The following is a 115,343-nucleotide window of genomic DNA, read 5'->3' as shown; positions in this document are numbered from 1 at the left end:
ACCGGGGGCAGGAAATACCCCTTTACCAGTGAATATCCCTGACCTGTAGCTCCTACCACCGGCACTCCGGCTTCACTAAGCGCCTGGATATCGCGGTAGATGGTTCTTACACTAGTCTCGAAGACAGACGCCAGATCCTCTGCCCGTACGACCCCTTTGCGCTGCAGCTCCAGTACGATGGCTAACATGCGGTCTGTCTTGTTCATGCGGCGGCTGCACCCTCTTCATCCTGAAATCAGTTTATGTATTGATTATACTGATTTCCTGTTCGTTTTTCTCCTTACGGCTTCTGATGGAGTACAGAACGAACAGCAGAATGAACCAGAGCGGAGTAAACAGCAGCGCCGGACGGGTCTCGTCGGCAAAGAGCATGATCACTAGAATGGCGGCGAACAGCGTCAGGACAGCATAGTTAATCACCGGGGTGAACGGCGCTTTGAATTTGGAAGCGGCATGTAAATCCGGGCGGTTCCTTTTATACTTGATATGGCAGACCAGCACAACGCCCCAGACCCAGATGAAGCAAATGGCGCTGATTGTAGTCACGATGCCGAAGGCCTGACCCGGAATAAGCTTGCTGAGCAGCGCTCCGGCAGAGATTACTATAGTAGAAATAAACAGGGAATTCGCAGGCACATGATTCCGGTTCAGCTTGCCGAGCTGAGGGGAGGCCTGATTCCTTCTGCTCAGATTGTAGAGAATCCGGCTGGTCGAGAACATCCCGCTGTTGCAGGCGGAGGCCGCCGAGGTTAAGACCACGAAATTGATAATTCCCGCAGCAATCGGAATCCCGACCAGACTGAAGGTGCGCACGAACGGACTTTCAGACGCGCTAAGCTGGGTCCAGGGATTAATGCACAGCAGCACGAAGAGCGCGCCTACATAGAAGAACAGAATCCGCAGCGGAATTTTGTTGATCGCGGACGGGATGTTTTTCTCAGGATTCGCCGTCTCCGCTGCCGATACCCCCACCAGCTCCACGCCGACATAAGCGAATACCACCATCTGGAAGGAGAACAGGAAGCCCTTCACCCCGTTCGGGAATACGCCCCCGTGCTCCCAGAGATTGCGGACCGACACTGAGCCTGCATCCGTCTTGAACTGGGTCACCAGCAGGACAATCCCCAGGCCGATCAGAGCCAGAATCGTAACTACCTTGATCAGAGCAAACCAGAATTCGAGTTCCCCGAAGCTTTTGACCGTTAGCAGATTGAGTCCGAGCAGAATGATCAGGCAGATCACGGCCGGTACCCACTGCGGAATATCGAACCAGTACTGCACATAGACGCCCACTGCAATCACATCGGCCATCGCCGTCATAATCCAGCAGAACCAGTAGGTCCAGCCTGTAATGAATGCCGCGCGCGGCCCCAAGTAATCCTCAGCAATGTCTGTAAAAGATTGATACCCCGCCTTCGAGAGCAGCAGTTCCCCCAGCGCACGCATCACAAAAAACACGGCGATTCCCACGATCAGATACGTAAGCATGATGGAGGGCCCGGCCTGCTGAATTGCCTTGCCCGATCCCAGGAATAAACCTGTGCCAATCGTACCTCCGATGGCGATAAGCTGGACGTGCCGGTTTGCAAGCTCTCTTTTTAATTCTGTCTGTGCCATACCTGTTTCCCCCTTAATGTATACAATGCTGAAAATACGCAAAAAGGAGACTGGATATCATCCAATCTCCCGGTTCATAAGAGGTTCCAAATAAGCTATCTGCCCACGCTGAAGGGAATCAGCCAGGGAAATAGAAATCCGGTACTCTTCTGTCCTTTTGCCTGAGATTGTGAACCCTTCGGCGCTGCGGTCTCCCGCAGTCTCTCCAGAAGCTGCTCCAGCTATAGTGTGATCCATAGCCTTCATAGCTTGCGAATATTTAATTATTTGAAGCGGACTTCATCTAAATATTTGTCAATTCTATTCATAGCCCAGACTTCTGTCAATAACATTAGTTACATCGCTTGTTATTTAACCGTAATTTTGGTTTCCAGATCTTTATAATAGGTTTTAGCCCATTGGCCCTGTTTGTCCTTGAACATTTTCCCGCTGGCATCCTTGGCATACGTAAACGGCTTAACACTAATGGTCTTCGGGACGGCCGGAAAAGCACCGTAGTTCTGCTCCTCAGTACCGCTTGTCTTAACCTTCTCAAACGGCTTGCCCCACGGCGAGCTCACATTCCCTTTCTCATCCACAAGGTCATATAACATTCTCTCCGGGCTCACCTTGGACTTGGCCGCCGCCGGAACTGCGCCCTTGAAGCTCACCTGCAGAGACATTGTTAACGGGGTCATCTGGAAGGATGTCACTGTGTAGCTGAATGTGCTGTTCTTCTTGGAGACGCCCGGCTTCAAGCTTAAGAGGGTCCCCAGCTTGTTCACTTGAACTTTAAAAACAAACGGCTCCTTCACCCCGTTGGCGTAAGTCTTCAGCGTAAGGTCGAATTTATCCGGGATTTGCTGCTTCATCGCGCCCTTATTCAGATAGATCAAGGCTGTGTCCGTATCCTCCGGATTTGTACTGATGGAAGTATCGTACAACAGCTTTTTCCCATTGATTAACACGTCCACATTCCTGGTCTGGTCTAGGAAAGAACCGTTCTTGTCCACCGTCCCTCCGTCCTGCCGGATGCCTGCGATAAATTGATTACTGTCATAGGTCAGATCGGTTAGTGTCAGGGTTACCCCCTCCTGGGTCACGGCCTGATTCGGGGCGGCAGCAAGCTTTTTCTGAACAATCGCCTTCAGAGTGGCGTTATCGCTGGCCGCGAACACGCTGCCCGCCTTATTATCCTTGTTAACATCGGCTGCCGCCGCTACGGGTAAAGAGTATCCCCCGCCGACAACTGTCCCTCCGAGTACAGCGGTTACTGCTGTTGCTATAATTGCTTTCTTCATCGTATTTAAGCTGATCGTGTACATAGCTTTTCTCCTTTGCTTTTGAAGAATATACAAGAATAACGCTTCCCGGCTGCTAGTTTGTGACATAAGTACAGAAATAGCGTCTCTGCATAAAAGTCATTTTTGAATAAACAGAGTCATTTACAAGAAAGAATTCCGTTCATCCGCTCTACTATAATAAATTCATCCAGAACAAGTAGAGTGAGGTTAGAACTTATGGCAAATCCTGCACCACAAGCTATGAACACCAAGCTAGCGCCACCGCCCCAGGGCCGTTTCGGCCGTCTGCTGCACAATATCGTGCGATACCGGGTGCTGCTGTTGATGCTGCTGCCCACGTCGATTATCTTTTTCATCAACTGCTATATTCCGATGTTCGGATTATTCATTGCCTTCAAGAACATCAACTACATTGATGGCATTATGGGCAGTCCCTGGGCCGGGCTGGATAACTTCCGGTTCCTCTTCGCCACCTCTGACGCCCTGCGGGTGACCATCAACACCGTGGGTTACAATGTGGTCTTCATTATCTCAGGCCTTATTCTCTCCGTCTCGCTGGCGATTGCGATCAATGAGGTGCGTAACAAGCTGGCCTCGAAGTTCTTCCAGACCGTGATGATTATGCCGAACTTCCTGTCCATGGTCGTGGTCAGCTTCATCGTCTATGCCTTCCTGCACCCGGAGTACGGCTTCCTGGTCAAGCATATTCTGCCGATGTTCGGCTACTCCTCGGTGAACGCTTATATGCATCCTAACGCATGGCCTTACATTCTGTGGATCACCAAAATGTGGCACTCCATCGGGATCGGCAGTGTCATCTACCTTGCAGCCATCACCGGCATCAGCGAAGAGTTGTACGAAGCTGCGGTGATGGACGGGGCCAGCAAATGGCAGCAGATTACCAAGATTACCCTGCCGCTGCTTACGCCGATCATGGTGATTCTCACGATTCTTAACATGGGCGGTATCTTCCGCTCTGACTTCGGGCTGTTCTACCATGTGACCCTGGACTCCGGTGCGCTGCGCTCGACTACGGACGTCATCGACACCTATGTCTACCGGGGCCTGATCCAGCTCAATGACCTGGGGATGTCCTCTGCGGCGAACTTCTATCAATCTGTCGTCGGCTTCTTCCTGGTCATCGGCGCGAACGCTCTGGCCCGTAAGCTGAACCGCGATACGGCGCTTTTCTAGAAACGGAGGATTCTAATGACTACTGCATCCCGAAGCAACCCTTATACCAAAGGCTCTACTACCGCCCAGATTATTCTGAATGTATTCTTCATCGCCTTCAGCCTGGCGTGTATCCTGCCGATCCTGCTCATTGTCGCTATCTCCTTAACCAACGAGAAGGCCTTGACGCTGCAGGGTTACAAGTTCTGGCCCGATCATATCGACGCGTCCGCGTACCAATATTTGTTCAAGCATTCGGAGACACTGGTTAAGGCTTATGGTGTCAGCCTGACCGTTACCCTTATCGGAACTGTTCTGGCCGTGCTGCTGATTGCGCTGTATGCGTATCCGCTCTACCGGAAGGATTTTCCTTTTAAAAAGACATTCAACTTCTACCTGCTGATCACCATGCTGTTCTCGGGAGGGCTTGTCCCCTTCTATCTGCTATATGTGAACTATCTCGATCTGAAGGACTCGCTGGTTGCGCTGATTCTGCCCGGCCTGTCCAATGCCTTCTATATCTTCATCACCCGCACCTTCTTCCAGCAGACGATTCCGGAGGAGATGATTGAATCCGGCAAGCTCGACGGGGCCTCGGAGTGGCGGATCTTCTTCCAGCTGGTGCTGCCGATCTCCCTGCCTGTGCTGGCGACCATCGGACTGTTCACTACGCTGATGTACTGGAATGACTGGTTCAACTCCATGCTATTCATTAATGACACCAATAAGTTCTCGCTGCAGTACGTCATGATTCAGATGATCCGCCAAGCCGAATTCTTCAAAACCCAGCTTGCCGGCACCGGTGTCGCCCTGATGGTACAGGAATCCGTTCCGACCGAAAGTCTGCGGATGGCCATGGTTGTGCTGTCGATTGGTCCGATTCTGTTCATCTATCCGTTCTTCCAGAAGTACTTCACCAAAGGCCTCACGATTGGTGCGATCAAAGGTTAATTGGTCTAGCTCTGGCGTAAATGCCGGTTAGAATATATGATCTAATTATCATTGAGGAGGTTCATACAAATGAGAACAACCAGAAGCTCGGGCGCGGTGCTTGCTGCCCTAACCGCCGTGATACTGGGCATTACCGGATGCGGCGGGGGCAATTCAGGTGCATCCGCACCTTCCAAGGCAGAATCGACAGCAGCAGCTACAACAGCAGGCACGGAAGGCAGCACTAATCCTGACACCTCAACGTTCCGGAAGCTGAAAGTTTACACGGTCGGGAATTTCCCGCAAAATGATACCAAGGCGGTTGTGGACGAGATCAACAAGTATCTCAAAGAAAAAATCAACGCCGAGATTGACTTCCAGGGACTCCCTTGGTCCTCCTGGGCCGAGAAGATGGCACTAGCCTATCAATCCGGTGAACAGGTCGATTTGACCTTTGCTCCGAACTGGGCGGATTTCGCCAATAACGTAGCCAAAGGCGCATTTCTCCCGCTGGATGATCTGTTAGCCAAATATGGACAAGGCATCAAGGACACCCTTGATCCCCGCTTCCTTGACGGCGGAACGGTTGACGGCAAAATCTATGCGATTCCTACCAATAAGGAAATCGGCGAGAGCCATACCATTATGTTCCGCAAGGATCTGGTAGATAAATACGGCTTCGATGTGAACTCAATTGAGACGCTGGAGGACCTGGAGCCATGGCTGCAGACGATCAAGGAGAAGGAACCGGCCATCGCGCCTATCTGGCTATCCGGCAGCGGATCGGATACCCTGGGCTACTTCGACAAGACCAAAGAGAGCATGAAGGAGAACTTCCGTTATGAGCTGGTGGCAGGCGCTCCTGCCGGAATCGTCCTGGATACCAAGACCGATAAGATGGTGATCAGCTCGATGGAGTCCGACACCGCGATCTACCGGATGAAGCTCTATGGCGACTGGTTCAGCAAGGGCTACATTAATAAGGATGCGGCAACGACTAAGACCAGTACTGAAGACGCTTTCAAGGCCGGCAAGACTTGGATGAAATTCGGTTCTGACAAGCCGGACTCCGACAAGGAAGATTCCATCGCCACCGGCATTGAGCTGGTGAAGCTGAAGGGGAATGAACCCGAGATCAGCACAGCCAGCGTCAGCAACTCCATGATGGCCATCGGACGCACCTCGATTGATCCCGAGCGGACGATGATGCTGCTGAACCTGCTGCATACCGACCCCGTTCTGGTCAATCTGATTGACTTCGGCGTAGAGGGCCGGCAGTATGTCAAGGTAGAAGGCAAGGACAACTTCATCAAGCTGCCTGACGGCATTGCTACCCGTGCCGATACCGGCTGGGCACCGGGAATTGAATGGATGTTCGGCAACCAGACCATAACCTATCTGTGGGAAGGCGAAAGTGCCGATAAATGGGAGAAGTTCAAGGCTTATAACGAGAGTGCCCATAAGGTGAAGTCCTTCGGCTTCAACTTCAATACCGACGCTGTCAAAACACAGGTCTCTGTGGTCAGCAATATTATCAAGGAATTCCGCCCGCTGCTGGAAACGGGCAGCCTGGGAGTAGACAAGGTGCTGACGGAATACAATAATAAGCTGAAGGCAAACGGTATTGAGGATATCCGAGCCGAGGTTCAGAAGCAATATGATGCCTGGAAGGCCAAACAATCCTAAACAAACAAGTGGAAACGACTATGCCGTCCTTTTAAGGACGGTATCGTGTCAGCGAGAAATATAAGGATAAGTTGTCGTGTGGAACATACAAATTCTTATATTTTAAGCTAAGGGGAAGGACGGCAGCCGTCCTTCCCCTTTCCTGCCGCTCAGCGTGTAAATGTACCTAAGGATAAGGGGGATGACTGTGAAACTATCATTGCGATTCAAAGTGAGTGCCCTTGTCCTGCTGCTGGTCACGCCGCTGTTCCTCTTTCTCTCCTACACCAATCTCTATTCCACCAACATTGTCCGGGAGAAGGTTGCGAAGTCTGCTTCGGACACGTTGACCCTGCACTTAGGTACTCTCGATGAGCTGCTGGAGCAGACCAGCCATTATCTGCTGCGTACCGCCAATGAGAACATGCTGCTGGAGCTCTATTCGGACAGCGGGCCCGACAGCGTCAATTATTATCTGTCCATCCGTAAGCTGATGGACCAGTGGTACAGCGATGTCAGCTACTACACCATTATCCGCAGTGTCTTCGTCTACCATCAGGACCGGGATGAATTATTCCTCAGCAGCCAGAGAGAGTATTACCAGGAGAAGGAGGTCATTGCCTCCGGGCTGTCTTCACACCTCAAGGCCCCTAATCTCCAGGCCTCCCTGAAGTGGGAGACTGTGACTCTCGGCGGAGAGCCGGTGTTATTCAAGGTGCTGCCGGACAAGAGCGGCCGGCTTCTCATGGGGGTACTGGTCAGTATCGATTCTCTGGCCCAGCCGCTGACCCAGTTGGAGTCTACCGGAGGCAGCGGGCAGGTGGGCATGATCGACAATGACGGTAAATTGCTCTGGGGCCAGTTCGCCAGTGAAGATCTTGCGCTCATCCGCAACCAGCTGGGCCGTCCTGACCGTCCGGTGGATGCCTCGATTCGCCTGAGTAACGGCAATTCGTATTTGCTGATTGACAAGCCTTCGCAGTATTCCAATCTGAATGTCTTCTTCCTGCTTGACGAGAAATCGATTCTGGACGAGCTGCCGATCTTCCAGCGGATCATCAAGGTCATTCCTTTCGTCATTATCCTCGTAATGGTTATTCTGCTGGCTCTGCTCAGCAGGCTGGTGTTCAAGCCTATCCAGCAATTGACCAGCGGGATGCGCATCCTGGGGAAGGGGCAGCTGGAATACCGGCTGAAGGATGGCAACAGCAGAGAGTTCCAGATCATTACGATGCAATTCAACCAGATGGCGGAGCAGATCGGTAATCTCAAGATTGATGTGTATGAGGAGCAGATGAAGGTGCAGCAGGCCGAGCTGAAGCATCTTCAGGCGCAGATCAATCCTCATTTTTTCATGAATTCCTTGAATATCGTCTTTCATCTGGTAGAGCTGAAGCAATATGCGCTGATCAAAAAGATGATCGGACATCTGGTCTCCCACTTCCGCTTCATTATGAATACCAATGACGCCTGGATTCCGCTGCGCGGCGAGCTGGGTCATATTCAGAATTATATCGAGATTCAGATGGTCATGTATCCCAACAAGCTGTCTTATGAGGTGCAGCTTCCGCAGGAGCTTGAGTCTACACTGATTCCGCCGCTGCTGATCCAGCCCTTCGTCGAGAATGCGATCAAGCATGGATTCATCAACAATTCGAAGCCCTTCAACGTTGGCATAACCGTCAGTGAAGATGCAGGGGAGAGCGGAAATTCCTGCATTACCATTCAGATCCGCGATTCCGGGCCGGGCTTCTCCGCAGCTCAGCTCGACATGCTCAATCATGGCGTGTATGAGCGCAAGCCGACAGACCGCCATCTGGGAATATGGAACGTATACAGACGCATGCTGATGTTCTATAACAACCGGGCACGGCTTACCTTCCACAATGCTCCAGACGGAGGCGCGGTTGTGGAAATCAGACTACCCGTTCAAAAGGAGCTGTGACGTTCAATGTACAGAGTTCTAATCGTTGACGACCAATACTTCGCCTTGCTCGGCCTCCAGCAGGGGGTGGATTGGAGCGCGCTTAGCGTGTCGGATGTCTGTCTGGCAGAGAATGTGGATCAGGCAATTGCTATTCTTGAGCAGAAGCCCGTAGATCTGCTGATCTGCGATATCGAAATGCCGGGCAGAAACGGCCTTGAGCTGCTGGCCTGGGTGAAGCAATCTGCTCCCGGTACGCTGACGATTATGCTGACCTGCCATGCCGATTTCGAGTATGCCCAGCGCGCGATTTATCACGGTGCCTTCCATTATCTGCTCAAGCCGGTAGACTATGAGGAATTGATGAAGATCTCCCGTGAGGCGCTCGCTGAGATCAGCAAGCAGAAGGAGCAGCAGCAGTTCGAGACCCTGATCCAGGAATACCGGAGACAGTGGGAGCATCAGCTGCCGCTACTGGTGGAACGGTTCTGGCAGGATATTCTCAGCCAGCGGGCGGCGCCCGTGCTGGAATCGCTCACCCTTCCGGCGAACACCTACAATCTGGATCTGCAGCCCGGGGACCGCTACTTCCTAGCTCTGCTGGGGCTGGAGCAGTGGAAGGAGAACCTTAGTGCACGGGATGAGACGATTATGGAATATGCGCTGCGCAATATGGCCGATGAGCTGCTGCTAAGCGGGCTGGAAGGCACCGTGCTGCAGGATCAGGTCGGCCATAATCTGGCGGTCATCTACGTGCGTGGCGATATGAAGGCCGTCCGGCATACGCTGGAGCAGAATGGCCGCACCTTCCTGGATACCTGCGGGCGGCTGCTGCATTGCTCCCTGTCGATCTACATCAGCGCGGGCGTCCCTCTGTCCGGTATCATGAGCGCATATACGGATGTCACTGAACGGGAACAACGCAACCTGAACCGTTCGCGTCAGGTGTTCGGACCGGAGGATCAGGCGTATGGCCGAGATCTGCCGCTTGCGCCGGGGCCTCAGGCAGCGCCTATGCACATCTTCGGAGAGTGGGCGACCCTCCTGGAGCTTGGCGAGCTGGAGGAGCTGGAGCGCCGTGTGACCCTGTGGTTCTCGGGCATTGAGCCTGGCCGCTGGACAAGTGAACTGCACCGTCAGCTTATTCACGGCATCCTGTTCATTGTACACACCGTTCTCGCCAAAAAAGGCTTATCCGCACACGCCTCAGCCGAGCTGAAGCCCTTGATGGATAAGGAGAATTATCCGAAGCATTCCGCTTCGCTCCAGCATTGGGCGCTGGAATGCCTGCGAGCCGTAATGCGCTTATTGCAGACCAGCAATAACGTATCCTCGGCCACAGTCACCAAGATCCGGCAGTATATCCGCTCGCGTCTGAGCGAGGAGATCACCCGGGATGAGCTGGCCGCGTATGTGTACTTGAACCCGGCCTACTTGTCGCGGCTGTTCAAGAAGGAGACCGGGCTGTCGATCTCAGATGTGATCATACAGGAGCGGCTGCAGAAGGCCAAGCAACTGCTGGAGGAGACCGAGCTGAAGATTACCGATATCGCCGAGCAGGTCGGATACACCAGCCTCGGCAGCTTCTCCAACCTGTTCAAGCGGGTCGTCGGCACCACTCCGCAGCAATACCGTGCGCGGAATAGGAAGTGAGCGGGGGCGCGGGGACGTTAGTGACACCAGGAGCACTAGGCATAGGAACCGCTGCGCTAGCACATTCAGCAGACTGATCGCTGCGCCTGCACATTGTGATCGGTTTTCCGATTACATTCGAGCCGATTGCCTCGCGCCTGCACATTGTGATCGGTTTTCCGATTACATTCGAGCCGATTGCCCCGCGCCTGCACATTGTGATCGGTTTTCCGATTACATTCGAGCCGATTGCCCCGCGCCTGCACATTGTGATCGGTTTTTCGATTACATTGGGCCGCCTACCCTGGCACAAGCTTCCCGGCGGTGCAGGCAGATGTCTTTTGCATACCGCCGCCGCGCCCACCATACCTGCCAAACAAAAAGAGCGAGAGGGCTATACGCCCCTTCGCTCTTTTTAACATGCTTTACTTTAACAATTAACTCTTATTACTTAATAATCACGTATTCCAGTCCCACCAGCTTGGCGTAGGTAACGATCTGATCAGTAGTGAGGTTCAGCGATACGACGGTATGGTGTCCGCCACCGTTCTCGATCCATGCTCTGACTCCGTCCTGGAAGTTAGGCTTCACCTGCCACAGTACGCGTGCTACCGGAAGATTCGGAGCTGGAACGGTTGGCTCGAAGGCGGTAACTTCGTTGATCAGCAGCTTGTAATGAGTGCCGAAGTCAGCCATCGATACCACGACACCTTCGCCTGCCTTGCCGTCGAAGACGAGACGGGCCGGGTCTTCGCGGTCGCCGATGCCCAGCGGGGACACGATGATCTTCGGCTGGTTGCTGGCCAGGCTCGGATCAACCTCCAGCATGTGGGACTGGAGAATCGCTTCCTGTCCGGCAGCCATTTCGTAAGTGTAATCCTCCATGAACCCGGTGTTCAGGTTGTGGCTCATGACCTTCATCAGGCGGTCCAGGGCCGCAGTCTTCCAGTCCCCTTCACCGGCGAACCCGTAGCCTTGTGCCATCAGGCGCTGAACAGCCAGACCCGGAAGCTGCTTCATGCCGTGCAGATCCTCGAAGTTGGAGGTGAAGGCATTGTAGCCGCCTGCATCCAAGAAGCGCTTAAGGGCAATCTCATAGCTCGCCTGCACCTTCACGCTGGCTTCCCAATCTTCCTTGCTGTACGTGCCATAATCAACGGCATACAGCTTCGTATATTCTGCGAACAGGGCATCGATCTCTTCCTGCTTCACTTCGTTCACATAAGCTACCAGATCGCCGATGCCGAAGTAGTCCACGGTCCAGCCGAACTGGATCTGGGCTTCTACCTTGTCGCCTTCGGTCACGCCAACGTTGCGCATGTTGTCGCCGAAGCGGGCAACCTTGATGTTGAAGCCTTCGTTATAAGCTACGGCAACGTCCATCCATTCTGCAATCTGCTTCTGGACTTCAGCACGTTCCCAGTATCCTACAACGACCTTATTCTGCTTCTTCAGACGGGCATTGATGAAACCATACTCACGGTCGCCATGGGCAGCCTGGTTCAGGTTCATGAAGTCCATGTCAATTGTCGCCCAAGGAATGCTCTCATTATACTGGGTAGCCAGGTGCAGCAGCGGCTTCTGCAGCAGCTTCGTGCCGCGAATCCACATTTTAGCCGGGGAGAAGGTGTGCATCCAGGTGATTACACCGGCAACCTCGTCACGGTAGTTCACTTCTTTCATGATGGAAGTGATTTTGTCTGCGCTAACGGCCAGATCCTGCAATACCAGCGGATAAGGAAGCACCCCGCTATTGTTGAGCGCATCGGTCATTTCCTGAGCATGAGCCTTCACTTCACCCAGCGCTTCATCTCCATACAGGTGCTGCGATCCTACTACGAACCAGAATTGCTTGTCGCTTACTGTTGACATAATATTCATCCTCTTCTCTATTAGTTTGGTAAAAGTCAGTTATTTCTGTCCGTAATACGCGTCCTTGCCGTGCTTGCGCAGGTAGTGCTTGTCCAGAATCCGCTGCGGCAGCTCCTCGGCGAACGTATTCAGCTGGCGGGCGAAGAGATTCATCTTGGACACTTCCTCCAGCACCACACTGTTCATGACAGCGGCGTGGGCATCCTTGCCCCACGTGAACGGCGCATGGCCCTTCAGCAGAACGCCGGGAATCGCCATGACATCCAGCCCCCGCTGTTCAAACGTCTCAATGATCACATGCCCGGTCTCTGCTTCATACCCGCGGTCAATCTCTTCCTGGGTCAGGAACCGTGTGCATGGTACAGAACCATAGAAGGTATCTGCATGTGTCGTCCCCATAACCGGAACATCCAGTCCAGCCTGAGCCCAGATGGTTGCCCATGTGGAATGCGTATGCACGATGCCGCCGATCTCAGCATAATGCTTGTAGAGTACAGCATGAGTGGCTGTATCCGAGGAAGGTCGCATCTCTCCTTCCACCACATTGCCATCGAAGTCCACAACGACCATATCGCTCGGCTTCATCTTATCGTAGCTGACTCCGCTCGGCTTGATGACGAACAGGCTGCTCGCCCGGTCCACCGCGCTCACATTGCCCCAGGTGTATTTGACCAGCCCGTGCTTAGGCAGCTCCAGATTAGCCTCGCATACCTCTTCCTTCAGTTGCTCCAGCATATGTTAATTCCCCCCGTTCTCTACGAGATGATCTACAGCGGCCTGCTCAATCGCCAGACCCGCCGTGTAGCGTTCCATGAACAATTCAAAGCCCTTCACATCTGCCGCAACCGGATGAATAGTCTCGCCTTCGATATCCTTGAAAACCTTCTGGTCGAGGAAATCATCCAGACGCTCCTGCTGCCCTCTATTCTTCATATAAGAAGCCAGTATCGCCATGCCCCATGCGCCGCCTTCTCCGGCTGTTGCCATCACAGAGACCGGCACATTCATCGCAGCAGCTACAATTCTCTGTCCGACTACAGGCGTCTTGAACAAGCCGCCATGCGCCAGAATGCTGTCGATGGACACCTGCTCCTTCAAAGTCAGAATATCCATCCCGATCTTCAGTGCGCCAAAAGCGGAGAACAAATGCGTCCGCATAAAGTTACCCAGCGTGAAGCGGCTCTCCGGCGAACGGACGAACAGCGGCCGTCCCTTGTCCAGCCCGGTAATATTCTCACCCGAGAAATAGCCGTAGCTCAGCAAGCCGCCGCCATCGGCGTCTGCCTCCAGTGCTTTATTGAACAGAACGCTGAACAGCTGCGCCGGATCAACCTTGAAGCCCATCGCCTCCGAGAATTCCCGGAACAAGCCGACCCAGGCGTTGATATCGCTGGAGCAATTGTTGGCATGTACCATTCCCACCGGACTACCATCCGGGGTGGTCACCATGTCAATCTCAGGATATACCGCCGTAAGATCCTTCTCCAGCACGATCATAGCGAATACGGAGGTGCCTACAGAGATATTACCGGTCCGTTTGCGGACACTGTTCGTAGCGACCATTCCTGTTCCGGCATCGCCTTCCGGAGGACAGAGCGGAATGCCTGCCAGCAGGTCCCCGGACTCATCCAGCAGTCTCGCTCCAGCCTCTGTTAACACGCCCGCCTGCTCGCCTGCAGCGTAGACCTTGGGCAGAAGATCACTCAGCTTCCAAGGGTAATTCTTAGCGGCAATCAGCTCATCGAACTGGCTGACCATGGCCGGATGGTAATTCTGCGAAGCTTCATCTATAGGGAAGACCCCGGAGGCATCGCCAATCCCGATCGCCTTGCTGCCGGTCAGCAGCCAATGGATGTATCCGCCCAGCGTCGTTACGAACGTTGCCTGCGGAACATGCTCTTCCCCGTTCAGAATCGCCTGATACAGGTGGGCAATGGTCCAGCGCTCCGGAATATTGAACTGGAACAGCTCTGTTAATTCCTTGGCCGCCGCACCGGTTGTAGCATTGCGCCAGGTCCGGAACGGAACCAGCAGCTCGCCCGTGCTGTCAAAGGCCATATATCCATGCATCATTGCTGAGAATCCGATCGAACCGACAGTAGTAACCGTAATCCCGTATTTCTGTGCAACCTCCTGCTTCATCTCGCGGTAAGCCGCTTGCAGGCCCTTAATAATATCCGTCAAAGGATACGTCCAATATCCGCTTTCCAGCAGGTTCTCCCACTCGTAGCTTCCGGATGCAACCGTCTCGAACTGCTGATCAATCAGGACGGCCTTGATACGTGTGGACCCAAATTCGATACCCAGTGATGTCTCTCCCTTAAGTATCGCTTGCTTGATGTTCTGATCCATGCCCACGTTACTCCTCTCTGAACCAAACTGTGTTACTTACGAATCTAAAGAATGCGCTTCCTTTATGAACAGGTTTAGTATATTTTTTGTTCGTACATTTGTCAATAATATATATAAGATATACCTACAAATTTACCGGAAAAACACCCCTATTTTACGCGAATCATTAGATATAGTAGACATCGGAGGATATTAAGCTTATATTCAAGCTATAATATGTACGTACAACTACAATAATTTATCCATTTCAAATAAGAACAACTATGAAAGAAGTGACCCGTGTGCGAACCAAGTACCAGATCATATTCGATGAACTCAAAAGCAATATCCTGTCCGGCACCTACAGTGTAGGCGAACAAATTCCTACGGAGTCGGCGCTGCAGGAGATGTACGGCGTCAGCCGCCAGACCGTGCGGAAGGCCATTCTGGAACTGTCCAACGAGGGGTTCCTGCGGAGCGAGAAGGGCTCAGGCACCTATGTCAGCCACCAGTTCCGGTCCAAATCCGGGAGTGGCGCGGGCAAACGGACCATCGGCGTAATCACCACATACCTCTCCGATTATATTTTCCCCTCCATTATCCGGGGGATTGAAGGCAGGCTCAACGAGGACAACTATTCCCTGCTGCTCGCCAGCACCAATAATGATGTGGCCCAGGAGAAAAAGGCGCTGGAAATGATGCTGTCCTTCGGGGTAGACGGGCTGATTATCGAGCCTACGAAGAGCAATCTGTACAACCCGAACATCGCCTATTACCTGTCGTTCAAGGAGCAGGATGTCCCGTTCATCATGATTAACGCTTATTATGAGGAGCTGGAGGTGCCGTTCTTCTGTCTGGATGATGTACAGTCCAGCTATCTGGCGACCCGGGAGCTGATCTCGAAGGGCCATACCCAGATCGGGATTATCGCCAAAATGGACGATCTCCAAGGCAAATACCGCATGAAAGGCTATATCAAGGCGCTCGGCGAAGCCAAACTGCGCTTCCACCCGGAGCAGGTGCTCTCCTTCGATACGGAATCCAAGTGTGACCTGTCGGCGAACCTCAAGCAATTCCTGAAGGATAACCGGGAGGTGCTGACAGCCCTTGTGTGCTATAACGACGAGGTGGGACTCGAGGTGGTTAACGTCTGCAAGCAGCTGGAGATCTCGATCCCGGAGGAGCTGTCAATCATTGGCCAGGACAATTCCTATATCGCCAAGAACGCAGGCATCAAGCTGACGACCTTAACCCACCCGCAGGAGCAGATGGGCCGGGATGCGGCCGAATGGGTCATTAAGAAGCTCCAGGGTAAAAAAGATTTGAAGAACAGCACCTACTATCTGCCTGAGCTGATAGAGGGGGAGACGGTGCGGGTGCTTGCGCCAGCTCCAGCGGAATAGGGTAGTCCGCCCGGAAATAAGATACACAGACGAACAGCCCTGACCGCTTCATGACCATTAGAGGCCATGAAGCGGCAGGGCTGTTCTTTTTCAATCCGGCTGAACTGGGGTACAGGCTTCTTAGTCCAGCAGAGTAGAGATGCTGATGCTTTCAATCTTAGCGCCCTTGACATGGAACAGAATATAATCCACATAGTTGCTTGGGGCGAACCGGTAGTCATCCTCTTCCTCAGGTGCCCCGTCTCCGGTCAGTTTGCCTTCGGGATAGGCTTTTTTGAGTGTGTCCAGGCTGTCTCCAACCTTGATATTACGGACCGTAGTGTACTTCGGATCGGTAATCTTAATGCTGAAGATGTAGAACTGCTTGCCGTCACCCGAATCAATCGTCTTAATCTCCAGGCCCGGGAAGGTATACGTGTTCTCTGTTCTGCCGATCAGGGTATCCATATTCTTACCGTCATCCAAGGAATACGTGTGCGATTTCTTCGCCGTTGCCTTGCCCAGCATACTCTCCAGCTTGGTATCATCCACAATGTCGGAGAGGGCGATAGTGTGATCTTTATGGACAAAAGCCAGCTCCTTCAGAATCACATTTCCTTCCTTCTCAATGGTTCCCTCCTTGATCGCCTCGGAGCTGCCCGCTGAAGCCGCTGGGGTTGGCTCGACCGGAGCAGCTTCAGTCGCCGCAGGCTCAGCAGCAGGGGTAGCCGAAGCTTCCGGTGCAGCTGTGGACACCGCTTCAGCTGTAGGTTCTCCCGAAGGGGTGGCCGCCGGAGCGGCCGAATCGGACTGGCATCCGGCCAGAAGTGTCATTAATAATACTGCGGGCAGCAGCAGCGCTGCCGGTTTTTTAAATGTTCCCATAAGTAATCCCTCCATGAATGTACGCGATGAGCGCGTTGTTTGTTTGGTATGAGGTTAGTATACGAAAACCATTTATTAGTGTAATAACAGAGTTGTATCAGTCTTGTAACGTCAACTAAGCGGCAGATGGATGGAGACGGTGGTTCCGGTTCCGAGCTGGCTCTCTATGCTGAGGTGCCCGCCGAACTTCTCGGCGATCTCCTTACAGATGGATAACCCCAGCCCCGTTCCGCCTGCCGCGCTGGCATTCCGTGCCCGGTAGAAGCGTTCCTGGACGCGGGTAAGTTCATCCGCGCTGATTCCGATGCCCTGATCGCTGATCTGCACGACAGCTTCCTGCTCCCGGACCGAAGTTTCAATGCTTACCCGGGTACGGAGACCGGAGTATTTAATGGCATTGTCCAGTACATTCGCGATCGCATGGGACATCAATACCCGGTTGACATAGACGAAGACGGGCGGCCCCTGCCGGATCGTAAGCTCTATCCCCTTACTGTCCGCCTTGGTCCTCAATCCAGCGGTTACCCCAGCGGCCAGCTGTGCCAGGTCCGTCTTCTCGGCATCGATTCCATCCTGCCCTGCCTTATCGAAGCGCGACAGCATGAGCAGCTCATTGACCAGCCGGGTCAGGCGGTCCGATTCATTCACCAGATGGAAGTAGATCCGCTGTAGCTCCTCATCCTCGTCCTCACCTTCGTACAAATATTGTGAGAACCCCTTGATGGCAGCTAGCGGCGTCTTCAGCTCATGGGATACATTCGAGACAAACTGCTTCTGATATTGGATATAGTCGCTGAGCTGAATGCCCATCCGGTTCAGGCCCGCAGCCAGCATGCCCAGCTCATCCTTCCGGTTCAGGCGCACCTCCCTGAACTGCTGGTTGGAGAAGCTCTCTGTCGCACCAAGCAGGTATTTGATCGGCTTCGTCGTATTACGGGCGATGAAAAGACTGGAGAGCGTAATCAGGATAATGAACCCTCCCGCACCGGCGAACAGGATATAGCGGATCTGATCCATCATCGTATAGAAATAAGAGACATCCTCCACGAACTCGTACACATAGCTGTTCTGATAATATTTGTCTTGGATCGGAACTGCGAAGTACAGCAGGTGATCCCCGGAGACCGTGTACGCATAATTACCCTTAAGAGCGTTCTGGATATTCCCGGGGAAAATGACGGGGGTCTTGTTATTAATCACAATCCCGTCAACAGCGAGTCCCAGCAGCTTCTGGCTGCTGTCGTAGATCCGCACCTCCTTGACGGAGGCTTTTAACGTCTCCAGCGCGCTTCTCGCCACCGCCTCCATCTGCCCGGCATCCACCTCTTGTTCGTGCCTGGAGAGCACCTCTCTGAAGGACATCTCGCCCAGATCTGCCTTCTCCATCATTTGCTTCTCTATCGTTACGAAGCTGAAATAGTCAATCGCCTTATTCACCGAAATAATGATAACGGCAAAGGACAACACCGAGAACAGCAAATACATTAGCACCAGCCGGGTCGCGTATTTCAGGCGGAGCCACCTCCCAGCTGATAACCGAAGCCGTAGACGGTCCTGATATATTTCGGATTCTCGGCATCATCCTCCAGCTTCTTTCTTAAGCGCATAATCGTCATATCCACGCTGCGGCTGTCGCCCATGAAGTCATAGCCCCAGACGATCTCCAGCAGCTCATCCCGGGTATAGATTTTGTCCGGGCGCTTCAGCAGCGTCTCCAGAATTCTGAATTCCTTGGCCGTCAGGGCAACCGGAACGCCGCCCTTCTGCACTACCCGGGTCTCCAGATCGAAGGTCAGCTCCTCATGAGTGATCCGGGTATCTTCAGCATCTGCGGGCAGACCGCTGTTCTGGGCTCTCCGGAGCACCACCTTGATCCGCGCCAGCAACTCCCGGTTATCGAACGGCTTGGTCATGTAATCCTCGGCCCCCAGCTCAAGTCCCAGGACCTTATCTATAATCTCATTCTTGGCCGACAGCATAATGATGGGAACCGCCTGCCGCTTGGTAATCTCCTTGCACAGGTCATAGCCGGAGCAATCGGGCAGCATCAGATCCAGTACCACCAAATCCGGCTGAAAAGAATCCAGGGCCGTAAGCCCCGCACTTCCGTTCTCCGCAGTCCGCACCTCATAATTCTCTCTGCGGAGCACAAGCTCGATCAGGTCCCGCAGAGCCGCTTCATCATCGATTACGAGAATTTTGTTCATCCGATCCCTCCTCTTCTACCTAATATTAACACCGCGAGAGAACGTTAGACTCTCCGTCACCGTTCGAACCCCCGTGACGATCAATTGTATTCAGTTATTCACACACATTGCGCCCGCGCACCCTGCCCCGGCACATTGTATTCGGTTTTTCGCATTCAATCGGTCCGCCCTGATGTACAACTAGCCTTGGCTGCTGCCGGACCGCTAGCTATATACTTTTCAAAAATAAACCTTCACAGATAGTTCACCTTGCCCGCTTCTCAACATACCTTGAATAAACCAACTAGAAAGGGGACAAATCAATGTATCTGCTCTGGGTAATCATCGTAGGTGGACTCATCGGCTGGCTAAGCGGCAATCTGATCGGGCGTGATGTTCCGGGAGGCGTACTCGGCAATATAATCGCCGGGTTCATCGGCTCCTGGCTGGGCTCCGAGCTGCTTGGTCCAAGGGGCCCTGTAGTAGGTGGCTTCCACATTGTTCCGGCTATTATCGGCTCCATCGTTGCGCTATTGATCTTCTTTGCCCTGGCCCGCGGCGGCGCCTTCCGGCGTCGTTAATCCTTCCTGACGGCTGCTGCAAAGTCAACACAGAGCCCCTCCTGTTCACCCAGGCAGGGGCCCCTACCATGTCATCCTTACACAATCCTTAGAATCCGCCCTTAGAGTAGAGGGAGAGAAAGGATGATATACTATGCAGGATAATATTCTGGAAATACAGGCTCTATGTAAAAGCTTCAAGCGCCAGACAGCCGTCAACAACGTATCGTTAACTGTTGCACGCAATTCTGTCTACGGGCTGCTTGGTCCGAACGGTGCAGGCAAATCGACCCTGCTCAAAATGATTACCGGTATGCTGCGGCCCGATTCCGGGACCATCCGCTTCCAGGGCCGGGAATGGACCCGAAAGGACTTAAGCCGGATCGGCATATTAATTGAAGCACCGCCTCTGTACGATAATCTGACTGCCCGGGAGAATCTCAAGGTACGCACGCTAGCCCTCGGACTGCCGCAGTCGCGGATCGAAGAAGTGCTTGCTGTTGTCGATCTGACCGCTACCGGGAAGAAACGCGCCGGACAATTCTCCATGGGGATGAAGCAGCGGCTCGGCATCGCGATTGCGCTCTTGAACCAGCCGGAGCTGCTGATTCTGGACGAGCCGACGAACGGGCTGGACCCGATCGGGATTCAGGAGCTGCGGGAGCTGATCCGCTCCTTCCCGGAGCAGGGAATCACCGTCATTCTGTCGAGCCACCTGCTCTCCGAGGTGGAGCAGACGGCTGACCATATCGGCATCATCGCGGGCGGCGTGCTGGGCTATCAGGGGGCGGTCTCCCCGGATCAGGACCTGGAGGCGCTGTTCATGCAGGTCGTAACAGCCCACCGGAGGGAGGGTGCCGCTCATGCTTAATATCGTTAGAGCGGAACACCTGAAATGGCGGCGTACCTTCATTCCCAAGCTGGCCTGGATCGCTCCTGTATTCACTCTGTTCTTGTGCGCTGTTCTGATGGGCGGCGGCTTTTTTCAGAGCGGCTCTTACAACTGGTGGTACACGATGCTGTTGCCCGGAGCGCTGAGTCTGGTCTGTTCGCTGGCGCTGCAGAAGGATGCGAAGCTGAAGTACCGCGGACTGCTGGCCTTGCCCTTTACACCGGGAACGCTCTGGGCCGGGAAAATCATCGCCTGTGCGTATTGGCTCCTGGCTGCCCTCCTCGTGTTCCTAACCGGCGTTTCCGCCGGGGGCTTGCTGTTCGGACAGACGATTACACTGCTGAGCAGCCTGGCGGGAAGCGCACTGATCTTCCTCACCTTCCTGTGGCAGATTCCGCTGTGCCTGTTCCTGGCGGCACGCTTCGGGTTATTCGCAGCGGTCCTGCTGAATATGGCCGGTACTACTCTGGGTGTAGTTCAATTCGACAGGGGCGGCTTATGGGATTACATTCCTTATGCGATTACCGCCAAGCTTATGTGTCCCGTGCTGTCCATCCTGCCGAACGGCCTGCCGGTCCCGGCGGACAGCCCGCTGCGCAGCACGGATATGATTCTTCCGGGTACGCTGGTCTCTCTCGGATGGTTCGCCATCCTGTTCCTGCTCACCACCGTATGGTTCCGTAGACAGGAGGCGAAGTAGCATGAATGCACTTCCGGGTCTGCTCAGGGCCGATCTGCTCAAAATACGGCGCACCCCGTTTCTCCTGATCCATCTGCTGACCCCGCTGATCGGGGCTGCCTTGTTCCTGGCCTACTATTCCATCTCCCCTGCCAGTGAAGCGGGCAAGGTGATGGGGTTCATGCAGGCAGTCGCTTGTGCGTTTCCTACCCTCATCGGGCTGGTCTGTGCAATGGTGGCGGAGCAGGAGGCCGTCTCCGGAGGATTCCAGGGAATGCTGTCTCTGCCTGCGGCCAGAAATACCACCTATGCCAGCAAGCTGCTGCTCCTGCTGGGATTCAGCCTGGGGGCTGTCCTGCTGATCTTCGTCCTGTTCAGCCTGGGCTTTGCCGGAATGCTGGGACAGGACCGGCACGGCATACCCTTTTATCTCACCGGGTCCGTGATCCTGTTCGCAAGCAATATCCTGCTCTATCTGCTTCACTTCGCGCTCAGCCTGCGCTTCGGACGGGGCGTCTCTATCGGCATAGGAATCACGGGAAGCCTGCTCGCTGCCCTGATGCTGACCGGTCTTGGCGATATCCTGTGGCCGTATATCCCCTTCGCCTGGGGCGGCCGTTTCCTCTCCCTGCTGGAGATTCAGCATTCGGGAGGCTTGCCGCCTTTTGCCGAAACGAGATTGGCCACCGGCGTATCCATCTGCATAGTAGCAACGATAGCTGCCGGACTCCTCAGTATGTTATGGTTCTACAAGTGGGAGGGCCGCTCTGCGGATAACTAGCCTCCAAATCTGTAAATGAAGGAATTAATATTATGGCCAAAATACTTGTGGTAGACGACGAACCCGCCATCCTGTCCCTGATAGCCAACGCACTCAGTACCGACCGCCATCTGGTAACCACCTTCTCTGATTCCACGCTGGTGCGCGGGACCGACCTCGGTGCATATGACCTGATTCTGCTGGATGTGATGATGCCCGGTGTGGACGGCTTCACCCTGTGCCGGGAGATCCGCACGGCGGTGGATTGTCCCATTCTTTTTTTGACGGCGAAGACGCTGGAAAGTGACCTGATGTACGGACTGGGACTGGGGGCGGATGATTATATTATGAAGCCCTTCGGCATAGGTGCGCTGCGGGCGCGGATCAACGCTCATCTGCGGCGGGAGAACCGGGAGAAGCGCAACATTCTGTATATGGACCCTGTACGCTTCAACCTCTCCGGTAAAGAGCTGTACGCCCGGGAGGACAAGGTGCCGCTGACCAAAAGTGAATATGAAATCTGCGAGTTTCTGGCCCGCCACCGCGGTCAGGTCTTCTCCAAAGAGAATATCTATGAAGGGGTCTTCGGATATGACGGGGAGAGTGACAGCAGTGCCATTACGGAGCATGTCAAGAACATCCGCGCCAAGCTGGGCCGGTACGGGCTTGAGGCCATTGAAACCATCTGGGGGATCGGATATAAGTGGAAGCTGTAAAACAACGCAAAACCGTGCGGCTGCGCACCTTTTTTCTGCACTACCTGCTGCTGTTGAGCCTCGGTACCGTTCTGCTGCTGGGAATATTGGTTGGCGCATTCACACTGGCGTTCGCCCGGGGGGCGCTGCTGCCTGCCAACTATGACGAGAAGGAAATCGCCCAGTTCAAGCAGCAGCTGGCTGCGGGCGGAGCGGATAAGTCCCCCCAGGTCCCGGGCCGGCTGGAGTACACCGTATTCACCTTGGACGGGAAGCCGCTGGCCGGCAATCTGACGGCTAAAGAGTCGAAGCAAGCCTGGAGAATTGTCCAGGAGGGGAACAACAGAAGCTCCTACTACTACACCACCGCTGAGCATGGGCAGAAGCTGTGGATCTTCCGTTATATCTTGACGCCGCAGTACGCTTCTCCATTGCTGCGCAGCTCGTTGCCGAACCCCCAGCTGCTTGCCCCCGCGCTCTTCGTGCTCGTTTTCCTGCTGATGGCCGCCCTGCTCGCGGCCAGGTTCGGCCGGAAGCTCTCGGAGCGGATGACCGGGCTGCAGGAAGCGACCGATAATATCCGGCGCGAGAATCTGGAGTTCACCGTCCAGCCCAGCGGCATCCGGGAGATTGACGAGGTATTGGGCTCCCTGGACCGGATGAAGGATGCCCTGCAGACTTCACTGGAGAAGCAGTGGGAGCTGGAACGCTCCCGCAGGGAGCAGATCTCCGCGCTGGCCCACGACATCAAGACGCCGCTGACCATTATCCGGGGCAACGCTGAACTGCTGCAGGAGATTGTAGAGACTGAGCCGCAGCGTGAATACAGCGGCTATATCCGCCGCAGCGCCGAAGACATTGAAGCCTTCGTGCAGGAGGTCATTGACTTGTCCAGCCTGCAGGCCGGCTCATCCCGCCAGCAGACGCGGGTCCCGGCGGCAGAGATCATGGCCGAGCTGGAGCTGCAAATGAAGGCCCTGGCTGCGGGCAGGGACCTGCGGACCTCTGTCCGGCATGAGAAGCTGCCGGAATTCCTGTACATCCACAAGGAGCTGCTGCTGCGGGGAATCATGAACCTGATCGCCAATGCGGCCGAGCACACCCCGCCCGGTGGAAGCATTGCCCTGCTCGTCCAGGGTGAAGCGGCGGCGGTTCAGTTCACGGTTACCGATACCGGCAGCGGCTTCTCAGCGGCCGACCTCCGGGAGGCGACTAACCAATTCTACCGGGGCGATCCGAGCCGCAGTTCCGGGGATCACCACGGAATGGGGCTCTATATTGCGAGGTCTGTGGCCGAGCAGCACGGAGGCAGTCTGAGCCTCAGCAACGCCGCACCCTCCGGGGGCGGGAAGGTCACGATGCGCATTGCCGCGCCTGAGCAGCAGCCCAGCCAAGTGGAAACGGCTTTGCCGTCCTTTTGAAGGACGGTACCGTTTCAGCGAGAAATAGAAGGATAATGTATAGCGTGAAACCTATACATTCTTATATTTCAAGGGATAAACTGAATGCCGCCTGTGGTCAGGCGGCGTTCAGTCCCAGCTTACTTTTCAGCTCCGGATAGATCCGGCCATACAGCTTCCGCCGCAGTACTGAATGGTACAAGGCCAGCACCAGCGTCACCACGATCAGCGCGGCGGGTACGAGATACAGCACCGGATGATCCACGAAATAGCCGAACACATCATAACCCCGGTTGATATACCGGCCGTAGATCGCGGCGATGGCAACCACCAGCAGCACCGGCAGGGCAAACAGACCGGACAGGATGTTGACCTTTTTCATCTTTTTGTAGGTGGATTGAAACGCCCTTTCACCCTGGGCTTCTTCGAGCAGCATGACTTGCTTATCGAAGGAGTCGCTTTTGCGCACCGGCATCTTGGATTGTGTAATGTAGTTGTGCAGCACATCCAATTCATGGCTGAATTCCATTGTTCTTAATATTGCTCTGCCTGCGTTCATGGATGATTCCTCCTAATTAAAAATCCAGACTTCTCCCCAGTTCCGCTGATACAAGCGGCGGGAGGGGGTGTGTTCCGTTTGCTCTGTGTACAGGTTGGTCGCCGTTATAAGCGCAGCCATCTTGTCCAGGAAGACCGCCTTCGGCAGTTCCTGGCCGATAATCAACTCGTAGACTTGCTGAAATTCGGCCAAGGTGAATTGCTCAGGCATTAAGAGCAGCGCGATTCCGGTTCTCTCCGTCTCCTGGCGCAGCCGTTCCATGGCATAGGCAATGATCCTCGCGTGATCAAAAGCAAGTCCGTCATTGGACAAGACGGCATATTGCACCGAACTGGACGCCGGTGCCGCTGTCACCGTCTGTTCGATCACCGCAGTCAGCGCTTGGCCTGCGGCCTCCAGCCGAAGCTCATAGGTACGGGTGCGTATGCAGCCCGGCTCCAGCAGCTCTTTATGCTCCTGCCGAAGCTGGTAGCTTACCTTGAACCAGGCCGCAGCCTCGGCATCATCCCCTGCCTCTAATTGGATACGGCGGCTGTCGACCAACGCCATATAGCTGCTGCTGATCACCCATGTACGGGGATCGCGCCCGGGGTCAGAGAAGGTGCGAAGCTGCTCCAGATACGCACCGGTAACACCGGTCTCCTCCTCCAGCTCGCGTGCGGCCGCCTGATCCGTGGTCTCGTCCGGCTGGGCGAAGCCGCCCGGAAGCGCCCATTTGCCGAGGCAAGGGTGCCCGCCTCTGCGGATCAGCAGGAGGTGCAGCTCCTTCGCCGCAGCCACGGTTACATGGTCTGCCTCTGCATCCATGGCGGTGAAGATCACCATATCCGTAGCCACTGAAGGCCGCACATAATCCCCAGGCCGGTACTGTTCCAGGAATTCTTGTTCTGTAAGTCCGTTACCATCTCTCAATTCCACTCTCTCCGCCTCCTTCTGTCTCTTGCTCAATGCTCCAGCTCTCCGAAATAGTTCCCGTACGGCTTGAACTTTGCCAGTACACTGTCCACCTTGCTTATACGTTCCGTAAGCGCGCCCCTCAGGGTAATATAGGGAATCCGCCGCTCCTTCAGATCTGCGATAATCTGCTGGTGGAACACCTGCCGCTTCTGATCCCCGCTGCGGTCCCACGTGTCGTCATACGGAATATCATCGTCGCACAGGAAGAACAGGTCGTAGCGCTGCGCGTTCTCCAGGGCCAGCCGGGTCAGCAGCTCAGGTGCCTTCCCATGGTAATCCAGCGCATACATATACGTGGTGATCGCATTCGTATCGACGAATAAATACCTATTGGCCTCAAGCAGCGCCTGCTCTTCCCGCTCCAGATGCCCTACCGCAATCTCGTCAAAAGCCTCCAGCCCAATCCGCCGGTCCACCTGATGCTCCGTCCAGTAATCACGCCCGTATTCGCTGGCGAAGGACGTGCCGTACTTCCGGGCAAGCGCTTCGGTGATCGTCGACTTGCCGGTAGACATCGCCCCTACGAACACGACCTTCGTAATCAAATCGCGGTACACAATCCCGCTTACATAATCACGGTATTTGTAGGGGTCCGAACGGACCATCGTGGCCGATACAGGCACCTGCACCCTCGCCTCATCCACCCGCCGGTCAATAGCGCCCAGCGCCAGGCTCATATGCTCTCCATAGAATTCACTCGAATAAAAATGAGTCACCTGTTCGCCCTTCAGCAGCCCGAGAATATACTGCTCCTCCCGGATCTCATGCTCCCTGTCATCCGAATATCCGTCCGGCCCGTCCCAGGCCTCGATTACCCGGACCGCAGGATAGAGCTTGCGAATCCAGTTAGCCCTAACCTGCAGCGGAACCGGAGAGACGGTCGTCTCATAGATCACTACAATCAGTTCGTCAACCTCCCTCAGCGCCGTCTCGAACATGAACTGGTGCCCTTTATGCAGCGGAGCGAACTTCCCGAGTGTTAATCCAAGTGTCTTCATGACAGCGCCTCCTTAGCCCCTTTATTCCAGTTGTAGTAGCCGTAGACCGCGTTGATCAGATAGGCGCTCCACATGACAGTCATCAGCAGACCCTCCCCGCTGCCTTCCAGCGTCCGGATCACCCAGAGCAGCACGGTGAACATATTCAGCACAATATAGACCAGCCACTGCTCCTTGAAACGCCGTACCATCAGGATCGTTGCCACTACCGATAACACGGTAGTCAGAGCATCGATATAAGGTGAATTCTGCGCAGGAATGAACGATAAGCCGAAGCCCAGCAGCAGCGCCCCCGCCACACAGACTGCAATGGTGAGCAGAATGCCCCTCGTCTCCATTTGGCGCATGGACAGTTTGCCGCCCTGAATATTTCTTTTCCACATATAAAAGCCTACAATATTCATGGGCACAAAGAATAGCAGATTCAGCATAACCTCGCCAAATAATCCGTTGATATAGGCCAGATAAGCATAACCAAAAGTATTATACATCCCGAATCCATAGCTCGCCAGCTTCCCCTTCGCCGTCAGCACCACGCATAGTACCCCGGTGATGAAGACCGTGAACCCGAAGAGCGAATCCTTGGAGATCACCGTAAAAACAACCGCAATCAGCGTAAATATCACCAGCCAGGCGAGTTCAAACCCGCTCCAGTTGCCGGGTGCCTTCTTCATGCTCATCCCTCCGATTCCTCTGCTTCCCGCAAAACCAATTACTTATTAACTTATTAACTAATTGATAATTACATTTTGTTAATATCAAGATAACAGAATTTATATCCGGATGCAAGCATTACATTCCACAATTCACATCAGAGATCCGCACGGAAAGGGAGGACAACCATGAAGATCAGACAATTGAAACTGATAACAGTCACTTGGAGGATATGAAGACATTCTATAGCGAAGTCCTCCAGATGCCGGTAATTGAAGAGGGCGATACTTCTCCGGGCTCTGGCAACGCAAGCAGCTCTATTTCCGGGACCCGCAAGGCAACATTCTGGAATTATACCCTCCGGTGAGAGGTCTGCTTGCAAAATGATGCAGACTACACCTTAGCTCTATCGAACGGGACAGCCCCAGGCTGGTCCTTTTTGTAGTTCTTCTACTTTTCTTCCATTTGTTGTTGCCTAAACCTCTTTATGCAAATATGATAGATTCATATACTCCAAGATCTTACATATTATCCACCCTATTAATAATCATATGAGGAGGAACGGCAGCAATGTTCACTACAAGAATCATGAAACGGAGCTTCACCTTATTTGCCATTCTCGTATTGGTATTCTCTTCTCTTCAGCTCCACCCCGCTTTAGCGCAAGACGAGACAGGCGGCAGTCAGGAAGTGACTTACACGGGAGAAGGGTATGAAGTCCTCTACAGCATTTCCTCCCGGTGGGAGGGAGCCTTCAATGCCGATGTTACCATCAGGAACACGGGCAGCAGGGTACTGGAGAACTGGACCCTTGGTTTTACGTCTCCGTATGAGATCACGAATATCTGGAACGGCCGGGTAGATTCTTATGAGAATGGTCTATATGCCATCAAGAATGCAGGCAGCAATCAGGACATTCCGGCGGGTGGCAGTGTGAATTTCGGCTTCACGGCTTCTTTTGAAGAAGAGCTGCAGCTGCCCGCAGTGTTTGACTTGCTGGGCGGGGAGCAGACCGTGCCAGGCGGGCAATACGAGACCAGCTTCAAGGTGACAAGCGATTGGGGCAGCGCTTTTAACGGTGAAATTGCCATTAAGAATCTGTCACCGTCCGCAGTTGAGGATTGGACACTGGCGTTCGATTATGAGGGACAGCTGGAACGCATCTGGACGGCTGACATCATCAGTCATACCGGCAATCATTACGTGATACATAATGCGGGCTATAATGCCAACATTCAGCCGGGCGAGACTCTGGTCCTTGGCTTCACCGGGAGCCCGGGGAATGTGGCAAGCGAACCTTCAGTCTATCAGCTGACGCAGATCTCCACCCGGCAGGAAGCCCCTGAGCCGGAGAAGGTCTCCGTACAGCTCGATACTTACAGTCTCCAGCTTCAGAACAGCCCGGATGGAGACTACTACTTCCTGAGCTCCAAGCTGGACAAGCTGACCGGAGTGCTGGGAGGAGCATCGAGCGTCACGGCCCTCACCTATCAGCTTGAAGACCGAAATAAAGCAGTCCTCCAGCAAGGGACGATCCCTGTAAGTGCGGCGTGGTCTGCGGAAGGAATCGGACTTGGGATCGGATACAATCTGCTGAAGCTGCGCGCCCACGCTCAAGATGGAACTGAAGTGACCAAAGAGTATATAATCGTGAACTTCGATGAGGGCAATCTGCCTAACCTCGGGATTGACCCGGAGAAGGACAGCGATCATGACGGCATCAGCGATTATTATGAGGGACATTTCGGTCTCTCCCCCACCAGCAGGGATACGGATGGTGACGGATTAAGCGACCAGGATGAGCTGCTTGTCTTGAGGCTGAATCCGCTTGAACCGGACAGCGACAAGAACGGGACTGCCGATGGTGATGAAGATTACGATAAGGATAGATTAACCAACCTGGAGGAATTGCAGCTCGGGACCAGCCTTATCAGTGAAGACAGTGACAACGACGGTCTAACGGACGGCGAAGAAGTTCATACGCACAAGACCGATCCCCTGAAGGCCGACACCGATGGGGACGGACTCTCTGACGCCTGGGAGCTCCAAATCGGAAGCGACCCGCTTGTGCCTGAGACGAAGTTCGCTAGAACGGTGAAGGCAGAGGATGCCGGGGGCAAAGCTGTTCCAAGCGTATCCGTGGAAGGGATCACTGCGGAACAGGTAGAGAGCCTGTCCGTCCAGCCGGTCGTGGACGGCATTCTTAACGATGCCACCATTCCCGGTTACATTGACCAGGGCTATAATTTCTCCATCGACGGGAGCTTTGAGAAGGCGACGATCTCCTTTGAGTTCGATCAGAGCCTATTGAATCAGGCAGACTTTGTGCCGCGGATCTACTATTACAATGAGGAATCCCAGTTGTTTGAAGAGCTCTCCGGTCAACGGCTGGCCGGGAATGTGGTCTCGGCAGAGACGGCTCATTTCTCCAGATACATTCTGCTGAACAAGACGGTATACGACCAGGTCTGGCAGTATAAGTTCCTGTACGATGAGGGGCAGGAGCATTATGCCGGGATGGATATCGCCTTCGTCATCGATTCCTCGGGCAGTATGTCAGATAATGACCGGAACAATGTGAGAATCAGCGTCACCCGGCAGTTTGTTGATCTGCTGACGGACAGTGACCGCGGGGCTGTGGTAGATTTTGACGACTATGCTACAGTATTATCCGGCTTTAATTCAGACAAGGCCGTGCTGAGTCAGGCTGCGGGACGGATTGATGCGTACGGCGGAACGACTCTGAGCAGCGGGATTTCCAGTGCACTTAATCTGTTCGCCGCCGGCGGCAGAGCGGATGTCCTGAAGTATATTATTATGCTTACCGACGGGGAAGGCTCTTATGACACCACACTAACCAAGCGGGCTGCCGATCAGGGTATTGTGATCTATACGGTGGGCCTGGGGAGCAGTATCTCGACCAGTGTGCTGACCAGCATGGCCCAGGGCACCGGCGGCAGCTATTACCATGCAAGTAATGCCAGCCAATTGTATGGAATTTTCGATACCATTGCCGAAACCTCCGACCTGTATAAGGACACAGACAAGGATGGCATCAGTGATTATCATGAGAAGGAGATGCAGGCCGGAAGACTTCGTGTCGGTACTGGCGGTGCGGCCATCCGATTGAACTATCTGGATGCTGACAGCGATAAGGACGGGCTTAAGGACGGGCAAGAGATCCGCATTGTCAAATCCGGCGACAAGGTCTACGCCTACTTGTATTCCAATCCCAACCTGGCCGATACCGACGGCGACGGCTTGAACGATGCGGCGGACAGCAGAAGACTGGTTCCAGATGTGGAGCAGGCCCTAATCCTTCAATCGAATCACAGGGAGGGCGTGCTGAAGACCGCTGCGCAGGGAACTTCTCCTGTCTCTGACGATCTGACGTTCAATGACTACACGTATAGTGAGTTAATCAAGCTGGGCCCGGTATTCTCGGTGGCCAAGATTACACCGGAGTTCATGATCTGGGGCGAGATGGCCGCTCTATTCGCTGTCGGCAAGATAGGTGCAACAGATGATATGAAGTTCGTTCTTGGCGATCTGATCTCAACCTTCAAATACAGCAAAACCATTAATGAGGGAACATCGGTCTCCTTTGGCGACACCTTCGATACCAGCAAATACATTAAGTATCATAATAGCGAGCTGGATAATGCCGTCATCACCGACTCCAGCACCCAGAACTATGTAGGGCTCATCAAGAATTTTGTTGTGCAGGAGCTGCGCAATAATTCAGGCGATTTGTCCAGGCTGAAGTTCAACCCGAACAGCAGCCAGAATATCGTGAATAATTACGTGAACCAATTCCCGACCAGCCCGTATCCGGTATTCACGGAGAAGAGCAATCTGGCGTTATCGCTGGCCATCCATGCTTTCCATGGTCATAATATTACTATTAAGGACTTCAAGAACATCGGGGGGCAATTCAGCGGGAAGCTGGCGTTCCATTTCTACGACCATTTCGGTCTGGATGCCGATGACGAGGTCAATAATCCAGGGTTTGTAGACTGGTTCACTTTGCAGCACTACGAACGGTTCAATGGCAAATATGTGCCGTTCATTACAACGATTGATTACGAGCTGCCCTTCAGCGGCTCTGTGAAATAACTCCAATGAATCAGGCAGGTGAATCCATTGAGCCGCAGGACACGAAGCTTCCTTGGCATGACCATTATACTGATACTTGCCGCAGCAGGCTTCATCATCCGTTATGATCCCTCCGAGGCGAAGTACAGCATATTCCGGGAGCATCGCGGGCAGTTTGATGCTGTGAAATCGGAGACCCTGCTGCTGATGGACAGTCTGGATGAACGGAGCGATATCGGGAATACGTTCATCTACTCTAATAATGCCGCCCCTCCATTCCATGACAGTGTAAATACAGAATTGCAAGACAAGATCCAGCAGATCGCTGCATGGTCCCGGGACAGCCTGGACTTCGTGCGCTACAGCAGGCAAGACGGGAAGCCGCTCCTCCGGTTCGTATTCGACTGGGAAAGGGAGCATGGCCCCACCTATCATATTGTGTATTGCGCAAGTCAGAGCATGGTGGAGCAGGCCTATGCCGCAGAGCCGGTGAAGTATAAGCTAACTTCGCTGGCCGACGGCTGGTACGGAATCGAGATAGAATAGTTGCAACAAAAGGGGGGTGTCCCAAGCCATATCATGGCTAAGACACCCCTTTCTTTTGAACAAACAGGTTACCCGCTCTACTCACACCACATATTCGGCCATAATCTGCTCGATGTGGTACGGAGTCACTCCCTGGTCTACCGAGAATACGGTATCGGCCTGCTGTGGTGACACGGCCAGCTGACCACGGGCCTTGGCGTGCAGCGTGAAAAGATCATACAGATCAGGCTTCTTCAAGGAGGTCATCGCCTTGCCGATGATCACCATCCCCTTCTGGTTGACCTCCACATTATTAGGATAGAAGGGATCTCTGGTCAGGGACAGGTCTGTCCAGATCACGGTCCGCTCCACCAGATCCAGTATCACAGGAATGGCGAGTTGAGTATCCGCCGTGACATCAATCTTGTTCGATACCGTGGCTGGCTCATAAACTTCACCGGACCCTGGCTTCTTCCGCATCATCCACCCCGTGAAGCACTCCGGCAGATTGCAGTACGGCTGTCCTGTGAAAGAATGGAGGCTAGCTACCACATACCTTCCGCCATACTCAACAATAGAAGGAATATGCAGGTCGATGAACTCACTAGCCCCGTAGGGCGCCGTTACAATGTCCCCGCTATGGGCTGCATGATATTGTGCCGAGCGCAGATTCGTATACGAAATATGCTCGACATAATTCCAATTCTTATCATACATCACTGCTGACAGGTCAATATCAACGCGGCCTGTAGGCGTACCGCCCATCTTCCCTTCCTTCCACCAGCAGAAGAAACGGACCGTATTCCCTTCTTCCATCGGAATCCGGCTTCCCCGGACCAGGGTATGCAGTGCTTTGCTGGCCGATCTCTGGGAGAATGGCACAAGATAGTCCCTCAGGCGCTCATCCACATATACCTTTCCCAGAGACGGCTGGGCAGCAAACCGCGCCACCAGCGTCTGCTCGCAGAGATCCACCATATCCCGGCAGGCTTCTTCACTGATCTCCGGTAGGGTATTAGGGGTGGCCCAGGCTTTGGCGACATTTCCCTTGGGGAAAAACACCCTCAGCTCAGGCAGCTCCCGCTGGCGTTCGAAGTAGTTCTTCACCTGTAGCAGCACCGGGGTCGATACCTGACCGGCCACTTCGCCGAAGGCCATCACCACGTACTCAGGCTCCCGGGTCATCCGCAGCAGCTTCGCCAATCTTCGTGCGAATTCACCCGGACGCTTCGCCAGCAGATCCAGTGCCGTCCAGAGCTGCTGGTACTGAAGGGCAAGCTCTACACTTCCGTTATAGGTGGTGAAGGGCTTTTTATTACGCAGGATATCAAAAGCTTCCTCACAGCGCTTATACCGCTGCTTATATTCAGATGGATGCAGGATCTCGCCGAGACGAATCCAGCGTTCCCGGTACCTTAGCATATCCTCGGTGATGGGATGGCACCGCTCCAAGAGCCCCAGCAGCAGCCGGCGTTCACTACGCTTGAACTTGCGGAAGCGGGTAGGCAAGGCCAGACTAACATCGCCTCCCGACCAGGCCACCGCCAGCCGCAGCACATCGGTTGCCGTCTTGAAGTACGGGCTTATTCTTGCTACGTCCGCTTTACCATGCTTAAGCAGCGACGACGCCACATATCCGGCATTCTCCTTGAACGGTATCTCCTCCGGCAAAAGCTCATCCAGCTCTTCGTTGGCTGTATTCGCAATCACAGCATCGATATCCTTCTGATCCTCTGCCGAAATTGAGCCCCTGGCCTCCATCAGCTGGCGGATTAGGGTCCGGAACTCCGTGCTGCTCCCCAGATCAATGACCTTCAGCTTCACATGATCCTCAAGGGGTGTTCGCTGCACAGAATCAGCATATGGAAGCTCCCAGGTATAATAATGGAACATCGCATTGAAATACAGATCTGCTTCGTCCTCCTGCATGACCTGCTCCGGGAACCCCGGATACATCGGTGCATAATGCACATGCGCGCCAACCATCCGTCTTACATCGGCAATCAGCGGATAGTACAGCTGCTCGAAGGCCTCGCGGGGCAGCTTCTGGACCGCCCGGAATAAGGCAGGCGACAGGGTATACCCAAGCCCCTGCAGATTGCGGAGGGCTGCGGCCAAGTACCCCTTCGGGAGCTTCTTTGTGTCAGCAGCGTCAGGTGTATATTTCAGCATAATCTTGCCTGCTCTACGCAGGTAAATCCGGTTTATTTGCATAGTAAAAGTGTCCAGGAGAGCCGTATCCCTACTCGGTTTAAGTCCATGGGTAGAAGGAAGGAATACAATAGCCTGGACGCCTCCTCTCTGAGTAAGCATCCTTCAGGAGAGCTGCGGCCCTATTTCATCCAATTGAGTAGAAGGAAGGACCGCGGGTAGCCTGAAGATCTCCCGGCGATCTTGCAGCCGTTTGATGGTTCCATCTTCGCACACGGTCCAGTAGGCCAACAGGGCGAAAGTATTACGACAGAGGTAAATTTTAACTTATGGCTCCGCCACGCATCGTATCGCACCCTGTATTTTGGTTTTTATTGAGGGTATGTTATCATTCTTAGAGTAAGTTAAATTTTAAATGTTTAGGAGGGATACCTGATGAAAAAGAGATCCATTCAATATCTGTCTGCTGGAATCGGGTATTCGACGGCTGTTTTCTTTTAGAATCGATGCGGACGGGATAGGTCTGTCCAATATTAAGCGATACTACAAAAACAGCCCATTTAAAAGGAGACTTACCCTCATGAATCTAAATAATAAGGTCGTTCAAAGATATAACCCTGAAAATATAGCAAAACCGGTTGGAAGCTACAGTCATGTGACCAAAATTAGCAGAGATGCTGAAATGTACGTCTTTTCCGGTCAAATCGGGATCGATCCGAACAATAACATCCCCCCCGATTTCAACCAGCAAGTAACCAATACCATGAGTAATATTGTCGCCATTCTTTCCTCGCAGCAGCTAACCCCGGACCATGTCATCAAAATCAACATCTGGGCCACGGAGGAAATCGATTGGGACCATTTCTATTCCATCTGGAATGAAGTGTTCGGCCCTACGCCTCCCTCCATGACGGTTGCCTACATCCAAGGATTAGGGCTGCCTGAACTCAAAATCGAGCTGGATGTGTGGGCCGCCGGTTAGAGGATAGAATAATTTAAAACACCCAAAACAAGCCCTGGAAGATATTCTTGAGGCTTGTTTTGGGTGTTTTTTTACTGTGCTGCGATAATTAAGGGGTAAAGGTATATTTTTGATATACATTTTATAATTTAAGAGGATTTAGGTGTTGTCCATCCTAAAAGGTTAGACATCGCTGTTAAATCATGTCACTTAGGGATATACTAAAGGAGATAACGAAACTAAGATAATTTACAACCATTTAGTGCTGCTGAGGAGTGATAGTGTGAAGCTCAGAGTTAGAGATGTTTTTATTGCAGGCGCCCTCCCGATTCACACCTATATTTCCCGCAAATCGGAATTCGGGCTGACCTATGAATTCCGTCTTCATAACGTAGTCGATATGGTCGGATTTTTAACTTCAATTATAGGCCCATCGAAAACTGGAAAAACAGTACTGTGTGACAAGGTAATCGGCTTGGACGGATACGTCGATTTTATAGGAAGCGACTTTAAAGATACTGTAGATTTCTGGGAGACGATTGCAAATAAAATTGGTATTTCCCTCGAACGGGACCATACAGAGATACGCACGCTTGAAGGTCAGGGGCTCGCCGGAACAACGGAAGGAATCACCACCTCCATCACAGAGTCTTTCCGTTCCGGCAAAGATAAAGTCATTCAATATTTTATAGCAAACAACTTAGTTCTATTACTAGATGATTTCCATTACGCTTCACCCAGCAAACAGTTTGAGATTGCCTATCAGCTCAAAGATGCGATCCGCAAAGGGCTTCGAGCCATCATCATATCCTTACCTCACCGATCGGATGATGCCATTCGAAAGAATGCCGATTTAAGCGGAAGATTGAATCTGATTAATATCGAGCCTTGGAATACAGATGAACTGCGTGAAATCGCTGTTGCTGGATTCAACAAACTAAATATGCAGATTGATCTTCGGATCGCTGATAACATTGCACAGGAGAGTCTATCTTCCCCTCAACTCATGCAATCTATCTGTTATAACCTTAGTATGATACTCGATATTGACAATACAGATCATCCGGCGATGCCTGACCAGGAGATCCTAGACAAGGCCTACAGAATGACCTCATTGAACCTTCTTGCTTACCAAGAGGTTGCCCGGAAGTTGAAAACAGGTCCTAACCCCCGGGGGCAGAAAAGAAAAACCTATCTGACTATAAAAGGTGAAGAAACTGATATCTATGAGTTACTTCTAAAGGCGATTGCTGATGATCCGCCCATTGTGAGCCTCTCTATCGACAGTATCAAGCGAAGAATCGATGTGTTGCTTGGTAATAATGCGGATAGGCCAGACCGGGTGAAAATTAAGGCTGCTATTGATCAGATGCAGACTATCATGCAGAGCAGCGAACCGATGTATCAGGTTTTTGAATATAAGGATGATGAAGTTTACATTTTAGAACCGTTATTCCTGTTCTTTTTACGCTGGGGTAATCTCAACTAATCGAAGGGGGATTATTTTGACTACGATTAACGAGGATAGACTACAAGTTATAACTGCTCTTCAAGCACAAATTCAATCTTTCCCACAGGGACAATCGGCTGACTTCAGCAGATGGGTGGATACTACCAGCCGCATATTAGAGCGCCTCTTCTCCGATCAGTCCATAGCACAGAAATTTGTCTTGCTCACCAGTGCAGGTATGCTCCAGGCACAACTATACCTGGAGAATTTAATTACAGATGTTAACACTGGTCTATTCGATGATGCCAAAGCACTTAATGAAGTAGATGAAGCGCATTTTCATCTTATCATCAGCAGAGTCCTTCATAATTTCGATAAGCATATTTACGAAATGTATCAGAAGCCAGTCCATGGAAATGGAACACTGAAGCTAGAGAGCCTTGGTGACATTTCACTGGGCAACGAATATGATGTGCAGCGTTTGCTCTATTCACTACTTCGTCCCATTTTTCCTGAAGCAAGAGTTGAAGTACCCACTGACGGAGGATACAAGGGGTACCGCTTCGATATATTTATTGATTCCTATGAAACTGTAATTGAAGTTAAATGTACTCGTCCCAATATGTCTGAGCGGAAACTCACCGAGGAGATCGGGTCAGATGCATATCATTATCCGAAAAAACACATCTATTTCTCCATCTACGATAAAGCTAAAATCATTACAAATGTTGACGCATTCTGTAAGAACTACAACAGAACCCACGATTCCAAGCAGATACACACCATAGTCATCCAACCGATTAAAATAATTTAGAAAACAGGCCGCCTTCCCTCCCCGGAAAGCGGCCTGCTTCATCATCTGCCTACCCTATCACTCCTCCTCCCACTTCTTCGCCGCAGGCCGCTCATACACCACAGCATAACTCTCGCTGCCCAGCAGCATCCGCTTACCCTGGAACTCGTCATAGATGTTCACCTGCACCGTCGCACCAGTGAGAGTCTTGTATGCCCGGTTGTTCAGCGTAAAGGACACGCTGTCCGAGGCTCCTGCACTTGTCAGTTCCTCGCCCAAGGAGAGAAGCTTCTCTGAAGGCTGTCCAAACGGGTCGATCAGCTCGGCCACCAGCTTATGCTCATTCGCCCCGGCTATATACAGCCCGCTGCGGGTTAACCGGTAGCTAAGCTTCGCCTCGATAGACTCGCGGTCCTCTGACAGGGTTGCGGTGGACTGGGTCACCGACATGACGTACGGGAATAGCTCCAGCTTCTGAAGAGACGTCTGCGGTGCAGGATTCGTAGCATTAAGGGCCAGGCCTGCGGTATCAATATAAGCGGTCGGCGCTGCCCCGGGTACCGTCAGCTTGCCTTCGGCAATCCCTTCTCCAAGAAAGAGTGTCAGCTCTGAAGCATTAATCTCCGGCGGAAGCTTACTCCAGACGGTTACGATACTCTTCTCTTTGGCATTCAGGGCCGCCTCCGGCTGGCTGATTACCGCTTCGAAATACTGCTGATCCGCAGTTCTGTAATAACCCACCAGTTGTGACGGCTGGGTCTTGCGTAACTCCTCGTTGGTCAGTATCAGCTCCGTATAGATCAGCTTGGAATCTGTCCCCGGATAGATCCGGGTCTGTCTCTCCAGCACCTCTGCCTTCTTGCCGGTCAGCCCTATAGGGAGAGGCTCTCCGGCAGCCGCCGTTCTCAGGGTGTTATCCACTTGGCTGGTGAACAGCGTCAGGAAATTCGCTTTGGCCTCTCCCGAAGGATACTGAAGAATGATCTTCAGCTTCTTGAGATTATAGGAATAGGGAAGGTTCCCTGCAATATACAGTACGGCTGTCTCCCGTGGAGCCAGATGAGTCACGGAGCCGTCAATCACAATCTGCGCGCTGCCGCTGATATCCTTATCCCCCGCCTTCAGCAGCGCCGTAAGCGCCGGGAGCTGTACCGTGGTTGCACCTGTATTGCGCAGGCTCACCTTAGTTACCACCTGATCCTGGTCCGACCACGGCAAACGTTCCACCGCTTCGAGCTTGACTACGAAAGACCCCAGAGGGTTCTGCACAGGATATTCCGTAGCCAGCAGATGATCCGGCTGCAAGGAATACGGAATCTGGAAAATCGCTGCCGGGAAGGCAATCCGGTCCGCTTCTGCCGGTTCGGTCATCTGCAGCCGGAGCATACCCTGCTTGAGCTTCAGGGGCAGCTCGGCGCTGAGTTCTACGGTCTGCTCCTCCAGCGGCTTCAAGGTAAGGCCCGCCAGGGCTGTATTGCTGACCGGGTAGCTGTAACCCTCGGCTGTTATTAGACTGAACGGGTATGCCGGCAGCGTCATTGCCTGATTGCCGGTGTTCCGCACACGGAATTTCAGGCTCCACTTCGCCAAATTGTCCTCCGAATACACCGCCGCACTGGCTAACTGGGTCTCAATCGCGCTGTTATTAACCTTGAGCCGTTTCACGGCGTTCACAGGTACATTAAAGTTAGGCGATTCCGCCGCAGGCAGCTTGTATTCGGCAACCGGCAGCTTTATTGGCAGCGCACTATCTTCCTGGACGAACTGCAGGGACATATTGTCCAGCTTCGTATAAGAAGGGAGGTCCGCCAGGTAGTAGAGAATTCTTTTCTCCTTAGGCTGAATCAGGGTGTCGGCCTTGTCCGCCTTCAGCTCGAACATCGAGCCTCCCGGCGATACAAGGTATCCCTTCAGGCCCGTATCCTTAAGCACCTTGGCTCCCGAGTTGGTGAAGCTGACTCCAACCCTGGCATAAACCTTCCCGTCTATCTTATAGATATGCAGGCTTTCCGCTTTGCCGGTCACCGGCAGCCCTCCCAGGGTCAGCTTCTTGCTCTGGCCTCTGGGGGTCACTGCGGAGTAGGAGCCGGGAATCGCGAATGTTCCCAGCTTCTTCTGGTAATTCGCCTGGCTGAAATCCCAGCCGAATAAGGCGATGCGGACTCCGTTTATTTTGGCAGCTTTTCCCGTATTGACGTAGTACGTCACCGGTTGACTGCTGTTAGCCGGAATAGACTTGACCGCAGCACTGCCTGTTACCGGCTTGCCTTGAATCACAGCACCGCTTGAAGTGGTGACCTTGGAGAAATAATCGATCAGGCTTACATTGCTGCCCGTTCCGTTATAGTAATTCAAGGTGTACGTGAGTATATTCCCGCTCTCCTGAGGCTGAAGCGCTGCGTTCAGCAGCTTTACACTCACACCGCTTTTCAAGGAGACCGCCCCCAGTCCCTCAAGAGTGGGTAAGGCGGCTGTCGCTGCTGTTCCCGCTGAAGATCCGGCGGCTGCCGCATAGGCTCCGAAGGCAATGGACTGGCTGAGAACCGCCAGGCTTAGCATGGCAGCAGCATATTTTCTCTTGGAATGATACATGATTCTGATTCTCTCCTCCCTTAACTTCGCTTACGCTTGCGGCAGCCGCATCTCGAATCTTGTCCATATCTCGTTACTCTCCACAGACAGGGTTCCCCCATGCTGCTCTACGATGTTCCGCGCAATGAACAGACCCAGACCCGTGCCGCCATCCTGATGAGTCCGCGCCCGGTCCCCGGAATAATACATCTCGAAGATATGCGCCTGCTCCTCCGGCGGAATGGGATTCCCGTAATTGATCACCTCAACCGCTACTGCATCTGAATCAGGGCGGCTGTTAATATCCACATATACGCCTTCCTGCCCGTAACGGGCGGCATTGGTCAGCAGATTCCCTAAGACCCGTACCAGCAGATCCCCATCCCCATAGACGCTTAAGCCTGGGGTAATCTTCAGCCGTGAGGTGAGGCCGTTCCGCTCAAATACCGGGTATAGCTCCTCGTTCAATTGCCGGAGCAGCTCGCCGATATCCAATTGCGTTTTTACCATTGGCAGTGTGCCATAGTTCATCTTGGTGATCTCGAACAGTCCGTCAATCAGCTTCTCCAGCCGCTGGGATTTGGTGAAGGCAATGGTGGCGTAGTGTATGATTGTCTCCACCGGCAGCTTCTCCTCTTTAAGGATCAGATCCAGATAGCCAAGCACAGAGGTGAGCGGCGTACGCAGATCATGGGCCAGATTGACGACCAGCTGATCCTTGCTGCTCTCGGCGAAATCGCCCCGCTGCACCGCTGCCAGCAGCTTAGCCCCTGCCGCATTCAGATCCTCGGCAATCGCACTGAACTCATCCCTTGAAGCAATCTTCACCTGATTCTGAAATTCCCCGTTAGCCAGATGATGAATCCCGCTGGAGATCTCGTTAAGATAACGGATATAAGGCTTGGTGAACTTGAAAAAGAAGATCAGCATGAGCGGAATGAACAGCATCAGCGATACGTTGAAGTCCCCGAGCCTGTAGATGAACCGGCGCACCTCTGCTTCCGGGTCCTCCATCCTCACCCCGGAGTAGTAGAGCTGAAGCAGCTTGAAGATTCCATAGGTCAGACCGGCTGAGAGCAGCATGCTTACCCCCAGCAATTGGACTAATCTGGCCCGGAAGCCCCGGGCCCGCTTATTCATTGAACGTGTACCCGACGCCCCAGATGGTTCGGATGAACCGGTCCTTGTTCTGGTCCTCGCCCAGCTTCCTGCGGAGGGTACGGATATGCACCATCACGGTATTGCCGGACTCGTAGTACGCTTCGCCCCACACCTGCTGAAAAATATTCTCCGCACTAAACACCTGCTTGGAGTGGCTGGCCAGCAGATAGAGGATGTCGAATTCCTTGGGCGTGAGGTCAATCGCCTTCCCGTATAGCGTAACTGTATGCCGGTCAAGGGATATAATAAGCCCGCCCGACTCCAGCACCGGGGCCTGATGGACAGCCAGAGGCTGGCTGAACTGTAGAGAACGCCGCAGCTGGGAATTGACACGGGCCAGCAGCTCCATAGGGTTGAAGGGCTTGATCATATAATCATCCGCTCCCATCACAAGGCCGGTAATCTTATCGAAATCTGAAGTCTTGGCGCTTAAAAAGATAATCGGCAGGTTATGCTTCACCCGGACCTGGCGGGTAACCTCGTACCCGTCCAGCTCCGGCATCATAATATCCAGAATCGCCAGATCAATGGACTGTGACTGAATGGCCTGCACCGCGGCCCGGCCGTCAGGTACCTTGATGCAGTGATACCCTTCCTTCTGCAGATGCAGGGCAATCAGGTCGGCAATCTCCTTCTCGTCCTCTGCGATTAGAATCGTGGTTCGCTTCATACCGGGACCTCCCAGACCTTGTTCTATTCGTTAAGGTACGTAGTCGCCTTGTTCTGAATCAGCTTGGCTACATCCTCTGCCGTCTTCTGTCCGCTGAAGAACGCGCCTGCTTCCTCACCGATGATGCTCAGAATCTTCACATCCATCATGGCGAAGTTATCCGCTGTATCCATCATGTCCTGGAACACCTTGAATTGTCCCTCAGGAACACTTGCAAGCTTGCCGTCCGGGAGCTTATACGTCCCGCTCTTCACCTGCTGCTGAAGCTCACTGAACTGCTTATCATTAAGCGACCGGAGCAGGGAGAAACCTTCTCTGCTCTGCAGGGACTGAACTTCATCAGAGAGCAGGAATTCCATGAATGTCCAGGCTTGTTCGGCAACCGGCGATTTGGCCTGTATCGCAAACGTGTAGCTCGGAATAATTCTCATGGCGCCGGAATTTCCGCTATGCGGCTTATACAGCAGCTTGGGATTGGCAAAATAGGTATACGGAACGTTGATGAAATCCGCCGGGCCCTGTATAACGGCAGAATAGAACAATTGATTCTCGGTCTCCACCGGCTCGGTGGTCATCAGCTTCTCTTGATACATCTCGTTAATCTCCCGCATCATAAAGATGAAGGCAGGGGAATCAAACTTGGCCTTGCGCGCAGCTACGTCTACGAACTGGTTATAGCCGTCGAACACCATCTCCTGAAGCAGCATATCCGGCGGATTATTCGGAAGCGCGTAGCGGTGTGCGGACCCTGCCTGCTGCCCGGACGTAATCAGCGATTTGGAGATTTTCTTCCATTCCTGCCAAGTCCAGCTCTTATCGTCGATCTCTGCTTGCTTAAGTACATCCCCGTCTCCAAGGAACGCTCTCAGGCTGAACCCGGAAGGAATGATATAGGTGCCCCCGTTCACCTTCAGGGCATTCAGCACATTCATTTGCAGGTCTTCCTGCTTCAGCGTCTTCGACTGCTTGAGGTAATCATCCATATCAAGGAATAGCTTCTTGCTCACGTAATCACTGGCGGGCAAACTGCCCGTTTCATAAATATCGGCTCCTTTGCCTGAGAGCAATGCCGTACCGGCGGTTTTCTGATACTTCTCATAATCCGGACCCTCCATCTTCTCGCTGATCCCCTTATACGCCTGAATCTGCAAATCGATATCCGGATAAGCCTGTTCAAACTTCTTCTCTACCGCACGGTAGAATTCACTATCCTGCTGAACCGATAGCGTAACAACCGTCTTCCCCCCGGTGCTTGGAGCTTCTGCACTGCTCCCCGGACTGCATGCTGTCATCATCGTTGTAAAAGCAAGGCTCATCCCCAGCCAGCCCATTTTGTTAATGATCTTCATTTTCATCCTTCACTACCTCCAATAATTGTTCGTATATTATGCCGTACTCCTGCGGCTATTGCAGACGTACGCGGTTCCCGTCCTGCAAGGGCTCACTGCTCTCCAGAATAATCATTTCGTCCCCATACAGGTTATCCGTCTGAATCATGCTGTCCGGGCCGTTCGTGATACTGGAGCGGATCTGAACCTCACGGGCGACAAACGTATTGCCTAGTGCCCCCCGCTGTTCCTCGATGGTATAGACGAAGGTGCGCCCGCCCGTCTGATGGATGGCCTTAGTCGGTATCACCACACCCTCCTGAAGAGACGGCTTCTTCATCTGGAACTGAACCTGCTCACCCCCCTGAAGCGAACCCTCATTCATTACAATGAAGACCGTCTTCTGTGCGATGCCCTCCGCCCTGCTGGTATCCTCACTGGCGGGACTTCCGGCACGCGCCTCAGCGCTCTTGATCTCTGCAATCTTTCCCGGCAATATCCGGGCCGATGGCCCCTCAGCAGAATGAACCTCCACCTCAAGCTTCTCCCCCAAGGTAATTCCCAGGCTGGATAATAGCCCCGCGTCCGCTGTGAAATCGAATTGAAATCCCTCTCGGCTGCTCGACAGCACCAGATCCGGCTCGCCCGATGACGGTATCCCCGGAAGGGCATTCAACCGGGTCACAATCCCGTCGAAGGGTGCCTTAAGCTGCTGCTCCGCAGTTAACCTCTCTCTCATCCCGGCGATTTTACGCGCCTGTCTGGCCTGCTCCTGCTTGCCTGCTTCAATCTCGCGCCGGGCCTTGCGAATCTGGAGCTCATCCCCTTCCGCATACGTCTGAATGAACTGATCCTGCAGGGTCTGCTGCCCGAGCTTTTGCTGATCCAGCAGCGCGATTTCATCCTGCAGCCCGGCTTCGGCAGACTGGCTGTCATAGACGATCAGCCTCTGCCCCTTCTTCACCCGCTCCCCCTCCTGCACAAGCACCTCCCGTGGCTTCCAGCCACTGCCATTCTGGAGCTTCACTTCATTCACGGGCCGCAGCACCCCGCTGCCCTCCAGCGTGAATTCAAGGCTCTTGCTCTGCGGCGTGACCGTCGTTACCTTGGGCAAGGTCAACGACTGCAGCGTATTGCTGAAGAAGGTGAAGAAGAGTAACACGCCCAGCAGCAGCAGGAAGGCCCTTTTAATATTTTTTTTCCGCCTGTGGTCTGCGGGCACTCCTGTAATCTCCATTTCCCCGTTCTCCTCCTATCCTCATAAGTCCCTCATATGCGAGCCCTAGCCCTTGATCCCGGATAACTGAATGCCCTCAATGAAATACGTCTCCGCATACAGGAAGATCAGCACCATCGGGGCCATGTAGATGACCGAAGCAGCAAAGGCAAGCCCCTTCTCACTGCTGACATTCGATAAGTAGACGGATAGGGGCTGACGCAGCGGATCATCCAGGAAAATCAGCGGCTGCTCCACCATATTCCAGTAATCGACGAATAAGAGAATCGTAAGCGCGGCCAGACCCGGCTGAACCATGGGAACAATAAGGGTATAAAAAATCCGTAAATGTCCGGCTCCATCCATCTTGGCCGCTTCGATATAGGCATACGGAATATCCAGCATAAACTGCCTGAGCATGAACACACCGAAGGCTGCAAAAATACCAGGCAGGATAATGGCCCCCGGGCTATTCAGCAGCCCCAGCCGGTCAGCCATGATGTAGTTGGGCACCAGGGTTACCTGAAAGGGCATCAGCATCGTCAGGACATAGACCAGAAACAGGAGCTCCCGGCCCCGGAATCTCAGCTTGGAGAATGCGTAAGCTGCCAACGCAGCTATAAGCGTCTGTCCAGCAATGATGGGCACCACCAGGAACACCGAATTCCAGAACATCGACAGGTACACCGGGCTCTCCAGCAGCACCTTGCCGTACTGCTCCAGAGAGACCTGATCGGGCAGCCATTTCAGATTGGCGAACGGATCGCTCCTGCCCTCTATGACCGTGTTCATTTGTCCGACCGGACCGTAATTGATCCCTATCTCGCGGCTACTCATGAACGAATTGATGAGCGTGACCCCAATCGGGAACAGCATCAGCAGGGCAACCACTCCCATAATGACGGTTAATATTAGCTTGGGTAAGACTTTATCCACTGGCACAATCTCTCCACCTCTATTCCATATTTCGACGATACCGGCGTTCCATGGCGAACAGCCCGAGAACAAGGATCAGAATGCCGCCGACCATCAGAGTAGATGCCGCTGTCATCTTCGGGAGGTCCAGGGACAGGAACATATTGTTCATAAAATGCTGCAGCATATAGATACTGTCATGCGGATACGGCCCGGCCAGCAGATACGTCTCCCGGAATACCTTGAAAGAGTTAATGATCGACATCATGACGACAAAAAACATCGTAGAGGTTAAGTAGACCAGCGTAATGCTCCGGAACTGCCTGAAACGGCCGGCCCCTTCAATCTGGGCGGTTTCATAATAATCCTTCGGGATCTGCTGCAGTCCGGCCAGGAACAGGATCACGTTGTACCCGATGTTTTTCCACACATACATCATCATAATTACATTCCGCGCGGCCTCCGTCTTCATCCAGTCCACCCGTGCCAGGCCGAAGCCGCTCAGCCACGCATTCAGCGCCCCGTTCCAGTCGAACAGGATCTGCCAGACCAGGATGATGGAAGCGACAGGAACAACCAGCGGGAGAACGTAAGCAGTCCTTAGCCATTTCTGAAAATACAGCTTCTTATGGAGCAGCAGCGCGAGGCCCAGCGACAGCACGATCAGCAGCGGAACACTCACCAGGCTGAAGTAGAAGGTATTGAAAGCCGCCTTGCGGAAGGAGTCGCCCGCGATCAGCTCCCGGTACTGATGCAGGCCCACATACTGCCCGTCCACCGCACGGTCCATGAAGGAATAGAACACACCCATGCCAAACGGAATCAGATAAAACAAGGCAAACCCGATGAGACTGGGTGCCAGAAATAACCAAGCCACCGATGAATCCTTACGGGCCCAATTCTTCAAGTTGCTCCCTCCTTGTATTCAAGAATAGGCCCAACTATTTAAGAACAAGTCGGGTAAAGATTAAAACTTTCTTAAATTCTCTCCGCAAAAAAGCCGCGGACGGATGTATTATCCATTCGCAGCTTTTGCAGGGCACCGCATATTTTACTTCAGGTCTGTAATCTCCATGATCTTATCCCTGAACCGGTACGTCACACTAACATTCTCGATAACCGCTGTGTCGTCGTAGGCCAGAGAACCCTCGAACGCTAACGTATCACTATGGGTCCACACCAGATGGTCCGCATAGCTGTAATTCTCGTGATCACTGCGCGTCCAAGTATCCAGCTTGCGCTGCGCACCATGTCTGATTCTCGCCGACTCTACCAGCTCCGGACTGATCGTCCCCTTCTCCACATTCAGGATTTGCACGAATTCACTCTTGTTAGAGCTGGTGACCACTGCCAGGAGCTTCCGGTCCGGGGACGCGATCATTTCTTTAATATACATGGAGGGGGACGCGAAGCTGAAATACGGTTCCAGCACATCATCTTGTATGCGCCACAGCACATTCTGGGTGCCGTAATCCGAGTAATTGTTGAATAAGGTGAATATGATGCTCCCGTCGGCCATTTTGTGGAGATACGGACTCTGGTAGCTTTTCGACAGGATATCCGTGGCAAAAGCAGCCGACTCCGCGATCTTCGCGGAATCACTGGTCAAGAAGGGCCGCAGCTTCTGCAGCGCCAGCTCCCGCGCCTTGGGATCGTTGAAGCTCTCCACCAGCCGGTTCACCGCAATATATACCTTATCATCGTTGCCGCTGGCTAACGCCTTCAGGAATTTGCCGGCCTCATACTGCGCACGGGGGGCCAGCTCCATATCCTCCGCTGTCAGATAACGGATATAAGGCTCCTCCGTTTTATTTCTGGTGTATTCTGTGGCGAGCAGCACGGTAGAAGTTGAGCTGTACACGACCAGACAGGCGACTACGGCGATCCATCTTTTGGAGAACCTGTGTCTCCTGCCCCTGCCCCTTACTCCGCTGTGTTCAGCTGCCGCAATCAGCTCCTCGTCAATCTGCCCAATCTCCTTATACAAGTCCTCCCGTTTCATAGGTGAACGCCTCCCTGGTCTAAATGAACTCTAAGCTTGTTCCGGGTCCTGAATAGGCTCGACTTCACCTTACTGCTGCTCATACCGAACCTGTCGGCGATGGCTTCTATCGAATCCGCATACCAATACCGTCTGACAAAAAGCTGCCGCGCCTCTTCCTCCAGCCCGTACAGGAATTCGTTGATTAACCGCGCGGTTTCACCGGCGGCAACCTCGGTCTCCACCGTCTCTGCTGCGGGCAGGCAGTCCTCCAGCTCCTCCAGAATCACCTCAAGCTGGCGGCTCCGCTTCTTGGCCGTATTATAACCATGCTTGTCGAGCGCGATATTGCGGGTGATCCGCCCCAGAAATACCTTCAGTCTGCGGGGCAGATTAGGCGGAATAGCGTTCCACGCGGCTAGATAGGTGTCGTTCTCACACTCTTCCATATCGGAGGGGCTTGCGACAATATTCCTGGCGATCGCCCGGCAGTAAGCACCATATTTGTTCCGGGTCTCCGTGATGGCCTGCTGTGAGCGCTGTAAGTATAGCTGGACTATCCCCTCATCTTCCATCTGCTATTCTCCTTTTACGTCCTCTTATGTATATAGTAGAGAATGCTTAGCATCCGTTGCATCCCTCTCACCAAAAATGCGATTAGCGCCCGGTTCATCACCGTTACGCTAATCGCATCCTGATTCCAACCTTAGATTAAAGCGTCGAAATGGCCCTCCGCATCCACCGTCGCCGTCCGGGGATCGGTCTGGCCGATACCCTTAAGGCCGCCCTTCCACTCCATCCGCCAGGGCGGAGCCTGAACATTCTGGGCGGCGGCACTCACATCCGTGACCGCGCTGCTTCCGGCTTTGTGCGCGAGCTGAACCTCAAGGAGACGGATCTGCCGCTGGAGCTGCTCCCGGCGGTAGGATGTCGCCTGCCCGCCCTGCGCCGCGTTCACCCGGTCCAGCTCCATCATCAGCCGGTTCCGCTGCTTCTCCAGGGAACTGACATCGCTCTGTGTGCCGCCGTAGGCCATGATGACCTGTACCGGACTGATTCCTGATACACTCTGTCCTAGCATGATCCATCCCTCCAGTCCTTGGCCCCCGCCTCAAATCCAGATATTTGGAAGCTTCTATTCCTATCTATTACCCTGCTGCTCCCGGTATGACAACATTAAGATGCACTACTGAATTTCATTCTTTGAAAAATCTCCGAAAACAATTTACATAATATCCTATATATGGTATCCTCGATGTGGATGCGCTTACATAATATGTCGGGAGAGGAGGAGGCGGCTCCGTTTCTGTAGAGGGAAGGCAATTAGGCTTCACCAATCGAATCAAGGAGGAGATATGAAATGAAGAAAATAATGACCCGAATTGCAAGTCTGGCTCTGGCGACAGTACTGCTGTTGCCTGCAATGTCTTTTGCATCACCTGTGACAGAGGAGCAGGATTTGAGCCTCTCTGCGGATGCCGCTGCGGCTGTAACCAGCACCATCACTCCCGCTCCGCAAGGCTATGACGGATACCGCAATAATATTCCGCACGGCAACGTACAGCAGATTTCTTATTATTCGACTACCGTAGGCAAGTCAAGAAACGCGATGGTATACACCCCTCCAGGCTATACCCCTTCCAAGACCTACAATGTTCTCTACCTGCTGCACGGCATCGGCGGGGATCAGAACGAATGGCTGAACGGGATGAATCCGCGGAACATTCTGGACAACCTGTACTCCCAGAATAAGCTGGAGCCGATGATTGTCGTGTTCCCGAACGGCCGCGCTATGGCGGATGACCGCCCAATCGGCGATATTTATGCTGCCGACAAGGTAGCTGCCTTCGAACGGTTTGAATTCGATCTGATCAATGACCTCATTCCTTACGTTGACTCTCACTTCCCGGTATACAAAAACAAGCAAAACCGTGCCCTGGCCGGATTATCCATGGGCGGCGGACAGACCCTGAACTTTGGCCTGAAGCATCTGGACAAGTTCTCCTGGATCGGCGCGTTCTCTTCTGCTCCGAATACGAAGTCGGCCTCACAGCTGATCACCAATCCGGCGCAGACGGCCAGCCAGCTGAAGCTGCTCTGGATCTCCTGCGGCGCCTCGGACGGCCTGCTCTATGTCAGCCAGAATTTCCATAACAGCCTGACCAGCATGAACGTTCCGCATCTGTGGTATCTGGATGTAGGCGGACATGAGGGCAAGGTCTGGAGCAGCGGACTGTATCAGTTCTCGCAGCGGATCTTCAAGTAATCCTGATCATAGCCTGCCTTCCCCTGATCCGCTAAGGTAAGGGGAGGGCAGCATTTCAAGATGAGCCCGGCCATACTACAAGGAGGGCAATACGATGGATCCAATAATCGATTACTATGATTCCTATGATGAGGAGGGAAGGCTGTTCAGGGATAACGGGCATCAGATCGAATGGATCACAACGATGTCTTACTTCAAAAAGCTGTTTAAGCCGGAAACCTACATTCTTGACGGCTGTGCAGGAACGGGGAATTACTCCTTTCAGCTTGCAGAAATGGGGCATAAGGTAGTTGCCGGAGATATTGTTCCTCATAATGTAGACATCATCAGAGAGAAGCAGCGCATACGCCCGGTATTGGCTGATATGTATACAGGAAGCATCACGGATTTATCACGTTTTGACAGCGAAACCTTTGATGTTGTTTTGAACATGGGAGCCTTTTATCATATCGGCAATGAAGACCGGCAGCTTGCCATGACCGAATGCCTGCGCGTACTGAAGCCGGGCGGGTTACTCGCGGTCTCCTATATTAACAATGCCGCCGTTTCGGTATTGAGCATAAGTGATAGACTCAGCAACATGGAAGATGTACTTACCTGGCATACCAACCAGACGAAGGATGGTCTATTCCTACATATGTCACCTCAGGAAATGGAACACATGGCCGCAGCCTATCATACAGAGATCGTTGCCCATCTTGGAACAGACGGGATCGGCTATCTTCTAGCTAACCATATTAATGGGGCGCAGCCAGAAGATTTCGAACACTGGCTTCAGTTTCATCTGCGGACCTGTGAGGATAAGAGTCTGCTCGGATATAGTTTGCATGCACTGGCGATTGTGCGGAAAGTGTAAACACAGACTCACTCCCCATAAAGCAAAATAGGCTGCACGCTCATCGCGTGCAGCCTATCATGATTGATCCTCTCCGCTACTATTTGCCCGCTCTACCCAAGCTCCGTATAAATCTGGAACGTCACCCCGTACTTGTCTGTCAGATCGCCGAAGCCGGGGCTGAACGGCTCCTCCCGAAACGGCATATTGACTTGACCGCCCTCCTGCAGCGCATCAAAAATTCTCCGCGACTCCTCCACACTATCCGTTGTAATGCAGATGGTTACCCGCTTGCCGCTCTCAACCGGCGTACCGCCAGGAGTATCCGAGAACATCAGCTCCGTGCCGCCCACCTGTACCTTGGCATGGGCCACCAGGCTTCGTACCTCATCCGGGAACGTGTCCGGGAGGTCCGGCATATCACCGTACGTCAGGATGGAGAGAACTTCAGCACCCATAGTCTGTGCATAGAACTGAATAGCCTCCTGCGTGCGCCCCTCCAGAGTGATGTAGGGAGTAAGTTTGACTGTCATTGTGTGTTCCTCCTTGAGTTCGGATTGGAATTGCCTGTGTGATTCATTAGTATAGACGTTCTAGCCGCGGAAGAATCATCGGTGCTCCGGCAATCCGAAGCGAATAAATAATTCAGTATCTATAAAATGATGAACATGCGCGATCTTCCCCCCGCTCAGCTCAAGCACATGAATTGCCCACGGGACCAGTAAACCGTCTTCTCCAGAGGGAACATACTGGGCAACGGCGGGCCGGTTCCCGTTCACCCGGACCGGCATCAACCGCGAGCCCACACAGTGACTGCGTGTGATCTGGTAGAAGGCCGCAAGATCCGCGCTGCCTTGCACCCACATCGTAAATGGCGGCATCGACAGGCTGCCGTTCTCCTGGAATAAGGCTAACAACGCAGCTATATTGTATTGTTCAAACGCCTCCACATAGCGGGTAATCAGTCCTTCGTCCACCTCGTCATCGTCTGCCTGCAAGGCCTCGGACCGGAGCTGTGCCTTGGCTATGGTTGCCCTCGCCCGCTGCATCGCACTGTTCACTGCGGCCACGGTCATCTCCAGTGCCCCGGCGGTCTCGGCTGCCGACCACCGGAAGACCTCCTGCAGAATCAGCACGGCACGCTGGCGGGGCGGCAGCAGCTGAAGCAGTGCAATGAAGGACAGCCGCAGGGTCTCTCTGCTGACCAGGATATTACCAGGGTCATCCACATGGCCCGGAGCGGGCCAGATCCAGGAATGCTGCGGCAGAATCTCCCTAGGCTCTGCAACCACAGCGGCCGGTTCCGAGAGATCCATCGGCAGTGCCCGCCGCTTGGCGCTCCTCAGCCGGTCGAGACAGACATTGGTAGCAATCCGGTACATCCAGGACCTGCGAGAGGCCTGCTGCCTCATCTGCTCCTGGTGCTTCCAGGCCCGGATCATAGTATCCTGGACGGCATCCTCCGCCTCGAAGATGGAACCCATCATCCGGTAACAATACCCGGTTAGCTCGGAGCGCATGTCCTCCAGCCCGTTCAGGGTCTCGGGGGTCGCATTGGTCTCTGGAGTCTCATAGGTCTCATGATGATGATTCAATTCAGACAGTCTCTCCTTCATGACCCGTCCAGCTCTCCCTCCATGAACTGTATGAGGTAGTGTTCAGGCTGCACAACAAATTCCGGGAAGCTGCACAGATCTGCATACGTCTGATGCTCCAGATCATAACAGCCGAGCTGCCCCTTCTTCTGCGGATTCCAGACCAGCACCAGACCGGAATAATTGTCAATATCGGCAGACAGGCGCAGCAGCTTGCGCCGACCGGCCTTCATCTGAACAGTATCGGTGAAGCTGAAGAAGTCGATGTACCCAATCTCATACTCATTGGGGGCAAGCGTCAGGCGCAGCTCATCCCCGGTAAGGAATTGGACCAGTTCACCCGGCAGTTTATATTTGGCCAGCTCCGCTTTCTTGTTCGCTACATTATGGACATCCGGCGGTTCCAGCGATTTCAGGTATTCCGCCATGGCGGTATGCTTGCTGCTGACCGCAATCGTATACGGCCGCTCGCCGTCCTTCTCCGTCATCATAATGTCTGCGCCTCGCTCAACCAGGAAGCGGACCATGTTCAGATTCCCCATCCGGGCAGCCACCGTCAGCGGTGTCGCCCCGTAAGGATAGACCATATCCGGCTTGTGGTAGTTGATATCCACTCCCATATCCAGCAGATAGGTAAGCGTCTTCAGATCATGGTTCGAGGCGGCCTGCCGCAGCACGGCACCGGCATGTTGCCGGATGTCCAGACCCAGCTCATGGATCAGCGGGATATTCTTCTTGTTGCCGTAGTACGCCTGTGAATAAGCGCCCGATCCTGTCCTGCTGAGCAGGTCAAGCTTCGCGTCCTGTGCAGCAAGGTAGCGGACGAGCTCCTCCTTGCCATAACGGACCGCCCGCAGGAAGGCCGGATTCTCGCGGACATTCAGCTTCGCGCCATGCTCCACCAGCAGCTTCACCACCCCGGTCTGCTGCGTGATAATCGCCAGGTCGAGCGGGCTGACTGTGGTACGCTTGCTAAGCTCCAGCTCTGCTTCGATATCCCAGCCCGCCTTGATGGCAGCCTGCAAAGCCGGAACATCCCCCTGATAGATCTGCATCGCCCGCTCCGGCAGCACCTCGAATTTCCCTATGTCCTTCAGGACAATCATCCGCACTCCTCCTTATTCTTCACTCCTATGCATACGACTCGCATCCCTTCGACAGAAGCCACTCTTTCAGCTTGGCAGATACCTGCCCGGCAGCCTGCTCATAGAAGACGGCTACCTCCTGCCCACCCGCCAGATTCAGGCGGATATAGCCCCCCAGCTCCCGATAGAACAGGTAGCAGACATAAGGATTCTCAATGAAGAGATCCGGCGGATGGTCCGCCCGGTAGAGGTCAGCCAGCTCCGTGAGCGCCAGCTGGCCCGCTCCCGGCGGCATCCGCAGGAAGACATGCTCGCGGGTTCCCGTCCACGGCTCATAATAGACGCTCTCCTCCTGGCTCCGCCCATAGATCCGGCGGTAGATGCCATCCAGAATCAGGGCATAGCCAACAGCCTCTTCCCCTTCCCCGGCAGACAGCGGGATCGCTTGAATCTGCTCTGCATGACGGGGCAGCCACAGCAGCCCGCTCACCCCGGGATGGACTGCCAGGAAATCACCGTCCACGGTGGTTCCTATAGCCGTACACTCGCCGATCTGCTGCTCCGTTATAGGACTGTCTTCATCATGCTCCCATAACCCATATTCGGCAAAAGGCCGCAGCACCTCCGGGTCAGGAGCCTGCACATTCATCCAGCCCCGATACGTCCCTTCGCCGTACTGCTGCAAGAACTTGGTATAGGCTGGCGGATACAATTCTGCGTTCTCCGCTTCAAGCAGGTGCCTGAGATGCTCTGACAACCCTTTGGTTTCAGATACGATATACATTCGTCATTCCCCCGGTTTCCTGCATGAGTTATTCATCAATAACCTTACTCTGCGGCTTCCGCCAGCCAAGCCTGCATCGCCGGAGTATCCGCCCGGTTCAGCCGCAGAGCAATGTCCGTATTCCCCTCATCCGGCGGCATCACCTCGGCAAGCACGCATACGTCCTCACGCGGCTGATTGAGAACGAACAGCCCCTCAGCATCCAGCATCCTCATCGCCAGCTCAATGGCCTCCAGCCGCAGCCCGAATTCATGGTTCCATGCATCACCCTCAAGCTCGGCAATAGAAGGGCGCGCCTGGAATAACCGCTTGACCTCATCGAAATGCTCATCCCCGAAGCAGCAATAAGGCGAATCGGCGTAAGACCATTTGATCAGCTCGGCGATTTCTGCTGCTGGTATGCTGCCACCTTCTGCCTGTCTTGCCGCTTCCTGCTCCAGCGCTTCCCGTGACCAAGCGGAGAGGCTTGGCGCATGTCCCTCGCCCGTTGTATATAGCGTACAGTAATAATAATGCTCCCCATTAGCAAAAAGCTCGCGGAACGACCTCCGCGCCGCCTCCACGATCTCCGCCGCCAGCCGCTGTATTTCCAGTCCCGCATTCATGGCTATTTCCTCTCGTCGATCAGCTGTTCCAGAAATCCGGCGAACGTGGGGGCGTATTCCTCAATCAGATCATTCATCAGGTCATAACGCATGACCGGGAATTCTCCCTGTTCATCAGGAGCAGAAGTATCGAAGTAATACAGCTCATCACTGTCCGGCACAAACAGATCCAGCCGGTGCGGGAACCGGCTGACCCACCAATCCTCCACCAGGTTCAGCCTGTGGATATACAGCAGATCCCAGTCGGTATACTCCCTATCCTCAGGAGCAACCAGCGTCAGAATTTGCCCGTCCCCCAGGCTCCCACCCCCATAACGGGTCAGCCACCAGCGGTAGGACGGCGGCAGCTTGAAGCCTAATTCCGCCTCGGCTTCGGTAATCCAGCTCTCCTCGGCCCCATGGCCCGGAAACCACCTTATCGCGGAAGGCTTACTCAATTTCTCGGTCAGACGCTCATACATAGATGTACTCCCCTTTCCCTGCTAAGGGATGATTATAGATTGTCAGGATGAACAGCAACGGGCGCATCATCATTCATGCGCAGCAGAATATACTCGGCCTCTTCCAGCGGCAGCTTCAACGTCCGGCTAACCTCATGGAGTCCCATCTCCCGGGAGAGGAGGAGGCGTGCCTGATGGATTTTCCCTTCCAGCCAGTTATTGGCCAGCATCCAGCTTTTCACCTGTTCCAGCAGCTCCGCTTGGGCAGTTTTACCGGCATGCTTGGTATATTTAGATACAGACTCTGCCAGATAGCTGTACAGGTGAATGCCCAAGGCCTCGCGCTGCTCATTCTTGGACATACGCTGGTACAACTCGTAGCTTAGGCTGAGATCCAGATAGAGGGTATGATCCCCGCTGTCAAAGCGTCTGAACGTTCTCCGCCCGTAGCTATCAGGCAACACCCGGAACACCACAAAGATACCATAGGGAAACTCCCATGTATTCGCCAGTTCCTCTAACGGCATCAATTCATCTCTAAGTACACCCACACATGTTCCATGGGTATCCAGCGTAAAACCCAGCTGCATATCAGCACCCTCCCCCCGCTTAAGACACCCTTGATTTATTTTCCCCTTCTATAGGCATCTGCCAGTTGGACCAGATACCAGACAGCCGCACCGGTCAGGGCTGCGAACAGCAGATTAATACAGCCGAATACAAGAAATAACTTGGCTTTGCCCGGCCCGATCCGCACAGCAGCAACAAGCTGGAGAATCGCAGGGAGCAGGAACATCAGCCAGGAGACGGTGATCAGCTTTTCGGTCTTGAAGCTCCACCATACCGCACAGCATGATAGAGCGAGCACGCCCCAGGTACAGATCAACTTCAGCGCCATCTGTTCCCCTCCCTTTCATGGATAACCCGGTACATCAGCTAGACCCTGGTGGGCCATTGATCACGAGCCCATATTGTCTGACCATCCAGGAGTTGCTTAAATCTTCAGCCGCCGCACGGCTTATGCGTACAGAGGGCTTCTGTTCCTCCATCGCCTTCGGGTCTTGCGCGTAGAAGCGGAGAGGCTTGGTCATTTTTTGAATAGAGCCGGTAATTCCCTTGTAGAGGGCATAGCTCAGCGGCTTGTGCTCCCGGACATCCTCATAGAGATAATACTCCCCTTGCTCATCCTGAGCATTGACGCAGTGCCCCTTAGGGCAGGAGATCATAATGCAGGGCAGCTCGTTCTCTGCCCATTGCCCGTGATAGGGAATAGAAACACCCTCATTTCTCGCAAAAAAACCAAAGCTCTCCGTGTCCGGCAGAACCGACATCGAATAGATGAAGAAAGGGCGCACCCCGCTCGCTTTTTCAGCAGCTATATAATATTGATAGAAGGCGCGATACGCCTCCACTACCTGATTCTGATCATGCTCTGTATGGGTATTATTGGTTAAATAGTACCGCACCTGCGTAGGCTCCAGAAGCTCTACGACTCTCTTAAGCTCCTCGGGGGTGATGAAGAAGCGCAGCTTGTAGAACCCGCTGTTTTTTAGCATCTTCTTCTACCATTCATACGTAACAAAGCGTGCTCTGAGCGTCTCTTCATACGGCAGCCAATCCGCATCGCTCCATAGTGACATTCCAGTAATTTCGGACAGCCGCTCCACCGCTTGCTCCGGGTTCGTAAGGCTGATGAATGCGCCGAAGTTCTCCTGCTCCGCTTGCATCCCGAGCACCCGCTGGATATATTCGTCAGCTATGCGCTCTTCCCGCAGCTGTTCATATTCTTCCCGGGTCCAAGGCTCACAGAAGATTCGTTCGGCCTGGATCTCCCCCTGCTCAAAGAACGACAGCTCGAAGATCTCCTCATTCATGTATGCCACCGTCATCACCGGCTCCTCCAGCAGCGCGGACAAGGTTCTGCCAGCCTTTTTCACCGTACCCCATACGAAATAATCGTGAAGCACGCTGATCCAGCCCTCATTACTTTGGCTTACATAGATAACGGCCTTACGCTCCGGCGTCTCAGGATAACCCAGTACTTTGCCATGCTTGCCGGTCAGCTCCTGTAAGGCTTGAAGGGTCTTTTTCAGGTCACCTGACTTGATATGCAGATTTGCAAACGATCTTCCCACGGGTGGATGGCCTCCTTTAATGGCTTGTCTATAATTACTTGGCATACTAACATATAAACTAGATTTCATTTATTTTACCAAATTAATGCAAGGAGGAGCCACCTTGAATAAGAAATTCCTCTTAGCCAGATGGCAGGACGACCAGCTCTCTGAAGTGAACCGCCGTCTAGCGGCTATTTCAGGTAAACATAATCTCCATCAAAAAGACCGCTCCTTTCCCACCTCCCCTTATGGACAGACGGAAACAGGACTCAAGGATTACCGGGGAGTTACCCTGACCGAGAGCATACAGTACCTCACTCTACAGGATATTGATTTCTCTTATTCACGCTTCGAGGATTCGGCAAGCCCCAACACCTCAACGCTCACTCATTGTCGTCTGGATGGGGTAAGACTCGACAACAGATTCGTGACCCATACCTTTGGCCACTGTTCCTTCCGGGGAGCGAAGCTGAATGGTGCCAGAATAAGCAAGGCGTTCCATGATTGTGATTTCACAGGCTGCAACTTAAGCAAAGTGATCGCAAATGATGTGTCTTTCACCCGCTGCCGCTTTGATGACGCCAACTTCCGCAGTGCCTTATTGTTGTATTGCCGGTTCGAGGAATGCAGCTTTGAGGGGGCGCTGTTTCAAAACGGCTCGATCGCCGGAAGCCGCTTTGCGGCAGAGGCCCGCTTGCTCCCTGAGTGGGGGAACACGGTAATGGATCATGTTAAATTTGAGGAGTGATGCAGCCTGGAATAGATCCGCATATAACCATCCCGATTAGCCATAATAATACAGATTCTCTCATCCCACCCAAAGGAGCAGTTGATCTTGAAAAAGCTATGGCTAATGGTGTTTACTCTGGGGCTCGTATTCAATCTGACGCAAGCCGGAGGAATGGTGCAGGCCCAGGCAGGCGGCGGCAAAAAGGAGGCGGCCTGCTGGAGCCCGCAGAAGGTGCAGCTGAGAAGCGATATGCAGCAGGTGTGGATTGACCACACCATTTGGACGCACAACTATATTGTCAGCGCCCTCTACAATAACCCGGACCAGAAGGAAGTGTTAGCGCGGCTGCTAAGGAACCAGGAGGACATCGGTAATGTCTTGGGGCCTTATTACGGGGAGGCGAACGGCAACAAGCTGGCCGGACTGCTCAAGGAGCATATTCAGATTGCCGGGCAGATCGTCGCTGCCGCCCAGAAAGGTAATGCGGCGGAGGTGCAGAAGCTGCAGGCGGATTGGCACCGGAACGCCGATGAGATTGCCCAGTTCCTGAGCGGGCTGAACCCGAACTGGTCCGTGAAGCAGGTGCAGGACATGCTGTACGAGCATCTGCAGCTCGTCACGGACATCGTGCTTGAAATCCTCAAAGGAGACTACGCCGCTTCTATTGCTGCCACCGATAAAAACGAGGTCCACATGATTCATTTTGCCGACCTGCTGACCGAAGGCATTGTGAAGCAGTTCCCGGAGAAATTTAAGGGAAAATAGACTGACCGTCCCGTAGGCGGACGAACCTAGCAGACATACAAACAGGCTTTTCACCCTCCCCCTAGGGATTGTGAAAAGCCTGTTTCTACGTTTAATCTCTCCGCGCTTTAGTAGATCTTGCCCAGCAGTGCGGCCACTTCCTCCAGGGTAAGGCCGAATGACCTGTAATACTGAATGTCGCTCTCCATCTGCTTCAGGACCATTTCATTACGAATGCACAGCATCTCCTCCGGCGTGAATTCGGCGACAAAGCAGCCTTTGCCGGTTACCGTGTTAATCAGCCCGCTCCGTTCCAGCTCCTCCCACGCCTTCTTCACCGTGATGACACTGACACCAAGCTCCAGCGCGGCCTGGCGGATCGGCGGCAGGCAGTAGCCGCTCTCCAGCTCCCCTTGGAGAATCTGGGCGCTGATCTGTTCATACAGCTGCTGATAGATCGGCTTCTCGGAGGTGCTGGATATTGTTACATTCATAGAATCTCCACTTTCAGGAATCGTCTTACCGCCATCCGGTAGGCCAGCAGGTTACAAGCAATGAAGATCAGGACGCCGCCGGCCAGAATGGAGAGCTGCAGCCCTGTCCGGTCCAGCCCGGAGCCGTAGAACAGGCTATGCAGCCAATCATTCTGGATACCTGCCCACTGGACCAAGGTGGCGAACAGGACGGCTGCAACGGTCGATGCTGTGGTTGCTAGACCATACTTATAGGCTGTCTTATAGTATATCGGAATGAAGATGAGGTTGAAAAGAGCCATCATCAGGAAACACATTCCCCAAAAGCCCATATGCGGCGCAAAGAAGAAATATTGCATCTTCGGGTATAGCTGAAAGGTAAATATACTGGCAATCATGGCGACCAGCAGATGCATCAGCTCCAGAATGACAAGTACAGTGACTCTGGACTTCACAATATCGCTTTTGGTCACAGGCAATACGGTGCTGAACATCAGATCATTCTGGCTTTTGAAGCCGCCGAAAATATTCGGTACCGTGATGAAGCAGAAGTACAGCGGGACCAGGAAATAGAGCCAGCCGGGAATCAGCATAAGGCAGCCCATCAGGAAGGGCAAGACGAAGAACCAGGGATTGACGCCTAACTTCAAATCCTTCAGCACCAGATTATACATAGACACCCTCCTTTTTGGCAAAGTAGATCATGATGTCATCGAGAGTCGGGATAGCCGTGCTAAACGTCCAGGCGGGATCGAGATCCCGGGTATGGATCAATCCGGTGAAGCCGAAGGAGTTGATTTTGTAGGAGATCAGCTTCCCCTTCACTTCGTTAAGCCGGGACTCGCTGCCGTTAAGTAACCGGTAGGATTCCTTGAACTCGTTCTTCTCGCTACTTGCCACAATCTGCCCTTGTTCAATAAAGGTGATGTAGTCGGCACAGCGTTCGAGGTCAGAGGTAATATGAGTGGAGAAAAGGATGCTGATCTCGCCGCCCATGATAAGCTCCTGGAAAAGATCCAGCAGATCGTCTCTGGAGACCGGATCGAGTCCGCTGGTCGGCTCATCCAGAATCAGCAGCTTGGCGCCATGCGACAGGGCCAGAGTCAGGCTGTACTTCACCTTCATCCCGGTGGACAGCTCCGCGATTTTTTTGTTCTCATCCAGCTTGAACCGCTCCAGATACTTGTAATACGTGTCATCATTCCAGTTCTTATAGAACTTCTTCGTGATGCCCGTCAGCGTCTTGATCCGGCTGCGGGTGTAGAAGTTAATATCGCCGAAGGCACAGCCGATGTCCTGCTTCAGTTCCATCTCATGCTCCGCGATATTCTTGCCCAGAATGTGAATCTCGCCGCTGTCCATCTGAATCATATTTAGAATGGATTTGATCGTCGTTGTTTTGCCGGCGCCGTTCACGCCGATGAAGCCCATAATATATCCCTGCTCCAGTTGAAAAGATACGTCTTTGAGCTGAAAATTCGAATATTTCTTATTCAAGTGTCTAACATCCAAAGCCAGCATAACTAACCCCCTCAACAAATTGTGTATTCCGTGTATACACAATGTATCATGGAGATTTCACAAAGTCAACGGTCGGGTGAAGATTAGGCTGCCGCCTCCGCAGGCATCTCCTTCGGCTTACGCCGGAAGAACGGCTTGCCCTTAGACCAGTTAATGAACGGCTGCTCGATAACATAAAAGGAGAGCGTCGCGGCCAGATACGAGATGGCAACAACGGTGAGGCTGATGCCCAGCCAGCGCCACACATCCCTGACCCCGGAATAATGGAAATCCTGAATGCCGTACTTCTCGATTAAGGTAATGAACAGATAGTGCCATATGTAGAGGCCGAAGGACACTTTGGCCGTATACCGGAAAAAGCGGTTATCCAGCACACGCCCGGCGTACCGGCTGAAGGGTGCCGAGAACAGCACGATGCCGAACAATATAGCATAGACCGGGAACATATACGGCTGCTGCTGGAGACTGAAGTCGAATTCGCCTGCATGGCGCATCCGCCAGATCAGGAGACCGGCAAGACACAGAGCAAGTACTGCGGCGGCATCGAACACGCCGAGCTTGCTGAGCCGTTCCACTCTGGAGCGGCGCTGCAGCAAGGCGTTCGTTATCCCCGCCGCCAGAATCCCAATGGTGAAGTGGCCGAAGAAGCCGACTGGATTGTATCGCGGCATCCAGAATTTCGCGCCGCCTACCTGGCCATAGTCCCAGCCCCGGCCCTGCTCGCTTGGAGTAAACCAATGATGAATGAGGGCATTGGCAGCAAGCACCAACCCAAATACGGCGACCCAGAACAGGATCGCCTTACCGAAGGAATGCCGCTTGCCAAGCATGAATAACACCGCCATGAAGAGTGGCATCAGCAGGTAGCAGAATACCTCGAAGCTGATCGACCAGAGCGGCCCGTTCAAGTCGGAGGGGAAGAACGTGGTGTAGTGAAAGCCCGATGTGAAGGTGAAGGCCGCTGCAATCCGCCGCCCCAGGAACTCCATAGGAATGTCCAGCCTCCAGGTCAGGAGCAGACACACCAGCAGTGACACATAGAAACCGGGCATAATTCTAGCGGCACGGCGCAGGGTGTACGTCCGCAGGCTCGGATACGGACCATTATTCAGATACGCACTCCAGAAGGGGAACGACAGCAGGAAGCCGCTTAGCAGAAAAAACAAGCTGACCCCGCTGTTCCCCAGAAGCAGCACGGATTGCAGATCCTGGAGCCAGGGTTTTTGTGCGGGCATGATCAGCTTTTGCGACAAGTGATGCAGAATAACAGATAAGCAAGCGATTGCACGAACACCATCCGCTCCAGATAAACGGGTACTGCCCAGACGAAGGTTTGACATCAGCTCAACTTCCTCTTTTCATGAGTGATTCCTGAACGGATGGCCACCAGCAACACAACCACCATAGCTGCCGGACGCAAGCAGGATAATCGAGGACTGAAGCACCGAAGCCGTAAATTCACCACTCCTATTCGCCTAACCGATATACGCCGATATCAGGTACTCCTATCTTTCAATACACGATGGATAAATCCTTCCGCTCTCCCGCATTCTGCCAAAATATTTCAGAGGTTGCCCCGGCTGGCCAGCACATGATCAAGGAATTGCACGGCATCACTGTTGAACTTCCACCCTATGCCGAACTGATCCACGATCATCCCGAAGCACGAAGACCATGGAGTGCTGGAGAGCGGCATGATAACCGTCCCCCCCTGGGACAGCTGATTATAGTACTCTTCGAGCTTCTCCTTGTCCTGAGTGACCAGGCTGATCATGATGTTGTTCCCCTTCACCAGTTCGCCTGTGACCTGCTGCATAGAGGGCAACAGATCGGACATCATAATTGTCCCTCCCTCGAATGCTATAGAGGACTCCATAATCATCGCTAACTCATTGGCCGGCAGGGGGTAGTTCGGGTCCTGGGGAATATCTCCAAATTGGACCTTTTTCACGGTTGTAGCCTGCAAGGCCTCCGCATAGAATTCAATCGCTTGCCCGGCAACACCATCGAAATTAAGATAAGCAATAGCTGACATAGAGCATAACCTCCCTCATAAGATAAATGTAGTATAATACACGATAGGTGACGGCTATATGTCACCGTTTCACACTTCACTCAAGAAAGAGGGAACCGGATGGACAAGGTGGAGCGGTTGATTACCATCATCATGATTCTGCTCAAAAAAGACATTGTGCCCAGCACTGAATTCGCACAATTATTCGGCGTGTCCAAACGGACGATTCTCCGCGATATGGAGACGCTCAGCCTGGCGCACATTCCGATATACGCCACACCCGGCGTGCAGGGCGGCTACGGCATTATGGAAGAATACAAGATGGACAAGCGGCTGCTAAGCAGCTCCGACCTGGAGAATATACTGGCTGCACTCGGCGGGCTGGGGCAAATTCTGATCAGTGAGGATGTAGCTATGACGATTCGGAAAATAGAAGCAATGGTTAGCCCGCTCACTTCTAAGGGGTCGGTTCAGCTGTCCTTCTATGATTGGGAGGGACGCGCGGAGCTTGCCGGAGCCATGAAGCTCTGTCAGGAGGCCATCGCCGGGAGCTGGCTGCTCTCTTTTGACTATACTGATAGAACAGGTACTCCCACAAAACGGACCGTGGAGCCTTATCAGCTTCATTTCAGTGAATCAAGCTGGTATCTGAAGGGCTTCTGTCTGGAGCGGATGGGGGCGCGGATGTTCAAGCTCTCCCGGATGGAGCAGCTGAAGCCGAAGGAACAGACCTTCAGCCCCAGAGCCGAAATGCTGAATCAGGCACGGGAGGCTGAAGTTCCTCCGCAGTTAACCGAAGTGAAGGCGCTGATCTCGCCGGGCATCAAGGATCAATTCATTGAACGGTACGGCCGCAAGAGCATCGAAACCTATAACGCGGAACAACTGCTGGCTACGTTCTATATTCCGCAGCACCCGATCGGATATCAATTCCTGGCCGGCTTCGGCACCCATCTGGAGATTATGGAGCCGAAGGATTACCGTGAAGAATTCCGGAAGTACCTGCTTGAAATGATGAGCCGGTATGCATAAAAGTCACTATACGGAGAGGCCGGCTGTCACGAGGCTAGCTTTCCCCCGTACGGTTCAATGGTAATGAGGATGCGCTTAGACCGGTGACCACAGCGGCCAGCGACAGACCATATTTAAGTTATCTCCGTGCAGCTCCGCGGTCAAAGTACCGTTCATCTTGTTCATGAGGCTTTTGGCAATGGACAGTCCCAATCCTGAGCCTTGCCCTGACCGGGTACGGTCCACCGTATAGAAGCGGTCGAACAGCAGCCTCACATCCATGTCGGATAGGTCCTTCGCTTCGTTCACAATCCGCAGCTCTGCTGTCGTCTCCCGCTGCTCGAAACAGATGAACACCGGGCCGGTAGCGTGCTTCAACGTATTGATAAGCAGGTTCTCAACGACCCTCCGCACGGCCGATTCGTCAGCATAGACTGCTACCGGTTCCTTGGGGAGCCAGATGTCCGGCATCAGTCCCCGCTCATTAAACGAATCGTAGAAACCGACCAGTGTGTCCGATAGCAGAACCGTCATTACAATCCGCTCGGTTTTAAGCTGATAATCCGCAGATTCGATTAAGGACAACTCAAAAAAATCGTTCAACAGGGCCTGAAGCCGCTTTGTCCGGTTTTTGACAACGCTCAGATATTCGCGCTTCTCATCAGGCGTTATCGGCTCTACTTCCAGCAATTGAATATAGCCAAAGATGGAGGTTAGCGGCGTACGGATATCATGAGAGATGTTGGCAATTGCCTGACGCAGCTCATTCTCTGTCTGCCTGCGGTTAGCCTCCGCTTCAACAATCAGATCGGATTGGAGGTTAATCTGGCCTGCTAGCGCTTCGAGGTGCTTGTCAAATAGCGTGACCTCCAGCTTTTTACCAGTGGCTCGTTCGTTATAGCGGCGAAGCTGCCTAGTCATCCTCACCAGCTCCCGCCTCAGCACTAGAAGATGGGCCAGCAGGAGAGCCGCCGCTGTAACCAATATGAGCATTACGATGAACAAGACTCTCCGCCCCCTTCTCTTACTTAATTTCCTTCTTGCGGAATACGAGAACGCCCAGCAGCCCGGATACAACTATCGTCAGCAGCGGTGCCAGCAGGAGAGCCGGCAGATCGCTACCATCCATATGAGTCTTGCCGATTTCACCCAGCAGCTTGAAGACCGAGTAATCGTACACCGTAGCTAGAACCGGGATATACTCCGCCAAGGATCCCAATATCATATTAATAGCCAGGAAGAAGATCATCAGGAAGCTGATGGTCTTGCCGCTCTCGGCGAACACCGCTGTGAATAAAGCCCCGATTGCTGCGTAGGCAGCCGTGTACAACAACGTGAATCCGAGGGCCCGGGGGATGAAGAGAGCATCCACTCCCTCCGGCAACTGGCCGAAGCCTGAAATCATTGATACTTCGGCCAAGCTGAGCAGGGGAAATATCAGAGAAATCACCATAGCTCCCGCTGAGAATCCAATCAGCTTGGCTGTGTAGAGCTTCCCTCTGTCGTTGCCCGACGAAGCGGCCGACTTCATGACACCTGTCGTATATTCGCTGGCAATGAAGAATCCGGCCAACGCAGCCACGCTGAATTTAATAACATAACCATTGCTGGCCACGAATTTAATCAGAAATTCGGCACCGGTGAACTGCGGCTTGCCGCTGGTCTTATTATCGATATAGTAGAGCAGGGGATAGGCCAGGGAAAGCAGGGCAATGATGAGCAGCAACACTAGGAACGACCGGTCCCTGCGCAGCTTGAACAGCTCCGCTCTGATCAGGTTATACATGCCCTGCACCCCCGATCCGCTTCATGAAATAGCTCTCCAGATCTGCCCCCATGGATATAAACTGCTCGATGGTAAGACCTGCGGAGAATAGGGCCGTGGACACCTTGCCGGGCTGTTCCCGGTACCCGTACAGCTTGATGACACCATCCGGCATGACCTCGAAGTCGGTTGTGCCCAGCTCGTTCTGAATTACCATGGCTGCTCTGTCCGGATGATCCGCTTTAATATGGACATACTGCTGGCATTTATCGTTCAATTCCCGCGCGGTAAGCTGCTCCAGCAGCTTGCCTTGATGGATAATGCCGTAATGGCTGGCGAGCAAATGCAACTCGCTTAGAACATGGCTGGAGATCAGAATCGTTAACCCCCGTTCATGATTGAGCCGCTTAAGCAATTCGCGCATTTCGATAACGCTCATCGGGTCAAGCCCATTGGTGGGCTCATCCAGAATCAGAAATTCCGGGTCGTTTAGCATGGCAACGGCAAGGCCCAGCCTCTGCTTCATACCTAGCGAGAAATTCTTCACCTTCTTCCGCCCTGTGTCCTGCAGTCCAACCAGTTCCAGCATTCTGCGGATGGAGTCCTGGCCGGGAATGCCCCGAAGAAGACGGTTCACCTCCAGATTCTCACGGGCCGTCATCTGCGGGAACAACGAGGGACCTTCAATAATCAGTCCCATCCGTTTACGGGCCTCGGTTAGCTCCCGTTCCGTACCGGTGCCAAATAATTCAATTGTTCCTTCCGATGGAAAAGCAAGTCCGGTGACAATACGCATCAGCGTCGATTTGCCGGCTCCATTCTGTCCAATAAAGCCATAGATCGCGCCCTTGCGGATAGAGATATTCACTTTATCCAGCGCAACACTGCCTTTGAATCTTTTGGTCAACTGATTCGTTTGCAACACATATTCACTCATTGCTGCCTTGGCCTCCTTCACATGTGATAGACCAAGTATAGAAATCAAAACTTAAAAAGGGCTAAAGCCAACCCTTAAGAATATCTTAAGACTTCAGCCGGTAGCCCATACCCCATACGGTCTCGATATAATCACTGCCGGGCGCAGTCTTCGCCAGCTTGCCCCGCAGATTGCTCACATGGACGTTAACCGTATTATCGTCACCATAATAGGGCTCCCCCCATACGCTCTCGTACAGATTGGCCTTAGTGAATACCTTTCTGGGTTCCGATAACAGCAACTGGAGAATTTCATACTCCCGGGCAGTCAGAGCTACCTCCACTCCCTCTGCTGTTACCACTTTGGAATCGCAATCCAGCACAAGACCGTTATACTGGAGGATGCGGGCTGAAGCTGAGGGTATAATCTGCATGAACCGGCGCAAATGGGAGTCAATCCGTGCCGATACCTCCTCAATATCAAAAGGCTTCGTAATAAAATCATCTGCACCTCCGCGCAGTGCCGACACCTTGGTCTGCTGCTCTCCCTTCGCCGAGATAATAAGGACAGGCATACTCCCCCGCGCGCGAATCCAATTCAGCAGCTCCTCTCCCGTCATTCCCGGCAGCATCAGATCAAGCAGAACCATGCTCCATTGCCGCTGCTCCAGATAGAGTAGGGCCTCTGTACCGGAGAAGGCGGGCTGGGGAAAATATCCGCTTTTTGTAATAATGCTGCACAGCAGCCGGCTAATGTCACTGTCGTCTTCAGCAACTAGAATAGATATTGGCTTGTCCATCGGATCTCCTCATGTCATTCATCTTCCGCAGCACATCCTATAATTTGTATACTTCAGCCTATATGATAGACCATTGCTGCCGCAAGTTCCAGCGCCAGATGGTGGACGAAGAGCATTAATCCAGCTCCTTCAGGAAATCCTCAATCTGATTCATATAGCCCGGAACTGTGATTTGGCGCGGAGCAAAGAGGCTGACCATGAGCGCCCTTAAGCTGGAGTCCGCTGTCTTTTTGCTCAGCATCGAATGCTCTGCGTCCGGGAAGACCGCTACGGTCAGCAGTTCAGGCTGGATCATCTTGCGGTACACCTGCTCCGTCTCCTGCCAGTCGACATGAATATCCTGCTGGCCCAGCAGCAACAGTACCGGAGAGCGGAACTGCTTAAGATCCTGCTCGGCATCCGACAGGTAATTCTTGCTGACAAACGTCCACCGCTCCTTCGTCATCGGGTCATCTTCCTTCACCGCAGCCAGATAGTCTTCATAGCTCGCCCTCTGCGCCAAAAGCTGCCGAACTTCGTTGTTAGCCGCCTCTTCGGCTGCAATTTCCGTCTCCGTTTTTCCTTCCTGCAGCATCTGCTGCCGGGTATGATAGGCACCCTGGCGCAGCCAGTTAATGGCCGGGGAGACCAGAATGCTGAAGGCGAGCGGCTCCTTCCCGGCCAGCTTGGGAATCACCCAGCCTGCCTGACTGGCGCCCCACACCCCGATCCGGTCCGGGTCGATATTCGGCTGCTTCCGGGCCCATGCGATAGCCTCGCGGGCTTCCTCTACCCGGTCATCTATACTCTGATCCAGCCAATTGCCTGTGGAAGCGCCGATTCCTCTTTTATCAAGAGACAAGGAGGCATACCCCAGACCGGCTAACCGCTCCCATAGCGGCTTATACCCGTCATCATGCGAGGCATTAATCGGCCCGTCCCCATGAATGAAGAGGACCAGTCCCAGCTTGCCGGAAGATACGGAAGACCCCTTGGGCAACACCAGCGTACCCGTCAGCTCGCCCTCAGGCGACGCAATCTGGATGGCCTGCTCCATCATCTCAAAGCGGTTCTGCTGCACGATATACATTCCTGCCCCGCTAATCAGCAAAAGCACTACCACACATAGATAAATCAAGATCTTCTTGTTCTTCATCATTACTCTATCTGTCTCCCTTTTTGGATCAAGACCATGTAATCCCATGCCCGTTCGCCCAATAATAAGTGTAGGAGCTGCCTGTTCTGACAGGCACTTGTCTGAAAGGACAGCCGCTCATAGAGCTGTCTGGCCCGCGGATTGCTGGCTGCAACATGCAGGCTGAGGCGGTCCAGGCCGGGATCGGCAGCCACAGCCTCCCCGGCCCATCCGAGCAGCAGCCGGCCTACGCCTTTGCTGTGGTGGGCCGGATGAACCGCCAGGTCGGTAATATAACACTCGCCGGCCTCGGAGTAATGTTCAAGTGTCGCCAGACCAGCCAGCAGCCGGACCATGCCGCGTCTCCTTAGCAGAGAGAATACAGCAGGCAACGCGGGCAGCAGCTTACCCCTTACCTGCTGATCCTCCGCAGGCTTATATTTCATCCCGATGCTGCCAATCACCTCTCCCTGCTGCAAGGCGACGCTTCTGAGGGCGAACGGTCCGGCCGGAGCATAGTCGAGCAGCGCCTCCAGACCTTCAGCCAGCACAGCCTCATTCAGACGCAGCCGCCTGTGGAATTTGGCCAGGAACGCCTGGGCCAGCAACTGGCTTACCGGCCGGTTATACTCCGGCCGCATCGGCTCTATCGTAATCGGGGCTGCGCTCATAAGGAAACCGTCCCTTGCGCAGGTGCTCCCGGCTGAATCAGCGCCTTCAGCTCATAATGCAGCTTACCCGGAGCGAACAGCGACAGATACGAACGTTCAATCACCACCAGGGGCCCCGCCAGCGGAATCGCTTCTGCGGCAGCATAGGTGAAGAAATCGTCACACTGTTCTTCAAGCTCCTCTTCCTGAATCACACATTGCAGCGTCAGGTACTCTCCTGCCGGAAGAGTCAGATCGCCTGGAGCCTGCCCCTCCAGATATAGGGTCACGGTATCCTGCTCATCTGCCACATAATAAATATCCGATTCAAACAGATTGGGTATGCCTGCCGCCTGCTCCGCCAGCAGCGCTGCACTGAGCTGACTATACGAATCCAGCTTCATCATCTCGGTGAGATAGACCTCAGACTGCTGCACCCGCTGGAAGGGCTCCGCCTGCGAGCTGTAGCTCTGCTCCTCCTCCAGCATCTTGCGGATGAACTGCCGTAGCTCCTGAAGACGCGCCAGCTCCTGTTCAATCCCTTCGAGAGAGTGCTCCAGCAGCCCGCGATGCTGCTCCGGACTATAGCTCATACATTCGTTAATCGATTGAACAGGCACTTCAAGCTTGCGGAGCAGCAGGATATGCGCGAGCTGATACACTTGATCCATACTGTACATTCTGTACTGATTCTCACCGGTATAAGCAGGCTGCAGAACACCCTTCTCTTCAAAATACCGGATCTGGTGGACCGACACATTCATCAGCTTGGCCAGCTCACTAATCGTTATTTCATCTCTCATCCTAATCACTCCCCGGACTACGGCTTGGAATATCTCTACGATACACCCTAGGTCTGACCTAAGGTCAAGGAGAGGATTCGAGATCCCGGGCCAGACGGATAAAAGCCTCAATTGCCGGGGAGAGCCACTTCTCCTCATGCCAGAACATTTGGGTGGCAAAGGATACTGCGGTCAAATCCCACGGCAGGGAGATCAGCTCCCCCCGCTTCAATTCTTCGCTTACGGCCATTTCAGGCAGGATGGCGATGCCCATCCCCAGCTTCGCACATTGTTTGATCGCCTCCGCACTATGAAACTCCAGCTCCGTGATACCCGCCATCCCCTTCTGGGACAGGCTGCGCTCGAAGAAGCTGCGGTACGAGCATCCCTGCTCTGTCAGCAGGAAGGTCTCGCCGTGAAAATCCTGGATAGCCAGCGCCGGACGCGATGCCAGCGGATGATCGGGAGCAGCCAGGAGGCAGAAGCGCTCGTCCCTTATTTTTTCTCCGCAAAATCCGCTCTCGCCCTTCACTTCATCCAGCATGAAGATGACATCGACATCCCCGTCCCGCAGGCTCTGCCTGAGACTCGGACTCACCAGCGGCAGGAAGATCAGCCGGACTCCGGGATGAAGCTGGCGGAACCGGTGCAGCACAGCGGGAAGTCTGTAAGTGCATAACGTCTCATCTGCACTGATTACGATGGTGCCTGTCAGCTCACCGGGCTGCTTGAGGGCATGCTGCGCCTCCTCCACCATACACAGGATGTTGTCTGCATAACGCAGGAACGTTTTTCCGGTATCGGTTAACGTCACATTTTTGCCGAGCCGGTCCACCAGCTTCACCCCCAATTCTTCCTCCAGGGCCTTCATTTGCATCGTAACCGTTGAGGGAACGTAGTTCTGCGCTTCGGCGGCACGGGCGAAATTAAGCGTGGAAGCCAGCGTATAAAAGGTTTTAAGTTGGCGCAATTCCATTCTGTGTCACTCCTTCGTTCAAAAAAAATGAACGTTTCATTCAGAAACGTTTCTTTGACTTAACCTTAGCAGCATCGTAGAGTGATGACAAGAACGGCGGCCGATTCCGTTATGAATGTACAAGGAGTGGGAGAAATTGAATAACCGATTGACGATCTATATTCTGGCACTTGCCGTTTTTCTGATCGGGACGATTGAATACATTATTACCGGTGTGATTGAGATGATTGCCTCAGATCTTGGCGTATCCACCTCCGAAGTGGGGCTGCTGGTGACCGTATTTGCGCTGTCCGCAGCGATTATTGCACCGGTGCTCATTGCACTGACCCTGGGTATGGACCGCAAAAAGCTGCTGCTGACCGCCCTCGGCGTGTTCATTGCCAGCAACGGGCTGATGCTGCTGAAGTTGCCTTATGAAGCTATGCTGGGAATACGGATTATTCAAGGGGCAAGCGGGGGAATCGCAACCGTGGTCGCTATGGCCGTAGCCACCAGACTGGTGGAGAAGGAGCGGAGAGGCAATGCGATTGGCATTATTCTGATGGGACTCAGCAGCTCGCTGGTTCTGGGCGTTCCGGCCGGCACCTTTTTCAGCGAATACTTTGGGTGGAGGGCTCTGTTCATCATCGTCGGGGGGCTAAGCCTTGTTCCGCTGTTCATCATCTCTGCCAAGGTCCCTGCCATAAAAGAAAAAGAAGCCGTCACCCTAAAGATGCAGCTGTCTGTGCTTAAGGATTCCAGAATTGTTACCGCTCTGGCGATCAGCTTATTGTATGTAGGGGGTTACGCTACACTCTTCACTTATATTACCCCTTACCTGCAGGCCGCATCCTCCCTGTCCATCACCGAAATTAGCGGGGTGCTCTTCCTGGCAGGCGTCTGCAGCTTCATGGGCTCCAAGTTAGGCGGGCAATTGGCCGATTCTAGAGGATCGAAGTTCACCATTATCGCAGGACTTCTGTTACAAGCAGCCACCCTCCTCCTGTTCGCACTAACGGGCGTTCATGTGATCGTCCTTCTCCTGATCCTGATGATCTTCATGCTGGGGACCTGGAGCATCTCCCCTGCGCAGCAGCTTCTGCTGGTCACCCTGGTTCCCCGGAACCCGGATATGGCCCTGAGCGTAAACACCTCCTTCATCCAGTTCGGATTCGCGCTGGGATCGGGCTTAGGCGGCTATGTGATCAGCCGTACCTCTGTGCTCCACCTGAACTGGGCGGGCCTCGCCGCTGTAGCGGTAGCTCTGATTCTGGCCATCCGGCTGTTCAAGACTCATAAGGCTTGATCGCACTTGAAGTACTCAGCCTGGGAGATGAACACAGCAAGACAAAGAGGCTATCCCCAGGGATGGCCTCTCTTTGCATGTATATAACAGCTGGCAGGCTGGTGGTCAGCCGCACGCTCTCTATTGCTATTGCTACAGATGGTTGACCGCGGCTGGCGGCTCATGCCCGTCTGTTCCATTCGTCAGGCCCAGCGTGTGCGCTGCGGAAGCATGAATGTCATTCAATAGCTTCGGGTTAGCGGACAGGGACATGCCGTAGGCAGGAATCATCTGCTTGATCTTCGGCTCCCAGGCCTTGATCTGCTGCGGGAAGCACTTGGTGATGACCTCCAGCATGACAGAGACAGCCGTTGACGCTCCTGGCGAGGCTCCCAGCAATGCAGCGATGGAGCCGTCCGCGCTGCTGATGACTTCCGTTCCGAATTGCAGCATGCCTTTGCCGGCTGCTGTATCCTTAATAATCTGTACCCGCTGGCCCGCCACCACCAGCTCCCAATCCTCACTGTTCGCATCCGGGATGAACTCCCGCAGCGCTTCCATGCGCTGTTCTTTGGACAGCATGACCTGCCCGATCAGATATTTGGTCAATGACAGGTTCTTCGCTCCTGCTGCAAGCATCGTCGTCAGATTATTCGGCTTGACCGAGGTAATCAAATCGAACATGGAGCCGTATTTCAGGAACTTGGGCGAGAAACCGGCAAACGGCCCGAAGAACAGGGATTCCTGCTTATCGATCACCCGGGTATCTAGATGCGGAACAGACATCGGAGGCGCACCCACAGCAGCCTTACCATATACCTTGGCATGGTGCTGGGCTACAATCTCCGGCTTCTTGCAGACCATGAACAGTCCGCTTACCGGGAATCCGCCAATCTTTTTGCCTTCCGGGATGCCGGATTTCTGCAGCAGATGCAGGCTTCCTCCCCCTCCGCCGATGAAGACGAACTTGGCGTTATGACGCTCTGTTACGCCGCTGGCGAGATTCTTCACCTTCAGCTCCCAGGAGCCGTCCTGCGCGCGCTTCAGATCATCCACCTGATGATTGTACCTAATATCGGTGTTACTGCTCTGTAAGTGGTTGAACAGCATACGGGTCAGGGCGCCGAAGTTCACATCCGTTCCCGAGTCAATTTTGGTGGCCGCTATCGGCTGGTCCAGCTTCCGGTTCTTCATCATCAGCGGAATCCATTCCATCAGCCGCCTTGGATCATCTGAGAATTCCATGCCTTGAAACAGCGGACTATTTGAAAGCGCTTCAAATCGCTTTTGTAAAAATGCAACGTCCTTCTGTCCTTCCACAAAGCTCATATGCGGCACAGGTACAATGAAATCCTGCGGATTGTGTATTCGTTTCTGGCTCACCAGATAGGACCAGAATTGCTTGGAGAACTGAAATTCCTCGTTCACCTTAATCGCCTTGCTGATGTCGATCGATCCGTCCGGCTGCTCTGTAGTATAGTTAAGCTCGCAGAGTGAAGAATGCCCCGTTCCCGCATTGTTCCATTCTCCTGAGCTCTCCTCCCCGGCACCCGCACGCCGCTCAAACACGGTTATTTGCCAATCCGGTACTAATTCCTTTAACAGTGAACCAAGTGTTGCACTCATGATTCCAGCACCAATTAAAATAACGTCTGTTTTTGTTTGTTGGTTGCTCATATTATACCGTCCTTCTACCCTACGATTTGCAGGAAGGATGCAGGCACTCCTGCTTAGGCGCCATAGCAAGCCAGCGCGGACCAAGTCACACACCGTTTGGATCAATCCTGATCCTAGTTTATCACTAATGAAACTAAATTTTAAGATTTATCTTATTTTTTATAAACTTTTTAATTAATAATCACGGGCCGCATCGAACCAGCCCTGCGCCACTTCCTCTGTTATAGGCTGCCCGATCTGGTGCTCTGACTGGCTGAGCTGCCACACAGCTTCGCCAAGGTCTTCCCTCTCGGTAGTCTCGATGCCCTTCAGTGAATTGAAGCGCAGGGTGAAGGCAGTAATGGCTGCTTCCGCCTCTTCAAGATTGCGGGCCTCCGCTATAGCTGACTGTGCAGTATCGTAGGCTTCGTTCGCCAGCTTGGCCAGACGCTTCGGCCAGGCAGAGAACGGGCGGCCGTATTCGCTCTGCCACCACTCCGGCTTCCTGAGCTGGCTTATGGAGGCATAATCATCCCAAGGGCGGACCTTGGCGCGCGCCTTCATCTGCTGCCGCAGACGTTTGCCTACGGCCTCCTCGACATTGTAGGCGATGAACCGGTCCAGCAGCGGCCATGTATCCAGGGAAGGCAGGCCCTCCAGCTCCGGCATGAAACGGAGCTCCAGGCTGGTCAGCCCCGTCAGGCGGGCAAGCGCCTCTAGATCGCAGAAGCTTCCCCACAGGCTGAGCGACTCCAGGTTCGGGAATTGCTCCAGGCCGTCCAGTGAGATGGGCTGGCCCAAGGGCGGGCTATTCAGCGTCAGGTGAGTCACACCCTGCAGCTCCCCCAGATCCGGCAGCCGGTAAGGCGCATCGCTCCTGCGCCGGCTCATATTCGGTACTAAGGCCAGAGTAGTGGGCAGATGGCCGGAAGCTGAGAAGCGCGTCAGATCACCAGACAAGCTCAGGTTGTACAGCTTGTCCGGCAGGACCAGGCTCAGCTGTCCATTTGCCAGAGGACCCAGTTTGATACCCAGGGTATAGATATCCGCCCGGCTACCGTCCAAGGATGCACCCTCCGGCAGCACCGGGGTCCAGCTTATAGTCTCAATAGGCCGCCGCTCCGCCCACTCGAGGAACCCCGCATCACCGCCGGTATAACTCAGATAACGCGGCCAGGGGGAGCCTGCGGGCGTGGCGAACGGCTCGAAGACGGACCAGTTCATGCGCTCATCTGCTGCGACCAGCAGCTCCGCTGGTTGCTTCAACTCCTTGGGGCCGATCGATAAGCTGCCCATACCGGGCTTGCGTTCAAGCGTGTGGCTGCCGGGCCCCGTCAGATCAAGGACATACCGTCCGGGTTCTGTAATCGGAGCCGGGGGAAGAGCTTGGTTATCTGTGGACATTTGCTTCATCCTTTCTGCTTGATCCTGCCTGTATTCTCGATCCTGCTAATATTCTCCATACTACCTTTGTTTGCTATAATAACTCAACCATACGACATCCTGGGGTTCACAGCAACTTTGCCGGCCCTCTATCCTCGCTTACATTTGGTCCACAAGCCTCCACCCTGACCATTGTAATCGGTTTTTCGATTACATTTCCGCCCATGCCATAACGAGAACAAGCCCGGGCCGTTACCGGCCCGAGCGCTCATTCTCTATTCAGTTGGAGTGCAGTCCCTACATAATCTGCCCTTCATTCGTCCCTGGCTTGTACATACTCTCTGCTTCAATTGGATTCTCTTTGGCTGTCAGATGCTGCGGAGTAATCCGGTACACTTGTACGGGCCCGCCGTACACAGCCGACCGGTATTTCTCGACATGCTGCTTGGACAGAGGGCGGTTATAGTATCCGGGCACATACTTGTTCATCATCTCCTGCAAGACTTGCGTAGCTTCATCCAAATCCGTCAACGGCTCTGCCTGTCCGAAGACCATCACGCTCATATAGGCGGTATCCGTCTTGGCGGGCACGGGGTTCGTGATCGTTCCATACTCCTCACAGACCGTGAAGCATACTTCTGAATTGTCACTCATCACCTGATTGCGTCTTCCATCCCCGGCCCCATGGATATACAGCTTTCCGTCCATCCACACATAGTTCAGCGGCACAACATAGGGGAGATTGCCATCCGCTAATCCCAGAAACCCAATTCTCGCCTGCTTCAAAAACTGTTCAATCCTCGCCTCATCCTTACATTCCCTGACCTTATAACGAACCGGATTCATATCGAACCCTCTCCTTCCCGCGTCCTCCGCGTATACGTTATTCGGTAGTATATCAGCTATTGGACTGTGCTAAAATATCCAAAGAGGACGGTTCCGAGCAATCCATAATGAAAATACGGAACCAAAGCTACGACTAGGAGGGATGACTTATGATGTTCGTCAACCGCAACGACAGGGGCCCGATCTGGCAGCAACTGCTGAATCAGGCCATTCATAATATTACACAAGGTATCTGGGCGCCGGGCGAGCTGCTGCTCCCTTCCCGTGAACTCGCCGAGCAGCTTGGAGTCTCCCGCTCCACGGTGCAGCTCGTCTATGAGGAACTGCTGAGCAGAGGGTATACCGTGACCTCCCGGCGGGGCGGAACACGGGTAAGCGACTGGAACCCGGCCATTGAAGCGGCTCAAGAGGAGTCGATGCCGGAAGGACCCGTTCCTCCTTCCCTTCCCCTGCTGAACTCAGCGGTAGATCAGCTGCAAGACTGGTTCGGAGGCCCTCAGACTCAGGAGGTGGAGATCGATTTCACCCCGCACGAGCCGTATGTGGACAGGACCTTCCAGAACCACTGGCGGCAATCGCTGCTTCACGCCTCCGCCGCAATGGACGTATCGGATTGGTCCTACGGCAATCCCTATGGTCTCCTGCCGCTTAGGGAACAGATTCAGCGTTACTTGCTGCTTGAGCGGGGCATACGGATCGAGCCCGATCAGATTCTGTTGACCTCAGGCGCCCAGCACAGCCTTGACCTGATTGCCCAATCCCTTCTCACAGAAGGAGATACCGTCTCTGCGGAAGATCCCGGCTTCCCTGCGGCCTGGATGGCGATGAATTACCGGCGGATGCACGTAGCCCCTGTCCCGGTAGACGGGCATGGCCTTGTGGTTGACCAGATCCACCCGGAATCTAAGTTGGTCTTCGTAACCCCATCACACCAGTGCGCCATAGGCTCCGTGATGTCAGAGCCGCGCAGGCAACAATTGCTGTACCAGGCCGTGCAGGAGCAGCTATGGATTATAGAAGACGGCTATGACAGTGAATTCCGCTACCGTGGCGACCCGCTGCCCACGCTCTATAGCCAGGCGCCGAATAATACCCTGTATCTGATGAGCTTCTCCAAAATGATCGCCCCGGCCATCCGCATCTCGGCGATTGTCGGCCCGGCACGGGCCATTGCCCAGTTGGCGCGTGTACAGGAGCTGACCTACCGCCACCTTCCGGTGATGGATCAGCTCACCTTGACCCACTTCATCCAGAAGGGGCATTTCATGCGCCATATGCGCAGAGTCCGCAATGTGTACCGCCGGAGACATGAAGCCATAACCAAGGCTATAACATCCAGCGGTCTAGGCGAGCGGTTCACCCTGAGCGGAGCAGAGACGGGACTGCATGTATTCCTTGAGGCAGAATCAGACTACGACGAGGAAGCCGTGACCCGGTTAGCCCTGGAGCAGGGAATCCGGGTATATCCGCTTGCCCATTACTGCCTTCAGAGCCGCAGGAAGGGATGGGTGCTGGGATTCGCCAAGGTGGATGAGGCCTTGATTGAGCAGGGGATTCACCGGCTGGCTGGGCTGGTGTTATAAATCCTTCGTAAGGGTCCCGGATGATCGGCTACCCCTGCGCCCAAACTGCACATAATAGACCATGCTCACCGCAATAACCAGAACAGCAAGCACCAAGAGAATATTACTAAACACAAAGGCACAGCTTGTCCTATTCCAATAGCGTGGTAACGCCCAGTGCAGCAAATAGGAGCAAGCCCAGCCCCAGCAGAATGCCTCCCATCAGCGAATACCGTACCTCCCGCTGGAACGATGCGGTGCCTGGGCCTCCAGGTGCCGGCGGACCGGGCTGGGCTACCACGCCCTCCAGACGGGTACGCCTGCCCGTGCGCCGCCGTTGATAGCCAATAATGAGTAGTACAATCCCCAGCAGACTTAAGAAGCTGCCAGGGTAGACGAATGTCATCCACAGGTTGTCCATAGTACACCTCCCTGTTCGTGATCTTGATCTATACTTAACCAAGACACGGTACGCCAAACAGGGAGATGCCGCCAGGCTAGAAGCAGGTGAACGAGCTAACCCGGTTCAAATCAACGCCGTAGTATCCCCAGAAGAAGCCGTTCCATCTGAAGCCCGCCACCGAACTTCTGCCCACGAATACCGGGTAGAACCAGAACTGCTCACCATTATTCAGCCAGATATAGGTGTTGCGGAACAGGCATCCTCTGATGCCTCCGGGGTCAACCGCATAAGCCGTGACCGCCGGTGCTTGCGGCACGAATTGCGGCGGTGGCGCCGTCGGTGCCGCTACTCCTCCCGGCGCACCCCCGGGCGTCCCCGGAAATCCTCCGGGCCCTCCGCCTGGAATCCCTGGAACCCCCGGCCCTCCCGGCAAGCCTGGTCCACCCGGAAATCCCGGTATCCCCGGAAATCCTCCGCCGCCTCCCGGCACTGGTATAAATCCCATATCTATCATCCTCTCCGTTTCATTAGGCATAATCATCATATGCATTCGCGGAGAAGATGACTGGGCGGATGCCCAGCTGCAGTGGGCTTTTAACAGCATCCCGCCTAACGGAGGGTAATCGTCACTACAGCTCCTTTTTTACGCGGCCATAATAATCCGATAACTCGAACTCCTTGAGCGGAATATACCCCTGCCCTGTAAGAACAGCCCTGCGTGCTGCCGCAGCGTCGATGGCCTTGGTCATGATCCATTCCACACCGAATGCATGGTAGAAATGCTCCTGCACCAGCTCCAGGACAGCGTTCAGCACCTCTTCCTGCTCATATACGCTCATCACATCTATGCGCAATACGCCATGCACCCCATAGCCGGGAGCCCCCCGCGGTTAAACATCTCCTCACTTCCGATGATCTCGTTAGTAGGATTCCAGATGATCGTCATGCGGACAAACTGCTCCGTGTCATAGCTATACCTCCAGAAATCAAGCGCCTGCTTCATCCGCTCCGCTGTTGGATAGTAGAACGTATCGCCATTGCAATTATCCGCGTTGAACAAGGGCACCGCCTTCTGATCTGCGTAACAGTTAAGCAGACCTGGAGCATCCTCCTCCAGCACCGGCCGCAGGGTAATTTGTTCATTTCGAAATACCGGACAATGCTTATAGAGGGTGTACATAGCCATCTTCCTCCTCCTCATGAATCATCAGACTATATCGTAAGAGCGGAACTCACCAATGAACTCCTCCAGCCAGTCTTCCGTATAATCCAGCGCACCGCTGTCACTGATGAACTCGACATCCAGTCCCATCACCCACAAGCGGCGGGCCATCATAAACAGATCAATTACAGATTCATCTTGTTCAGAAAAGTCTCTCACCGAGCGGTAGCCCGACATTAATGCCTGCCACAGCGGTTCCTTCTTCTCGTGCGGCAGACGTTTTCTGTGCCGGACCTGGGCCAAGTCGTAGGCCCGCCAACCCGGAGCCGCCCATTCAAAATCATAATGCGTGAACGTATCTCCCTCCTGGAAGGCATTGTTATTCCCGTGCAAATCTCCGTGGCAGATGCCCCAGTCCAGGCCCGGACTAGCAGCGTTGACCCGCTCCGTTAATGCACCGGCGAACTCGCGCAGATACGCAGCAGAGCGGTGTCCCTCACCGAGATAATCCACAATAAGCTCCAGCGGCTGGGAGATCAGAGCGCGGGTATCCAGATCCGGTCTAGGCAAATCTAAGGAGACCCTGTCCATGGCAGCGTGCAATTCAGCAGCAGATTTCCCGAAGGAAATACACGATTCCTCATCATGCAGCACGTTCTCCGTGCCTGTCAGATAGCTGTAAATCACGGCAACTCTCGGGCCCTCCGGCGCATCGATGACCGTATATAAGCTGCTGTTCTTTTGAGGGAGGGGAACGGAAACCTTTGTATTTACTGCACTCAGTTGGTGTTCCAGCTGTGTCAGGAGGGACAATTCATAGACAACATCACTTTCAGCTATCGATTGGCGGTAGATCCGAAGAATATAAGTGCCTGTGCCGGTACGGATTCTGTAAGTATCGTTCAAGCCGCGTAACCAGAACAGGCAATCCTTCCAATCTCCAAGGTCATACAGAGAACTCAGACAGTATTCCAAATACTTTGGATCTAGAACGGAACGCATGGCCTTCGGTTTAGGATACATTTAGCTCTCCCCTTGCTTGCTGCTCCAGCCGGACAACGGTCTCCTCGAACGTTTTGACCGGGCTGTAGGCCAGCTCGTTTTTTATTTTGCCGCAGCTATATGCCGTTCTTATAGGGTCTCCGCCCGGTATGACGAACTTCTTGTTCAGGGCAAGACCGATACGCATCGTAAAATCTTTTTCCGGGTAATTCCCGTCAATTGCGTTATAGCACTGGTTCCCGGCCGCAGGCTGCGTCGCTGCCAGTACACACATCTCTGCCAGGTTGTCCGCATGCACCCAAGGCGTTAAGTCCTCTGGATGAATCCAGTCCACTTCCCCTGAATCAGTAAGCTTAGCGATCAGTCTGTCGCCCCAGTGCGAGTTGGATTCGGAGCAGATTACTCCAGGACGCAGGATCACACTGGTTAAACCGTTAGCCATTGCAGCCTGCACGATTCGTTCCGATTCACATTTGGTTGAAATATATACCTCCCCGTGGCCGAAGGCAAGGCTGCTTGCCTCATCCAGCTCCACCTCTCCATCAAAATGACCATAGACCGATACCGTAGAAATATGCACGAAGCGCTCTACTCCCGCAGCTACAGCACCGTGGGCCAGACTCTGGACCCCTTGAACATTGGACGCTTCGGCAATCGCCCGATCCTCCCCCAGATACGCCGCAGCGTGAATGATAACGTTCACATTTTGAAGTGCGTCCTTGATGGCCGCTCTATCGGTCAAGTCTCCGATGACGGGTGTAATGCCGAGCTCTTCACATAGCGCGATCTGGTCCCTATTTCGGATAAGCCCTTTAACCTCTGCTCCCTCGCTAACACATCTTCTGGCAATTTTATCTCCTGCCGTGCCCGTAACACCTGTAACGAGAACGACTTTATCACGAAGTCTCATGGAGAACCTCCTTTAGTAAATACTATTTTTTATCGCCTTCTTATCTATTTTGCCTACGGATGTTCTGGCAAGTGAGTGAGTAATCACTAAGCGGGTAGGCAGCTTATATTCGGCTATCGATTGACCGCAGAATTGTTGCAAGTCCTCTAGAGCGAGTGTCTGCTTATGCTTAAGTACAACTACTGCTGTGACTTCTTCACCTTCATCCGGCAAGGGGGTTCCTATAACAGCAGCCTCAAGAATAGAGGGGTGTGCGCTTATTACCTGTTCCACTTCAGCACAGTAGACATTAGAAGCCCCTACTATAATCATATCTTTCTTCCGGTCCACAATGTATAAATAACCGTCTGCATCCAGTCTGCCGAGATCACCCGTATAGAGCCACCCATCTCGGATGGTCCTGCCTGTCTCTTCCGGATTGTTCCAGTAGCCAAGCATAATTTGTTCACTTCGGCATATGATCTCGCCAACGTCTCCTTGTTCTACTTCTTGCCCTGAGTCATCAACTATACTAACCTCAAACGGCTTCTGGCCCCAGCGGTTCATATGGGATGGATTTCCGACCGATTGCAGCCGATGCAGCTTCCCTTCTGCAAGGCACTCTTGTACGGATAAGAAGCTGATAAATTGGCCGCTCTCCGTCTGTGAATACACCTCTGATAACTGCGCGTTAGGGAATACTTCAAGAGCTTGATACAAGGTCTTCTCACTGATAGGAGCACCTCCACAGGATATGCCTGCCACGAATCCAGCTTCTCTGGAATGGTTGCCTGCCAAGGCAGTGATATCCCTGAATAAAAGTCCGACTGTTCCCAGGAACCTGATTTGCTCACGCTCAATAATGTCTATGACCTCGTTAGCCTGCAGCGGATAGGAGTCCGGATAAATGAGACAGCCCCCTTCAAAAAGAGTTGTCCAAAGGATAAATTGTCCGGTAAGATGGGCTTGATTAGGAACAAGCGATTTCTTGGCCGGATTATGCCCTCCGCCTCTTGCAGGGTTCATGAAAGCCCATTTTCTGATCCTACGATGAGAGTGCATCACTCCCTTGGAGCGTCCCGTTGTACCCCCGGTATAAATAAGAAGAGCGACATCATCCGGCTCTGCTATATACCATTCTGTTAGTGGAGAGGAGGCCGCAATTAAATCTTCTAAAGACAGGCCGCCGTTGACCGGCTTGAACGTGATAGTTAAAGCTATACTGGGCGCTGAAAGAGAAGAGGCTATTCCCGGATGATCCGCATCGTACACGATAGCTGTTGGGGCAGCATCTTCAAGGATCTGATTCATCTCTGCAGGAGCCAAACCTGGAAAAACCGTAACTGGAATGGCACCTATAGCAATTACGGCACATTCTGCAATCACAAGATATGGGCAAGGTTCACCTGCAAGCGCCACCCGTTCACCGGGTCCTACTCCCAAATCCTTCAGACCTCCCGCCACACAGCTCACCTGATGCAGTAATTGTTGATAGGTCAGATACTCATTTCTATACTTTGTAGCATAGTGATCTGACTGTAACCGGGCCACATGAGGCAATATTTCTGAAAGAAGCATACGTATACCCTCCAAGAATGTTTGTCCTGCTATTTGCTGATCACAGGGGCCTTTACAAAGACCGATTTTAGGCGGGGAACATCCGCTCAGCCAAAATAATCATCCGGCAAGTGCAGCTCCCTGAGGCAAGCGGCGAATTTCTCCCTGAAATTAGGATTGCCTTTGTATTCGGGCCATATCGCCTTATAGTAAGGCAGCAGCTTCTCGTGTGGAATAACGTCCCAATGTGAAATGGAGCTGCGCAGTACCTCTGTACCTCCCGTACGGAACATCTGTTCAATGATCTCCCAGCTCTCCTGCTTATTCCCGCATTCCCTCACGGCATAGATCGCAGTCGTCTGCATAACCAGGCTGGCATGGCACAAGAAGTGTGCGAAGTCACGGAGGTTCACAGCATCGCAGTCTTTAAGGATATAACCTGCATAACGCAGAGTTTCCGCATCATTAATCCGTTCAAGCCTCTGCCGGATCACCGGAATGAATTCGGTCCGGTCCTCATTCTTGCCGTAAGTATGTAGAATGCTTAAGGCGCGGAGCGCTCCCTCAGAATCATCCGACTGCAGCAGCTTGAGCAGATAGGGTCTGCCCGCCGCAAAGGACGTTTTGCAGAGCAGCGAGATGGCAGTGTTGGCATCCCGGGAGACCTGCCCGGCCACATTGTTTAGGAATTTCAGGGTGGCCGGGGCGATTCGCTTGAACTTGAACATCGCCTCTAGCGCTTTGGCCTGCAGCTTCTCGTCTGGGGTGTTCCGATACAGCTGAATAAGCGTATTCTCGTCACCCGGCAGCCGGCTGCCAAACCATGCGTTGTCATAATCCAGAATAATCTCATCCAGCCAGCGCTCGTACCAGTCCAGGAAGTTGTCTTCATAGACGAAGAAAAAAGGACGGTCCGGATAAAAATCGGAGGTGTACACCACTCTCCCCCGGTGTTCCCCTTCCAGCACCAGATACATCTCATATTCGCAGCCCTGGGTGCCGATGCACAGCATTCCGCCAAGCGCCTTGTTTCTGGTCTCCTCGTATTCTTCATCCGAGATGTCCCGCTCGCCCGTCAAAGGCTCCGTCAGGATATTCCATTCCTCTGCGCTCATCCCGGGATGAAGCGCCGCCCGGCCCTGGAGTGCCGGAAGCTCGGTATAGGAGGTGGCTTGTTCAAGCGGATAAATTCCGTAATACGGTCCGGCCCCGCCGTTCCCGATCTCTGTCAGGAACCGGGCGAATGGTTCAGGAAGCTTGATCCCATATTGGGCCTCCCAGTCTGCCAGTTTGCCTGCTGTAAGCTTATCTTCCTGCCTGTATTGATGTGATGAGGACCCAAATTCCGCGAATTCCGCATCCTTGCGAAGGGCCTGCCCCAGCTTTGTCTTGATCCGCTCAAGCTGCGCTGTCTGCTTCTCTATATTCATGATGATCCCTCCTGCAAAAGAATCTGTCTCCTAAAAATGACCAGGCCGATCATCTTCCATCATATCACACCCTGCATATATTCCAGGCCCCTCGTTGACTAGACAAGAATAAGCCCGCCGTCACGGTGAAGTGACAGGCGGGCTTATAACGTTGGAACACTTACTGAACAGCGTTAGACAGCTCTGTGAAAATAACCCCCAGGGCAAATGCGCCCGCATCCGGGTAGCCGATGCTGCGCTCGCCCACCGTCCCGGCCCGGCCCATCCGCGCGACGATAGCTTCTGTGCGTCTGGCCCCCTCAACAGCCGCTTCGGCCGCTCTGGCAAAGGCCTCTTTCAGGGACAGCTTCTGCTCCGCACTGCTCTTCCAGGCTTCAGCACAAGGAATCAGCGCATCGATCAGCGTCTTATCGCCTACAACTGCTCCACGTCCGAAGGAGCGTTCGCCGGTAGCCTGGATGCCCTGAACCGCTGCTTCCAGCATTCCGGCCATCTCCAGCGTATTCAGCGAGGTGCGGCCTGCGGCATATTTGCCTGCTGAACGGAAGGCTGAGCCCCAGATCGGACCGGAGGCTCCGCCGCAATGCTCCATAATGATCAGGGAGCAGGCCTGAAGGAAGCTCCCAATATTCGTGGAATGATGCTGAAGCAGCTCCTTCCATTCCCGCTTCAATTGCTTGAAGCCCTTGGCGACGCTCATCCCGAAATCTCCATCACCTGCATGGGCGTCCAGCTCACAGAAGGGAGCCTCATTCGCGATAATAATCTCGCTCATCTTATCCACCAGATAGATGATATTCGTAAGCCGCAGCCGTTCGTCACGGAGGACAGCGAAGCCCGGATCGGTCTCGGCCGTCAGGCTCCACTCAGCCTGAGCCTCCTGCTGCGGAAGAGGGCTGACGTATTGTACCGGCGCAAGGTCGCCCGTTAGCCGGAGCGCCGGAGTATCGCAAGGCTCAGCAAGCCATCTGCGCAGCTCATCATCCAGCTTCATCAGGCTGATGGAAGCACCTGCCATATCTATGCTGGTCATATAGTTGCCCACAAGAGATTGGCGGATGATGATCCCCCGTTCTCCCAGACTACGGATTACGGAGTGATTGAGCAGGTACAGCTCCTGCAGAGGCGTTGCGCCGAAGCCGTTGACCAGCACCACTACCTCTCCGCCGTCCGGCTGATCCAGGTTCAGACTGGCCAGCAGGGCAGTGATCATACGTTCCGCCAGCTCATCGGCGCTAAGCAGCTTTTCTCTGCGGATGCCCGGCTCCCCATGAATGCCGACCCCATACTCCATCTCATCCTCCTGAAGCTGGAAGGTAGGCGTACCCTTGGCCGGAACCGTGCATGAGGTAAAAGCAAAACCAAGACTGCGCACATGCTCTGCCGCATGCTGCGCGGCCTGCTTCACCTCTGCCAGCGGCAGTCCGGCCTCGGCAGCCGCCCCGGCAACCTTATGCACCAGAATCGTGCCTGCAACCCCTCTGCGCCCCACCGTATACAGGCTGTCTTCTACTGCAATATCATCATCAACCTTCACATAGTCCACAGCGAGGCCATCCTCAGCCGCCAAATAAGCTGCATTCTGGAAGTTCATTATATCACCGCTGTAATTCTTGATGATCAGCAGCGCGCCCTTGTGGCCGGTATGGTTGCGAATCGCCTGATAGACCTGAATCTGTGACGGGGAGGCGAAGACATCGCCGCAGACTGCGGCATCCAGCATTCCCGGTCCGACCAGCCCGGCATGCGCCGGCTCATGGCCGCTGCCCCCGCCGCTGATCAGCGTTACCTTGTCAGGATTCGGCGCAGACCTGGAGATAATTTTGTATTTGCTGTCGAATGTCAGCTGCGGATGAGCCATCACCAGTCCGCTGCACATCTCACGGACGAGGTCCGACGGGTCGTTGATTATCTTTTTCATACGCGCTGCTCCTTGCTCTTCTTGAAGGCTTCGCCCAGCTTGTCAGCAACAGCAATGGCAGCGGCAACCGCTTCAGCGGTAACCGGGAACGGCATCGAATGAATCGACTCCTCCGGGATACACGCCTTGCGGGCCACTTCCATCAGCTCCTCATGGGAGATGGAAGCGACACCAATATCAGCCAGGCATACGGGAAGCCCCACAGAGTGGCAGAAGGACAGCACCTGATCGATCTCTGCCTGCTGCGCATTCTCCAGAACGAGCTGTGCAATCGTGCTGAAGGCCACCTTTTCGCCATGATAATAATGATGAGTGCCTTCAAGCGCCGTCAGGCCGTTATGGATAGCATGTGCGGCAGCCAGGCCGCTGCTCTCGAACCCGAGCCCCGACAGCAGGATGTTGGTTTCAATAATATTCTCCAGCGCCGGTGTCACCACGTTCTGATCGCAAGCCAGCTTGGCCTTGGCGCCATCCTCCAGCAGTGTATCGTAGCATAAGCGGGCAAGGGCCAGCGCGGCTTTGGTGCCTTTGGCCTCCGTAATCACGCCTGCATGCACTCCGCAAGGAAGCCCCGCATTGACATTCGAATAGGATGCCGCAGTAGCTCTGGCCTCGAAGTAGGTGGAGAGGGCGTCGCCCATCCCGGATACCAGGAAGCGGGTAGGAGCCTGCGCAATAACAGTAGTATCAATCAGCACAACCGATGGGCTGGCTTTGAAGTAAGCATAATCCTCGAAAGCGCCTTCAGAAGTGTAAATAACAGCAGAATGGCTGGTGGGTGCATCGGTGGCCGCAATGGTAGGAACGATAATCAGCGCATCGCCTTCTGCCACACATTTAGCCGTGTCGATCGCTTTGCCGCCGCCAAGACCTATAGTACAAGCACACTTGTGCTCACGGGCCAGCTCCTGTAGTCTGGAAATCTCCTGCCGGGAGCATTCGCCCTGGAAATCCCCCTTCACCAGTGTAATGCCGAATTGACTGCTGGTGGCATCGAGCTTGGCTTGCACACGCTTCACATCATCCGGGTGCGCAATCAGCAGAGCCGATGTGCCGAAAGTACTGACGAAGTATCCCAATTGAAGCAGCTCATCTTCACCTTGTGTGTACTTAGCCGGGCTGATAAAGGTTCTTCTCATTCTTTCATTCCTCCTCGAGTCGTATGTCCCCATTATAGACAACTGGATAGAGGGGCGCATGGGACAAAGCAAACGAATTAATATGCTGCAAAATAGTATTATTATGTTGCCCAGATTCTGAATTATAATTATCCTGTTCTCATTATGACTGTAGATGGAAAGGGTGAGCCGGATGCAATCCAAATTCGACTTGAAGTATATCATTGATTTGGACGAATGGGGCAAGCTTCAGGAATCGTTGTCCCTTGTGACACGCATGGCCATCATTATGGTTGATTATAAAGGCGTGCCGGTTACGGCACATAGCCGCTGTCAGGCCTTCTGCCAGACCGTGCGCAGCGACAAGGAATTCTCAGCCTATTGTCAAAAATGTGACGCGCGCGGAGGTCTAGAGGCTGTGCGGCTGAGCCGGCCCTATATCTACCGCTGCCACTTCGATATTCTCGACATTGCTATACCTATCATTGTCGATAATCAGTACATCGGTGCGCTGATGGCCGGACAGATCCGGCTGGCGGAGGGAAGCGGCCCGAATCTGGAGCAGATTGTATCCCGCCCGCAGCAGGACGCCATGACGGAGGATCGGGCCCGCAAGTACGAACTGCTGCCCGTCATGACCTATGGGGAGGTTGTGGCCACCGCCGATATGCTCTATCATTTGTGCAACTATGTGGTCAAGGAATCGATCCTGAAGCATGAGCTGCTGGAGAGGAACCGGCAGGTTGAGGCCTTGAACCCGCAGGAGTCCAAGCTCCAGCTTGAGCTGCCGCCTCTGCCTGTAGAGCCGCCTTCGGCTCCCAAGACTCCGGTCTCTTCGGGAAGCGCATACAAAACGGAATGCATAAGTCCTACGCTGCAGCCTGCTTTGGACTATATGCTAAGCCACCGGGAGGAGAATTTCTCGCTGAAATCGCTGGCGCAGCTATGCCATATCAGCCCCAGCTACTTCAGCCGCCTGTTCACCAGGGAGATGGGCGAGCATTTCTCCCTATATGTCGCCCGCATGAAGGTCGGGTGGGCGAAGGAGCTGCTGGCAACAACCGATTGGTCAGTCAACGAGATCAGCAATCACTTGAATTTTTGCGATGCCGGCTATTTCATTAAGATCTTCAAGAAATACGAGTCGGCAACTCCCCTGTCCTACCGCGCTTCGCTCATAACCAATCGAATATAATAGATGTAACACTATTCGAGCAGGAGGTTATCTTATGAAGCTGAACGAACATGGTGTGCTCATCATTGAAGAGGATGATATCCACGACATGTACTTTTTTCTGGCCCATGACGGGTTGTCATTCAAGGATTCTTTCGAGATTGGATTGGAAAAGCATAAGATTGAGCTGTACCCCGGCAGCGCATCTGCTATTGTTCCCCCGCAGGCCATGCCCGAGGACTATGGCTACCCGGAAGAAGACCTTCCCCGTATAGTGGAGGGGATTTATTCAGCTGTCCGGGAGTATGATCCGGGCTTCGGGGTGTGGTAACAGAAGACCCGAGACCGTTGGTGTGCCAGGCTTATTGCAAATGCTTTTTACGAATGTCTATTACGGCAGGTTTAGGGCTATTCTTAGGGTGTAAGCTAGTCTAACTGCCCTAAGAACATAGAGTAAGGAGTATGCCTGTTGCCAACTTATCTGGAAATTATCTTACGAACGATCGCCGCTTTTGTCCTCCTTATGGTAACATCGAGAATCCTCGGGAAGCAGACGATCTCCAATATGACCTTCCATGACTTCGTGAGCGGTATTACGCTGGGCTCCATTGCAGCGAATCTGGCGTTTAATAACAAGCTGAGCTATGGGCTCATCGCCGTATCGCTGCTGATCTTCTTCGCCATCTCTTTCCTCGTCTCCAAGGCCGCGCTGGAGAGCCGGACATGGAACCGGTGGGTATCCGGTACGCCAACCGTTATCATTGAGGACGGGACTATTCTTGAGGACAACATGCGAAGCATCCGTTACACCTTAGACTCCCTGGCTCAATCGCTGCGCGAGAAGGATATTTTCAATCTGGAGGAGGTGGAGTACGCTTGCCTGGAAGGCCACGGGAAGCTGTCGGTCAAGAAGAAAAGCGAATATGAGTGGGTGACGCGCAAGGATCTGAAGCTGCACGCCGCAGCAGTCCAGTCCTTCCCGGTTGAGCTGATCATGGACGGCAGGATCATTGAAGACAATCTCGCCCACAACGGGTTGACCGCCCAGTGGCTAAATCAGGCGCTTGAGCAGCGGGGCAAGTCCGTAGCCGATGTGTTCTATGCGGTAAGAGGGACGCAGAAGCAGTTATACTTCGATTACTATGAGGATCACATCGACAACCCCATTGATTGACCATTCATTGATGGGAAGCATCAATGATGGAATTCAGTACAATGATCAGCATCGGAAGGTACTACCATAGATTATGATATACAGAAGGTGACACCGCAATGGAAAGTGGAGATTTGAGGATTTTTCAGGCTGTGGCCCGTGAGGGTACGATTACGAGAGCTGCGCAAGCCTTGAACTATGTACAGTCGAATGTGACGAGCCGGATTCAGTTCCTGGAGGCTGAGCTGAAGGTACCGCTGTTTCACCGGTCCAATCGGGGAATGATGTTAACGCCTGCGGGCGAGAACCTGCTGGAATACGCGAATGCTATACTGTTGCTAATGGACGAAGCTGTACAATCGACACAATACTCCGAGCACCCGGCCGGTCCGCTGCGGATTGGCTCTATTGAGACGACGGCGGTCATTCATCTGACATCCATGATCGCCGGCTACCATTCACGCTACCCTGATGTCCATCTGTCGCTCATCACGGGTGAAACGCATGACCTTCTGCACAAGGTGCTTGATCATAAGCTGGATGGTGCCTTCGTATACGGCCCCATAGACCAGCCGGATATCGGGCATATTGTGGCTTACGAGGAGGAGCTGGTGCTAATTGCTGAACCGGGGGAGAGCGAACTCCAAGAACTGCTGCACAAGCCCATGCTGTTCTTCGACGTTGGCTGTACGCACCGGGTTAAAGCGGAGCGCTTCCTGCGTGAGAGCGGGATGCACTCGGTTCAGATCCGGGAATTCGGCACGCTGGAAATGATTCTAAACGGAGTATCTGCCGGACTCGGCGTCTCCCTGCTGCCTAAGTCCTCGATCCGCAAGGCGGAACAGGCCGGACGAATCACTTCCCACCGCCTCCCCGAAGAATACCGGAAGCTAGAGGTATGGTTGATATACTGCCGCAACGCCATGCTCTCCAGTGCAATGTGTAGGTTTGTGGAGATGGCTGGGCAGGGATAGATCATGGATATACAAGGAGTATTTTCCTTGAACGATACACCCAATACCCTTAAACAAATTATCGGAAAAAACCGTAAAACGATACGACTCAAACAAGGCTTGAGCCAAGAGGACCTTACTCACGAATGTAATGTAGACCGTTCCTATATCTCTATGATCGAGGTCGGCCGCAACGAGCCGTCCATCACCAAAATATTTGAACTTTGCAGAGGTTTAAAGATTACTCCCTCCTATTTCATTAAATTGGTTGAACTTGAGTATGACAGAGACCGGGAGCAGGATTGAAGCAAGAGAATGATAAAAAAGATCAGAACCAAGTTCCTCAGGTTCTGATCTTTCTGCATCTTAGAATCTATCTATTCGAATTCGACATCATCCAGGCCAGGAATTCTCCAAACGAATCGGCTACCTTCTCAACCTCTTCGAATTCAGGCTCACATCCATGAACAATAGCCCCGCTATCCGTTGCAATGGCATAGAAGGAATAACCATCCTCCACAGACATTACGATCGGCAAGTGGTGATCCCACCAGGCTGTGATCTCAGACTGCCAAGCTGAATCACCCGCTGCGGCCTCCAAACTTAGGAGTTCAAATTCATTCCACCGGAATTCGGTTTCCGCACTATGATTGAACTCAGCCTCACCCATAAACCAGGTTTGCTCATCCGGTGCAACGCACGTCTCAACCACCTTTAGAAATTCTAAATACTCATCAGGTAGTCCTGTATATCGGGAAGTAATGCCGCTATCTAAATGTAGCTGAGAACCGGACTTCCTCCTTATCTCCCAGCCCTTCTCCTCCGCCCAAGTCATAAATTCCACAACTTGAGCTTTCCCTTTTCCATTATTCATGTCCAAATGTTACACCTGCCCATCTGCTTAAGAAATGGAAACTCCTAGACTAATATACCATTTCCGCAGGTTTGCTTACATACAACAGGTCATTCCGTTACCTTAATTTGCACTGTTGCATCCATGTCCTCCCACTTCTTACCGTTAGCCACATGATATTCTCTTTCCGTGGTACCGTCTGTTTTGGTATAGCTGATGGCAAAGACCTGGCCTTTTTCGATCAGCATCGGGTATTGGTCATACGTAAGAACATTATCCGTCAGCGGCAGCTTGCTCGCATCTGCATAAGCTCCTTCCAATCGCCAAAACTCCCGGAAGGCGTAATCCTTGAATCCGCTCAAATCACTTTTCCCAAAATACGATGCCGCATACTTTTTGCCCTGCATGGTGATTTCATCCACTCTGAGCGGTTCAATATCCTTTGCCATCCAGCTAATGTCCTCGGAATGCAGGTTGCGGCCGTAGTGCTTCCGTAATTGATTCGCCATACAAGGAACCGCTTGGGTGATACGTTCCATTTCATTGACTCCGGTATGCGCTGCGCCGTAAATGCCCATGATGTTCTCGCTGCCCAGCTTTTCAAATTCACGGATGAAATTCTCCGCCATTTTATTCTCCCGGTATACATTATCATAACTCCTGTAATATATCAGCCCCTGCTGAATGGCCTCGGTAGTTAAGGTGTACATCTCTGATCCGGTGAGGTTGTTGTCCGCAAGATAAGACAAAAACCGCTTACCGGTTTTATCGCGTTGATGCCCAACATCAGTCCCGTGGAAAATAGTATCCGGACACCCGCTTTTTATTTTCTGAAAAAAAGTCTTCGTATAGGGAACGTGACCCGGAGTCCCTTCCCAATCCTGATAAAGCTCCTCCAGAATGTCGTCATTGTCTGACTGCATCCACAGGTTCAAGTATTCGGCAGCATAATAGGACTGCTCCACGAATAGGTGCCTCATTCCCTTGTTGTGGTAATAATCAGACCAAGCTTCGTACTCCTTGTCCATAATCTTGGCTACTCCATGGGATTCGCCATACAGATAAATCTGGCCGGTCGCTTTGGTCGTTAGCGGGGTGGCCACAGGCGTTGCCTGGGCCAGTTGGGCAGGAAGTGCCGATAGACTGGCTGGTTGTGTAGACGGACTTGCTTCCTCGCCCGCTGAGGAGTTGCCGCTGCAAGCTGTCAGGCTGCTGATCAGAAGGATAGCCATTAGGACAAGCAGCAGAGGTCGGCTGCACCTTCTTCGGGCCTCAATCCAAATTGTGAATTGTTTCACATTAAATTCATTCATAACTACGCACCCACCTTTCACAATCATTTCTAAATCTTGAATAATCTTAATATCGCTTAATCATAAAATACGCCCTCCACTTTCCGCTACAGCAAAACGCACAAGCCCTTTGGCTTGTGCGCTCGTATGCACCGCTACTTTATATGCTCACTTGCTCTGCGATGCTTTGTACTTCTGCCGCTCTTCCTCATTCTTGTCCGCAAAACGGTCATTATGGGAGGAGACCCCGGCCATCTTGGAGCCGGTGGGATCGATATATAATTTGGCACTGTTGACGGCAAGCACCGCATCATTGAAGGCACCGGCGATCAGCCTTACCTTTCCCGCATGGGTTACAATATCGCCTGCGCCGAAGATGCCTGGCATGCTCGTGCACATGGCCGGGGTTACCGAGATGCCGAACTCTTCATGCTCCAGCCCCCATTCGAGGATCGCCCCGCCGAAATCCCGGTCGAACCCGTGATTTACCAGCACCTCATCCACTTCCATGCGGACCGTTTCTTGGGCATTCACCTGCTGCAGGGTCACCGATTCGATTCTGCCTTCATGGCCGTGTAGCCGGGATACGGTATAGGGAACATACACTGTAGCCAGAGCTTTCATCTCGGTCACCGAGGATTCGAAGGCGCTGAAGTCATCCCGTCTATGAACGACATACACCTCCTTCGCAACCTTAGCGATAGCGACCGCCCAATCGACTGCCGAATCGCCTCCGCCGGAGATTAGCACTCTTTTCCCATTGAACTTATTGACGTTCGTGACGGTATAGTGAAGGTTGCTGAGTTCATAGCGGTCAGCCCCTTCAATATTCAGCTTCTGAATACTCGTAATGCCGCGCCCCGTAGCCAGAATGATGGTTCTGGAATAATGCTTCTCTCCTGAATCCGCTGTGAGTATGAATATACCGTCATCACGCTTCTCCATCTGGGCGATTTCCTGCCCGAATACAATACTTGGGTCAAAAGTAGCCGCTTGTCTGATTAACGAATGGATGATCTCCTCGCACCGGACAGGCCCGATCCCGCCAACATCCCATACCAGCTTCTCGGGATAGGTGCGCATGAATCCGCCCAGTTCCTGCTTGGCTTCGATGATTTTCGTCTTCATCTCCCGCATTCCGCTATAGAAGGCTGCATACATCCCGGCGGGGCCCCCGCCGATGATAATGACGTCATAGATATCCTGTTCCATTAGGGCACCAACTTGTCTACCAGATAATCCAGGAGCAGCGGCGTGCCGATCAGTCCTTCACCCACTACAAAATCGGCTGTCTCCAAGCGGTACACACGCCCTTTTTTCACAGCGTCCATCGCATTCCATATCGGAGACTGCTCCAAGTCCTTCATAGACTGCTCACTGCTGTAATTCTGCATCATGCGTTGCTCTACGAAGATATGATCTGCCTTAAGGGTGGGGAACACCTCCAATGATATCGGCGTGAACCATTCTTTATGGTCTTTTAACTGCTCCGGAATATGTAGTCCCAGCTCGTTATACAAAATGCCGCTTCCGGGGCTTCCAGCCTCCTGGCCCAACACCCGATATTGGCTTTGCTCCACACGCAAGACGAGAATTGTCTGATCCCCCAGAGCCTGTTGCAGTGTCTGTTTGACGGCTTTTATTTTGTCATCATATTTGCTCAGTGCTACTTCAGCTTGCTTCTCTTTGTCGAACAGCTTGCCAAGCGAAGTAACGATTTCCTTCACCGTACCCCCAGCCTCGACTGCAACCGTAGGCGCAATCTTGCTCAGAGCTTCATACCTTTTAGCATCAATCGTCCCGCTATCTGCAATAATCAGATCTGGTGCTGCGGCAAGAATAAGTTCAAGATTCTCTTCATATTGCTGAACCTCAATCATTGTCACCTTGTTGTCATTGAATAATTTCGGACGGTACTCGGGTTCAATCTCTTGTACAAGGGTGACCATATTAGGAATCACGCCGATTTCAATTAAGTTCTCGGCATAATTAGAGTTAAGGACCAGCATGTTCTTCGGCTTCACAGGAATGGTGATGTCACCAAAAGCACTTGTCACAACACGTGTGGCAGCCTCACCAGGCCCTTCTGTAGCCTTCGCCGTGCTGCCGCTGCCTGCCTTAGTGGTGGAGCAAGCAGCCAAAGTCAGAATAACTAGCATAGAAAGTATATAGAGCATAGGTTTTCTCATTACATTGCAGCCTCTTTTCTTTGATAATGATTATCACTATCAAATTATAAGGAATAATGATAGAACCTACTATAGCCTAAAATGTCGTAAACATTGGATTATTGTGTCTCTGGAGCCCCGCTTTCCAACATAGCCTGTTCCATTTGCTGCAGGATTGCCCTTTTGCCATACGCGCTGCAATTATTAATCCATAGCCCGGTATCCACATAGATCACCCGGTTATTCTTCACCGCGTCTAAGGCGGCCCATTTCTCACTGGTCTGTAGCTTCGAGAGGCTAAGATCTGCGCTATAGTAATCCATAATACGCTTCTCAATGAATAGATACGTAGGATTGGCCTCCGCTAATTGCTGCAATGTGCATGGATTGAAGCTGTTCTCGTGGGCACGGACAATCTCAGGCATGGTTAACCCCAGCTCCTTGTATAGCAGGGTAGCTGCATCGCTGGAGGATTCACCGATATAACGATAGCCGAGCTCTTCAACACGAAGGTACAGAACGGTGGAGCCGCCCGGAAGTTGCCGTTGCAGCTTGTTTCTCAAGAGATCGGCCTGTACAGTAAGCCCGGCAATGAGCTGTGCTGCCTGGGCCTCCCGGTTGAACAATGTGCCGAAATAGCTGATCAGTGCACTCAGATCATCCGGCAGCCTCGTTAGGATGGGAGCAATGGCCCGGAAATATTGTTTCAACTCTTCTGTTAAATGCTCAGCAACAATCAGATCGGGCTCTTGCTCTGCAATGAGGTCCGGCAGAGTGACATACTGCGGCATGGCCAGTAAGGTCACTCCATGCATATGGAACAAGGGTTGTTGATAGTCCGGGGTTAAGGCACTGACAATAACAACAGATTGGGGGATTACCCCTAAGGCTATTGCTATCTCTGCATGTGCCGCGGAGAGGAAGCATATCCGGCTGTCTGCAACCGATGATTTGAACCGCATGGGCGGAAGCCCGGCTACCTGTCTAAACTGCCGGCTGAAATATTGCGCATCTTCAAAGCCTGTCTTCCTCGCCACCTGTCTGGAGGAGTCGTCCGTAAGCAGCAGCCACTCCTGAGCACGATACATCCGGTAACGGATCAGATACTCCACCGGTGTTTTATGATAGAGCTGGGTGAATTTCCTGGAGTAATAGGACGGGCTGTATCCGGCGATTGCCGCCAGTTCATCTCTTGTAATCATTTGATGATAATTCTGCTGCATATAAATCACCGTGCGCGCCAATCTTTGCTCAAGTGTGCTGTCAGCGGTTGGCTGTTCCTGCTGTAATTCTTTTAACAAATGGTATAGAATGTACTGCTTCATGGTGATGCCAAGCGGCCCGGTGCTCCTGGTGAGGGAAGACCGGATCTCTGCTACCACCGCTTCAGGCACACTTTGAACCCTATAGCCCGCCGCCCGGTCTGTATTCCAATCGCAAGGAGATTGCATTTCTGTGTCATAGGTATTGAAGCTAATCAAATAGCCCGAGAAATCAAAATGATTGGCAGAGGCTAGCCGGATGACCGAACCTTTCTCAAGAGCAATTAACTGGCCGAAAAGAAGCTGCTCTTCATGCCCGTTGATCGACAGCATGGCTTGGCCGTCACTTACCAACAGGAGGGCAGCCTGATCCAGACGCATTGTGGAGGGGGCCGGTAACAAATCTGCTACATCTATAATTTCTGTGCAATGGGCAAGCCAGCCCGGATTAGCGTCATACATGGATATACTCCTTAGGTTCATTATTGATATATAGTAAAGCACCCACCCTATGAAAGCAGCAGGCGCTTGGCCTTAATTATGACTTCCGTACAGGCCGGACATACTTGAAGTACCGCTCCGGGTTGAAATAGAAGTAGATGATCCGGCCGGGGGTAGGGTCGGAGCAATAGCCAGTGCCTGTATAGTCAAAAGCGGCCATCGCCTGCTCCATCCGTTCCTCGACACTGCGGTTCTCCTGCTCGTAATCAAACGGTCCGTGCTCAAACACAATATACTCGGCCTCAGGGACATCTGCCATCAGCATCTGCGCGGGGACTTCGCCTTCATAATCATAGGGGAGACGTACCCCATAGCACTCTGTACGCGGAAATCCCCAATCGCAGAGCCTGCCGTCCGGGTCATTCATATAGGCCATGATCTGACCGTTGCCGCTGTTCGTATCGCTTCCGCCGTCATCATCCAGCTTGCCCTTGATACTATCCAGCAAGCCGCTGATGGTCTCGCAGTCCTGCCCCGGAATCAGGCTCTGCTTCTGCCAGAAATCCCAGTACCCGTTGCTCTCGTAGTTCTTAATGTGCAGGAATTTGTGCGCGGGAATGGTTACGAAATAAATTTTAACCTCTTCTGTAGATTTTACCATGCCAACCTCTCCTAGTCCGAATAAGTAGCGGTCAAACGGGTTGATTTTGGTACGAAGGACGACAGGATACGGGTGCCTCCGGTACTCGCTTGGGGCCACACCGTAGGTCACCTTGAACGCCCGCGTAAAGGCCTCATGAGAGGAGAATCCATAGTCGAGCGCAATATCCAGAATGCTTTTTCCGCTATCCCGCACCTCCTTCAGTGCAAAAGCCAGCTTCCGGTGGCGAAGGTAATCCCTAAGCTGCATCCCGGATATCTCTTTGAATTTCCTCGTCGTATGAAACTCCGAATAGCCCAGCTTGTCAGCGAGAGATTGCAGCGTTATGGCCTCACTGTTATGCTGCTTAATGCTGTGGTCCATATCATCGACAATGGTCTGAATCTGCCTGTGCCACTCGTACACCGTCCGTTCACCCCCTCGTTCCAACCGCTCTATAGTCATTCTAGAATACTGGATAAGGCATTTCTTGATTCTACTTGCGGCATGGGATCAGCTTCATCTCTGTAAGATGATCCAGATTGATCTCGATCCTCAGCTCATCATGCTCATTCACCGCGGTTAATGTCCGGTCTTCAATACTTAATTGCTTGATTGTACCGCCCTCATAATCCAGGCTCGTCCAAGCATCCACAATGGTCCAAGGATCATCATTGTACTTCACAATGCTCTCAATCGTTGTGTCACACAGAGGGTGGCAGCTCATGCTCCTCCGTCCAATGCTTCAAGATGAAGTTGCTCATGGCTCTATCCTTCCGTTTTGCTAGTTTTCTCTCTCCTATACTATTTCTGTTAACCACCCCGTTTTCCCTTCAAAAGAGTAAAGGCCATTCCTCGCAGGATGGCCTTAGTACATGTACGGATTAACCCTTCGCCTGCACGGCTATGGGGTAATAAAGATCGAGCTGGAACGCTTCGTTAACAAACATATCCCCGTTGAAAAGGAAGTGCTCCTCCAGCCATTGACCCGGACCCGGCTGATATTTACTGCTCTGCACCCATTCATTTAAGCGGTTCCAGGCTTCGGGGATATCGAGACCGTATAAGCTGGAGACGGCATAGAGACCGCCACTTACCTGCTTGATCCGTACCTCGCCCGAGGGTTTGTCTTCAGAGACCGTAGCCCACATCTCATAACCATGCTCATTCTGGGCACCAGGCTGATTGAAGCCGAAATACCGGGTGGCCGAAACCTGGTCTAACCCTTTTTCCTTCACCCATGCATAGAGCACATTCCACGCCTCATCCTCCGGCTGATTCCCTGCAGTAGTCTGATAGTACGCCACCTTCATCGGCTTCAATTCAATAAACCGGACCTGATGATCCTCCAGCTTCACTAATTGATGTTCCATTCTCCCTGATTCCTCCGTCCCTATATTCAATTCTTCTTCACGGAACATAGCAGCAACGTCCAGATTAATCTTCTTCGACTGCTCCAATAACAGAACGATGGCATTGCCCTTGGCAATCCCCTGCGTCTGCAATAATTCCACATACCGCCGACACCTCTCCGATTTTACTCAGCTGAGTGGTAATCATGAATTCTCCTTTCCTGTGGCTATGAAGTACTTCATGGCTCTATCCTACAGGTTTACGTGCACGTCAAGTCAATACCTATATTGTAAAGAATTTCTATAAAAGAAATCTGAACGAATAGTTTCCCGTAGTAAATATGAATTAACCGACATGGGATGTGATTGATTTGACTGGATTTTTGGGTGCTGTAATCATAACTATTGGATTGGTTATAGCCATCTGGCCTCAGGTAGCCTGGTATTTACGGCTGGGCTGGAGGTTCAAAAAAGCGGAGCCCAGCGGGCTGGCCTTAGGGGCGGAACGGGTAACCGGTGTGGTCCTGGTAATCGCCGGTTTCATCCTGATGGTATCCAGCTGCTCCTCAGGAAACGCAGAACGCCGCTGGTCCGAGCAGTTCAAAGAGAAGCTGGACTCGGGGCAGGTACAGGAAATAAGCATCGGCATGATTAACCCCACCTTATTAAGCGAAGAAGAAACGGATAGAATGATCCAAATGATACAGGATGCTGAGCTTAGACCTTTCGATGCAGGGAATTCATTCGGAGCGAGCAATACCGGGACCATTACTTTTAAGGATCAGACCCGTGTAGACATGGTGATTCTGGGCCCGTCCGGGGGAATCGAGCTGCATCCAGGTGATGCACAGAGCGAATATGAGATTATGAGCGGGGGATTAAAATCGTGGCTTAAGCATTTCGGGAACTAGACATGGTTTTGTGCACAAAAAGGCTGGAGGTTCCCCCAAGGAGCCTTCCAGCTTTTTTGTGATTTCTATTTCGCTTCTGCCGCGCGGACTGGCCCTTCATTGCCTGCCCTTAAACCGTTTCACCGCATCCTCCGTCACCGGCTGAAAGAGGTTCACCAGGTTGCCGTCGGGATCACGGAACAGCATCGAGCGGTTCCCCCACGGCATCGTCGTCGGCTCCTGTACCCAGTCCCCGACAAGCGGCTTAAGGCGCGCATATTCAGCATCGACAGCATCGACGCGGAACTCCAGAATGACCGTGCGGTTACTAGCCGCCACTACAGAATCAGCACCAAATAGCGGAGCTGTCTTGGAGTGGCCGATGGCCAGGGTGCAGGAGGGCAGGACAATCTCGGCAAAAACAGGGGCGGGCCGCTCCGCCGTCATCCCCGTCACTAGCTCATAGAATTCAACCAGACGATCAATGTCGTCAGTAATGATACGTATCGAAGCGAAATTCATAAGCGATCACCCTTTCTTGAATGTTTACACGTCTAATGATACTAAAACGCTACTGACAACGTTATGTCAGTAGCGTTTTTAATCTAATCGAAAAAACGATCACATTCGGCTGGCGTAAGGCTATCGGGCCGAGTCAGTAGCGTTTGCATGTCCTGCCCCTACCCTTAGCCTATTCTCAGGGCAATATTTCCAAGCTGCTCCGCGCGCTCCATCCGCTGAAGGGCAAGCGGAGTCTCCGCTAAAGAATACACGCTATCCATGATAGGGTGTATCTGATGCTGCTCCATGAATTCTAGCATCGCGGTGAATTCTTCATGGCTGCCCATGGAGGTTCCAAGCAGCTGAAGCTGCGGGAAGAATATCGCTCTGGCCGGAATGGTGAGATCATCGCCTGAGCTTGCGCCGAACATGACGATTCTCCCGTTAGGCTTGATGACCTCGAAGTATTGATCGAATGTAGCTGGACCCACGCTATCCAGGATCAGGTCTACAGGGTGGTGCTGGAGTTCTTCCCGCCAACGGCTGGTGCTGTCTATAACCCGTGTAACCGGTAATTGCAGAGCCTCTGCACGCTTCGCTTCACTTCTGGACGTGACCGTAACCTGCGCCCCAGCCGCTGCCGCCATAAGCGCAGCAAACGTAGCCACCCCGCCGCCAATCCCCGGAATCAGCACATGCTCGCCCCGCTTCAGGTTTCCTCTGGTAAATAACGCCCGGTACGCAGTGAGTGCCGCTAAGGGTAACACCCCCGCTTCCTCCCAGGACAGATATGCTGGTTTAGGCATAACATTCTGCTCAGGCACAATGACATATTCCGCAAAAGTCCCGTCTGCAGGATATCCCAATATATCAGGAACCACAGGCACCTCGTCTGCCCGATCCCAGCCGAGACATGGATTAATGATGACATCCATCCCCTGAGCCAAGCCGCTTACCCCCTCACCTGTCTCTTCGATAACGCCCGCCCCGTCTGAACCCAGCACGCAAGGATGAACCGGACCAGGCACACCTTCTGTAGCAGAAGCGGCAGCAGCGATAATGAATAAATCCCGGTGATTCAGTCCGGCTGTCTTTAGCCTTACCTTGACCTGCCCCTGTTCAGGACGCTTGTCCGGATGCTCCATATATTGCAGACCCTGTGGTCCAAGTGTAATTGCCTTCATCTTCATAACCTCCTGTTACGCTGTAGTAGCTTCATACAAAGTGTAGGCTGTTACAGCAGTTAGGTAAAATGATTAGAAGAGAAGGTGAGTATCATTAATAATGATAGCTGATAGCCTGGAGCGGCCCTAAGAGAATTACCCTCTCCCATACCTTTTATGAAAAGTGTAATAATTCCACCCAGCATGGTCAAGGGACGGGGCTTAGCCTCCCTGCAAGAGCCGGAAACGACCGGCAGCAATGATGGCCGCCAGCACTATAAAGATGATGTTGATCCATACATTAGATTCGCCCCGCAGTAGATGGAAGACCAACCCGGAACATGCGGCGGCAGCCAGACCCATAGCGGCGAGCGGAGTGAGCTGCGGTAGTATTCGGAGTGCCATCGGTAAAATCAACCCTAAAACACCCAGCAATTCAGCGATGCCGATGCCCATAACCACCCCCTGCGGAACATCATTCACCCAGCTCCAGGCGGCTCGGGCCGAGTCCAACTGAAAGGCCTTCAGCCAGCCTGAATACAAGAACCCCGCGCCTAGAACAATTTGTAAGACCCATAGCACAATATTCATATACAATGTCACTCCCTCTCATATGTTCACGCAAGCGCCATCCGCGCTCCATCCACCCGGGAAGGCGGTTCTTCTTGCGCTACAGAAGCCTTAGCTGCATAATAATATGAAGGGTTTCACATGAAAAGTAGACACTTTTACTAAACCTAGTTACCTAAAAGATACCTTACGTGAATCAAGGGGGCAGCGGCATGACCTACTGTAAATTCGAGTCCGCATTAGAAATCTTCGTGGGGAAATGGAAGCCCGTCATTCTGCTGCGCCTGTTCTCTAACGGAACCATGAGATTCAGCGAATTGCAGCGGGCCATTCCTGAGATCACCAAAAAAATGCTCACACAACAATTGCGTGAGCTGGAATACCACAATATTGTCCACCGTGAGATTTACCACCAGATCCCGCCGAAGGTGGAGTATTCCATCACGGAATATGGACGAAGCTTATCAGGCATTATGCAGGCCATGAACGATTGGGGAGTCACACATATCGAGCATCTGAACCAATTATACGGCGCAGAACGTGTCAATGAACCGGAAACGGACCAGCAACACTAACATTCCGAAATCTCCATATGATCCAGCGGGATCTCGGATAGATGCTCAATGAAATTTCATGCGCCGTGAATGGTACCACCAGAGGATGCGGATGACCTCGTCTCCGATCTGAATCTCCTCCAGATCTTCACCTTCCTCAGCCTGCTTCCTCTGCACCTGCTACAGTTAACCTCCCGTCCTGCATCCGGTACACCTTATCGCAATATTCAAGCATGCGCTCATCATGTGTGACCATAATCGCTGCTTTGCGGCGTGTTCTCACCTCATGGGCAATCAGGGAGACCACTTCATGGGCACGCTTGGTATCAAGACTTGCTGTCGGTTCATCTGCCAGAATGATGCCGGGATTATTGATAAGCGCACGGGCAATTGCTGTCCGCTGCTTCTCACCGCCTGACAGCTCCTCCGGGAAGCTGTTCAGCTTCGAGCCCAGGCCCAGCTCTTCCAGCAATTTAACGGCGAAGGCTTTGTCTTCTTTGTTCACCTTCCCTGACATTTTTTTTACGATGAGCAATTGGTCCAGTACACTTAGATAAGGAACCAGATTTGATGATTGCATAATGAATCCGACTTCTTTCAGCCTTAGATCCGCAAGTTCCTGTGCCGTAAGCTTAGCAATAGCATGTCCATTCAGCTTAGCCTCCCCTTCTGAAGCCTTCAGCAGTGCTCCGGCAATAGACAAGAATGTGCTTTTCCCTGAACCCGACGGTCCGACGACAGCAACGAACTCACCCGGCTCCACGGATATAGACACATGATCGAGTGCTGCAATCCGGTTGCTTCCTTCGGTATAATATTTGGTGACTTCACTCATGTGTAATCCCTTAGTCATTGTCATTATTCAGCCCTCCCGAGCGCCTTGAGCGGATCAATCTTAGTAATCTTTCGAACCGATACCAGCGAACTTAACATAGCGATAACCAGCAGGATCACAGAATATGTCACGACAAGAGAAGTCTCCAGCTTGAACGGCATACCCTTCGGCATAATGGCCGCTGTTCCATAAGTCAGTAAGACTCCGACTACAATGCTGGTCAGCGATAGCACCAATACTTGCGATACAATAGCTTTGCTTAAGAATCTGTTACTGGCACCTATAGCTTTCATAATGCCGAACTGGTTCGTTTTCTGCATCGTCATTACGTAAAAGAATACCCCAAGCACGAAGGCGGCGATTGCAAGCAGAAAAGCCAGCATCATTAGAATCGTTCCGTTCTCTTCTTTGTACCCTGGCATTCCCTGTACTGCTGCCGACCGGGTAACCGTGTCCGTTCCCGTTAGCTCGCTATTCATAGCGCCCGGATCGATATCCTTGCCTTGCAGCATAATCGCATTAACGGGCCCGGCAACGCCTTTATCGGAACCAGGAGCTGCGAAGGCAATCTTCCGCCATTCGGCCATCGGAGTGAATACAGAGGCAACGTGGTTATAGGTCTGATTCTCCACAAATCCTATAATCGTCAATGATTCCGTCGTGCCGTCTAATTGAAAAGTGTCCCCAACGCCATAGCCCTCATCCTTCATGGTCGAATTCACGATCACACCCTTAGGATTCTCAGCAGATAGGCCTTGCCCTTCCACGACAGACGGTTCCAGGAAGCTTCCCGGGTTAATTCCTATAATCGCGATATCCAGCTTGTCTTCATTCTTGGTGCTGTTTGCCTTCATGGCTGTTGCCATGCTAGTTCCCATAGGTGCAGCGCCACTCACGTTAGGCAGCAGCTCTACTTCCGCCAATAATTGATCAGACAGCAGCGACTTGCTCATTGAAGACTGCGACCCTTCCTCGAAAACGACATAGTCTGCCTTCATCGTCTTAAAGGTTGACGCAGCCAGCGTAGATAGACCATTCCCTAAGCCTGATAAGATAAATACCAGCCAGGCTAGGAGCACGAAAATGATGATGATCATTAAAAATCTCATTTTACTGTGCATCAATTCTTTCATTGCTAAAAACATTCCTCTTCCCACTCCTTTATATTTTTTTGACACGAGTGTCGAATTAAAGCCGCCATTGCATCTGACCCTTTAATTAAACAATATATATGACACAAGTGTCAAATTGGACTCAAGACTACAGCTAGCTCTTGGCCCCTCCAATCCACATTTGAAACAGCAGCTTACCCCAAGCGGGAGTAGGGATATTCAGCATATTAGGCGTATCAATCAGGTTGAAGAACACACCAATAAGTACTGGAAGTGGGATATCCTGCCGCAGGTCTTGATTCTGCTGAGCGCGTTCGAATAAGCGGGATAATTGAATTTTAAGTGTCTGATGTCCTGCCTCAATATATTCGAGATCTCTCGCCGCCGCAGCAGAATTAGCTGTGTTAATTTTACTCGCATTTCCCAAAAGCTGATGTAACGCAGACTCCTCCACGTAAATGAGCAGCAGCTGTTCAAGGGCATCCATCGGGTCAGCCTCATCAATGGCTAATGCCTTGTCTACTACTGCTGCCATTACGCGCTTCATACAAGCCGCCACAATCTCTTCCTTATTCGCATAATACTGATAGATAGTGCTTCTGGCTCCTGACAGATGCTGTGAAAGCAGCTTGAGATGAAATCCGTCATATCCATGCTCAAGCACCAATTGTTTGGTTGTGTCCAGCAGCTCTGTCTCTGTAAAAGACTGTTTTCTTCCCATTGCATCTCTTCCGTCCTGTCTTTGGTGATAGATATCATTAGTTTAGCATGGTTAGTGAGCATTTCCCAATGGCCGCCGCGGATCAATAATGGAATGCTCGATCTCTTCGATATAGGAATCAAAGGCCTCCACGCCTTCATTTATAATTAATGCAGCCTCCTGCGCCGTAACTGGTAGCGCCCATAGGATCTGGGCCCTCTCGCTCCCGACCTGAATCTCCTCCAGCTCTTCACTTTCCCCCCTCAGCTCATCCAGCAGAAAAGCTGTGGTTGTCCAGTTCGCAGGGGCAAGCCGGCTCTCTTCCATCACTCTAGGTATCCGTGAATCACCTGCGCTCTCTATATGATGGGCGATAAGATCACAGAGATAGGTAAATATCCGGTCCACAGACTCCCCGCCTAAGTCAGAGGTCAGAGCCATCACCCACTCCGTACCCACAGCTTGTCCATTCGGTCGGTGAGTCGCGGATAACCCGACTGTTGCGAACCTCGCCACCGCATTCTCATCATCAGCCGGAAAATAGTAAACTTCAACATGAACGGCTGTTTCAGGTTTGCTCAAGATAACCCTGTATTCCGGCATCTTCCACTCCCGGATATAAGCCCCCAAGATAACTGTTCTGCGGATATCGAAGGAGAGCTCCCTCTCTTTGCTGGATTCCATAAAGATAGCAATCACCTTCCCTCTTTTGATTAAGCTATGACTACTAAAGTAAGTATCTGTTTCACAAAGTTATCAATCACTACCCTGTCTGGACGGGACTTCAGGAACACGGTAAGTCCTATTAACGAAATGACCAGCGTCTGCGCCAGATTCTTAGCATTTATCCCTGCATCCAGCTCCCCTGACTGCATGCCCCGTTCAATCGTTTCCTGGAAGATGACCGAGAGATACATCTGATGTTCTCTGGTCAGAATCTCGAACTTCTCATCATGGGGAGCCAGCTCCACCATTGAATTGATGCAGAAGCATCCCGTGCTCGGGCTTTTCTCATATTCTTTGGACACCACATCTTCAAAAAAGGTACGGAATGCCTCTTTCACCGAAGGATGCTTGTGCAGACTGTTACGGACATAGGCAGCGTGGGAACTCGTATATTTTCGCAAGGCAGCTTCAAATAATCCTTTTTTATCTCCAAAGGCAGAGTATAGGCTTGGACGCTGAATGCCCATTCTTGCGGTTAAGTCGCTTAAGGAGGCCGCTTCGAACCCTTTTTCCCAAAACACATGCATCGCTGCCTCAAGTGCCTTATCTTGATCAAATTCGCGCGGTCGGGCCATAGAACCTTCCTCATTTCATATCGAATGGTATATTACGATTGTATTTGGCGAAGATCCTCCTGTCAATCAGACCATTCTATATATCTTTCAGCCATGTTCCCCCTTGACAGTTAATTTTGCTTGGCGTTATATTTATCAGGAATTATTACATACTGATTGGTATGTTATTATCAATATGAAGGAGGCTTTATCTCTGATGAGTACATCTTCAATGTCCCGTAAGGTTGCACTTCTGTTTGCCATCACCTGCGGACTGGCGGTCGCTAACATCTATTACGCCCAGCCCTTGCTGGACGCGATCTCCAGCGAGTTCGGGATTACGCATTCTTCCGTCGGCATCGTGATTACAGTGACTCAGATTTGTTATGCCCTTGGACTACTCTTGCTGGTGCCGCTGGGCGATCTGCTTAATCGGCGCTGGCTGATTACCGGGCAGATGCTGATATCCGTGCTGGCTTTGATTGTTGTGGGTACTGCCCCTACCAGCATGGTGTTATTCATAGGCATTGCTGCGGTCGGACTGCTTGCGGTAGTGACACAGACGCTTGTTGCATTCGCAGCCACCTTGTCTGCCCCGGCTGAACGCGGGCGCACAGTCGGTATGGTGACCAGCGGAATTGTCATTGGGATTCTACTGGCGCGGACGTTCGCCGGCGTGTTAACGGATCTGGCAGGTTGGCGTTCAGTCTACCTTGTCTCGGCGGGACTCACGTTAATCATGGCAGGTGTATTGTTCAGGGTGCTGCCGCAATCTGAGCCCCGGAGAGAATCCTTATCCTACCCGCAGCTTCTCCGTTCGCTATTCACGCTATTCGCGCAAGAACGGCTGCTGCGAATCCGTGCTGTGCTATGCCTGCTGATTTTCGCTGCCTTCAGTATATTGTGGACTTCCCTGGTTCTGCCTCTTAGCGCTCCGCCGCTGTCCCTGTCCCATACTGCAATTGGAGCGTTTGGTCTCGCCGGAGTTACTGGAGCCTTAGCAGCAGCGCGGGCAGGCCGTCTAGCTGATCGGGGTTTAGGGCAAAAGACCACCGGCGTGGCGTTGATTCTGTTGCTCATCTCATGGCTGCCAATCAGTTATACTCCTCATTCGCTGCTCGCGTTAGTCATCGGGATTATCTTTCTTGACCTGGCCGTACAAGCCGTACACGTCACCAACCAGAGCATGATCCTTAATCTGCGCCCGGAAGCCCGCAGCAGGCTTACTGCCGGTTATATGGTCTTCTATTCGATCGGCAGCGCCACCGGATCAATCGCATCCACCAGTATCTACGCTTATGCGGGCTGGAATGGAGTGTGCCTGCTCGGTGCAATAGTTAGTGCTACGGCTCTAATCTTCTGGGCATTAACCCGGCATGTTAAATGATGGATGCAACGGTATTACGTCCACCGGGCTGCTGCCCAAACGCCTAGCCGTCCAAGCCTGTAATTGTATATCTGTCTGGTATGAAATATCATACAATTAGGCACATGGATGATTAGAAGGAGAGATTTGGGATGCAGCATAATAACTCTGTGGTAGATGAACAAGTATGAGCGAATTCCTGAAATTATTGAAGGATGCAAGGTTCAGAAGAACCATGCAGATGATTTTCAAGTTCGCCTGGGATTTCTGGTGGCTGGGCAAGGTGAAGTACTTGATGTCACGGCGGCGCTTTGCAGCCAAGCAACAGGCCCTATACCGCAAGCAGGCAGCGTATTTCACGACAACTGCTATGGATATGGGCGGGCTGATTATCAAGCTTGGGCAGCATGTGAGTGCACAGGTGGATATGTTACCGAAGGAAGTGATCGAGGAATTATCCAAGCTGCAGGATTCTGTAGAATTCGTAGATTTCTCCGAGATCCAGCAGAAGATAGAGCGTGAACTCGGAGGATCCATAAGCGAGATGTATGCTGAGTTCAGCGCGACTCCTATTGCAGCAGCTTCCTTCGGACAGGTCCACCGGGCCACCTTGCGGACAGGTGAGCAAGTGGCCGTGAAGGTGATGCGGCCCGGTGTAGAGGACATTATCGCGATTGATTGGAAGTCCATTCAGGTCGCAATTTCGTTATTGAAGCGCCAGAAGATGATTACAGACTTCATGGACCTTGATGCCGTGTATGATGAGTTTCATGACACCATTATGGAGGAGCTCGACTATCAGCAAGAAGGGCGTAATGCCGAAGAGTTCAAGCAGCAGTTAGCCCACCGGAAGGATGTCGTGATTCCGCACATTCATTGGTCATGTACTACCTCGCAGGTGCTGACCATGGAGTTTATGGAGGGTGTCAAAATCAATGATTTCGCCAAGCTCGAGGCTTGGGGGGTGGACCGGACCAGACTTGCGACATCGCTGATCGAAATGTTCGTGGAACAGATTCTATTGAACGGGCTTTTTCACGCTGACCCCCACCCCGGCAATGTGCTCGTGCAGCCTGACGGCACCATCGCTTTGATTGATTTTGGAATGGTCGGGCGGATTCCGAAGGATATGAAGACCCAGATGGTAGCCCTTCTGCTGGCCGTATATCTGAAAGACGCCCACGGCGCCATCGATGCCCTGAACAAGTTGAGATTTTTAAGACGGAATGTCGATCTGGAGGTCTTCTCCAGGAATCTTACGTTATTATTCGAACAAATCAACGGGGATACGTTTGATCTGAGTTTTGTGACCTCAGGCGACAATGTGGAGGAATTACGCAATTTCCTCTACTCCCAGCCTTTTCAGTTACCTGCCAATACCACATTCCTGGGCAAAGCTATAGGCACCGTGTACGGCCTCTGTACCGGACTGGACCCTGAGCTTGATCTGGTCGGGACGGTTAAGCCTTATGTAGAACAGGTGGTGCGGAGGGATCTGCGGGGAAGTGTCATCTCCAAAGTTGTGGAGGATGGCAAGAATATGCTCAAAGACATCCTTCCAACGACCAAGAAGTTCATGTCGGCCATCGATAAAATGGATAGCGGAGGTTTAAGGGTCAAGCTGGCGAGCTCCCTCGAGCAAAAATTAATCGAGACGCAGAACAAAAATACACAGCGGTTGATTGCCACCATCATTGGCGCAGTATTACTTCTGGCCGGGGTCAACCTGTGGAATGAAGTAAATCCCATCGTCTCTTATGTACTCGGCACCCTGGGCCTGCTCGTTATGCTGAGCCAGCTCCGAACGAGACAAGGCCGCCGGGACGAAAGACATGCAAGGCAAATTAACGCTATGCGTGAACGTAGCCGCTTGGAGAAGCCGAGGTCTGAATCGCGTAGATAACAAAAACCGTCATGGGAATCAAGAATCCCTGACGGTTTTTATTTTTACTCTGGGATATAAGGAAGATCCAGTGTCTTCGGAACATTGATCACATGCAGCTCTGTATACGTACGGATGCCTTCGGCGCCGTATTCACGGCCGATACCGGACTGCTTGAAGCCACCGAACGGGAACCGGACATCGAGCCCCTGCACAGCAGCCGTATTGATCATGGTCGTTCCCGCTTCGAGCTGACGTGCGACCAAGATGGCATCCTCTTCCCGTCCCCACACCGAGCTCGTCAATCCATAGATGCTCTCATTATGCAGATGAATGACTTGCTCTACATCATCGAAGGGCAGAATCGGAACAGTAGGACCGAACTGCTCCTCCACCACTATCGGATCATGGTAATCGCAGTCCAGAACGAGCGTGGGCTGCAGGTAATAACCTTGTTCAAACCGCTGCTGGTCGAGAATTTGGCCGAGAGGAATGATCTTGGCCCCGCGCTTCTGCGCATCCTCAATCAGACTCTGCACGTAATTCTTCTGCTTCAGGTTATTCACCGGACCTACCGTCGTATGGGCATCGAAGGGATCACCAATGCGAATCCAGCGGTTGGCCGCCTCGATATATTTTTCAACAAAAGCATCATAGATAGAACGGTGTACATATACACGCTTGGCGATCATACAGATCTGACCTGTGGTCAGGAAATTAGAAATGACAATCCGGCGCATCGCCCGCTCATCTTGAACATCAAAGCTATCCAGGAAGATCGCCGCATCATTGCCGCCAAGCTCCAGCGTCATGTCCTTAATCGTTTCCGCAGCCGCTTTGATGATGTGCTTGGCGGTTGCGGTTCCGCCTGTGAAGGCGATTTTGGCGACAAGAGGATTACTAGTCAGCTCAACGCCCACATCTGCAGCCCCATGAACGACATTGATGACACCCGCCGGGAACTCACCCGCGATCAGCTCTGCCACCTTCGCCGCCGCCAGCGGTGCAAATGGACTCGGTTTGAGCACAATCGTATTGCCCGCAAGTAAGGCAGGAGCGATTTTGATCGTAGATAGAGCAATCGGATAGTTCCATGGACTGATCGCTGCCACCACACCCATTGGATCATAGGACAGAATGGTTGTACCATGGTCATGCTCCTGGACCTCTTCCTGTAGAACGGATGCAGCCTCATTACAAGCGAACTCCATCCACATTAACGAGACATAAATCTCACCATGGGCATCATACAGGGGCTTGCCATGCTCTCTGGACAGCAGATGGACAATTTCATTCTCCGCTGCTCTAATCTTCTCTATCGCCTTGCGCATCCGAGTGATACGTTCATCAATCGGGGTCTTCTTCCATATTTTAAAAGCCTCCGCCGCCGCTTCAATCGCCTGAGCCGCTTGTTCCTTCGTGGTGACAGGGAAATAGCCTACGATTTCCGCCGGGCTCGCCGGATTCTCTTTGGCTGACTGCGAAAGGGACGGTACATGGTGACCATTAATGAAGGCTTCCACGATAACGGTCTCTTGGTCTGCCTCCCACACTTCATCGGCAATTCCCTTCACATAACGAAGCTTACGCCACTGTTGCTCTTCCGTCAGAATATTGCCTTCCTCTGTAGAGGAGAACCCGCATTGCGGGCTCAAGCAGAGCTGCTCAAGGGGCACATAGGTTGCTGCTTCGGCAATCCGGGCTTTAATGTGCTCTTTATCTTCCAACTCGCCAGTTTTGGAGGTGAGCAGACCCAGCACGATTTTCAAATCCGGCCGGTTCACATATTTCAAGGGCTCGAAGCTGCCTGAACGCTCATCATCAAATTCAAGGAATAAGCCATCTACGTCTAAGCCGCCAAAAATGACCTCAGAAGCGTAATCATAACCGCCGGTGGAGAAGTAGTTGGATTTATAGTTCCCCCGGCAAATATGCATCGTCACAACCAAATCTTCCGGTTTATGAGCCAAAGTTTCGTTGATCATCCGCTGCATCGTTAACAGCTCTTCCGCCGGTTCCAGACCTTTCGCGCGCAGCTTATTGTGCCCCGCTTCTGAGAACAGGTCTGCCCATGCTGTATCATCCAGTTGCAGGTACCTGCATCCCGCATCATAGAAGGCTTGAATGGCTTTTTGATACGCCGCAATCGTATCCTGAAGGAATTGCTCCCGATCGCTATAACTATTGGCCCCCGGCTCCAGCCGGTAGATCAGCATGTTGGGACTTGGAATGGTTTGCTTCGCTACGGCGTCACCTGCATGCTTCAGCAAAAACTCAAAATGCTCCACAAAGGGATGGCTCGAGAAATCCACTTTACCGACCACACGAATACCACCCTTGCGGGTCTGCATATTATGGAACTTAGGTCCGTCGATCTCCTCATACAGCTCCACGCCGTCTAGGCCGCCCAGAAAGTCGAAATGCCACCAGCTTCTGCGGAATTCCCCATCCGTCACGGCGAATACGCCATTCTCCTTCTGCTGCTCAATAATCCGGATAATCTCTTGATCTTCCACCGCTCTTAATGCCTCATATGTGATGTTGCCTGCTTTATATTGTTCACGCGCCTGGCTTAAGTTCGCAGGACGCAGGAAGCTGCCTACATGATCATTGCGAAAGGGTATCATCGCTACATCTCCTTACAACTTTTTAGTGTACTGAGTATAGCATGAGGGCAAGAAATTCAGGTTATATGAAAAAAGCATGATTGGTCATAGCTTTTCGCGATAGCTGAAACGTTTTACCCTTCTTCTTTACGCAAGAAGAGAATTGCTTTTTCGTTCACAACGTCTGCATGCTCCATAGTCAGGGAATGACTTGCCCCTTCAATGATATGGGTCTCGAGATTAGGAATTAATCGCTTAGCATTTGCTATTGCCTTCTCAGCCGGGTATATTACTTCTTTATCTCCTATAAGGAGCAGAGTTGGAATATTGAAATTTTGGAATTCCTCTTTAGCAAATACTGAGGGCATCACCTGCAGAAGTGGTTTCGCATGGCGGTAACCGCTAATGACTTGAGCACGAAATACGGGGTGTAGAGGCTCTCCTTTACCTGAAAACCACAAAAAAGCATTGTCGATCCACTTTTCTGTGTGAAACAATAATGCGGGGTAAATTTTCGCAAAAAATTTAAAACTTATTTTATAGAAAGTTCCAGCAGGGGCAAAAAGCAACAGCTTCGACACGCGTCCCGGATAATCAAGTGCAAAATTTAAAGATAAGAAGCCACCCATTGAATGACCCGCTAAATCTACCTTGTTAAACTGCATTGCGTCCAAAACTTCAAGAAGCCACTGGTTAGCGGCTTTCCGATTTTTTATAGCAACAGTAGGTTTACTCCTACCGAAATCTCCCACAATATCCACAGCATAAACGCAACGCTCTTGAATCAGCTGCTTCATATTGGGATACCACATCGTACTACTCATTGTCATTCCATGAAGGAGAATCAATGGTTTCTTACTCGGATCACCAAAGCATAGTACATAAGTATCTCCAAATGATGTCGAGATATAATATGACGTCCCCTCTAATCCAAACCTATTTAAACTCTTATCGTAGCATAGATAGTATTCTTCTTCAGTTGCTCTGCTCTTAAAAATAGATCCCACGACACACCTCCCGGCTTCGATATTACTTCAAATCAAATCATTGGCAGGAAAGCTGTAATTCTTTAGATGACTTATTTTAGAATGTTATTCTCCATATGTAATTGTCGAAGAAACAAAAACAAGGGAAGACCCAGTGAAGGACCTACCAGTAGTGTACCTGCAATCGGCAGCCATAAATAATTCATTTTCATTCTTTTGCCCTCTAACAGAATAAATCCCATAAGCACGATCGGGGTAACTAAAACATCCATCCAAGCAAAAGCTCCGATACGCGTGCTGGTTATGGCTTCCCATAGGAGAGGTAAATGCAGACCATTGTGCGCAATCCAAGGAATGAATTGCTGTCTCAATTATATTAACACAGGGAGGAAATACTTGGGATATAAAACTATAAAGGGGCCCGTTGAGTTAACCGGCATGAAATTCAGGGGATGCAGTGTGATATCGCTTTTTCTAATTGAACCAGTGTCACGTAAAATAGTCAGGGTACAGTCGCTTGGCAAATTTGATGATGGAGACCGCGATAATTTCTACTCCTTATTAGAAGGTGATGGTGTGGGATGAGTCTCGGCAAGCTTCGCTTTTTCAAGTTTAATTCGATCCAGTAATTATCCCCGGGCTTCTTTCGTATGCTTATCCAGCAATTTCAGCAGATAGGGGAACCGATATTCTCCGTGCATTCTCTGGATGTGCCGGGCAGCGGTGTCTGGCTCTATGCCAATAGACGTGATATAGAGAGGCTTAGCGCTGGTGCCCCGGCAAATCTTTTTAACCAACGCCTCATTGTCGTTATCATGAAAGGCATTTTTGGCAACACCGATCACTGGAATTCTCCCTGAAAAATCTGTGTAAACATAATGTCCGAGCCCCGGCTTCCTCTCTTGGTCTAAGTACACGTAGCCGTCCACCACAATAGTGTGTATTTGGTTTGTATCCGTAAGTTTCAGCAGTTCCCGTATGCAGGGAAGCTCCCGTTTGTAGAAAGAACCAGGTTCGTATGCCCGAGGATTCTCTGTATAAGAAACGATAACGTCGAGCGGTGCAGAGTCTTCCCAACCCTGAAAGATAACCCCCACCGATTTTGCTTGATTCTCTTCATAATATACATCGACCGCAATAATCATAGGCAGTAATCACTAACCTTTCCGCTTTGTGTTAATATATTATAAATAATAGAAAATAATTGAAAACAGTGCAAGATGATCGATAAATCTAAAAAAGCCTCTGGAGGAGAAAATGAAAGTCATCAATGCTTTCGTGGTTCTTGTTGTTGTCATTGCTATTGCGCTTCCGGCATATCTATGGAATGAAGCCAAAACCGACTTCTCGCACAAAAGGCAATATGAGCGAAATTGGCAGCTGCAATTGCCTTCCAAATTCAAGGAACTTGATCAATATACAAATCAAGGGGGATTTCGCGGGGAGGGATTGCGTTATACTATTTTTAGAACGAAAGAAAAACAATTGTCTTCAATATTAAAGTCAACCGGCGGACGAAAGAGGATTGTAAACTATTCCGGGGATACTCTTCAGGATAATGAAAGAGATATTCAAAAATATGTGGAGAACACATTACAGCCTTTAGATGTTCCTGAAGATAAAACGCCAGATTTTAATGGAGTTTACTCGTGGCAAGATTTCAATTATGAATCTGACAGGTTGGTTGTTCTGTATTACCCTAATAAGAACATTTGTTATTTTGTTGAGGATTTAAGATAAGAGCACTCAGTTATTCACTACAACCAAGAAGCGGCAAAGAAGTTTGCGCCATATTTACTGGCGTAAATTTTTTTTTACCCAAAAACAGATCCATGCATCAGATCAACATATATTGACACAATATATATCGAATTGATATATTAACTCACCCCAAACTACAAGGAGGTCAAATTGTGAACAGTCAAGATGTTATTTTAGGCATACTTATGAAAGAAGCGTTGACTGGATACCAAATCAAACAGCTGTTAGAAAATGTATTCTCTAATTTCTATAGTTCCAGTTATGGAACAATCTATCCCACACTTACCCGAATGGAAAAGGAGGGGTTGATCACTAAGGAAAATGTGCTTCAGGACGGTAAGCCTAACAAAAACCTTTTAAATATAACGCCTAAAGGCAGAGAGTGTTTTAACACCTATTTACTAGCCCCGCTAGAAGGAGACAGCATCAGGAAATCTGATTTTATGATGAGGCTTTATTTCGGTGAATTCGTCGGATATGACAAGGTGATTGTATGGTTGAAGGAAGCCCAAGAGGCATCAAACCACAAATTAGATCAATTACTTGAGCAATATTCGCTTTATAAAGATGAAATGCATCCAGCGCAGATCATTTGCATCCAAATCGGGATAGAAGAATACAAAGCTAAACTTACAACCATAGCCGAGGGATTGGTAAGCCTGGAGAAGTTAGTGCACGAACAAAACTTTTAGGAGGAATGGATATGAACACAATTTTTATCACGGGAGCTTCATCAGGCATCGGGAGAGCTACAGCAAAGCATTTTGCTGAAAATGGATGGAACGTAGTAGCCACGATGCGTTCACCTGAACAAGAAACTGAGTTTATTACACTGGATAATGTGTTGGTACTAAGGCTTGATGTTGAACAAGCAGATACTATTCAAACTGCGTTAGCAGAAGCGATTGATCGGTTCGGTACTATTGATGTTCTTCTCAATAATGCTGGATATGGAACAATGGGTCTGATAGAAGCCGCTACGGAGGAGCAGATTAGAAGACAGTTTGAAGTGAATGTTTTCGGTCTGATCCGTATGACTAAAGCCATGCTGCCACATTTCCGGTCGAATCAAAAAGGGATGCTGATCAACATCTCTTCTATGGGTGGGAGAGTGACCTTCCCTACGATGTCTCTGTATCATTCGTCCAAGTTTGCAGTAGAGGGTTTTTCTGAGTCCGTATCTTATGAATTAGCATCACAAAACATCAAAGTGAAGTTGATTGAACCCGGTGCTATTCATACGGACTTTGGTGGAAGATCCATGGAATTCTTTTATAATGATGATTTAACAGACTACAAGCTATTTACTGGTGCGTTTCGCGCTAAATTGGGTGAGATGGAAAAACAGCCGGCATACGCCTCGCCTCCAGAAATCGTTGCCGAAACCATATACCAAGCGGCCACAGACGGTACAAATCAATTCCGGTATATCGTTGGAGATGATGCAAAGATGCTCATTCAGATGAAAAAAAATACGGCTGAAGAAGAGTATTTAACTAGGGCGTGTCTGAAAACTAATCATATTGAAGCTACTTCAACAGAATCATCGCGGAAGCGAGAAAGGCAAAGCTTAAAAAGTTTCG

118 protein-coding genes, 1 pseudogene and 1 riboswitch (1 of these 120 running past the window's edge) are annotated in these 115,343 nt (G+C 52.5%); of the genes and pseudogenes, 38 read left to right on the top strand and 81 right to left on the bottom strand.

Annotated elements, in window-relative coordinates:
• The 3 genes from C162_RS04540 to C162_RS04530 form a co-directional block, all read right to left on the bottom strand.
• Window positions 1-206 carry the beginning of a helix-turn-helix transcriptional regulator gene (locus tag C162_RS04540; protein ID WP_036691691.1) on the bottom strand. 742 nt of this gene lie to the left of the window's left edge, so only the first 206 of its 948 coding nucleotides appear in the window; the start codon lies at window positions 204-206; the stop codon falls past the left edge of the window.
• Window positions 207-240: 34 nt separating this feature from the next.
• The gene (locus C162_RS04535; RefSeq protein WP_036691689.1) at window positions 241-1,617 is read right to left on the bottom strand and encodes an amino acid permease; all 1,377 of its coding nucleotides are present in this window, start codon (window positions 1,615-1,617) and stop codon (window positions 241-243) included.
• A 139-nt stretch (window positions 1,618-1,756) separates the two neighbouring features.
• Window positions 1,757-1,836, bottom strand: a riboswitch (glycine riboswitch).
• A 128-nt stretch (window positions 1,837-1,964) separates the two neighbouring features.
• Entirely contained in the window at window positions 1,965-2,921 is a 957-nt protein-coding gene (locus C162_RS04530) for a DUF5643 domain-containing protein (protein WP_036691688.1), read from the bottom strand.
• A 195-nt stretch (window positions 2,922-3,116) separates the two neighbouring features.
• Between C162_RS04530 and C162_RS04525 the strand changes: the two genes are divergently transcribed.
• From C162_RS04525 to C162_RS35885, 6 genes are all read left to right on the top strand, one after another.
• On the top strand, window positions 3,117-4,094 hold the full coding sequence (locus C162_RS04525) for an ABC transporter permease (protein ID WP_235218350.1): 978 nt from the start codon (window positions 3,117-3,119) through the stop codon (window positions 4,092-4,094).
• 15 nt (window positions 4,095-4,109) lie between these two features.
• Window positions 4,110-5,024: a carbohydrate ABC transporter permease gene (locus tag C162_RS04520; RefSeq protein ID WP_036691686.1), complete on the top strand. Its 915-nt coding sequence runs from the start codon at window positions 4,110-4,112 to the stop codon at window positions 5,022-5,024.
• Between the two features lie 69 nt (window positions 5,025-5,093).
• The gene (locus C162_RS04515) at window positions 5,094-6,689 is read left to right on the top strand and encodes an ABC transporter substrate-binding protein (protein WP_036691684.1); all 1,596 of its coding nucleotides are present in this window, start codon (window positions 5,094-5,096) and stop codon (window positions 6,687-6,689) included.
• 187 nt (window positions 6,690-6,876) lie between these two features.
• Window positions 6,877-8,613 (top strand): sensor histidine kinase, encoded by a 1,737-nt coding sequence (locus C162_RS34085; RefSeq protein WP_162174440.1) that lies wholly within the window; start codon window positions 6,877-6,879, stop codon window positions 8,611-8,613.
• A 6-nt stretch (window positions 8,614-8,619) separates the two neighbouring features.
• A complete protein-coding gene (locus tag C162_RS04505; protein ID WP_036691682.1) occupies window positions 8,620-10,245 on the top strand; it encodes a helix-turn-helix domain-containing protein in 1,626 nt (541 codons plus the stop codon).
• Window positions 10,246-10,340: 95 nt separating this feature from the next.
• Window positions 10,341-10,643 (top strand): hypothetical protein, encoded by a 303-nt coding sequence (locus C162_RS35885; protein ID WP_156949549.1) that lies wholly within the window; start codon window positions 10,341-10,343, stop codon window positions 10,641-10,643.
• Window positions 10,644-10,671: 28 nt separating this feature from the next.
• Here C162_RS35885 and araA read toward each other — a convergent pair whose 3' ends face one another.
• Genes araA through C162_RS04490 form a run of 3 tightly spaced genes read right to left on the bottom strand, consistent with a single transcriptional unit; the run spans window position 10,672 to window position 14,448 of the window.
• Window positions 10,672-12,096: an L-arabinose isomerase gene (gene araA / locus C162_RS04500; RefSeq protein WP_036691681.1), complete on the bottom strand. Its 1,425-nt coding sequence runs from the start codon at window positions 12,094-12,096 to the stop codon at window positions 10,672-10,674.
• A 39-nt stretch (window positions 12,097-12,135) separates the two neighbouring features.
• Window positions 12,136-12,831, bottom strand: coding sequence for an L-ribulose-5-phosphate 4-epimerase (locus C162_RS04495; RefSeq protein WP_036691678.1), 696 nt, complete (start codon window positions 12,829-12,831; stop codon window positions 12,136-12,138).
• 3 nt (window positions 12,832-12,834) lie between these two features.
• Window positions 12,835-14,448, bottom strand: coding sequence for a xylulokinase (locus tag C162_RS04490; RefSeq protein WP_036691676.1), 1,614 nt, complete (start codon window positions 14,446-14,448; stop codon window positions 12,835-12,837).
• Between the two features lie 281 nt (window positions 14,449-14,729).
• Between C162_RS04490 and C162_RS04485 the strand changes: the two genes are divergently transcribed.
• Window positions 14,730-15,830, top strand: coding sequence for a GntR family transcriptional regulator (locus C162_RS04485; RefSeq protein ID WP_036691761.1), 1,101 nt, complete (start codon window positions 14,730-14,732; stop codon window positions 15,828-15,830).
• A gap of 120 nt (window positions 15,831-15,950) precedes the next feature.
• Here C162_RS04485 and C162_RS04480 read toward each other — a convergent pair whose 3' ends face one another.
• From C162_RS04480 to C162_RS04470, 3 genes are all read right to left on the bottom strand, one after another.
• A complete protein-coding gene (locus C162_RS04480; RefSeq protein WP_036691673.1) occupies window positions 15,951-16,694 on the bottom strand; it encodes a hypothetical protein in 744 nt (247 codons plus the stop codon).
• Between the two features lie 111 nt (window positions 16,695-16,805).
• Window positions 16,806-18,179, bottom strand: coding sequence for a sensor histidine kinase (locus C162_RS04475; protein WP_235218349.1), 1,374 nt, complete (start codon window positions 18,177-18,179; stop codon window positions 16,806-16,808).
• A gap of 23 nt (window positions 18,180-18,202) precedes the next feature.
• Window positions 18,203-18,901 carry a response regulator transcription factor gene (locus tag C162_RS04470; protein ID WP_036691670.1) on the bottom strand — a complete coding sequence of 233 codons (699 nt, stop codon included), beginning with the start codon at window positions 18,899-18,901 and terminating at the stop codon, window positions 18,203-18,205.
• Window positions 18,902-19,203: 302 nt separating this feature from the next.
• Here C162_RS04470 and C162_RS04465 point away from each other — a divergent pair, with 302 nt between their 5' ends.
• The 6 genes from C162_RS04465 (at window position 19,204) to C162_RS04440 (ending at window position 23,887) form a co-directional block, all read left to right on the top strand.
• Window positions 19,204-19,461 carry a GlsB/YeaQ/YmgE family stress response membrane protein gene (locus C162_RS04465; RefSeq protein WP_036691667.1) on the top strand — a complete coding sequence of 86 codons (258 nt, stop codon included), beginning with the start codon at window positions 19,204-19,206 and terminating at the stop codon, window positions 19,459-19,461.
• A gap of 133 nt (window positions 19,462-19,594) precedes the next feature.
• The gene (locus tag C162_RS04460) at window positions 19,595-20,311 is read left to right on the top strand and encodes a lantibiotic protection ABC transporter ATP-binding protein (RefSeq protein ID WP_036691664.1); all 717 of its coding nucleotides are present in this window, start codon (window positions 19,595-19,597) and stop codon (window positions 20,309-20,311) included.
• Window positions 20,304-21,032 carry a lantibiotic immunity ABC transporter MutE/EpiE family permease subunit gene (locus C162_RS04455; RefSeq protein ID WP_036691662.1) on the top strand — a complete coding sequence of 243 codons (729 nt, stop codon included), beginning with the start codon at window positions 20,304-20,306 and terminating at the stop codon, window positions 21,030-21,032. Before C162_RS04460 ends, C162_RS04455 begins: the two co-directional genes overlap by 8 nt.
• A 1-nt stretch (window position 21,033) precedes the next feature.
• The gene (locus tag C162_RS04450; RefSeq protein WP_036691659.1) at window positions 21,034-21,792 is read left to right on the top strand and encodes a lantibiotic immunity ABC transporter MutG family permease subunit; all 759 of its coding nucleotides are present in this window, start codon (window positions 21,034-21,036) and stop codon (window positions 21,790-21,792) included.
• Between the two features lie 32 nt (window positions 21,793-21,824).
• Window positions 21,825-22,487, top strand: a complete 663-nt coding sequence (locus tag C162_RS04445; RefSeq protein WP_036691656.1) for a response regulator transcription factor — start codon at window positions 21,825-21,827, stop codon at window positions 22,485-22,487.
• Window positions 22,475-23,887 carry a HAMP domain-containing sensor histidine kinase gene (locus C162_RS04440; protein ID WP_051493226.1) on the top strand — a complete coding sequence of 471 codons (1,413 nt, stop codon included), beginning with the start codon at window positions 22,475-22,477 and terminating at the stop codon, window positions 23,885-23,887. The genes C162_RS04445 and C162_RS04440 overlap by 13 nt, the downstream gene beginning before the upstream one ends.
• A gap of 97 nt (window positions 23,888-23,984) precedes the next feature.
• Here C162_RS04440 and C162_RS04435 read toward each other — a convergent pair whose 3' ends face one another.
• From C162_RS04435 to pnuC, 4 genes are read right to left on the bottom strand one after another with little or no spacing between them, the layout of a single operon-like run.
• Window positions 23,985-24,425, bottom strand: a complete 441-nt coding sequence (locus C162_RS04435) for a DUF6097 family protein (protein WP_036691654.1) — start codon at window positions 24,423-24,425, stop codon at window positions 23,985-23,987.
• 12 nt (window positions 24,426-24,437) lie between these two features.
• On the bottom strand, window positions 24,438-25,343 hold the full coding sequence (locus C162_RS04430) for an NUDIX domain-containing protein (protein WP_036691756.1): 906 nt from the start codon (window positions 25,341-25,343) through the stop codon (window positions 24,438-24,440).
• A gap of 26 nt (window positions 25,344-25,369) precedes the next feature.
• The gene (locus tag C162_RS04425; RefSeq protein WP_036691651.1) at window positions 25,370-26,380 is read right to left on the bottom strand and encodes an AAA family ATPase; all 1,011 of its coding nucleotides are present in this window, start codon (window positions 26,378-26,380) and stop codon (window positions 25,370-25,372) included.
• Window positions 26,377-27,054 (bottom strand): nicotinamide riboside transporter PnuC, encoded by a 678-nt coding sequence (pnuC, locus tag C162_RS04420; RefSeq protein WP_036691648.1) that lies wholly within the window; start codon window positions 27,052-27,054, stop codon window positions 26,377-26,379. Before pnuC ends, C162_RS04425 begins: the two co-directional genes overlap by 4 nt.
• A gap of 212 nt (window positions 27,055-27,266) precedes the next feature.
• Here pnuC and C162_RS37325 point away from each other — a divergent pair, with 212 nt between their 5' ends.
• The 3 genes from C162_RS37325 (at window position 27,267) to C162_RS04410 (ending at window position 31,675) form a co-directional block, all read left to right on the top strand.
• Complete coding sequence (locus C162_RS37325) at window positions 27,267-27,401, top strand: hypothetical protein (RefSeq protein ID WP_268748795.1); 135 nt, start codon at window positions 27,267-27,269, stop codon at window positions 27,399-27,401.
• 203 nt (window positions 27,402-27,604) lie between these two features.
• The gene (locus tag C162_RS34080; protein ID WP_051493225.1) at window positions 27,605-31,150 is read left to right on the top strand and encodes a DUF3289 family protein; all 3,546 of its coding nucleotides are present in this window, start codon (window positions 27,605-27,607) and stop codon (window positions 31,148-31,150) included.
• A gap of 27 nt (window positions 31,151-31,177) precedes the next feature.
• A complete protein-coding gene (locus C162_RS04410; RefSeq protein WP_156949548.1) occupies window positions 31,178-31,675 on the top strand; it encodes a hypothetical protein in 498 nt (165 codons plus the stop codon).
• Between the two features lie 81 nt (window positions 31,676-31,756).
• Here C162_RS04410 and C162_RS04405 read toward each other — a convergent pair whose 3' ends face one another.
• A complete protein-coding gene (locus tag C162_RS04405; protein ID WP_036691642.1) occupies window positions 31,757-33,868 on the bottom strand; it encodes a TerD family protein in 2,112 nt (703 codons plus the stop codon).
• Window positions 33,869-34,385: 517 nt separating this feature from the next.
• On the opposite strand from C162_RS04405, the gene C162_RS04400 reads away from it, so the two are divergent.
• From C162_RS04400 to C162_RS04390, 3 genes are all read left to right on the top strand, one after another.
• Window positions 34,386-34,787 carry a RidA family protein gene (locus C162_RS04400; RefSeq protein ID WP_036691640.1) on the top strand — a complete coding sequence of 134 codons (402 nt, stop codon included), beginning with the start codon at window positions 34,386-34,388 and terminating at the stop codon, window positions 34,785-34,787.
• Between the two features lie 262 nt (window positions 34,788-35,049).
• Complete coding sequence (locus tag C162_RS04395; protein ID WP_036691636.1) at window positions 35,050-36,255, top strand: hypothetical protein; 1,206 nt, start codon at window positions 35,050-35,052, stop codon at window positions 36,253-36,255.
• A 16-nt stretch (window positions 36,256-36,271) separates the two neighbouring features.
• Complete coding sequence (locus tag C162_RS04390) at window positions 36,272-37,030, top strand: hypothetical protein (RefSeq protein WP_051493224.1); 759 nt, start codon at window positions 36,272-36,274, stop codon at window positions 37,028-37,030.
• 57 nt (window positions 37,031-37,087) lie between these two features.
• On the opposite strand, the gene C162_RS04385 is transcribed toward C162_RS04390, so the two are convergent.
• The 10 genes from C162_RS04385 to C162_RS04340 all read right to left on the bottom strand — a co-directional run bounded on the left by C162_RS04385 (window position 37,088) and on the right by C162_RS04340 (window position 47,932).
• Window positions 37,088-39,601: a hypothetical protein gene (locus C162_RS04385; protein WP_036691633.1), complete on the bottom strand. Its 2,514-nt coding sequence runs from the start codon at window positions 39,599-39,601 to the stop codon at window positions 37,088-37,090.
• A 30-nt stretch (window positions 39,602-39,631) separates the two neighbouring features.
• A complete protein-coding gene (locus C162_RS04380; RefSeq protein ID WP_036691631.1) occupies window positions 39,632-40,720 on the bottom strand; it encodes a HAMP domain-containing sensor histidine kinase in 1,089 nt (362 codons plus the stop codon).
• Window positions 40,713-41,411 carry a response regulator transcription factor gene (locus C162_RS04375; protein ID WP_036691629.1) on the bottom strand — a complete coding sequence of 233 codons (699 nt, stop codon included), beginning with the start codon at window positions 41,409-41,411 and terminating at the stop codon, window positions 40,713-40,715. Before C162_RS04375 ends, C162_RS04380 begins: the two co-directional genes overlap by 8 nt.
• 23 nt (window positions 41,412-41,434) lie before the next feature.
• Window positions 41,435-42,766, bottom strand: a complete 1,332-nt coding sequence (locus tag C162_RS04370; protein WP_235218348.1) for an ABC transporter substrate-binding protein — start codon at window positions 42,764-42,766, stop codon at window positions 41,435-41,437.
• A gap of 49 nt (window positions 42,767-42,815) precedes the next feature.
• Window positions 42,816-43,976 (bottom strand): efflux RND transporter periplasmic adaptor subunit, encoded by a 1,161-nt coding sequence (locus C162_RS04365; protein WP_036691627.1) that lies wholly within the window; start codon window positions 43,974-43,976, stop codon window positions 42,816-42,818.
• Window positions 43,977-44,021: 45 nt separating this feature from the next.
• Complete coding sequence (locus C162_RS04360) at window positions 44,022-44,852, bottom strand: carbohydrate ABC transporter permease (protein ID WP_051493235.1); 831 nt, start codon at window positions 44,850-44,852, stop codon at window positions 44,022-44,024.
• Between the two features lie 58 nt (window positions 44,853-44,910).
• Window positions 44,911-45,777 (bottom strand): carbohydrate ABC transporter permease, encoded by an 867-nt coding sequence (locus C162_RS04355; RefSeq protein WP_036691623.1) that lies wholly within the window; start codon window positions 45,775-45,777, stop codon window positions 44,911-44,913.
• 144 nt (window positions 45,778-45,921) lie between these two features.
• Window positions 45,922-46,872: a hypothetical protein gene (locus tag C162_RS04350; protein WP_036691620.1), complete on the bottom strand. Its 951-nt coding sequence runs from the start codon at window positions 46,870-46,872 to the stop codon at window positions 45,922-45,924.
• Complete coding sequence (locus tag C162_RS04345) at window positions 46,869-47,426, bottom strand: RNA polymerase sigma factor (RefSeq protein WP_036691618.1); 558 nt, start codon at window positions 47,424-47,426, stop codon at window positions 46,869-46,871. Before C162_RS04345 ends, C162_RS04350 begins: the two co-directional genes overlap by 4 nt.
• Before the next feature lie 131 nt (window positions 47,427-47,557).
• Window positions 47,558-47,932, bottom strand: a complete 375-nt coding sequence (locus tag C162_RS04340; protein WP_036691616.1) for a hypothetical protein — start codon at window positions 47,930-47,932, stop codon at window positions 47,558-47,560.
• Between the two features lie 279 nt (window positions 47,933-48,211).
• Between C162_RS04340 and C162_RS04335 the strand changes: the two genes are divergently transcribed.
• Entirely contained in the window at window positions 48,212-49,117 is a 906-nt protein-coding gene (locus C162_RS04335; RefSeq protein ID WP_036691613.1) for an alpha/beta hydrolase, read from the top strand.
• A 94-nt stretch (window positions 49,118-49,211) separates the two neighbouring features.
• A complete protein-coding gene (locus C162_RS04330; RefSeq protein WP_036691611.1) occupies window positions 49,212-49,973 on the top strand; it encodes a class I SAM-dependent methyltransferase in 762 nt (253 codons plus the stop codon).
• Window positions 49,974-50,065: 92 nt separating this feature from the next.
• Here C162_RS04330 and C162_RS04325 read toward each other — a convergent pair whose 3' ends face one another.
• From C162_RS04325 to C162_RS04280, 10 genes are all read right to left on the bottom strand, one after another.
• Window positions 50,066-50,485, bottom strand: a complete 420-nt coding sequence (locus C162_RS04325) for a VOC family protein (RefSeq protein ID WP_036691608.1) — start codon at window positions 50,483-50,485, stop codon at window positions 50,066-50,068.
• A gap of 75 nt (window positions 50,486-50,560) precedes the next feature.
• The gene (locus C162_RS04320) at window positions 50,561-51,568 is read right to left on the bottom strand and encodes a sigma-70 family RNA polymerase sigma factor (RefSeq protein WP_076156317.1); all 1,008 of its coding nucleotides are present in this window, start codon (window positions 51,566-51,568) and stop codon (window positions 50,561-50,563) included.
• On the bottom strand, window positions 51,565-52,653 hold the full coding sequence (locus C162_RS04315; RefSeq protein WP_036691605.1) for an ankyrin repeat domain-containing protein: 1,089 nt from the start codon (window positions 52,651-52,653) through the stop codon (window positions 51,565-51,567). Before C162_RS04315 ends, C162_RS04320 begins: the two co-directional genes overlap by 4 nt.
• A 25-nt stretch (window positions 52,654-52,678) precedes the next feature.
• Window positions 52,679-53,416 carry a hypothetical protein gene (locus C162_RS36320; protein ID WP_036691603.1) on the bottom strand — a complete coding sequence of 246 codons (738 nt, stop codon included), beginning with the start codon at window positions 53,414-53,416 and terminating at the stop codon, window positions 52,679-52,681.
• A 44-nt stretch (window positions 53,417-53,460) separates the two neighbouring features.
• The gene (locus C162_RS04305; RefSeq protein ID WP_036691601.1) at window positions 53,461-54,021 is read right to left on the bottom strand and encodes a DUF4303 domain-containing protein; all 561 of its coding nucleotides are present in this window, start codon (window positions 54,019-54,021) and stop codon (window positions 53,461-53,463) included.
• A gap of 2 nt (window positions 54,022-54,023) precedes the next feature.
• A complete protein-coding gene (locus tag C162_RS04300; protein WP_036691598.1) occupies window positions 54,024-54,482 on the bottom strand; it encodes an SMI1/KNR4 family protein in 459 nt (152 codons plus the stop codon).
• A 32-nt stretch (window positions 54,483-54,514) separates the two neighbouring features.
• Window positions 54,515-55,051 (bottom strand): hypothetical protein, encoded by a 537-nt coding sequence (locus C162_RS04295; RefSeq protein ID WP_036691595.1) that lies wholly within the window; start codon window positions 55,049-55,051, stop codon window positions 54,515-54,517.
• Between the two features lie 35 nt (window positions 55,052-55,086).
• Window positions 55,087-55,359: a hypothetical protein gene (locus C162_RS04290; RefSeq protein WP_036691592.1), complete on the bottom strand. Its 273-nt coding sequence runs from the start codon at window positions 55,357-55,359 to the stop codon at window positions 55,087-55,089.
• Between the two features lie 34 nt (window positions 55,360-55,393).
• Window positions 55,394-56,017: a hypothetical protein gene (locus C162_RS04285; protein WP_036691590.1), complete on the bottom strand. Its 624-nt coding sequence runs from the start codon at window positions 56,015-56,017 to the stop codon at window positions 55,394-55,396.
• Window positions 56,018-56,023: 6 nt separating this feature from the next.
• Complete coding sequence (locus tag C162_RS04280) at window positions 56,024-56,596, bottom strand: hypothetical protein (RefSeq protein ID WP_036691588.1); 573 nt, start codon at window positions 56,594-56,596, stop codon at window positions 56,024-56,026.
• Between the two features lie 103 nt (window positions 56,597-56,699).
• Between C162_RS04280 and C162_RS04275 the strand changes: the two genes are divergently transcribed.
• Entirely contained in the window at window positions 56,700-57,326 is a 627-nt protein-coding gene (locus C162_RS04275; RefSeq protein WP_036691585.1) for a pentapeptide repeat-containing protein, read from the top strand.
• Between the two features lie 87 nt (window positions 57,327-57,413).
• The gene (locus C162_RS04270; protein WP_372238064.1) at window positions 57,414-58,073 is read left to right on the top strand and encodes a glycosyltransferase; all 660 of its coding nucleotides are present in this window, start codon (window positions 57,414-57,416) and stop codon (window positions 58,071-58,073) included.
• A gap of 107 nt (window positions 58,074-58,180) precedes the next feature.
• Here C162_RS04270 and C162_RS04265 read toward each other — a convergent pair whose 3' ends face one another.
• The 5 genes from C162_RS04265 to C162_RS04245 all read right to left on the bottom strand — a co-directional run bounded on the left by C162_RS04265 (window position 58,181) and on the right by C162_RS04245 (window position 62,081).
• The gene (locus tag C162_RS04265) at window positions 58,181-58,546 is read right to left on the bottom strand and encodes a GntR family transcriptional regulator (RefSeq protein ID WP_036691581.1); all 366 of its coding nucleotides are present in this window, start codon (window positions 58,544-58,546) and stop codon (window positions 58,181-58,183) included.
• Window positions 58,543-59,199, bottom strand: coding sequence for an ABC-2 transporter permease (locus C162_RS04260; protein WP_036691579.1), 657 nt, complete (start codon window positions 59,197-59,199; stop codon window positions 58,543-58,545). The genes C162_RS04265 and C162_RS04260 overlap by 4 nt, the downstream gene beginning before the upstream one ends.
• Window positions 59,192-60,046 (bottom strand): ABC transporter ATP-binding protein, encoded by an 855-nt coding sequence (locus C162_RS04255; RefSeq protein ID WP_036691576.1) that lies wholly within the window; start codon window positions 60,044-60,046, stop codon window positions 59,192-59,194. The genes C162_RS04260 and C162_RS04255 overlap by 8 nt, the downstream gene beginning before the upstream one ends.
• Window positions 60,047-60,129: 83 nt before the next feature.
• Window positions 60,130-61,386 (bottom strand): acyltransferase family protein, encoded by a 1,257-nt coding sequence (locus C162_RS04250; RefSeq protein ID WP_036691574.1) that lies wholly within the window; start codon window positions 61,384-61,386, stop codon window positions 60,130-60,132.
• A 224-nt stretch (window positions 61,387-61,610) separates the two neighbouring features.
• Window positions 61,611-62,081 (bottom strand): VOC family protein, encoded by a 471-nt coding sequence (locus tag C162_RS04245; protein ID WP_036691572.1) that lies wholly within the window; start codon window positions 62,079-62,081, stop codon window positions 61,611-61,613.
• 99 nt (window positions 62,082-62,180) lie between these two features.
• Here C162_RS04245 and C162_RS04240 point away from each other — a divergent pair, with 99 nt between their 5' ends.
• Complete coding sequence (locus tag C162_RS04240; RefSeq protein WP_036691569.1) at window positions 62,181-63,092, top strand: helix-turn-helix transcriptional regulator; 912 nt, start codon at window positions 62,181-62,183, stop codon at window positions 63,090-63,092.
• Window positions 63,093-63,167: 75 nt separating this feature from the next.
• Here the strand turns inward: C162_RS04240 and C162_RS04235 are convergent, their stop codons facing one another.
• From C162_RS04235 to C162_RS04200, 8 genes are all read right to left on the bottom strand, one after another.
• Window positions 63,168-64,076 (bottom strand): sensor histidine kinase, encoded by a 909-nt coding sequence (locus C162_RS04235; RefSeq protein WP_051493223.1) that lies wholly within the window; start codon window positions 64,074-64,076, stop codon window positions 63,168-63,170.
• 19 nt (window positions 64,077-64,095) lie between these two features.
• Window positions 64,096-64,857 carry an ABC transporter permease gene (locus C162_RS04230; protein WP_036691568.1) on the bottom strand — a complete coding sequence of 254 codons (762 nt, stop codon included), beginning with the start codon at window positions 64,855-64,857 and terminating at the stop codon, window positions 64,096-64,098.
• Window positions 64,850-65,773 carry an ATP-binding cassette domain-containing protein gene (locus tag C162_RS04225; RefSeq protein WP_036691565.1) on the bottom strand — a complete coding sequence of 308 codons (924 nt, stop codon included), beginning with the start codon at window positions 65,771-65,773 and terminating at the stop codon, window positions 64,850-64,852. Before C162_RS04225 ends, C162_RS04230 begins: the two co-directional genes overlap by 8 nt.
• An 85-nt stretch (window positions 65,774-65,858) precedes the next feature.
• Window positions 65,859-66,551: a response regulator transcription factor gene (locus tag C162_RS04220; RefSeq protein WP_036691563.1), complete on the bottom strand. Its 693-nt coding sequence runs from the start codon at window positions 66,549-66,551 to the stop codon at window positions 65,859-65,861.
• A 115-nt stretch (window positions 66,552-66,666) separates the two neighbouring features.
• Entirely contained in the window at window positions 66,667-67,689 is a 1,023-nt protein-coding gene (locus C162_RS04215) for an alpha/beta hydrolase family protein (protein ID WP_036691562.1), read from the bottom strand.
• Window positions 67,689-68,336: a GNAT family N-acetyltransferase gene (locus C162_RS04210; protein ID WP_036691560.1), complete on the bottom strand. Its 648-nt coding sequence runs from the start codon at window positions 68,334-68,336 to the stop codon at window positions 67,689-67,691. The genes C162_RS04215 and C162_RS04210 overlap by 1 nt, the downstream gene beginning before the upstream one ends.
• Entirely contained in the window at window positions 68,333-69,118 is a 786-nt protein-coding gene (locus tag C162_RS04205) for a MerR family transcriptional regulator (RefSeq protein WP_036691558.1), read from the bottom strand. Before C162_RS04205 ends, C162_RS04210 begins: the two co-directional genes overlap by 4 nt.
• Window positions 69,119-69,182: 64 nt before the next feature.
• Window positions 69,183-70,073 (bottom strand): LysR family transcriptional regulator, encoded by an 891-nt coding sequence (locus C162_RS04200; protein WP_036691557.1) that lies wholly within the window; start codon window positions 70,071-70,073, stop codon window positions 69,183-69,185.
• 136 nt (window positions 70,074-70,209) lie between these two features.
• Between C162_RS04200 and C162_RS04195 the strand changes: the two genes are divergently transcribed.
• Window positions 70,210-71,358 (top strand): MFS transporter, encoded by a 1,149-nt coding sequence (locus C162_RS04195; RefSeq protein WP_036691555.1) that lies wholly within the window; start codon window positions 70,210-70,212, stop codon window positions 71,356-71,358.
• A gap of 132 nt (window positions 71,359-71,490) precedes the next feature.
• Here C162_RS04195 and C162_RS04190 read toward each other — a convergent pair whose 3' ends face one another.
• The 3 genes from C162_RS04190 to C162_RS04180 all read right to left on the bottom strand — a co-directional run bounded on the left by C162_RS04190 (window position 71,491) and on the right by C162_RS04180 (window position 75,222).
• Complete coding sequence (locus C162_RS04190) at window positions 71,491-73,014, bottom strand: malate:quinone oxidoreductase (RefSeq protein WP_036691554.1); 1,524 nt, start codon at window positions 73,012-73,014, stop codon at window positions 71,491-71,493.
• 174 nt (window positions 73,015-73,188) lie between these two features.
• Window positions 73,189-74,397 (bottom strand): hypothetical protein, encoded by a 1,209-nt coding sequence (locus C162_RS04185; RefSeq protein ID WP_036691552.1) that lies wholly within the window; start codon window positions 74,395-74,397, stop codon window positions 73,189-73,191.
• A 276-nt stretch (window positions 74,398-74,673) separates the two neighbouring features.
• Window positions 74,674-75,222 carry a pyridoxamine 5'-phosphate oxidase family protein gene (locus tag C162_RS04180; protein WP_036691550.1) on the bottom strand — a complete coding sequence of 183 codons (549 nt, stop codon included), beginning with the start codon at window positions 75,220-75,222 and terminating at the stop codon, window positions 74,674-74,676.
• 149 nt (window positions 75,223-75,371) lie between these two features.
• On the opposite strand from C162_RS04180, the gene pdxR reads away from it, so the two are divergent.
• Window positions 75,372-76,805, top strand: a complete 1,434-nt coding sequence (gene pdxR / locus C162_RS04175; protein ID WP_036691549.1) for a MocR-like pyridoxine biosynthesis transcription factor PdxR — start codon at window positions 75,372-75,374, stop codon at window positions 76,803-76,805.
• Between the two features lie 130 nt (window positions 76,806-76,935).
• Here pdxR and C162_RS04170 read toward each other — a convergent pair whose 3' ends face one another.
• The 10 genes from C162_RS04170 to C162_RS04130 form a co-directional block, all read right to left on the bottom strand.
• Window positions 76,936-77,205, bottom strand: a complete 270-nt coding sequence (locus C162_RS04170; RefSeq protein WP_036691547.1) for a hypothetical protein — start codon at window positions 77,203-77,205, stop codon at window positions 76,936-76,938.
• Window positions 77,206-77,281: 76 nt separating this feature from the next.
• Entirely contained in the window at window positions 77,282-77,692 is a 411-nt protein-coding gene (locus tag C162_RS04165; RefSeq protein WP_036691545.1) for a hypothetical protein, read from the bottom strand.
• Between the two features lie 124 nt (window positions 77,693-77,816).
• Window positions 77,817-78,041 carry a hypothetical protein gene (locus C162_RS36585; protein WP_200869180.1) on the bottom strand — a complete coding sequence of 75 codons (225 nt, stop codon included), beginning with the start codon at window positions 78,039-78,041 and terminating at the stop codon, window positions 77,817-77,819.
• Window positions 78,032-78,373, bottom strand: a complete 342-nt coding sequence (locus C162_RS36580) for a GNAT family N-acetyltransferase (RefSeq protein ID WP_200869179.1) — start codon at window positions 78,371-78,373, stop codon at window positions 78,032-78,034. The genes C162_RS36585 and C162_RS36580 overlap by 10 nt, the downstream gene beginning before the upstream one ends.
• A gap of 21 nt (window positions 78,374-78,394) precedes the next feature.
• A complete protein-coding gene (locus tag C162_RS04155; protein WP_036691543.1) occupies window positions 78,395-79,372 on the bottom strand; it encodes a phosphotransferase in 978 nt (325 codons plus the stop codon).
• Window positions 79,362-80,261: an NAD-dependent epimerase/dehydratase family protein gene (locus C162_RS04150; RefSeq protein ID WP_036691541.1), complete on the bottom strand. Its 900-nt coding sequence runs from the start codon at window positions 80,259-80,261 to the stop codon at window positions 79,362-79,364. The genes C162_RS04155 and C162_RS04150 overlap by 11 nt, the downstream gene beginning before the upstream one ends.
• 12 nt (window positions 80,262-80,273) lie before the next feature.
• Window positions 80,274-81,818 (bottom strand): class I adenylate-forming enzyme family protein, encoded by a 1,545-nt coding sequence (locus tag C162_RS04145; RefSeq protein WP_036691540.1) that lies wholly within the window; start codon window positions 81,816-81,818, stop codon window positions 80,274-80,276.
• Window positions 81,819-81,904: 86 nt separating this feature from the next.
• Window positions 81,905-83,227: an SMI1/KNR4 family protein gene (locus C162_RS04140; RefSeq protein ID WP_036691538.1), complete on the bottom strand. Its 1,323-nt coding sequence runs from the start codon at window positions 83,225-83,227 to the stop codon at window positions 81,905-81,907.
• A 160-nt stretch (window positions 83,228-83,387) separates the two neighbouring features.
• On the bottom strand, window positions 83,388-85,148 hold the full coding sequence (gene dhaK, locus C162_RS34955) for a dihydroxyacetone kinase subunit DhaK (protein ID WP_036691536.1): 1,761 nt from the start codon (window positions 85,146-85,148) through the stop codon (window positions 83,388-83,390).
• Entirely contained in the window at window positions 85,145-86,287 is a 1,143-nt protein-coding gene (locus tag C162_RS04130) for a glycerol dehydrogenase (protein WP_036691534.1), read from the bottom strand. The genes dhaK and C162_RS04130 overlap by 4 nt, the downstream gene beginning before the upstream one ends.
• A 172-nt stretch (window positions 86,288-86,459) precedes the next feature.
• Between C162_RS04130 and C162_RS04125 the strand changes: the two genes are divergently transcribed.
• From C162_RS04125 to C162_RS04105, 5 genes are all read left to right on the top strand, one after another.
• Window positions 86,460-87,461: a PocR ligand-binding domain-containing protein gene (locus C162_RS04125; RefSeq protein ID WP_036691532.1), complete on the top strand. Its 1,002-nt coding sequence runs from the start codon at window positions 86,460-86,462 to the stop codon at window positions 87,459-87,461.
• 34 nt (window positions 87,462-87,495) lie between these two features.
• On the top strand, window positions 87,496-87,771 hold the full coding sequence (locus tag C162_RS04120) for a hypothetical protein (protein ID WP_036691530.1): 276 nt from the start codon (window positions 87,496-87,498) through the stop codon (window positions 87,769-87,771).
• Window positions 87,772-87,909: 138 nt separating this feature from the next.
• Window positions 87,910-88,614 (top strand): DUF421 domain-containing protein, encoded by a 705-nt coding sequence (locus C162_RS04115; protein WP_036691529.1) that lies wholly within the window; start codon window positions 87,910-87,912, stop codon window positions 88,612-88,614.
• A 98-nt stretch (window positions 88,615-88,712) separates the two neighbouring features.
• Window positions 88,713-89,567, top strand: a complete 855-nt coding sequence (locus C162_RS04110; RefSeq protein ID WP_036691527.1) for a LysR family transcriptional regulator — start codon at window positions 88,713-88,715, stop codon at window positions 89,565-89,567.
• A gap of 27 nt (window positions 89,568-89,594) precedes the next feature.
• Entirely contained in the window at window positions 89,595-89,852 is a 258-nt protein-coding gene (locus tag C162_RS04105; protein WP_036691740.1) for a helix-turn-helix domain-containing protein, read from the top strand.
• 67 nt (window positions 89,853-89,919) lie between these two features.
• Here C162_RS04105 and C162_RS04100 read toward each other — a convergent pair whose 3' ends face one another.
• From C162_RS04100 to C162_RS34070, 8 genes are all read right to left on the bottom strand, one after another.
• Window positions 89,920-90,420, bottom strand: a complete 501-nt coding sequence (locus C162_RS04100; RefSeq protein WP_036691738.1) for an SMI1/KNR4 family protein — start codon at window positions 90,418-90,420, stop codon at window positions 89,920-89,922.
• 89 nt (window positions 90,421-90,509) lie between these two features.
• Window positions 90,510-91,712 (bottom strand): hypothetical protein, encoded by a 1,203-nt coding sequence (locus C162_RS04095; RefSeq protein ID WP_156949547.1) that lies wholly within the window; start codon window positions 91,710-91,712, stop codon window positions 90,510-90,512.
• 147 nt (window positions 91,713-91,859) lie between these two features.
• Complete coding sequence (locus C162_RS04090; RefSeq protein WP_036691525.1) at window positions 91,860-92,903, bottom strand: NAD(P)/FAD-dependent oxidoreductase; 1,044 nt, start codon at window positions 92,901-92,903, stop codon at window positions 91,860-91,862.
• A complete protein-coding gene (locus tag C162_RS04085; protein ID WP_036691523.1) occupies window positions 92,903-93,880 on the bottom strand; it encodes an ABC transporter substrate-binding protein in 978 nt (325 codons plus the stop codon). The genes C162_RS04090 and C162_RS04085 overlap by 1 nt, the downstream gene beginning before the upstream one ends.
• A gap of 98 nt (window positions 93,881-93,978) precedes the next feature.
• Window positions 93,979-95,583: a helix-turn-helix domain-containing protein gene (locus tag C162_RS04080; protein ID WP_051493222.1), complete on the bottom strand. Its 1,605-nt coding sequence runs from the start codon at window positions 95,581-95,583 to the stop codon at window positions 93,979-93,981.
• A gap of 76 nt (window positions 95,584-95,659) precedes the next feature.
• On the bottom strand, window positions 95,660-96,628 hold the full coding sequence (locus tag C162_RS04075) for a helix-turn-helix transcriptional regulator (RefSeq protein ID WP_036691522.1): 969 nt from the start codon (window positions 96,626-96,628) through the stop codon (window positions 95,660-95,662).
• A 70-nt stretch (window positions 96,629-96,698) separates the two neighbouring features.
• Window positions 96,699-96,929: a hypothetical protein gene (locus C162_RS04070; RefSeq protein WP_036691520.1), complete on the bottom strand. Its 231-nt coding sequence runs from the start codon at window positions 96,927-96,929 to the stop codon at window positions 96,699-96,701.
• Window positions 96,930-97,086: 157 nt separating this feature from the next.
• Window positions 97,087-97,716: an AraC family transcriptional regulator gene (locus tag C162_RS34070; protein WP_051493221.1), complete on the bottom strand. Its 630-nt coding sequence runs from the start codon at window positions 97,714-97,716 to the stop codon at window positions 97,087-97,089.
• 209 nt (window positions 97,717-97,925) lie between these two features.
• Between C162_RS34070 and C162_RS34065 the strand changes: the two genes are divergently transcribed.
• Window positions 97,926-98,465: a DUF6199 family natural product biosynthesis protein gene (locus C162_RS34065; protein ID WP_051493220.1), complete on the top strand. Its 540-nt coding sequence runs from the start codon at window positions 97,926-97,928 to the stop codon at window positions 98,463-98,465.
• A gap of 96 nt (window positions 98,466-98,561) precedes the next feature.
• Here the strand turns inward: C162_RS34065 and C162_RS04055 are convergent, their stop codons facing one another.
• The 3 genes from C162_RS04055 to C162_RS04045 form a co-directional block, all read right to left on the bottom strand.
• Complete coding sequence (locus C162_RS04055; RefSeq protein ID WP_036691518.1) at window positions 98,562-98,966, bottom strand: VOC family protein; 405 nt, start codon at window positions 98,964-98,966, stop codon at window positions 98,562-98,564.
• 164 nt (window positions 98,967-99,130) lie between these two features.
• Complete coding sequence (locus C162_RS04050) at window positions 99,131-100,129, bottom strand: zinc-binding dehydrogenase (RefSeq protein ID WP_036691515.1); 999 nt, start codon at window positions 100,127-100,129, stop codon at window positions 99,131-99,133.
• Window positions 100,130-100,330: 201 nt separating this feature from the next.
• The gene (locus C162_RS04045; protein WP_036691512.1) at window positions 100,331-100,699 is read right to left on the bottom strand and encodes a DoxX family protein; all 369 of its coding nucleotides are present in this window, start codon (window positions 100,697-100,699) and stop codon (window positions 100,331-100,333) included.
• A gap of 191 nt (window positions 100,700-100,890) precedes the next feature.
• On the opposite strand from C162_RS04045, the gene C162_RS04040 reads away from it, so the two are divergent.
• On the top strand, window positions 100,891-101,253 hold the full coding sequence (locus tag C162_RS04040) for a winged helix-turn-helix transcriptional regulator (RefSeq protein WP_036691509.1): 363 nt from the start codon (window positions 100,891-100,893) through the stop codon (window positions 101,251-101,253).
• Between the two features lie 136 nt (window positions 101,254-101,389).
• Here the strand turns inward: C162_RS04040 and C162_RS04035 are convergent, their stop codons facing one another.
• The 5 genes from C162_RS04035 to C162_RS04015 all read right to left on the bottom strand — a co-directional run bounded on the left by C162_RS04035 (window position 101,390) and on the right by C162_RS04015 (window position 105,180).
• Window positions 101,390-102,085, bottom strand: coding sequence for an ABC transporter ATP-binding protein (locus C162_RS04035; RefSeq protein ID WP_036691726.1), 696 nt, complete (start codon window positions 102,083-102,085; stop codon window positions 101,390-101,392).
• Between the two features lie 5 nt (window positions 102,086-102,090).
• Complete coding sequence (locus C162_RS04030; protein ID WP_036691508.1) at window positions 102,091-103,212, bottom strand: ABC transporter permease; 1,122 nt, start codon at window positions 103,210-103,212, stop codon at window positions 102,091-102,093.
• Between the two features lie 121 nt (window positions 103,213-103,333).
• The gene (locus tag C162_RS04025; RefSeq protein WP_036691506.1) at window positions 103,334-103,900 is read right to left on the bottom strand and encodes a TetR/AcrR family transcriptional regulator; all 567 of its coding nucleotides are present in this window, start codon (window positions 103,898-103,900) and stop codon (window positions 103,334-103,336) included.
• Window positions 103,901-103,951: 51 nt separating this feature from the next.
• Window positions 103,952-104,563: a suppressor of fused domain protein gene (locus tag C162_RS04020; protein WP_235218346.1), complete on the bottom strand. Its 612-nt coding sequence runs from the start codon at window positions 104,561-104,563 to the stop codon at window positions 103,952-103,954.
• Between the two features lie 29 nt (window positions 104,564-104,592).
• Window positions 104,593-105,180: a TetR/AcrR family transcriptional regulator gene (locus C162_RS04015; RefSeq protein ID WP_036691504.1), complete on the bottom strand. Its 588-nt coding sequence runs from the start codon at window positions 105,178-105,180 to the stop codon at window positions 104,593-104,595.
• 196 nt (window positions 105,181-105,376) lie between these two features.
• Between C162_RS04015 and C162_RS04010 the strand changes: the two genes are divergently transcribed.
• Complete coding sequence (locus tag C162_RS04010; RefSeq protein WP_235218345.1) at window positions 105,377-106,546, top strand: MFS transporter; 1,170 nt, start codon at window positions 105,377-105,379, stop codon at window positions 106,544-106,546.
• A gap of 166 nt (window positions 106,547-106,712) precedes the next feature.
• Complete coding sequence (locus C162_RS04005) at window positions 106,713-108,428, top strand: ABC1 kinase family protein (protein WP_051493219.1); 1,716 nt, start codon at window positions 106,713-106,715, stop codon at window positions 108,426-108,428.
• Between the two features lie 44 nt (window positions 108,429-108,472).
• On the opposite strand, the gene C162_RS36575 is transcribed toward C162_RS04005, so the two are convergent.
• The 5 genes and pseudogenes from C162_RS36575 to C162_RS03975 all read right to left on the bottom strand — a co-directional run bounded on the left by C162_RS36575 (window position 108,473) and on the right by C162_RS03975 (window position 113,144).
• Complete coding sequence (locus tag C162_RS36575; protein ID WP_036691720.1) at window positions 108,473-109,960, bottom strand: aldehyde dehydrogenase family protein; 1,488 nt, start codon at window positions 109,958-109,960, stop codon at window positions 108,473-108,475.
• Window positions 109,952-111,034, bottom strand: a pseudogene (locus C162_RS36570) (5-methyltetrahydropteroyltriglutamate--homocysteine S-methyltransferase); the annotation flags it as partial. The pseudogene C162_RS36570 and the gene C162_RS36575, both read right to left, overlap by 9 nt.
• A 113-nt stretch (window positions 111,035-111,147) precedes the next feature.
• The gene (locus C162_RS03990; RefSeq protein WP_036691498.1) at window positions 111,148-112,020 is read right to left on the bottom strand and encodes an alpha/beta fold hydrolase; all 873 of its coding nucleotides are present in this window, start codon (window positions 112,018-112,020) and stop codon (window positions 111,148-111,150) included.
• Between the two features lie 71 nt (window positions 112,021-112,091).
• The gene (locus C162_RS03985) at window positions 112,092-112,370 is read right to left on the bottom strand and encodes a DUF2834 domain-containing protein (protein WP_036691495.1); all 279 of its coding nucleotides are present in this window, start codon (window positions 112,368-112,370) and stop codon (window positions 112,092-112,094) included.
• A 258-nt stretch (window positions 112,371-112,628) separates the two neighbouring features.
• A complete protein-coding gene (locus tag C162_RS03975; RefSeq protein WP_036691488.1) occupies window positions 112,629-113,144 on the bottom strand; it encodes an endonuclease V in 516 nt (171 codons plus the stop codon).
• 112 nt (window positions 113,145-113,256) lie between these two features.
• Here C162_RS03975 and C162_RS03970 point away from each other — a divergent pair, with 112 nt between their 5' ends.
• The 3 genes from C162_RS03970 to C162_RS03960 all read left to right on the top strand — a co-directional run.
• Window positions 113,257-113,739 (top strand): hypothetical protein, encoded by a 483-nt coding sequence (locus C162_RS03970; protein ID WP_036691486.1) that lies wholly within the window; start codon window positions 113,257-113,259, stop codon window positions 113,737-113,739.
• A gap of 173 nt (window positions 113,740-113,912) precedes the next feature.
• Window positions 113,913-114,452: a PadR family transcriptional regulator gene (locus C162_RS03965; protein WP_051493218.1), complete on the top strand. Its 540-nt coding sequence runs from the start codon at window positions 113,913-113,915 to the stop codon at window positions 114,450-114,452.
• A gap of 11 nt (window positions 114,453-114,463) precedes the next feature.
• Window positions 114,464-115,343: SDR family oxidoreductase (locus tag C162_RS03960; RefSeq protein ID WP_063828979.1), on the top strand; the 880-nt coding region annotated here is incomplete at its 3' end.

The sequence above is a fragment of the Paenibacillus sp. FSL R7-269 genome (genome assembly GCF_000517865.1).
Classification (GTDB): domain Bacteria; phylum Bacillota; class Bacilli; order Paenibacillales; family Paenibacillaceae; genus Paenibacillus_AQ.
The sequence above is the reverse complement of the archived record's forward strand: the minus strand, read 5'-3'. Positions and strand labels throughout refer to the sequence as shown.

Coding starts and splice junctions, on each gene's coding strand:
- C162_RS04535 (WP_036691689.1), bottom strand. CDS start 1,617: ATGGCACAGACAGAATTAAAAAGAGAGCTTGCAAACCGGCACGTCCAG.
- C162_RS04530 (WP_036691688.1), bottom strand. CDS start 2,921: ATGTACACGATCAGCTTAAATACGATGAAGAAAGCAATTATAGCAACA.
- C162_RS04525 (WP_235218350.1), top strand. CDS start 3,117: ATGGCAAATCCTGCACCACAAGCTATGAACACCAAGCTAGCGCCACCG.
- C162_RS04520 (WP_036691686.1), top strand. CDS start 4,110: ATGACTACTGCATCCCGAAGCAACCCTTATACCAAAGGCTCTACTACC.
- C162_RS04515 (WP_036691684.1), top strand. CDS start 5,094: ATGAGAACAACCAGAAGCTCGGGCGCGGTGCTTGCTGCCCTAACCGCC.
- C162_RS04505 (WP_036691682.1), top strand. CDS start 8,620: ATGTACAGAGTTCTAATCGTTGACGACCAATACTTCGCCTTGCTCGGC.
- araA (WP_036691681.1), bottom strand. CDS start 12,096: ATGTCAACAGTAAGCGACAAGCAATTCTGGTTCGTAGTAGGATCGCAG.
- C162_RS04495 (WP_036691678.1), bottom strand. CDS start 12,831: ATGCTGGAGCAACTGAAGGAAGAGGTATGCGAGGCTAATCTGGAGCTG.
- C162_RS04490 (WP_036691676.1), bottom strand. CDS start 14,448: ATGGATCAGAACATCAAGCAAGCGATACTTAAGGGAGAGACATCACTG.
- C162_RS04480 (WP_036691673.1), bottom strand. CDS start 16,694: ATGGGAACATTTAAAAAACCGGCAGCGCTGCTGCTGCCCGCAGTATTA.
- C162_RS04475 (WP_235218349.1), bottom strand. CDS start 18,179: ATGTATTTGCTGTTCTCGGTGTTGTCCTTTGCCGTTATCATTATTTCG.
- C162_RS04470 (WP_036691670.1), bottom strand. CDS start 18,901: ATGAACAAAATTCTCGTAATCGATGATGAAGCGGCTCTGCGGGACCTG.
- C162_RS04465 (WP_036691667.1), top strand. CDS start 19,204: ATGTATCTGCTCTGGGTAATCATCGTAGGTGGACTCATCGGCTGGCTA.
- C162_RS04460 (WP_036691664.1), top strand. CDS start 19,595: ATGCAGGATAATATTCTGGAAATACAGGCTCTATGTAAAAGCTTCAAG.
- C162_RS04455 (WP_036691662.1), top strand. CDS start 20,304: ATGCTTAATATCGTTAGAGCGGAACACCTGAAATGGCGGCGTACCTTC.
- C162_RS04450 (WP_036691659.1), top strand. CDS start 21,034: ATGAATGCACTTCCGGGTCTGCTCAGGGCCGATCTGCTCAAAATACGG.
- C162_RS04445 (WP_036691656.1), top strand. CDS start 21,825: ATGGCCAAAATACTTGTGGTAGACGACGAACCCGCCATCCTGTCCCTG.
- C162_RS04435 (WP_036691654.1), bottom strand. CDS start 24,425: ATGAACGCAGGCAGAGCAATATTAAGAACAATGGAATTCAGCCATGAA.
- C162_RS04425 (WP_036691651.1), bottom strand. CDS start 26,380: ATGAAGACACTTGGATTAACACTCGGGAAGTTCGCTCCGCTGCATAAA.
- pnuC (WP_036691648.1), bottom strand. CDS start 27,054: ATGAAGAAGGCACCCGGCAACTGGAGCGGGTTTGAACTCGCCTGGCTG.
- C162_RS37325 (WP_268748795.1), top strand. CDS start 27,267: ATGAAGACATTCTATAGCGAAGTCCTCCAGATGCCGGTAATTGAAGAG.
- C162_RS34080 (WP_051493225.1), top strand. CDS start 27,605: ATGTTCACTACAAGAATCATGAAACGGAGCTTCACCTTATTTGCCATT.
- C162_RS04405 (WP_036691642.1), bottom strand. CDS start 33,868: ATGCAAATAAACCGGATTTACCTGCGTAGAGCAGGCAAGATTATGCTG.
- C162_RS04400 (WP_036691640.1), top strand. CDS start 34,386: ATGAATCTAAATAATAAGGTCGTTCAAAGATATAACCCTGAAAATATA.
- C162_RS04385 (WP_036691633.1), bottom strand. CDS start 39,601: ATGTATCATTCCAAGAGAAAATATGCTGCTGCCATGCTAAGCCTGGCG.
- C162_RS04380 (WP_036691631.1), bottom strand. CDS start 40,720: ATGAATAAGCGGGCCCGGGGCTTCCGGGCCAGATTAGTCCAATTGCTG.
- C162_RS04375 (WP_036691629.1), bottom strand. CDS start 41,411: ATGAAGCGAACCACGATTCTAATCGCAGAGGACGAGAAGGAGATTGCC.
- C162_RS04370 (WP_235218348.1), bottom strand. CDS start 42,766: ATGAAAATGAAGATCATTAACAAAATGGGCTGGCTGGGGATGAGCCTT.
- C162_RS04365 (WP_036691627.1), bottom strand. CDS start 43,976: ATGGAGATTACAGGAGTGCCCGCAGACCACAGGCGGAAAAAAAATATT.
- C162_RS04360 (WP_051493235.1), bottom strand. CDS start 44,852: ATGGGAGTGGTTGCCCTGCTGATGCTGTTCCCGATTGGGGTCACGCTC.
- C162_RS04350 (WP_036691620.1), bottom strand. CDS start 46,872: ATGAAACGGGAGGACTTGTATAAGGAGATTGGGCAGATTGACGAGGAG.
- C162_RS04345 (WP_036691618.1), bottom strand. CDS start 47,426: ATGGAAGATGAGGGGATAGTCCAGCTATACTTACAGCGCTCACAGCAG.
- C162_RS04340 (WP_036691616.1), bottom strand. CDS start 47,932: ATGCTAGGACAGAGTGTATCAGGAATCAGTCCGGTACAGGTCATCATG.
- C162_RS04335 (WP_036691613.1), top strand. CDS start 48,212: ATGAAGAAAATAATGACCCGAATTGCAAGTCTGGCTCTGGCGACAGTA.
- C162_RS04330 (WP_036691611.1), top strand. CDS start 49,212: ATGGATCCAATAATCGATTACTATGATTCCTATGATGAGGAGGGAAGG.
- C162_RS04325 (WP_036691608.1), bottom strand. CDS start 50,485: ATGACAGTCAAACTTACTCCCTACATCACTCTGGAGGGGCGCACGCAG.
- C162_RS04320 (WP_076156317.1), bottom strand. CDS start 51,568: ATGAAGGAGAGACTGTCTGAATTGAATCATCATCATGAGACCTATGAG.
- C162_RS04315 (WP_036691605.1), bottom strand. CDS start 52,653: ATGATTGTCCTGAAGGACATAGGGAAATTCGAGGTGCTGCCGGAGCGG.
- C162_RS36320 (WP_036691603.1), bottom strand. CDS start 53,416: ATGTATATCGTATCTGAAACCAAAGGGTTGTCAGAGCATCTCAGGCAC.
- C162_RS04305 (WP_036691601.1), bottom strand. CDS start 54,021: ATGAATGCGGGACTGGAAATACAGCGGCTGGCGGCGGAGATCGTGGAG.
- C162_RS04300 (WP_036691598.1), bottom strand. CDS start 54,482: ATGTATGAGCGTCTGACCGAGAAATTGAGTAAGCCTTCCGCGATAAGG.
- C162_RS04295 (WP_036691595.1), bottom strand. CDS start 55,051: ATGCAGCTGGGTTTTACGCTGGATACCCATGGAACATGTGTGGGTGTA.
- C162_RS04290 (WP_036691592.1), bottom strand. CDS start 55,359: ATGGCGCTGAAGTTGATCTGTACCTGGGGCGTGCTCGCTCTATCATGC.
- C162_RS04285 (WP_036691590.1), bottom strand. CDS start 56,017: ATGCTAAAAAACAGCGGGTTCTACAAGCTGCGCTTCTTCATCACCCCC.
- C162_RS04265 (WP_036691581.1), bottom strand. CDS start 58,546: ATGAATGTAACAATATCCAGCACCTCCGAGAAGCCGATCTATCAGCAG.
- C162_RS04260 (WP_036691579.1), bottom strand. CDS start 59,199: ATGTATAATCTGGTGCTGAAGGATTTGAAGTTAGGCGTCAATCCCTGG.
- C162_RS04255 (WP_036691576.1), bottom strand. CDS start 60,046: ATGCTGGCTTTGGATGTTAGACACTTGAATAAGAAATATTCGAATTTT.
- C162_RS04250 (WP_036691574.1), bottom strand. CDS start 61,386: ATGTCAAACCTTCGTCTGGGCAGTACCCGTTTATCTGGAGCGGATGGT.
- C162_RS04245 (WP_036691572.1), bottom strand. CDS start 62,081: ATGTCAGCTATTGCTTATCTTAATTTCGATGGTGTTGCCGGGCAAGCG.
- C162_RS04240 (WP_036691569.1), top strand. CDS start 62,181: ATGGACAAGGTGGAGCGGTTGATTACCATCATCATGATTCTGCTCAAA.
- C162_RS04230 (WP_036691568.1), bottom strand. CDS start 64,857: ATGTATAACCTGATCAGAGCGGAGCTGTTCAAGCTGCGCAGGGACCGG.
- C162_RS04225 (WP_036691565.1), bottom strand. CDS start 65,773: ATGAGTGAATATGTGTTGCAAACGAATCAGTTGACCAAAAGATTCAAA.
- C162_RS04220 (WP_036691563.1), bottom strand. CDS start 66,551: ATGGACAAGCCAATATCTATTCTAGTTGCTGAAGACGACAGTGACATT.
- C162_RS04215 (WP_036691562.1), bottom strand. CDS start 67,689: ATGATGAAGAACAAGAAGATCTTGATTTATCTATGTGTGGTAGTGCTT.
- C162_RS04210 (WP_036691560.1), bottom strand. CDS start 68,336: ATGAGCGCAGCCCCGATTACGATAGAGCCGATGCGGCCGGAGTATAAC.
- C162_RS04205 (WP_036691558.1), bottom strand. CDS start 69,118: ATGAGAGATGAAATAACGATTAGTGAGCTGGCCAAGCTGATGAATGTG.
- C162_RS04200 (WP_036691557.1), bottom strand. CDS start 70,073: ATGGAATTGCGCCAACTTAAAACCTTTTATACGCTGGCTTCCACGCTT.
- C162_RS04190 (WP_036691554.1), bottom strand. CDS start 73,014: ATGAGCAACCAACAAACAAAAACAGACGTTATTTTAATTGGTGCTGGA.
- C162_RS04185 (WP_036691552.1), bottom strand. CDS start 74,397: ATGTCCACAGATAACCAAGCTCTTCCCCCGGCTCCGATTACAGAACCC.
- C162_RS04180 (WP_036691550.1), bottom strand. CDS start 75,222: ATGAATCCGGTTCGTTATAAGGTCAGGGAATGTAAGGATGAGGCGAGG.
- pdxR (WP_036691549.1), top strand. CDS start 75,372: ATGATGTTCGTCAACCGCAACGACAGGGGCCCGATCTGGCAGCAACTG.
- C162_RS04170 (WP_036691547.1), bottom strand. CDS start 77,205: ATGGACAACCTGTGGATGACATTCGTCTACCCTGGCAGCTTCTTAAGT.
- C162_RS04165 (WP_036691545.1), bottom strand. CDS start 77,692: ATGGGATTTATACCAGTGCCGGGAGGCGGCGGAGGATTTCCGGGGATA.
- C162_RS36580 (WP_200869179.1), bottom strand. CDS start 78,373: ATGGCTATGTACACCCTCTATAAGCATTGTCCGGTATTTCGAAATGAA.
- C162_RS04155 (WP_036691543.1), bottom strand. CDS start 79,372: ATGTATCCTAAACCGAAGGCCATGCGTTCCGTTCTAGATCCAAAGTAT.
- C162_RS04150 (WP_036691541.1), bottom strand. CDS start 80,261: ATGAGACTTCGTGATAAAGTCGTTCTCGTTACAGGTGTTACGGGCACG.
- C162_RS04145 (WP_036691540.1), bottom strand. CDS start 81,818: ATGCTTCTTTCAGAAATATTGCCTCATGTGGCCCGGTTACAGTCAGAT.
- C162_RS04140 (WP_036691538.1), bottom strand. CDS start 83,227: ATGAATATAGAGAAGCAGACAGCGCAGCTTGAGCGGATCAAGACAAAG.
- dhaK (WP_036691536.1), bottom strand. CDS start 85,148: ATGAAAAAGATAATCAACGACCCGTCGGACCTCGTCCGTGAGATGTGC.
- C162_RS04130 (WP_036691534.1), bottom strand. CDS start 86,287: ATGAGAAGAACCTTTATCAGCCCGGCTAAGTACACACAAGGTGAAGAT.
- C162_RS04125 (WP_036691532.1), top strand. CDS start 86,460: ATGCAATCCAAATTCGACTTGAAGTATATCATTGATTTGGACGAATGG.
- C162_RS04120 (WP_036691530.1), top strand. CDS start 87,496: ATGAAGCTGAACGAACATGGTGTGCTCATCATTGAAGAGGATGATATC.
- C162_RS04110 (WP_036691527.1), top strand. CDS start 88,713: ATGGAAAGTGGAGATTTGAGGATTTTTCAGGCTGTGGCCCGTGAGGGT.
- C162_RS04100 (WP_036691738.1), bottom strand. CDS start 90,420: ATGAATAATGGAAAAGGGAAAGCTCAAGTTGTGGAATTTATGACTTGG.
- C162_RS04095 (WP_156949547.1), bottom strand. CDS start 91,712: ATGAATGAATTTAATGTGAAACAATTCACAATTTGGATTGAGGCCCGA.
- C162_RS04090 (WP_036691525.1), bottom strand. CDS start 92,903: ATGGAACAGGATATCTATGACGTCATTATCATCGGCGGGGGCCCCGCC.
- C162_RS04085 (WP_036691523.1), bottom strand. CDS start 93,880: ATGAGAAAACCTATGCTCTATATACTTTCTATGCTAGTTATTCTGACT.
- C162_RS04080 (WP_051493222.1), bottom strand. CDS start 95,583: ATGTATGACGCTAATCCGGGCTGGCTTGCCCATTGCACAGAAATTATA.
- C162_RS04070 (WP_036691520.1), bottom strand. CDS start 96,929: ATGAGCTGCCACCCTCTGTGTGACACAACGATTGAGAGCATTGTGAAG.
- C162_RS04055 (WP_036691518.1), bottom strand. CDS start 98,966: ATGAATTTCGCTTCGATACGTATCATTACTGACGACATTGATCGTCTG.
- C162_RS04050 (WP_036691515.1), bottom strand. CDS start 100,129: ATGAAGGCAATTACACTTGGACCACAGGGTCTGCAATATATGGAGCAT.
- C162_RS04045 (WP_036691512.1), bottom strand. CDS start 100,699: ATGAATATTGTGCTATGGGTCTTACAAATTGTTCTAGGCGCGGGGTTC.
- C162_RS04040 (WP_036691509.1), top strand. CDS start 100,891: ATGACCTACTGTAAATTCGAGTCCGCATTAGAAATCTTCGTGGGGAAA.
- C162_RS04035 (WP_036691726.1), bottom strand. CDS start 102,085: ATGACTAAGGGATTACACATGAGTGAAGTCACCAAATATTATACCGAA.
- C162_RS04030 (WP_036691508.1), bottom strand. CDS start 103,212: ATGTTTTTAGCAATGAAAGAATTGATGCACAGTAAAATGAGATTTTTA.
- C162_RS04025 (WP_036691506.1), bottom strand. CDS start 103,900: ATGGGAAGAAAACAGTCTTTTACAGAGACAGAGCTGCTGGACACAACC.
- C162_RS04020 (WP_235218346.1), bottom strand. CDS start 104,563: ATGGAATCCAGCAAAGAGAGGGAGCTCTCCTTCGATATCCGCAGAACA.
- C162_RS04015 (WP_036691504.1), bottom strand. CDS start 105,180: ATGGCCCGACCGCGCGAATTTGATCAAGATAAGGCACTTGAGGCAGCG.
- C162_RS04010 (WP_235218345.1), top strand. CDS start 105,377: ATGAGTACATCTTCAATGTCCCGTAAGGTTGCACTTCTGTTTGCCATC.
- C162_RS04005 (WP_051493219.1), top strand. CDS start 106,713: ATGAGCGAATTCCTGAAATTATTGAAGGATGCAAGGTTCAGAAGAACC.
- C162_RS03975 (WP_036691488.1), bottom strand. CDS start 113,144: ATGATTATTGCGGTCGATGTATATTATGAAGAGAATCAAGCAAAATCG.
- C162_RS03970 (WP_036691486.1), top strand. CDS start 113,257: ATGAAAGTCATCAATGCTTTCGTGGTTCTTGTTGTTGTCATTGCTATT.